Below are 115343 nucleotides of genomic sequence, written 5' to 3' on the forward strand. Positions count from 1 at the left end.
CCAAGATCCATCTGCATTTGCATACAGAGAACCCACTTTATCACCTACTGTAATTTCAAGCTTATATTGTGAAGCTGTATTTTTGTAAGCTTTATTAAGTACTGCAGTTGGATATGCTTTTTTAAGAGCATCTGTAACTGCAGAAGGAACTTCTTCTAATTTAATTTCAGTGTACTCGTCTTGAACAGAAATTGATTTTACGATTGAATTTGTAATTGGAGAAGTTGAAGCAAATGAGGTAAAACTTCCCAAAACGATAGCGGCTGATATAAATAATTTTTTCATGATAGTAATTTTAAATAGTATTAATAATTTGATTGGAACAAAAAGGGTTTATTTTTTAACCCAAGTTCCATCTGCATTTGCATAAACAGAACCTACTTTATCTCCAACTGTAACATCTAATTTGTATTGAGAAGCTGCATTTTTATATGCTTTAGTAAGCACTGCATCTGGATAAGCTTTTTTAAGTGCGTCTGTAACTGCAGAAGGAACTTCTTCTAATTTAATTTCAGTGTACTCGTCTTGAATTGAAATTGTTTTTACGATTGAATTTAATATTGGAGAAGTCGAAGTCGAAGCAAATGATGTTAAACCTCCCAAAACGATTGCGGCTGATAGAAATAATTTTTTCATGATAATAGTATTTTAAGATAGTTAATTTAATTTTAGTATTTTTTATTTGAAAATACATGAGACGTGTTTTAGATTATTTTTGAATCCAAGTTCCGTCGGCATTCGCAAAAAGATTTCCTGTTTTTTCGCCAACAGTAACATCTAATTTATATTGCGCTTTTTCATTTTTGTATGCTTTTGTAAGGATTGCATTTGGAAATGATTTTTTTAAAGCATCAGTAATTGCAGCTGGCAACTCTTCTAATTTGATTTCAGTATATTCATCCTGAATTGAAACTGTTTTTATAGTAGAATCTTCGATTGAAGAGTTTGCGGCAAATGAAGTTAAACTTCCCAAAACAATAGCGGCTGATAATAATATCTTTTTCATAATGTAAATTTTAGTTTTGTTTATAGTTGTTTACGCTTTAGGTAATGAAATTATTATGCCGTAAACCAAAAATATACTACCATTACACCTAACCCGTTGTTTTCAAAGGGTTTTTCATTACCATGCCAAAATTTTTAAATTGTAAAAAGTGTGTAATTCTCTAAATGAGTGTGTAAAAATTATACACTTTTAGTGTTTCCTAACGTATAAAACAGTAAAACCCGATAAGTTAAAAACTCATCGGGTTTGTACTAAAAATAAAAAAAGGCTGCCGAAATCGACAGCCTTTTAAAATTATTCTGGACTATTCATTTTGAAAGTATCCATAAACGCAGTTGTATAATCACCTGCAATATATTTTGGATCATCCATTAATTGTCTGTGGAAAGGTATTGTAGTTTTCACACCTTCGATTACGAATTCATCCAAAGCTCTTCTCATTTTACTGATAGCTTCTTCACGAGATTGTGCAGTTGTAATCAACTTAGCAATCATAGAATCGTAATTTGGTGGAATGCTGTAACCAGAATAAACGTGAGTATCTAAACGTACTCCGTGTCCTCCTGGCATATGAAGCGTAGTAATTTTCCCTGGTGAAGGACGAAAATCGTTATAAGGATCTTCAGCATTAATACGACACTCAATAGCGTGTAATTGTGGCAAATAGTTTTTTCCTGAAATTGGAATTCCAGCTGCAACCATAATTTGCTCGCGAATCAAATCGTAATCAATTACTTGTTCAGTAATTGGGTGTTCAACCTGAATACGAGTATTCATTTCCATGAAGTAGAAGTTTCTGTGTTTGTCTACTAAGAATTCTACAGTTCCAGCTCCTTCATATTTAATAAACTCAGCAGCTTTTACAGCAGCTTCTCCCATTTTAGTACGTAATTCGTCTGTCATGAAAGGTGAAGGTGTTTCTTCAGTAAGTTTTTGGTGACGACGTTGTACTGAACAGTCTCTTTCTGAAAGGTGGCAAGCTTTTCCATAAGAATCTCCCACTACTTGAATTTCGATATGACGTGGTTCTTCAATAAGTTTCTCCATGTACATTCCGTCATTTCCAAAAGCAGCAGCTGCTTCCTGACGTGCACTTTCCCAAGCTTTCAAAAGTTCTTCTTCTTTCCAGATTGCACGCATTCCTTTTCCACCACCACCAGCGGTAGCTTTCATCATCACTGGGTAGCCAATTTCTTTAGCTACTTTTTGTGCATGCTCATAAGATTCTAATAATCCGTCTGAACCTGGTACACAAGGAACTCCTGCCGCTTTCATTGTAGCTTTTGCAGAAGCTTTATCTCCCATTCTATCGATCATTTCAGGAGCCGCACCAATAAATTTGATTCCGTGCTCTTGACAAATTTTTGAGAATTTAGCATTCTCAGAAAGGAAACCGTATCCTGGGTGAATTGCATCTGCATTTGTAATTTCTGCAGCTGCAATAATATTTGACATTTTTAAGTACGATAAGTTACTTGGTGGGGGACCAATACAAACCGCTTCATCAGCAAACTTCACATGTAAGCTTTCTGCATCGGCTGTAGAGTAAACGGCAACTGTTTTAATTCCCATTTCCTTACATGTACGAATTACACGAAGTGCAATTTCTCCTCTATTCGCAATTAATATTTTTTTAAACATCTTATTTTAATTAGATAATTAGACAATTTGATAATTAGATAATTTTAGATGTCTGATATTAATTCCGCAGATCATCTAAAACCTAAAATCTAAAATCTAAATTTATTTATGATGGATCTACTAAGAATAAAGGTTGATCAAATTCAACTGGAGACATATCGTCAACAAGAATTTTAACAATTTTTCCTGAAACTTCAGATTCGATTTCGTTGAATAATTTCATTGCTTCAATTACGCAAAGAACATCTCCTTTTGCGATAGTGTTTCCTACTTCAGTGAAAACTGGTTTGTCTGGAGATGGTTTTCTATAAAATGTTCCAATGATTGGAGATTTTATAGTAACATATTTAGAATCGTTAGCAGCTGGAGCTTCTGGCGTAACATTAACAACAACTGGCGCAGCAACCTGTGGAACAGCAGCTTGTGGCAATGCCGCCTGAGCTGGTAATTGCTGTACATAAGTAGCTTCAGTTACATTTGTTTCTAAAGTTGTTCTGATAGTGATTTTTACATCATCCATTTCTAACTTTACCTCAGCAACTCCCGAATTTGCTACAAATTTGATTAGGTTTTGAATTTCTTTTAAATCCATAATGATTCGTTTTTAGTTTTGATTTATTTTGTATCGTAAGCCCATTTTAAATATATAGATCCCCAAGTGAATCCACCACCGAAAGCGGCTAAAATAATATTATCTCCTTTTTTGAATTTGTGTTCAAAATCACTTAATACTAATGGCAAAGTTGCTGAAGTTGTATTTCCATATTTTTCAATATTCATCAATACTTTTGAATCTTCAAGGTTCATTCTGCTTGCGGTAGCATCAATAATACGTTTGTTTGCCTGATGTGGCACTAACCAATCCACCTCTTCGTTAGTCAAATTGTTTCTTTTAACAATCAATTCGCTAGCGTCTGCCATGTTAGTAACTGCATATTTAAAAACAGTTTTTCCGTCTTGAATAATGTTGTGTTGTTTGTTTTTAACGGTCTCTTCTGTAGTTGGTATTAGAGAACCTCCAGCAGAAATTTTAAGAAAATCTCTACCTACACCATCACTTCTTAAATATTCATCTTGCAAGCCTAAGCCTTCATAATTTGGTTCAAATAAAACAGCACCTGCTCCATCTCCAAAAATAATACAAGTAGATCTATCTGTGTAATCTACAATTGATGACATTTTATCGGCACCAATTAATAAAACTTTTTTGTAACGTCCTGACTGTACATAAGCCGCAGCCGTTGACATTCCGTATAAGAAACTTGAACATGCAGCCTGCAAATCATATGCAAAAGCATTTGTAGCTCCAATTTCTGTTGCAACATAAACTCCTGTAGAGGCCACCGGCATATCTGCAGTAGCTGTTGCCATTATAACCATATCAATCTCTAAAGGATCGATATTTGCTTTCGCTATTAAATCCTGTGCTGCCTTTATAGCAAGAAACGAGGTTCCTTTGTCAGCATCTTTCAGAATTCTTCTTTCTTTAATTCCGGTACGAGTGGTAATCCATTCGTCATTGGTATCAACCATTGTTTCTAAAACTTTGTTTGAAAGTACAAAGTCAGGAACATAAGCTCCAACAGCGGTAATTGCGGCTGTGATTGTATTCATTATATTCTATTATTTCCTTTCAAATACAGTGTATTTGAAAAATTTTTAAAAGACTTGAAAATTACAAAAAAAATCGTAACGAATTTGTCTATATTTTCCTAAAAAACGAAAATTATAACCAACAAAAAAAACTCTCACTATGTGAGAGTTCTAGTATAATTTACAAAAACGTATTAAGCAACCGCTTCAGATTTATCGATAACAACTTGCCCTCTGTAATACATTTTACCTTCATGCCAGTAAGCTCTGTGGTATAAATGTGCTTCTCCAGTAATTGGACATGTAGCGATTTGAGCTACAGTAGCTTTATAATGTGTTCTTCTCTTATCTCTTCTTGTTTTCGAGGTTTTTCTCTTAGGATGTGCCATTTTACTATATTATTTATCCGTTAATAGTTTCTTTAATTTTTCCCAACGCGGGTCAATATCTTCTTCTTGTTTACTCTCTTCCTTTTGTTCTTTTACACTTAATTCATTCAGTTTTGTCAAAGCTTCTGTCTGCAGACTTCCGTCTTTAACGCCAGGATGAATTCTTTTTTGAGGTACTGAAAGCGCGATCATTTCATAAATATATTGCGCAACATCTATCTCGTGTTCACCATGTGGCAAAATCAACAACTCTTCATTGTCATCATTGAATTCTTCTCCAAAGCGAACAATCAACTTCATTTTTCCTTTTATAGGTAAATCAAAATCTTCGCCTGTTAAATCACAAGGCACATTAACTGTCCCTTTATGTTTGAATTCTAATTCTAACATATTGCTCTTTTTATCAAAAAGCAAATTGACTTTAATGTCTGAACTTTGAAACTCATCGTACTCAAAGTTCTTAAAGAACGTGTTATTTATTTGATACTCAAAATGGTGTTTTCCTAGTTTTAACCCTACGAAAGGAATTAAAAATTCTTTTGTTTTGCTCATTTCAACATCAATTTGAACAATCCTCATCTGTAAACAGATATCTGAATTGGGGTGCAAAGATATAAAATTATTATAAATCTAATAATCTTATTGACCTTTTTTTGTTTATAACTGTTTTTCTTTTATTTTTAGAGGTTTTTGGCTAATCTCCTCATACTGATTACGCGAGCGAAAAATATCGATCGCAAGATAAACTGCCTCTTTAAACGAATTAAAATCTGCCATATCTTTTCCTGCAATATCATATGCTGTACCATGATCTGGCGAAGTTCTTACTTTGTTCAAACCTGCAGTATAATTCACTCCTTTCCCGAAAGATAGTGTTTTAAAAGGAATTAATCCCTGATCATGATAAGTAGCAACAATTGCATCATATTTCTCATATTGACCACTTCCAAAAAAGCCATCTGCAGAGAAAGGCCCAAAAACCATTGTTCCCGACTCAAATATTTTTTTCAAAGTTGGTTTCAAAATCAAATCTTCTTCTTTTCCAATAACTCCGCCATCTCCACTATGAGGATTTAATCCCAAAACAGCAATTTTAGGCCTCACTATGCTAAAATCCTGAATCAATGACTTTCTGATAGTTTCGATTTTTCTTGTAATTAATTCTTCCGTCAAATGTGATGAAACCTCATTTAAAGGAACATGATCCGTTAACAATCCCACTCTTAAATTATCCTGAACCATCATCATTAATGCATCACCTTCAAGTTCTTTATCCAAGTAATCTGTATGACCCGGAAATTTAAAATCCTCTGACTGAATATTATATTTATTAATTGGAGCTGTAACTAAAACATCAATTAAGCCCTCTTTCAAGGCTTTGGTAGCTGCCACAAAAGATTTAATGGCATATTCGCCAATTTTTTCATCATTTTTTCCAAGAGTAACATCAACACCTTCTTTCCAAAGATTAAGAACATTAACTTTTCCTGGTAAAACCTGCTCTAATTTATCTACTCCATGAAATTGAACAGAAGATGTAAAACTTTTTTTAATGAAAGAAAGTATTTTAGCATTTGCAAAAATAACTGGCGTACACAATTCCAGCATACGAGAATCCTCGAATGTTTTCAATATAACTTCGCTTCCAATACCGTTTAAATCTCCAACTGAAATTCCAACAATTATATTTTCTGCTTTTTTATTCATGAGCTCAGCTTATTTATTACTAATTTTGAAGTGCAAATTTAGTAAAATAAAACAACAATGTTTACAGGAATTATAGAAACCCTAGGAAGGGTTCACGAAATACAAAAAGACCAAGGCAATCTTCACATTACAGTTGACTCCTCTATTACTAATGAATTAAAAATCGATCAGAGTGTTTCTCATAACGGAATTTGCCTTACGGTTGTAGCAATTAAAGATTCTTTTTATACAGTAACAGCAATTGGCGAGACCATTTTAAAAACTAATATTGGCGACTGGAAAACCGGCGATATTGTTAATTTAGAGCGCGGTATGAAACTTGACGATCGTCTTGACGGACATATTGTTCAGGGACACGTAGACCAAACCGGAACCTGTATTAAAATCGAGGAAGCAAACGGAAGCTGGAATTATACTTTTGAATATGACAAAAACCTAAGCAACATTACAATTGAAAAAGGATCAATTACTGTAAACGGAGTAAGTCTTACTGTAGTCAATTCAAAAACAAATGAATTTAGCGTTTCAATAATACCTTATACTTTTGAAAACACCAATTTCAAAAATTTTGTAGTTGGAACAAAAATAAACTTAGAATTTGATGTTATTGGGAAATATATTTCACGATTATATTCGATAAACAAATAACAACAACTTATTTTCATAAAAAAAGCTTCAAATTAAATTGAAGCTTTTTTTATGAAATTATATCTGCGAATTGCATATACACCAAATATTAATGCACATACGGCCAAAACAGTTAAATTTTGATCGATAGGAGCCCCAGGAGGCGGTGGTGGACCAGAAGCCGCTTGCTGTGGTTGTGGAGGTGCCGGAGCAGCCACAACACTCGTAGCTGTCATTAAAACAAAACAACATGTAAAAAAAATAGTTTTCGTTATCTTCATAAGTTTAAACCTGTCAGAGACAAGCGATATTAAATTAGACTTGGGGTCTTTTATGAAATTTCGTACAAGCCTTATTCTCAAAGAGCTTTACCCGACAAATGTAGAAGATTTTTACAAAAATACAACCCTAAAAACAAAAAAAGCTTCATAAAAATTTATGAAGCTTTTCTATTTTGTGGTCCCACCTGCACCACCGATAACTTTATCAATTTTTATCGTATTTTACTGTATTTACTTGCTTTAAAGCTTATAAACAGAGGTTTTTCAGTAAAATAAAATTAGAGCAAAAAAGACTAAAATAAAAAAATTCGTCCCCTCATTCGTCCCCTATCAATTTTTGCATATATTTGTTTATATGGCAAAAGCAAAATTTATACTCAAAGAACCTAGCTCCAAAAATAACACTTTGGTCTATTTAATTTATAACTACCAGTACTCAAGATTTAAATATTCGACTGGCGAAAGCATAAATCCTAAATTTTGGAATCCAACAAGCCAGCGAGCTAAGGAAACAAAGCAGTTTAAAGAATATCCTGAATTCAATACTAGACTGGATAAAATTGAAAGCGCAATTAAAAACGTTTTCCGCAGATTATTGAATGATGGAATTCAGCCAACAAATATTTTACTGAAAAAGGAAATTGAAAACGAATTAAGTGACCATCGTTTAAAACCTAAAAAGAAAAGCTTTTTGAATTTTGTCGAAAATTACATTGAGGAAAGCAAGCTAAATAAAAGAGAGGGAACAATAAAAGTTTACAATACCACTTTCAAATATCTAAAAGAATATTCCTCTAAATACAAAAACATTGACTTCGAAAATGTTACTTTAGAATTTTACAATCACTATACAGCATTTCTTGCGCAAGAACACAAATTATCTGCAAATACTGTTGGCAAACATATCAAGACTATCAAGTCTTTTATGAATGAAGCCACTGAAAGAGGCATAAATGAAAATCTAGAATTTAGAAAAAAGAAGTTCAAAACAATTCGTGAAGAAGCTGATACAGTATATTTAAGTATCAAGGAACTTCAACAATTTGAAAAACTAAATTTATCAGCAACGCCCAAACTAGATAAAGTAAGAGATTTGTTTTTGATTGGCTGTTATACTGGATTAAGGTTTTCAGACTTTACGCAGATACAACCCGAAAACATAAATAGTGAAAACACAATGCTTTTTATCAGGACACTAAAAACTAGTGAGCGTGTTGCAATTCCACTGCACAAAACAGTTAGAAAGATTTTAAAGAAATACAAAAACAAACTTCCAGTAGCATATACTAATCAAGTAATGAATAGTTATTTAAAAGATGTTGCGTGTTTAGCAAAAATAAAAGAGCTAGTAGAAACCACTATAACTCGTGGCGGAAAAGTAGAAAAATCTGTTCTACCAAAATTCAAGCTTATCTCAACACATACAGCAAGAAGAAGTTTTGCAACTAATTTATATATTGCAGATATTCCTGCAATATCAATAATGAAAATTACAGGACATAAAACAGAGCGTTCTTTTATGCAATATATTAGAATTACTCAGGAACAAAATGCAGATAAACTATTAACTCATGCTTTCTTTCAATAATGGAAATAATTAGACTTCAACAGTTTCAAAATGATTTTAATTCAGTTGCTGAAAAATCACCTAATAAACCACTAGTTATTGAAAAAGAACTAGAAGAAATAAATAAATATCTAAACTTTGATTTAGCTGAAACTTATAAAAAACCTAAAATCCTTAGATTTTACTCGCACCCTAAACCTCAAAGAATATTTAATATAAATATCCCTAATTACTTAAGAGATATTTTTTCCGAGGCTTTTAATAGCTATCTTACATACGGAACTTATAATCAGGAAAAACATCCAAACGAAGAAATTGAAAGTTTTCAAAAGAAATTGAATACGGCTGAACAAGCTTTTGAACTATTTGAATATTACAAATGGCTTAAAAAACAACTTACTACGAAAACCAAAACAAAGCCAAGCATTACTTTAAATCATCAAGAAAAAATCCTTGCACTTCATTTTTTAGGAATGGACACAATAAATCTTAATGCTACTAAAACAGCAAAAATGCTTAGTGCAATTTTAGGACTTGATGAACAGAACACTAGAGAAATTCTAGGGGCATTATATATAAATGCAGTTAACAATCCAGTACGAACAAAAAAACATTTTGAAAACCTACAACATCATTTTGAAAATATTGGATTAAGTGAAATTTCAAAAAAAATAAAAGATGAAATCTCAGAATTAAAATAAATATGTAGTACTACACATAATTACTACTCGCTATACTTCATAACATCTTTGCGTCATTAAAAACTTAAATACAGTAAAATAATGACAAAAATGATGTTTACCACAATCGAGCTTCCTGAGCTTAAAAAAATTGTAGAAGAAGCAATTTTAAATCAGTTAAAACATTTTGTTCCTGTTGTTGAACAAAAGAATCCGCAATTACTTACAAGAAAACAAACTGCTGATTTTCTTTGTATCTCATTACCCACACTTCACGACTGGACTAAAACAGGAATTATTCAAGCACATCGAATAGGAAATCGAGTGCTTTATAAATTTGAAGAAATCAATAATTCTTTAAGTCAAATCAACACTTCAACAATGAAAGGAGGTCGTTATGGAAACTAAGAAAAACGACTACTCCGTTATTGTCTTTTTTGAAAACGAACCAAAGCCTAAAAAGTGGAATTACGTTCATAAGCTAAACGGCTTTTCAATGTTTCTAAATAAAGAGCATTCAAACTGGGCGTATATGAATATTTACGAACGTAGAACTGGCAAATATTTGAAACGTTTTCACAAAGGCAATTTTATACCACCGTTTATCTAACCTCATTTTTTTTTAACCTTTAAAACTAACAACCTTCAATTAATAACTTTTAATAATAAACCTTTTAATGGTTTTAATTAATGTACAACGATTCAGATTATGATAGTTAAAAATACATACGGAACAAGTGTTGCTTTTTCACTTCGGGAATTTGGCGTAATACCAAAAGAAGAGTTTACTGGCTCGGCATTACAACGTAAAAAACAACCGCCAAAAGAAAAAACTGAAAAAGAAGCAACCGCAAACAAACCAAAAGCAATAAAACAAAAAGAAGTTAAACTTCGTTTTTTATCAAAACGCTCAAAGCAAAAAATTAGAAAGAAGCTTATTTGCTTTGCAAGATGCCACAAAAAACTAAGCTTCGTAACACTTACATTTTTAAACAAAGTTACAGATGAACAAGCAGTAAATATTTTGCGAAAGTTCATCGACAATGTAAAAAAGCGAAGCGTAAATCTTCAATATCTGTGGGTAGCAGAACGACAAACAAAAAACGACATGTTCAAAGGGAATATTCACTTTCACATGATTACCAACAAATATTGGAAAATTGAAAAATGGTGGAATTACTGGCTTGATTTGCAAAAGAAAAACGGAGTAATTCCGAGAGATAAAAATTACAAACCGTCTTCCGCTTTTGATGTTAGAGAATTAAATTCAAACAACATCAGGTCAATCGCTTCTTACGTGACAAAATACGTTACAAAGAACAACGATAAATTCAAATGCCAAGTTTGGAATTGCTCAAGACAAGTTTCAGAACTCTATACTGATTTTTATACAGATTCTAGCTATGTAGATGAATTTAAAAAATTAGATGCTATATTAAAAGAATTTGAAGTAAAAGACCATAGCAACCGATTAATTATTAATGTAAAAATGATAAACCTAAACAGGCAAACATTACCACTCTACAAAAGATTGGATGATAAAAACAAAGCAATAACCAACTAAAAACAAAAAATTATGATAACTAAAAATACAATAATAAAAGATTTACCAAAACACATAAAGCTTGCAACGTATGATTCGAATGACGAAGAACTTTTTCTTTGCGAATACACATTAGCAACTTTAATTTACAACGGAGCAACATTTAATCAACTTTTTGAAGTTGCAAATGAAATTGAGGATAAAAAAGAGAGAGAACTTATACGAGAAATTATCATCGATATGGTTTTAGTATTTATAAATCTCAATCCTGAATATGCCTATATAATAAACAACCATAAAAATGTAATTGAATTTTTAAACAATTTAAGTTTAAAATTCAGTTATGAAGACTAGAATTAATCAATTAATTTTAAAGCATACCAAACTAATCAGTATGCTTTAAAATTATTGACGATTAATTAAAAAGATGAACGATTACATCTATTCAAACCTAAAACTACTTGCATTAAATAAAGATTGTAATGAAGCTTGAAATTGTTGTGATTTACTAATTGCTTCACTTGTGTCTACAGGGATGGGAATTAAAAACTGATTAGCCCATACATCTTTTTTAAGTTCAGGCTGACTTGCTGTTTGACTTAAATAATATATCTGTTTACGACAATACTCACTTCTCAATGAGAACCATAATAAATAACCCTCTTCTATTGTCCTTGGTCGAATTACTAAAAAACCACTTGTACAAAGTGCATCATCAAATTCTTCAGGAACTAAAACCACTGTACCTCGAGAACTAATGTTCAATGCAAATAAAATGTCTCCTTTTTTAATTCTGAATTCTGCTCTTGTAGGTAATTGATCAAAAGTTCCTGAAATATGTTTCATAATTAATCCATATTCAGTTACATCTCCAATTTCAATGTACTTAAATACTTCACCACTTTCAGTTAATTTCTTTTTATCTTCTTTTGTAAATTTAGTGGCAAGCTTAAAATCTTTACCAACTTTCAAGTTGATTACCTTCTTTTTATTTAAATCAGATAATTGCTTTCTTAATTTAATCAATTCTGGTGAATAATAATAAGCATCCAAACGTTTAGATTCAATTTCTTCAGGAGCTAATAACCAAACTTGCTCCGGACATTCTAAATTTTCATTTTTATCCTCATTATCCTTAATCAACTGATTAAATTTTCCTGTACGTTGCCATTCCATATAAATATTAAGAATGTCATTAAGATTGTTTTTTTCGGGAGTATCTTTTAATGAATTATCATGACCTATGTTATTACTAATCGACATAAAAACATGTCCTTGGTTATCCGATTTATCCTTTTTCTTCCTAGCATGAAAAATCGATGTCTTAATATTTGCTTTTGCTTTAAAAAACGCATTAAAAGGAAGCGAATGCACGCCTAATATAACAAAATTATCTAAAAGCCATTCCCTTACATCAGCACAAGTTGAGCCATTTAAAATTGTATCGTCAAAGACAATCAACATCTCTCCTCCAGGTTTTAACAATTCCAAATATCTATCTAGAAATAGGATGTTTGATTTTGCAGATTTCATAAATCTCGATAGATCCCTTTGAAGCAGAATTCTCTCTTCAGCTTCATTAGTACTCTTATAAGTCATACTGAAAGGAGGATTACTAAGAACTAAATCAAAAGTATTTGCTTTAACTTTTTCCTTGTGCTCTTTTACTTCTTCTTCTTTTTCATTAGTCATATCCTCTTCAACGTCTGGGCTATTATCTAAACCATCTCCATGAAATATATGACTACCACCATCTCCATGAAGATACATATTTATTCGAGCGATTCGTGCTACTCGCTCATTAGCTTCAACTCCATATAAACATTCGTTACAAATATTATCTTTTAGAGCTTGCTTTTCTTTTTCATTAAAACGAGTATCGTCTCTCAACCCAGATAATAAATAAGCCATTACTTCAATAAGAAAACCAGCGGTACCAGAACAGGCATCAATTGTCTTTGGGGGTGTCACTACATTAAAGTCATTACGCTGTAATGCTATTCTAGTCATAAAATCTACCACTGGTCTTGGGGTAAAATACTGCCCTAAACCTCTTCCTCTAACCGCCGCGTTTAAAAAAACTTCAAACATTCTACCATTTAAATCTTCATCTATTGAACTAAGATTTATAGTTTGGAATTTTTTGATAAGTTCTTTACATGTTGATGCGCTTAATGTCAAAGTTTCACTTTTATCAAAAATACGCTTCTTACCTTTTAAAATTGCACTTTCTAAATCTTGATGCAATTGTCTAAATAAAACATCTCGAACAGGATGCTTAGAAGTTCCCTCTTGAGCAGACAACCATTCAATAGTAAGTGGTAATTTGTATCCTTCTATATTACCCGTAATTGCTTCACGTTTTTTATCTTCTCTGATTTTTATAAAAATAAATTTACAAAATTCAAAAAATGCGTCAGTTGGATTGAGTTTTTCCTTTTTCCAAATCATATCGTGACATTCCGAAAACAAAAGATTTAACTTGTCCGGTGCCATAACATCAAATGAAAGCCCGCCAAGGACAAATTCATCAACTGCTTTAAATTTTATGTATGTTCTTAAATTAACATATGGAGGTGAACCACTAGCAAAATCTGACAATTGCAAAGTAACCATTGGAACGACACTATCAATTTTATAAAGTGATGTTATATGGCCATTACTAATCAATAGCCATTGAATTCGTTCATGTTGAGCTTTATCTTTATTGTAACTCAAGGCATAACTTGCAGTTTGTCCCCACGCTTCTTCTAAGTTAATAGATGGGTCTTTCGCTTCAACAACCACCTTATAATGTCCCGTTGAGCTTTTTAATATAAAATCAACCTCTTTTTTAGATTTCTTCGTTCCGTCATTTATAACTAATGAATCTATTCGTTGCTTAGGAATTATAGAAGTATCAGGATACCCTAGATCATTAAAAATTTTAGACAATAAGCGCGTCTCAACTTGTGCCTCTGTCTTTAAATCATTAACACTAAGATTAAAAAGTGTACTAAATTGGTTAATAAGTTTTTTCACGGTAATTCTGTCTTGTTTCTACAAATTAAATCATAAATGTCGCAAAAAATAAAAATATTTTTATTTAATATACAGCATTTGTTAACAGAGGGTGGCAAAGTATCAAAATTTTTCGTCCCCTCATTTGTCCCCTAGAAAAAAGAAAGCCTTACAAACGCAATGTTTATAAGGCTTTCTAGGTTTTGAATGTGGTCCCACCTGGGCTCGAACCAGGGACCACCTGATTATGAGTCAGGTGCTCTAACCAGCTGAGCTATAGGACCGGTTTGAGGATGCAATATTACTACTATTTTTCATTCACTCCAAATATTTTAAGACATCATTTGTATTTAATTCTATTTTGAAGTATCAGTATTAAAAAACGAGATTGATTTTCAATACCTTATTTAAAAACAAAAAAAACTTTTTTTTTATTTAATTTCCTGGCAAAGCTCCACTAAAACGCCATTGGTATTCTTCGGATGTAGAAAAACAACCAATTTATTGTCGGCGCCTTTCTTCGGAACTTCGTTTATCAGAACAAAACCTTCGCTTTTTAAACGAGCAATTTCGGCTTCGATATCATCAACATCAAAAGCAATGTGATGAATTCCTTCTCCTTTTTTCTCTAAAAATTTTGCAATCGGACTTTCGGGATTGGTTGCGACTAAAAGTTCGATTTTATTATTTCCTGTCTGAAAAAAAGAAGTCAAAACGCCTTCGCTTTCTACAGCTTCCATTTTATAGGATGGAACACCCAGCATTTTTTCGAACAATACATTTGCATCGTCCATATTTTTTACTGCAATCCCAATATGTTCTATCTTATTTACCATTATATCAAATTTATTGGTTAACGTACGTATTAAAGTAACCACATTCTGCAATCACATCCTGATAATATTTCGTATCCGAATAATCCTTTCTTAATGCTTTGAATGAATTCCAGGCAATAAAATTAATTTTATCATCTTGAATTTCCCAGTAATTATTAACGTCATTGTATTTTTTATTGTAATAGTCATTTCGTTCGCATTTCGAAATCAGGTACAAACATTTTGCTTTTTGCTCTTTATTTGAAGCCGCTTCAAAAGCCTTTTGATAATACATTTTCGAAACTGAATTATTCGTAATCATTTCTTTCATTGTATTTCTGAACGAATACGGACTTGAGCCATAACCTACAATGCTAATTTCATAGAAAGTTCTTCCGTTTCCAAAATGCGAAATATTATAAAATGCATTTCCTAATAAAAGACTATTCGTGTAAACATCTTCTTTCTGCGCTAGTTTATCCTGCATATCTTTGATTGTAGTCAGAAAATCCATTTGAGAATATTTCTTTTTCTGATACGCTGCATGCTCACAATCATGACAATCTTTAATATTTCCGTTAAACGGATTTCCTAAAAACTTATAATACTGAACAGAATCTGCTTGTTTCATAAATTCAATTGCTTCCGGAATCTTATTCTTGAAAGTCGCCTGAACTGCCTGAAAATTATTAATATCTTTCAGTTTCAAACTATAAATTCCTGCGCCAATTTTTTCAATTTCGGTTTTATTCTGTTTGGATAAAAATGATTTTATATCTAACAAATTCTTCTCATTATCATAAAAAGCATTTCCGTCGTTCCAATAACTATAACGGGATTCACCAAAAATCTCAGCCATTACAAAATCTCCTTTTTCCCTGTAAAGCGTTGACAAATAACTTCTGCTCCAGGATGAAGCGTTTTGATAGCGAAATTCCTGCCCTTTATATGTTTTTGGAAGTTCATAATACAGCCAATTCAAGTCGGCAATAATTGTTTTTTCATTTTTATCGGTCAGCTTGTCGATTTTGCTTAGATTATTCACAAAACGAAGTAATCTGAGCTGAAATCCTGCCAATTCTGTTTTAGGAAGCGTTTTTGTCGCTTTGTCAAAACTTTTATCTGCATTTGCATATTCTCCTTTTAAAGCTTGAAGATATCCCAAAGACAAATCCCATAAATACGGTTTTTGAGTATTTCCTGCATTTGAAATTTTTGCAATTAACGCAAATGCTTCATTATTAAGTTTAGCAAGATTTTCTGTTTTATTTTCAGCAACTGTTTGTATTTTCTCCTTCGTATTTTCTCCAGCTTCTTGTTTAAACGAATTATTTATTGCCTGTTCCTGTTTATTTACCAATCGGGTTGCGAGATAATTCAAATGTTCGCTTTTCGGATCTAATTCGTAAATTTTTTCAATTGCCTGTTTTTCATCTTTATAAAAACCGTGAATGGCCCAGAGCGCCGCTTTTTCATCGTTGCTTTTTGCCATTGCAAGCGCTTTATTCCAGTCGGCATTGTTTTTCGGACTAAAACTGTAGGCCGTTACAACTCGCAATTCAGGACATTTATCAAAAACTTTAGCATATAAATAATTCGAAACTGCGTATTTCTTTTGCTTATAATTAATTCCTGCAACATAAGAAAGCGCTCTATAATACAAGGTGTTTTTTGGAACTGAGCTTTCTGTTTTATTAAAAAAATCAATTGCTTTTTGCTTGTCATTACTGTAAAAACGAGCTTTCATAGTAAGAAACCAATAACGATTTTTCAAAAACGGATCTGAAGTAGTGTTATATACATTTTCAATTGACTGAATCATTTTTGCATCCTTAAAAGTTTTTGCCACTACAGGATCATAACTCCAATAATCTTCGCCAATCGATACGGTCTCAATTTTTTGAGCCAAATACAAAAACTCAACAAAACTCTTTACTTTTTCATCTTTCAAATTGAGCTTTTTATTCCATTTCTGAACTGTTTTATTCTCTTTTTTAGTTTTGTAATAAACATGAAGATCTGCAATTTCTTCTTTGTTTTTAATTACATTTTTATCGTCAGAATAATAACGCGGCTTTTCATCTCCAATTAAAAAATAATTAACTGTAGTGGTATCTGCTTTTCCTTTTAAGTACGAAGCCCAATCTGATTTTATGTTTTTATTGAATCGGGAATTATGCTCTGTATCAAATTCGATTCCATAAAAAATGGAGCCAGATAAAAACAGTGGCGAATAAGATTTATCTGCAAAAGTTTCTGGCGTAAAATTCGAATTATATCCAAAAAAATCCCAGTCGTCTCCGCCGGCACATGCATAAATCACTCCGTAAACCGAAAGCAGACCAACACTAAAAACAAGAAACAGTTTGTTCGAAAATATTCTTTTCATAATTTTTTAAATTGAATTCATCTAAATCGTAAAATATAATTTCTCTAGGAGCCTGAGCTGAATTTTCACTCAAATCTTCGGCCATGTTTTTTAAATCTTCGGAAGAAATTGCTTCCATTTTAAGTATATCATTTTCTTCATAATAAACCCCTTTTTTATAATTAGATTGTTTGACTTTAAAAAAAATCGGACTGATTTGTTCAAAGTTTTTATCTTTTTTAAGTTCGGCAAAATTTAGTTTTGACCGAAGTCCCAAAACCTTTTGATTCCTAATATGAATTGCCCAAGAATATATGGGCAATGCAAAATCTAAATGAAGTGGATAATGTTTTAAACTTTGAAGATATTTTTCTGAAATTTCCCGATTATAAATCGAATTTAGAGAATCTGGCGCAATACTTCCCATATTGTAAAACATCAAAACACCTGAATCGACATTTGGAATTTTAGTTTTCTTAAAATATTTAACCTGATGAAGTCGTATTGTAGCAGAGAGTTTTTTATTCGAAAGCTTTTTAATCTGTTCAATAAATTTAAGATAGTTGTCTTTACTATTTAAAGACCAATCGCAATCAATTTGGATTTCGGTACAATTAATTTTATTCTTTTTATTGATTTCGGAAATCAAATGAATCGTTTTTTCAGCCAAATCTTTAACATCAAGTTTCGCTTCAAGCATTACTTTATTCTGAATAAAAACGACTGGAACAATTTCAAAATTCTGAATATTTTCTTTAAAATGAATCGGGCTTATCGGAAATGGGTTTTGCGTTTGTGGATGAAGTCCGATATCAAAATACCGAATATATAGTTTACGGACATTATTGTCTTTCAATACTTTTCTCTCGGTTTCAGAAAATTTCAAATTGGTTTTCCAATAATAAAAAGCGATTGTAGGTTTGTCACTTTTGCTGCAGGCTGCCGACAAAAGAAAGAATAAAATCCAAAAAAATCTTTTAAACAAAACTAAGTGATATTACATTTGAGTTCAAAAGTAAGAAAATATTACTACAAAAAAGAGCGAAATCCGAAATTTGCAAATCCTAATAAATAGATAAAAAATTTCGATTAAAGCAAATATAATCGTTATTTTGTGCAATCAAATTCAAAAACGATTATGTTGAAAAACACTCTGAAATACATTTCACTTTTACTGGTATTTTTAATGATGAGCTGTGCCAAAAGAGGCAGTATTACAGGCGGATTAAAAGACACCCTTGCTCCTGTTATAAGATCAAGTTCACCTGAAAATTTCAGCACCAATTTTAAGGCCGATGAAATCATTTTGACATTTGATGAATATGTAAAATTGAAAAACTTAAACAAGCAGCTGATTATCTCGCCGCCAATGAAGCATCAGCCGCTTATATTGCCAACTAATGCAAGTAAATTCATCAGTATAAAAATCAAAGACACTTTACAGCCAAATACTACTTATAGTTTGAATTTTGGAGAAAGTATTGCAGATAATAATGAAGGAAACTCAATGCATCAGTTCAAATATGTTTTTTCGACTGGACCTTATATTGATTCACTTTCTATCAAAGGTATTATCAAAGACTCTTATGAAAAGTATGTCGATAATTTCGTTTCTGTTATGCTTTATGAGATAAATGACCAATATAAAGATTCTGTAGTTTACAAGGAATTTCCAAGATATATCACAAACACACTTGATAGTTTGCGTACTTTCAAATTAGAAAATTTAAAGGCCGGAAAATATCTTTTAGTTGCCATGAAAGACAAATCAAGCAACAACAAATTCAATCCGAAAGACGATAAAATTGGTTTTATAAAACATCCAATTACTGTTCCCAATGATACTATTTTTGAATTGGAATTATTCAAAGAAAAGTTGCCCTTAAAAACTTTAAAACCTATTCAGGCATCCGGAAACAGATTATTGCTTCCTTATGAAGGAAATCTGAATTTCAAAGTTACTAAGCCTAAAATTACGCTTAAAAACCACAATGATGTTCTGCAGACAATTGTCACTCAATTTCCTAAAAAAGATTCGCTACAAATTTGGTACAAACCATTAAAAACTGATTCGCTTTCTCTGGAAATTAATTCCGACAAGTACAACAAGAAATTCGGTTTTAAAATTAAAGATCTGAAAAAAGATACGCTGAATATCACAGCAGTTCAAAACGGAGTAATTAATTTTAGGGAGCGATTTACGCTAGAAACGGAAACTCCGCTTGTTAAAATTGACAGTTCTAAAATTTCATTAGTCAACAAAGATTCTGTTGCGGTGAAATACACTACTGAATATGATGAATTTGAGCAAAAATTATATTTGGATTTCAAAAAAGAGCCTCTGGAAAAATACCGTATTACTTTATTGCCAGGCGCTTTGACTGATTTTTATGATAAGTCGAATGATACTTTGTCTTATAAACTAACTACCAAGGAATTGGAAGATTACGGAAACTTAGTCGTGAATCTTCAAAATGTAAAACGTTTCCCAATTATTGTTGAAATTACCAGCAAAAAAGGAGATAAAGTACTTGCCAGCGCTTATTCTGAAGGTCAAACTAAAATTGAATTCAATTTAGTTGAGCCCGAAGCTTTTGCGATCCGCGTAATTTATGATGACAATAAAAATAAAGTTTATGACACTGGAAATTTCCTAACTAAAACATACGCAGAAGAAGTGTTTTATTTTCAAAAAGAAGTCGATGTCCGGTCGAATTGGGATGTTGATCAACCTATTGACTTAAGTATTCCTTTTAGTCCTGAAGTTGAGAGAAAAACAGATGAAAAGAAAAAGAAAGAAGCCGAAAAGAAACGAAAAGCCTTTTAGATCTTAATTTCGAATTCATCCTGATCACTTAAAAAATCAAGTTTTTTACGAGTTTCATACATGGTGTTTTTATCTAATTCTACGATAAAAACACCATTTTTTTCTTGTGGCTCTAAAATATAATTCCCTAAAAAATCAATCGCCTGCGAATGGCCGATGTGTTCGTAATTGTTGGCATCAAAACCAAGTCGGTTCACGCCAATTGTGTAACTCAAATTTTCAATGGCGCGCGCTTTCAGCAAAGCGTCCCATGCGTTGGTGCGTATTTTTGGCCAGTTGGCAACATATAAAAGCAAGTCGTAATTCTCTATATTTCGGGCAAAAACCGGAAATCTTAAATCGTAACAAACCTGCAGGCAAATTTTCCAATCTAAATATTCTACGATAACTTTTTCTGTTCCGGCAGTATAAAATCGGTCTTCTCCTGCCAGCGTGAACAAATGACGTTTATTATAATATTTAATTTCTCCCGAAGGAAAAACAAAAAACATTCGGTTGTAAAATTTTCCGTTTTCAGTAATTACTAAACTTCCAGTAACGGCAGCATTTTTTTGCTTCGCAACTTCTTTCATCCAAAGAACAGTTTCTCCTTGCATTGTTTCGGCAACAGCGGAAGCATTCATTGTAAATCCGGTCGAAAACATTTCGGGCAAAACAATCAAATTCACCTCAGAATCAATTGAATTTATTTCCGATTCGAAGTTTTTTCTGTTTTCCAAAGCATTTTCCCAATGCAGATCTGATTGTATAAGTGCGATTTTCATAATTCAAAAATACGAATTTTCAGCCAAATTATAATTTTTGCAAAAAAAGTGTTTTCTGCAAAATTTTCTCAAAAAGCGTCTAAAATCAATATTTCATGAGGAAATTAAAAACATATCAAACTTTTATTTTGCAAAAAAAATGCATTTTATGCAAAAAAAATGCAAAAGTGAAAAATTAATATATATATTTGACTTGCCAATAAAAACCAAAAAAAACATGAAAACCAAAGAATTATGAAAACAAGGCTAATTTCATTAGTATTTGCCGGAGGTATGATTTTCTCGGCAAATGCAAAAGAGACTGCAATAAAAACGCATCTTTTTGAACAGAAAAGCAATCAAACTGAAATTTCAGGTCAAGTTAAAGGCCAAGATGACGGAATGCCAATTGCCGGAGCTACAATTATTGCAAAAAGCAATAATAAAATTGCCACCGTAACAGATGAAAATGGAAGATTTAAACTGAATGTTCCTGAAAACGAAAGTCATATCATCATTTCGTACATGGGTTATGGAACATTAGAATTCAAATTAGACAATACAAAAGACGTAACGATAAGTTTAAAACCAGCCGAAAATGTTTTGGATCAGGTTTTGGTAACTGCATTAGGAGTTAAAAAAAGCGGGAAAGCAGTTTCTTATGCCGTAACCGAACTTAAAGGAACTGAATTTACTAAAGCAAAAGAAACCAATATTACAAATGCTTTAGTTGGAAAAATTGCCGGAGTAAACGTCAGCAGCACAGCAACAGGACCAAATGGTTCAAGCCGAGTTGTAATTCGTGGAAACGGTTCGTTAAACGGAAATAACCAGCCAATGTATGTAGTTAACGATTTACCGATTGACAATACACAGTTGAATCTGCCAGGTATTGGAAATGGTCCGGGATCGACCAGAATCAATGTCGATCGCGGTGACGGAACTTCAGTAATCAATCCAGACGATATCAAATCAATTACCGTTTTAAAAGGAGGAACAGCTGCGGCATTGTATGGCGCCAACGCTGCAAATGGAGTTATTTTAATTCAAACCAAACGAGGAACTGCCCAAAAAGGCATTGGAATTGAATACAATAGCTCTTTTACTTTTGAAACTCCATCCATTATACCAGATTGGCAGTATGAATACGGTTCTGGTCATAACGGGCAAAAACCAGCTAATCAAGCTGAAGCCATTGCTGACGGGCGCTGGTCGTGGGGAGCAAAAATGGACGGAACAAATGTTGTTCAGTTCGACGGCGTTGCCCGACCTTATGTAGCACAAAAAAACAACATCAAAAACTTCTACCAAACCGGAACTACTTTTATTAATTCAGTCGCTTTATCTGGAGGATCTGAAAAAGCAACTGGACGTTTGTCGTTTTCGAATTTAGAAAACGAAAGTATTTTGCCAAATTCTGGTTTCAACCGCAAAACATTCAACTTGGCTAGTAATGTAAATTTGACAGACTGGTTGAAATTTGATGTTGTAACGCAATATAATTTAGAAAAATCGGCTAACAGACCAACCGTTTCTGATGCTGAAGCAAATGCAAACTGGGGAACTTATATGATTGCTAATACTGTTGACATCAGAAATCTTGCCCCAGGTTATGACGAAAACGGCATTGAAGAAGCATGGAATCCTGTAGCTGTAGCGACAAATCCTTATTTCGTAGTCAATAAAATTAAAAATAACGATACCAAAAATCGTTTTATCGGGATGTTAAATGTAAAATTGAATTTTACACCTGAACTTTTTCTGCAAGGCCGAATTGGACAAGATTATACCGATTATGAGTTCTTTGGATACATTCCAAAAACAACATTAAATAATCCTGTTGGTTATGCGCAAGGTTCCAGAATGAAACTTTCAAATTTAAATACCGAAGCAATTTTAAATTATACTAAAAAGAATTTCTACAAAGATTTCTCTTTAAATGCCTTAGTTGGGGTAAACTCCCGAACTACTTTGAGAGATGAAACTAAAGTGGAAGGATCTGGTTATGTATTAGATGATTTTTATGCTTTAAGTAACTTACAGACCCTTACCTATTCTTATCCTTACGGAAAAACAAAAACAAATTCGGTTTACGGCTCTGCCGATTTCGATTATAAAAATGTCATTTTCTTAAATTTCACTGGACGTCAGGATTGGTTCTCTACACTTTCTGCAGAAAATAATACGGTATTTTATCCTTCAGTTGGAACGAGTATCATTGTTTCCGATTTATTAAAAATGCCAGAATGGGTTTCATTTGCAAAATTAAGAAGTTCTTGGGCTCAGGTTGGAGGTGCAACTCCAGATCCTTATGCTTTGAATCAATCTTATTCGATGGTTCAAGGCGGACATAACGGACAACAATTACAAGGACCGACAAGCAGCAGAGTTCCAAATTCAACTTTAAGTCCGCTGACTTCAACAACATTTGAAATTGGTACTGATTTAGGTTTTTTCAACAACAGATTAAATCTTGATTTTGCCTGGTACAATCGTGCAACAACAAATGATATTGTTGAAACTACAGTCTCAACAAGTTCTGGAGCAAATACTGCGTTGCTAAATCTTGGAAAAATGAAAAATACTGGTGTTGAATTTTTACTTAGCGGAAAAATCATCAACAATCAGGATTTTTCATGGGATGCTACCTTCAACGGATCTTATAATAAAAATACAGTTCAGGCACTTACAGATGATTTGAATTCTATTACAATGGCAACTTCCGTTAACGGATACGTTACCATTACAAGTGATGTTGGTCGTCCATATAGTATTATAAAAGGTTACAAACCATTAAAAGATGCTAACGGAAATACAGTTTATAATGTGAGCGGAGGATCTGCTAGTATTGCCAGAGGACCACTTGAAGAATTAGGACAAGGTGTTCATCCTTGGGGTGCGGGAATCAACAATGAATTCAAATACAAAGCAGTATCCTTCAGCTTTTTAATTGATGGAAAATTTGGCGGAAGCTTATATTCTGGAACCGATTTATACGGAACGCGTATGGGATTAACTAAATTGACATTAGAAGGCCGTGAAACTGGATTACCCATTTCAGGAGTTGATACAAACGGAAACCCTGTAAACATGGTAATAGCACCCGAAAATCTAAGAACTTATTATGACGGTTTAAGAAACATTTCATCAACTTTTATTTATGACGCAAGCTTTATCAAATTAAGACAAGTAATTGTTGGTTATGACTTACCGCTTGAAAGAATAAAAGCATTGGCTAAACTTCAGAGTCTTTCTGTTTCTTTTGTGGCCAGAAATTTATTCATCCTTTACAAGAAAACGCCAAACGTTGATCCGGAATCTGTATTTAGTGCAGGGAATGCTCAAGGTGTAGAGCAATTTGGATTGCCTAAAACAAGAAGCTTTGGTTTAAGCTTAAACGTTAAATTTTAAATTAAAGAGAAATGAAAAAATTAACTCTATTATATCTAACAGGAATACTTTTAGGAGGTATGACTTCTTGTTCCAAAGATTTTGAAGAAATCAATACGAATCCGAATGTTGTTGAAAAACCAAATCCGAATTATATTTTCAGCAAAGCGCAATTGGATGGCTTAAACAACAATTATTTTGCAACCAATATTTTGGAATGTGGCGGTATGTTGCAGCATTATGCAACTTACAAAGAAGCTTCAGGAGCTGGAGACAAATACCTTAGCAATGAGGTTTATTACTCTGCTTATTTCAATCAGGCATATCCAACCGGAATAAATGAAACTGAAATTGTTATTGAGACTGTAAAAGGCAATCCAACTGACAGCAACAAACTTAATATTGCCAGAATCTGGAGAGCTTATTTGTATCACAGAATTACAGATTTGTATGGAGATATTCCTTATTCTCAAGCTGCAAAAGCAAACAGTTCATCTGTTTTTCTTCCAAAATATGACACTCAGGAATCAATTTATAAAGATTTACTAAAAGAACTAGATGAAGCTGCAACGGCTTTGGATGCATCAAAAGCAAGTTTTGGAAAAGCAGACTTTTTATATGACGGCGATGTAGCAAAATGGAAAAAATTCTCTTATTCGTTAATGCTTCGTTTAGGAATGAGATTAACTAAAGTTGACCCTGCATTGGCAAAAACTTGGGTTACAAAAGCAATTGCAGGAGGCGTAATCATAAACGGAACGGATAACGCTGTTATGCGCTATACTGACGGACCAAATGATATTAACAGAAACCCTGTTGGATTTGATTCAAGAAGACAAGATTTTACAGCAGGATCATATGGACAGAAAAATGTTGAAGGCGGAAAATTAGGCAAAACATTTATCGATTTATTAAAATCAATGGCTGATCCTAGAATTAGTGTTTATTCAGGTGTTTGGCAAGGAACAACTCAAAATACATCACTTGCAGTTCAAAAAGGTTTTCCTAACGGAACTAAAACGGCTCCAACACCAGCCGAACAAGGTACTTATTCGGAACCAAATCAAAGTACGGTTTTCAAATATGATGCACCTCTTATGGTAATCAGTAATGCTGAAACTAATTTATTATTGGCCGAAGCTGCTGCAAGAGGCTGGTACACTAATGAAACAGATAAAGATTTATATGAAAAAGGTGTAAAAGCTTCGTTCCTAAACATGGCAATTTATGGACCGAGTTATGCAATAACTGATGCAACACCTTATTTAACGCTAAATCCATTCAATACAGCAGGTTCTTTTGAGGCAAAAATGAATCAAATTCATACTCAAATTTACATAGCACTTTTTGTAGATGAGCAAGAGGTCTATTCTAACTGGAGACGAACTGGCTATCCAGTTTTAGTTCCGGTAAATTTTCCAGGAAATGTCACAAATGGCACAATTCCAAGACGATTCAAATATCCAACAAGTGAATATTCTGTGAATTCAACTAACTTAGCAGAAGCAGTTAAGCGTCAGGGTGAAGACAATTTCACAACAAAAATCTGGTGGGATAAATAATAAAATTTCAGATAATGAGCATTATAATTCTTACGGCATGTATTGCATTTTTAATCCTTCAAATCGCTTGGTTTAAAATCAATCCGTTTATTGCCTTTATCATTACAGCTTTGCTGGCAGGCCTATTTTTAGGTCTGCCAATAAACACTTTGTCGCAAACAGTTCAAAAAGGTTTGGGCGAAATGTTAGGTTCGATCACCTTAATTATCGTTTTCGGAACCTGTATTGGCAAACTTGCCGTTTCATCTGGCGCGGCAAATGTCATTGCAAAAACAGTTATGGGATGGACAGGCAAAAAACACGTTCGCCTAGGATTAATGATTACCGGATTTATTGTTGGAATACCTCTATTTTATAGTGTTGGTTTTGTTTTGTTAGTTCCCTTAATCTTTTCAGTAGCCCATCAATTTAAGCTTTCAAAAGTATATCTCGGAATCCCAATGCTGGCGTCGCTTTCAGTAGCACACGGTTTTTTGCCTCCACATCCTTCCCCTATGGCGTTGAGCAGCATTTTAAAAGCTGATATTGGCCTAGTCTTAATTTACGGAATTATCATTGCTGTTCCTACTATTTTTATTGCCGGTTTATTGTTTTCTAATTTGCTGAAAAACATTAAAACCGAATCAGATCATGAAATAATAAATGTAGAAGAAGTTGTTAACGAAGGTAAATTGCCAAGTTTTTCCATTAGTTTATTCTCCGCTTTATTTCCAGTTTTTGGTTTGACAATTACTTCTTTATTGCCATTAATTACAAGAAATGAATCTGTAAATAATATCTGCAAAACAATAGGAGACCCCAGTATAATTATGCTGATTTCCCTTCTTCTTTGCACCTGTACATTAGGTATAAGAATGAATCGAAGTCTGGCTTCTGTAATGGACGATTATGCAATCGCAATAAAAGACGTTGCTTTAATTGTTTTAATCGTAGGCGGAGCAGGAAGCTTAAAAGAAGTTATGATTGTAAGCGGTGTAAACGAAACCATCGTTACCGCTTTAACTCAAACCAATATTCATCCTTATTTACTCGCTTGGTTAATAGCGGCAATTATTCGCGTTTGCGTTGGTTCGGCCACCGCAGCCGGTTTAATGACTGCCAGCGTTTTATTACCTTTGTTACAAGTGAACGATCTGGATTCCAACTTATTAGTATTGGCAGTTGGAGCCGGAAGCCTAATGTGTTCACATGTAAACGATCCAGGTTTTTGGATGTTCAAAGAATATTTTAATACCAGTCTGAAAGATACTTTTAAATCCTGGACCGTAATGGAATCCTTGGTATCTGTTTTAGGAATCATTTTCGTTTTTATTTTAAACTCTATAATACATTAATATCATGAATTTATTACCTCAAGAAAAATTTGAAACACTTGGTTTGTCATTACCACCAGCGCCTCAGCCGCTTGGCATTTACAAACCTTATTTAGTTGATGGTAAATATTTATACCTGTCTGGTCACGGTCCGGTTCGGGATGACAAATCCTTAATCATTGGCAGAATTGGCGATGAAATGGATATTGAAGATGGAAAACTAGCAGCAAGACAAGTCGGTTTAACAATGCTTTCTACCATCGTAACTAATTTTGGAAGCTTGAATAAAGTAAAAAGAGTTATTAAAGTGCTTGGAATGGTAAACTGCAATGGTGAATTTTTAAGACACCCATATGTGATAAACGGCTGCAGCGAATTATTTGCTGAAGTTTGGGGTCAAGAAAACGGAATTGGAGTACGAAGCGCCGTTGGAATGGGCTCTTTACCAGATAATATTCCTGTAGAAGTTGAAGCCGTTTTCGAATTATTTTAGATTAAAGAATTTAGCATACAGATTTTTTTAACACATAGCAACATAGTTTTTTAACTTATAAATAAGGATATCAAAAAAGCTAGCTTTTAACACATAGTGACTATGTGCATTTATGCAAGTGAAACGCCTTTTTTCAACACTTTCAAAAACTATGTTTCTATGGGTTAAAAATTAAACGTCATGTGAATAAATCAATAATCAGTGGCAAAAAAAAGACAACAATGAAGACAACAACATCACAAACAAGAATAGCAACTTTTGGAGAATTATTACTCCGAATGAGTGTAACCGATGGAAACCGGTTTACACAGGCCAATGAAATAAAAATACATGTTGGAGGCGCCGAAGCAAATGTTTGTGTTTTACTTTCGCAACTAGGAATCCAAACCGATTATATTACAAGATTACCTCAAAATGATTTGGCTCAATTAGCCATAAACGAACTTCAAAAACATAAAGTCAACACTTCAAAATGTGTTTATGGAGGCGAACGTTTGGGATTATATTTTGTCGAATCCGGAAATCAAATCAGACAATCACAGGTTATTTACGACCGAAGCAATTCATCTTTTGCAACAATTCAACCAGATCAAATTGATTGGGAAACCGCATTAGAAAATGCAACTCATTTTCACTGGTCAGGAATAAGTCCTGGTGTTTCTTACGAAGCTGGACTTGTCTGCAAAGAAGGAATTTTGGCCGCTCATAAAAAAGGATTGCCAATTTCTTCTGATTTTAATTATCGTTCCAAATTATGGCAATACGGAAAAAAACCTTCTGAAATAATGCCCGATTTGCTTCAATACAGCACAATGACTGTAGCCGATTTAGATGCGATTGAAATTTACTTCGGAATAAAAACCGACAAAAATGAATCCGATGAAAATCGTTTTCAAAAAACTTTTGAATTACTAAAAAAAGAGATGCCATTTCTAAAAACACTCGCAATGAGTTTTAGAAAATCAGATGGACCGGCACATTTATACAAAGGCTTACTGATGCATGAGGGCAATTTTTATGAAACCAAAGAACATAAAATACACATTGTAACAGACCAAATTGGTTCTGGCGATGCTTTTAATGCCGGATTACTTTATGGTTTATCCAATAAATTATCGGGTCAGGAATGCATTGAATGGGCAACAGCCTGCGGTGTAATCAAACAAAGCATACATGGCGATTTTGCCATAACCAGTCTTGCCGAAATAAATCATTTTATGGAAAACGGCTCAAGCAACAGAATTAACAGATAATAAATTACCCCAAATATGTACAGCATTTTAAAAGCTCAAGGCGTGCTTCCGCTAGTAACACAAATCAACATTGAAACAGCTAAAATTGTTTTGCAATCGGCTGCTGATTCAGGAATAAAAATAATTGAGTTTGCCGCACGCGCAGATGATGCAAAAGAAGTATTTAGTCAAATGATCGAGTTTAAAAAAGCTAAAAATTTAGATGTTAAACTGGCCGTTGGATCTATTTTAAGCGTTGAAGATGCCGAAACATTCATAAACCTAGGAGCAGATTGTATTGTTTGTCCGCATACCGATTCGGAAATTGGAAATTATTGTTTTAAAAACAATATTTACTGGATTCCCGGCGCTGCTACTTTAAACGAAGTGCTTCATGCCAATAAATTAGGAGCCGAAGTTGTAAAACTTTTTCCTGCTGATAAAATTGGCGGACCTGGATATGTAAAAGCAATCAAAGCTCCATTTCCGAATTTAAAAATAATGCCAACCGGAGGCGTAACTTTAGAAGAAAGCAATTTAAAATCTTGGTTCAAATCTGGAGTTGTGTGTGTGGGAATTGGATCTAATTTGTTTTCGAAAGAAATGCTTTTAAATTTAAATTACGAGCAGTCACTGAAAGCTTTTCGGGATTTAATTGAAGTTGTAGAAAAAACCAGAAACTAAGTTATGCAAGAAAATTGGTGGAAAATAAATTCCGAAATCCGTGTTGACACTCCGTTTATTGCTGTTTATGAAAATCGCATGCAGCACAATATCGAGCGTCTAATTGAAGCTGTAAATGGTGAAGTTCAAAATTTAAGGCCTCATATCAAAACGCATAAAATTGGCGAAATTCTGGAATTGTTCAAAACATACGGAATCAATAAAATAAAATGCGCCACAATTGCTGAAGCAGAATTGGCCGCTATTCATGGAATTTCGGATATTCTTCTCGCCTATCAGCCCGTCGGAAATAAAAAAGAAAGATGGATTTCTCTTATTCAGAAATACCCAAAAAGTACTTTTTCAACTATAACTGATAATTTAGATTCGGCGAAAGCCTTAAATGAAATTGCTCAAAAAAACAATTTATCGCTAACCGTTTATTTGGATTTAAATACCGGAATGAACAGAACCGGAATTGCAATTTCTGAAAATTGGATTGCTTTGACAGACGAAATTCTGAAATTAAAAAACATTCATTTTGCGGGAATTCATATTTATGACGGTCATTTAAAAGGAACTTTAGAAGATCGAATTACTGCAGCTTCAAATTCTTTTTTCAGTATAAATGAAAAACTAAAAACGATTCAGGAAAAACTAGATTATGAATTAAAAATAGTTGCCGGGGGATCGAATACATTCCCATTTTATGCTTCAGAAAAAAATGTAGAATGCAGTCCGGGAACTTTCGTTTTCTGGGATTCAAATTATCAGATTCATCTTTCTGAACAAAAATTTGAACCAGCATTTGTTATTGTTGGAACAATTATTTCAAAACCAACAAATTCTACTTTTTGTATCGATATTGGCTACAAAGCCGTTTCTTCAGAAAATCCAATTGATAAACGTTTGGTCATTTTGAATGATGAAAATCTGATTCCGACTGCTCATTCAGAAGAGCATTTAATTATTGAAAACAAAGGAACAAATCAGTATGCAATCGGAGATATTATTTACGCAATTCCGTATCATGTTTGCCCAACTTGCGCACTTTATGATTCGGTTCAAGTTGTGAATTCGGCACATGAAATTTGTGATGAATGGAAAGTTGCCGCCCGAAGTAGAAAAATTAATATATAAAATTAAGTTCAAACGGATATGTTTATACTAGACGCCCATTTAGACCTGAGCATGAATGCGATGGAATGGAATAGAGATTTACGAAATGATGTTCCCACTTTGCGTCATTTAGAAAAAGGAATGACAGATAAACCAGATCGTGAGCGCGCGACGGTTTCTTTTCCTGATTTGCGACGCGGCAATATCGGGATTGTTGTAGCAACTCAAATTGCACGATTTGTAAAACCAGACAGCATTATTCCGGGCTGGAATTCTCCTGAGCAGGCTTGGGCACAAACTCAAGGGCAAATTGCGTGGTACAAAACCATGGAAGAAGCTGGAGAAATGACGCAGATTACAGATAAAAAATCACTTCAAAAACAAATTGATTTATGGAATGACGGAACGCCAAATGATAAAAAACCAATTGGCTATATCCTGAGTTTAGAAGGCGCCGATTCAATTATCGATATTTCTTATTTAGAGAAAGCCTACAATTACGGATTACGCGCAATTGGTCCTGCACATTACGGCCCTGGACGCTATGCAAACGGAACTGATGCAACAGGAAAAATGAATCAGAATGGTCTCGATTTATTAAAAGAAATGGAGCGTTTGAATATTATTTTGGATGCTACGCATTTATGCGATGATGCTTTTTGGCAGGCATTAGATCATTATCACGGCCCCGTTTGGGCAAGTCATAATAATTGCAGAAGTCTGGTTGACCATAATCGTCAATACAGCGATGAAATGATAAAAGCATTAATTTCAAGAGGAGCCGTTATTGGCGGTGCTTTAGATGCTTGGATGTTAGTTCCGAATTGGGAAAGAGGCGTTTCTACTCCAAAAGGAACAAATTGCAATCTAGAAACCGTTTTTAAACATATGGATCACATTTGCCAATTGGCAGGAAATGCAGATCATATCGGAATTGGTTCTGATCTTGACGGCGCTTTTGGTACAGAACAATCTCCGTATGATTTAAATACCATTGCCGATTTGCAGAAACTAGTTCCGATATTTAAAAACAACGGCTATTCTGATGAAGATTTAGAGAAAATCTTTCACCAAAACTGGATTAATTTTTTAATGAAAAACTGGGATTAAATAAAAACTAAACTTGGAACTGCCTTCTTATACGATTTTAATTTTTCGTCACCCGGATCAACTTCCGTAACTACGTAATCAACTTCAGATAAGTTGGCAATTTTCATTTTTAAAACGGTGTCTAATTTTTCAGAAATAGTCAAAATTGCAGTTTTTTCAGAAGCCTGAATCATTGCTTTTTTAACCTGAACTGTTTCCCAGTCAGAATCTGAGAAACCGCCTTCGATATCCAAGGCATTAGTTCCTAATATTAATAAATCAACTTTAATATTAGCCAATTGATTATAGACATCACCGCTCACACACATTTGGCTGTAAGAGGAGATACTGCCGCCAATCATGATAATTTTGACATTAGGTTTATCTAGAAGTTCAACTGCAGACAAAACAGTAACCGTAAAAATAGTAAGATTTAAATCATTCGGAATTAAACGGATAAACTCTCTAATTGTAGTTCCGCCTCCAATCAAAAGAACCATCCCGTCACGAAGAAGTCCTAATGTTTTTTGCGCAATAATTTGTTTTGATTCGCCGGCATAAGTTTGATTTGATGAAGAGTGATGGTACGCTTTTGTCATTGCACCGCCTTTCACCTTAATCAATAAAGAGTCTGCTTCAAGTTCATTAATATCACGTCTAACAGTATCTTCTGAAACAAATAATTTGGCAGAAAGTGTTTCAAAACTTACACGAGTGTGCAGGTTAATCTCTTTTAAAATAAGATTTTTTCGTTCTTCCTTAGTGTAATTTACCAATTCATTTTCATTATTCATGCCAATATATTTTTTAAACAAATGTAAACAAATAATGCAATATTATTGCGAAACAAATTATAACACAATGTAATAAAAAAGTTAACTGACCAATTTTAAAGACATTTATAGACTGAATTGCTTTGCATATTTTTTGCAAAAAGAAATTTCCAAATATTAAATTTGCCAGTAACCTCAATAACTGAACAGTAACCAGCCATGAAAAAAAACATCTTTCTCTTTTTACTATTTTGCTGTTTTATCGGAAAAGCCCAAAACACTACTCGAAATACATCCATTATTCCTGCACCAAATTCATACCAAGCGACTGGCGACAGTATAATTTTGAGTGGAAAAATAAAAGTTGTTTTTGAAAACAATAAATACAGTGCAAAAGAACTTAAAACAGCACAAATTTTTGAAGCGGTTGTAAACGGAAATTTACCAGCAAAAAAAAGTCCAATTGAAGTTTTGTTTGTTGCCAAAAATCCATCATCGGCAAGTGAAGAATCTTATAAAATTTCTATTTCTTCTAAAAAAATTATAGTCACAGGTTCTGAAGAAGGATTATTTTATGCTGTACAAAGTCTCTTGCAACTTTTACCAAATAAACCATCAGATAAAAAGGAAATAAAACTGCCTTGCATAAGCGTTGAAGACGCGCCACGATACGCATACCGAGGATTACACCTCGATGTTTGCCGTCACTTTTTCTCCGTTGATGCTATAAAAGATTTTATTGCACAAATGTCTAGTTATAAGTTAAACAACTTTCATTGGCACTTAACTGATGATCAGGGCTGGCGAATTGAAATAAAAAAGTATCCGAAACTTACCGAAGTCGGTTCCAAAAGAGCACAGACTTTAGTCGGAAATAAATTTGAAAGATCACCACTTTTTTTTGACGGAAATCCATATGGCGGATTTTACACGCAAGAAGAAATCAAAGACGTTGTAAAATTTGCCGAAGCACATTATGTAAATATTATTCCCGAAATTGAAATGCCTGGTCACGCAACTGCGGCGATAACCGCTTATCCAAATTTATCTTGTTTTCCAGAAAGAACTTATAAAGTTGTCGAAACATGGGGTGTTTTTGAAGATATTTTTTGCGCCGGAAAAGAGGAAACTTTTACTTTTTTAGAAGATGTTTTAACCGAAGTTATAGCTTTATTTCCGAGTAAATATATTCATATTGGGGGAGACGAATGTCCGAAAGCAAGATGGAAAGAATGTCCGAATTGCCAAAAAAGAATTAAGGATCTAGGTTTGAAAAACGAACATGAATTACAAAGTTACTTAACAACAAGAATAGAGAAATTCCTAAACGCAAACGGCAGGCAAATTCTAGGCTGGGATGAAATGCTTGAAGGCGGTTTAGCACCAAATGCAGCCGTAATGTCTTGGCGAGGCGAATCGGGGGGCATCAGCGCGGCGAAACAAAAACATAATGTAATCATGAATCCGGAGCAAGTTCTTTATCTGGATTATAATCAAGGATATTCGCCCCAAGAACCTTTAACAATTGGTCGATTAACGACTGTTGAAAAAATCTATAATTATAATCCAACTCCTGTTGACAGCTTAACTATTGAAGAACAGAAATACATTTGGGGAGTTCAGTCTAATCTTTGGTCAGAATATTTGACAAGTCCGGCCAAATTAAACTATATGCTTTATCCTAGATTATTTGCTTTGGCAGAAATTGCATGGACGCAACCTCAAAATAAAAGTTACAATCATTTTATTTTGAATCAGATGCCGTATCATTTAGAAAAATTAGAGCAGCAAAAAAGGCTTTACAAAGTTCCAACGCCTTTTGGATCTAATGAAACTGCCATAATTGCATCAAAATATATTTTAGATTTAAAACCAACAATTAAAAACACACAGATTTTCTATACGATTGATGGATACAATCCTGATGAAACTGCAGAATTTTATACCAAACCCGTAATTGTAAATATTCCAAAAGGCGAATATCGAATTATAAAAATAGTCCAAATAAGCCCAAGCGGACGAAGAAGTTCTATCAGCAAAATATTGGTTAGAAATCCTGATTTAAAATCGGCTTTGGCCATAAAACCAACTAAAAAAGGGTTGAAATATGATTATTATACCGGAACATTTCAGCAGGTTCAAGATTTAGAACTTATAAAACCTGTCAATTCAGGCATATTTGAAGGAGCAATCAGCAGTGAAAAATGGAAAACAAAAACGGAACGTTATATAGGCTTAAAATTCGACGGATATATCTTTATTCCAGAAACAGCAAATTACACCATTTCAACGCTTTCAGACGACGGATCGAAGCTTTTTATAGATAACGAATTAGTTGTGAATAACGACGGCATTCATTGGCTAAACGAAGCTTATGGAGCTGTTAAACTCGAAAAAGGATTTCACAAACTCAACATCAGTTATTTTGATCAAATTGGCGGAACTACCTTAACCTGTTTTATTCAGCAGGAAGGAAAAGAAAAACAGGAAATTAGCGAATCAAATTTATATTACGAATAAGACATAAAAAAAGCATCCCGTCAGGAGACGGAATGCTTTTTTTTATTTAAAACTAAAAAATGTTTTTTAGATTATCCTTTCAAGCTTGCTGCTAAATATTCACGATTCATACGTGCAATATTTTCAAGAGAAATCCCTTTAGGACATTCAACTTCACAAGCTCCAGTATTTGTACAGTTTCCAAAACCTTCCAAATCCATTTGGTGAACCATGTTTAGTACACGATCCGTTGCTTCAACTTTACCTTGAGGCAATAATGCATATTGAGAAACTTTTGCAGCAACGAATAACATTGCTGAAGAGTTTTTACAAGTTGCAACACAAGCTCCACAACCAATACAAGCAGCGGCATCAAATGATTTATCTGCATCATCTTTTGGAATAGGAATAGTATTAGCATCGATCGTATTTCCCGAAGTATTTACAGAGATAAATCCTCCTGCGTGTTGAATTCTGTCAAAAGAACTTCTGTCAACAACTAAATCTTTAATTACTGGAAAAGCTTTTGCTCTAAATGGCTCAATAAAAATTGTATCGCCATCTTTAAACATACGCATGTGTAACTGACAAGTTGTAACACCTCTATCTGGTCCATGTGCTTCTCCGTTGATGAATAAAGAACACATTCCGCAGATTCCTTCACGACAATCGTGGTCAAATGCTACAGGTTCTTCTCCTTTATTGATTAGACCTTCGTTAAGAACATCTAACATTTCAAGGAAAGACATATCTGGTTCGATTCCATCGATAGGATATTCTACAATCCCTCCTTTATCTTGAGCGTTTTTTTGACGCCATATTTTTAATGTAAGTTTCATACCTTTTTCGTTTGAAAGTCATAAAGTCGAAAGTCGAAAGTCGCTTGGCACATTTTGCCTTTTGACTTTAAGACTTTGGCTTTCGACCAAATTCTTATTTATAACTTCTTTGAACTAATTTAATGTTTTCGTAATTAAGAGGTTCTTTGTGTAGCACGGCATCACTTGGTTTTCCTTTGTATTCCCAAGCTGCAACATATGCAAAGTTTTCGTCGTCACGAAGTGCTTCTCCTTCTTCTGTTTGGTACTCCTCACGGAAATGACCACCACAAGATTCATTACGGTGTAAAGCATCTTTCGCGAACAATTCTCCTAATTCTAAGAAATCGGCAACACGAGTCGCTTTCTCTAATTCCTGATTAAATTCGTTAGCACTTCCAGGAACTTTTACATCTCTATAAAACTCTTCACGTAAAGCAGCGATTTCTTCGATAGCCTCAGTTAAACCTTTAGCATTACGAGCCATACCTACTTTATCCCACATAATTTTTCCCAACTTTTTGTGGAAATAATCTACAGAATGAGTTCCTTTATTATTGATAAATTTCTCAATTTGATCTTTAACTGCTTTTTCAGCCTCAACGAATTCTGGTAAATCTGTAGAAATTGGCCCCATTTTAATATCCGGAGCTAAATAATCCCCAATAGTATATGGTAATACGAAATATCCATCAGCTAAACCTTGCATTAAAGCAGAAGCTCCAAGTCTGTTTGCTCCGTGATCAGAGAAGTTCGATTCTCCAATTGAGAAACATCCAGGAATTGTAGTCATTAAGTTATAATCAACCCAAGTACCACCCATTGTGTAGTGAACCGCTGGGTAAATCATCATTGGCGTTACATATGGATCTTCGTCAACAATTTTCAAGTACATTTGGAATAAGTTTCCGTATTTACTTTTTACGATTGCTGTTCCTAATTTAGTAACTAAAGCAGAATCATTGGCATCTAAACCTTTTACGTAAGCTTCTTCAGTTCCGTAACGTTTGATTGCTGCTGCAAAATCCAGGTAAACTGCTTCTCCAGTTTTGTTAACTCCAAAACCAGCATCGCATCTTTCTTTAGCTGCACGAGATGCAACGTCACGAGGAACTAAGTTACCAAACGCAGGATATCTTCTTTCTAAGAAATAATCTCTTTCTTCTTCAGATAAATCCGTTGCTTTTTTCTTTCCTTCACGGATAGCTTTTGCATCCTCAAGGTTTTTTGGTACCCAAATACGACCATCATTACGTAACGATTCAGACATCAAAGTCAGTTTTGACTGGTGATCTCCTGAAACCGGAATACATGTTGGGTGAATTTGTGTATAACAAGGATTTGCAAAAAAAGCTCCTTTTTTATGAATTTTCCAAGCTGCTGTTGCGTTACTTCCCATAGCATTAGTTGAAAGGAAAAATACGTTTCCGTATCCTCCAGAACCAATTACTACGGCGTGAGCAGAATGTCTTTCTATTTCTCCAGTGATTAAGTTACGAGCAATAATACCTCTCGCTTTTCCGTTCACGATTACAATGTCAAGCATTTCGTGACGGTTGTACATTTTAATTTTTCCACGACCAATCTGACGGTTCATTGCAGAATAAGCTCCTAACAATAATTGCTGTCCAGTTTGTCCTTGTGCGTAGAATGTACGAGAAACCAAAGTTCCTCCAAAAGAACGGTTATCTAAAAGTCCGCCATATTCACGAGCCAATGGCACCCCTTGAGCCACACACTGGTCAATAATATTTGCAGAAACTTCAGCCAAACGATGAACGTTTGCCTCACGTGCACGGTAGTCACCACCTTTTACAGTATCGTAAAACAATCTGTAAACTGAGTCACCGTCACCCTTATAGTTTTTTGCTGCATTGATACCTCCTTGTGCCGCGATTGAGTGCGCACGACGTGGAGAATCTTGGAAGCAAAATGCTTTTACGTTATATCCTAACTCAGCTAAAGTAGCTGCCGCAGAACCTCCAGCTAAACCAGTACCAACAACGATAATATCTAAATTACGTTTGTTAGCAGGGTTTACCAAATTAATATGATCTTTATAATTTGTCCATTTGTCCGCTATAGGACCATTTGGAATTTTTGAATCTAATGCCATTATAATTGATATTAATTATTGAAATGATGAAATAATGCGATAATTACGAAAAGCGCTGGTACAATAACTGCAAACCAGTAACCTACTTTACTTAAGAATCTTGAATATTTGTTGTGCATCCCCATTGATTGAAGAGAAGATGCAAACCCATGCCATAAATGGAATCCTAAAAGCACAAAAGCCACACAATACAATCCTGTACGAATTGGATCATGAAATTTATGAACTAACTCTCCATAATACCTTGTAGCATCTGGCGCTGTACCTGCAATATACTTATAGGAAACTTCAGGAAACCAGAAATCATAAAAGTGCAATCCTAAGAAAGCCAAAATAACCAATCCAGAAATAATCATATTTCTAGAACTCCAAGAAGCGTTTGCCGCTCCATTGTATTTTGCATAAGCAATTGGTCTTGCTGCGCTGTTTTGAGCTGTAAGTACAAATCCCATTACAAAGTGGAAAATTACTCCAAATGCCAAAATTGGCTGCATTACATACTGGATCAGCGGATTGTATCCCATAAAGTGAGAAGCTTCATTGAAAACATCTTCACTAATAATAGAAATGAAATTTAAGGAAACATGCAGCGCTAAAAACGTGATTAAGAATATTCCCGAAAGAGCCATAGCCACTTTCTTTAAGATGGAAGCATTCAACTGTGCAGATTGTGCCATAAGTGTTAAGTAGTTTGTTTTAAAAAATTACACAAAAATAACTCAAATACAAAAGAACTACAACCATTTCGTTGTTATTTATAATCATTTTAAAATAGGTTACGCATAAGTATTTTTACGTATAAATTCAGTATGGCAAATCTAAAAAATTGCTTTACAGTATCTTTCATCTAATTTTAATACGTATTCAGATTACTAAAAATTTATCATATTGTTATTTTATTCAAAGTTTTGATTTGTTTTCTTCAAAAGTGCCGGCCGTGCTTAATTTTATCTAAGCAAAAAATTGTCATTCCATAACATAGTTTTACCTTTAGCGGCTCAAAAAAATAAGAATGAAAACAGGAATTGATGCTATCTCTTTTGATGTAGCAAACATACATTTACCCATAAAAACTTTGGCAGTTGCCAGAAATATTGAACCAGAAAAATTAGAAAAAGGTCTTGGATTACTAAAAATGACTTTTCCAGACGTTCATCAGGATGCGGTTGTTTTTGGTGCAAATGCTTTAACAAAACTAGTCCTTGATAATAAAATTAATCTTAAGGAAATAAGCCGAATCTATGTTGGTACTGAAAGCGGCATCGACAGTTCAAAACCAATTGCTTCATATTTAATTAATTTAATGGAGCAAAAATTTGGAGAAGATTCATTAGCAGAGTGCGATGTTGTCGATTTTACTTTTGCTTGTATTGGCGGAGTTGACGCTTTACAAAACTGTCTTGATTTTGTAAAATTAAACCCAGCTAAAAAAGCAATTGTTGTTGCAACTGATTTTGCAAAATATGATTTGAATTCAGGTGGAGAATATACGCAAGGTGCCGGCGCCGTTGCTATGTTAGTAACTGCAAACCCAAAAATTATTGCTTTTGATGATAATTGGGCAACAAGCACAAAAGGTGTTTTTGATTTCTTCAAACCATATAGAACTATTTCTAAAGAAGAAATTACTCAAAACACAAACAACGAGTCTTGGTTCGACAATTTAGAAGCTGAAATCGAAATTCACAAAGATCAACCGGTTTTTGACGGACAATATTCGAATCAATGTTATATGGATCGTACGCGTAATGCTTACTTTTCATTCAAAAAATTAAAAAGTACTACTGAAACTTTATACAACACTTGGCATAGTATTATAATGCACTTGCCATATTCTTTCCAAGGAAGAAGAATGCTATCTGAAATTTACGCTTTAGATAGCGCCGAGAAAATTATTGCTGATGAAATTGCGCCAGCCGATTATCAGACAAAAATTAAAGAGGTGGCAAAATCGGAAGATTACAGAAGTTTTGTAACCGAGAAATTACAACCTGCAGAATTGGCTTCATCATTAATTGGAAATCTTTACACAGGTTCTATTTTTATGGGATTGTTATCGACTTTGGCTCATTTTTATGATACAAACAAAGAAGTTGCCGGAAGTAAATTTGGTTTCTTGGCCTACGGAAGCGGATCGAAATCAAAAGTTTTTGAAGGAACAATTCAACCAGAATGGAAATCTGCTTTAGAAAATGTGAAACTTTTTGAAAATTTAGCTGAAAGTGTAGAAATTGATTTCAGTACTTACGAAAGTCTTCATAAAAAAGAGCAAAAACAAAGCGTAAGAACTCCAAAAAACGAATGGGTTTTAGATAGAATTGAAAAAGAAATTCCTAATTTGATTGGAGCGAGATATTATAAATGGGTTGACTAGGTTAAATTCCAATAAAAAAATCCAAATTCTAACAAAAAACCGAAGCAAAATGCTTCGGTTTTTTGTTTTTATATCCACACCGTTTGTCATCCTGAATCGAAGGACAAACTAAGTAACTCCGCAACAATAATCCAATCTTTATCAAGCAACTAACGCGTCCTTCGACTTCGCTCAGGATGACAAGATCGTGCTAAAAACCTTTGTCAAAGTTTAAAACTTTGACAAAGATCGTGACACATAAAGCAACAACCCCAATCCTAAAACAAAAATTGCACAACTCAAAAACATCAAAATTCCATTTTTCAAAACAAAAAAAGAAAATCCAACAGCAACCGAGCCAACAATTACCATTAAAGATTTCAAAGTTTCTGTTTTTATAAAAGTAAAGGCGTGCAAAGCCAAACCAAGAAAAAGCAAAGATGGACCAACAATAACGAAAGGATACAAAATACTTGGCGAATTACTAATTTGGTGACTTAATGCTTCTTTTGCAATTTCGCTATTTCCGTAACTTGACATTATAAAATCTATTGTGCAAAGACCAATATGGGCAATAACTCCCAAAGTTGTCAAAACAGAAGCTGCTTTATTGGTTTTTGTTTTAGAAAATGCATCATTAAACGACAACAAAAAACAAGCTCCTATCAAATTAAGCCAATGCGCAAAATCTATCGACGCATTGAAACTTGGAAAAATGTTAGAAAAGAATAAATAACTGGCTAAGAAAAATAGCAATCCGATCGTGCAAAAATGTTTTGTTTTCATAATTTGTTTTAAAAATTGATGAAGCAAAACTAAAATGAAAATTTATCCGAAAGCCTTATTTTATTGACTTAGGTACGAAATACATTGTTTTAGGTACAAAATTACAATGCCAACAAAACATCTTTATAATTTCTCGAAACTGGAAGTTCAATTTGAGTCAATATAATCGTATTTGCATTTTTCCAAGATTTAAAATGCGATGGATTTATTATATGGGAACGATGAATTTGCACTAAAAAACCAAAATCGTCCTGAATTTTTTTTAGTGAGGAACGAATTAGTTTAGAATGGAGTTTTCCGTTTTCAATATAAAAAATCTCCACATAATTTTGTGCATTCGAAATACATACCAAATCTGTTTTTTTGATTTTCAGAATATCTAATCTGTTCTCTCCTTTAAATAGCAAAACATCGTCCGTTATCGGAATTAGTTTGATTAAATATCTTCTAGCCAGAATAATTACGGGAGTCAAAATCAAAGCGACTTTTATAAATATTACCGAACAGAATTCTAAAAAATCATATCCGCCATTTAAAATTGGACTTTTATAAAAAGTAAAAACTCCAATTAAATACAGTACATGAAACAGAAAAATGGCTGTTATTTCTAAACCGATATTCCATTTTCCAATTCTTTCATAAAAGCTATTCTGAACAACAGCTAAAAGACCATAACATAAAAACGCCATTATACTAAATCCAAAACTAATAAAAAACCAAGCTCTGAAATTTACTGTTCCGTCGTCAAACGGCTTTATTATGAAAGCAAAAATGAAAAGCCATAAAGCAATCAGTAAACTGATTACAAGATTATGTTTTATGGAAATATTTAGCTGTTTCATTTATTTATAAATCGTAAACTTATTATGACTCAAAGTAAAACCAAGATTCTCATAAATCGCGACATTCTCTATTCGTTTTTTATTTGTCGTCACCTCGATGCTTTTTAAATTATTCTCATCTGCAAAATTGAAAATTTCATTCATCAATAACCGTCCAACGCCGTGACCACGATATTTTTGATGAATAAAAAATTCCTGAATTTCACCAACCAATCCGCAATGATGGAGAAGATTTTGTGTATGAAAACTAATAAAGCCTAATTCTTCAATTTCGTTTTCGGCAGTTAGATAAAGATTTTTGGGGTTTGAAATGTTTTCATTAAAGATTGTTTCGAAAACTTCAAAATCTAAAATTTCGTTTTCGAGTTCGCAGATTGATTTGTAGACGAAGTCTAGATCCTTTTTTTCTACTTTTCTGATTTGAATCTTCAACATCTCTTAGTTATAAATTTCCATAAACCACAATATAATCAGCATAAGATAATTTATCTTTTAACCAGCTTTCCACTTCTTGTAAAAAGGTTTTTACATTTTCATTATCACTTTCAATTCCATTTATTTTTTCTAAAATTAGCTTGCAGGCCTTATTATCAAAAAAATTATGACCTGTAACATCAAATGTTTCCTGTTCAACATTATTAGAAGCGTCGAGCATAGGAAAAACAGATTCAAAATCTTTTAAAACAATATTAAAATCTTCTGTCGAAATAAAAACATCATTTCTTTTTTCTGTCTTATAAAATTCTCCCTTCAAATTTTCTGGCCATAAAATAAAACCGATTTTTGAAACGGGATTATTTCCTGTGGCTATAACAATTAGCTTTTGATTAATTCTTTCAATTGCTTTTGTCACATCCCGATTACAAATTTGATATTCCTTTTTTGCAATTTCTTCTTTACATTCAGTTTTCTCACAAATCTCTCTAATGTTTTCATTATGAAAATCTTGTTCGGAGAGCACAACATCATTATTGTTCTTTTTAAGAAGCTGAATTGCTTTGGCTAAAGGAATTGAGATTTTACTTCTTAATATTTTTACACTTTCGTCCATTCTTCATTACAAATATTCATTCAACCCAAGTCGTTCAAATTTCTGTTTATATTTTTGAAAATATTTATTCCAATCCTCTTGATTTTTATAAACAGAAAAAGCATAATCAACGGTTTCTTTACTGAAATGATTTCCAAAAATATTATCTAAATATTCTATTCCAGAATCGATCACTTGTTTTAAAACCTGTAGTTTATCAATTCCAGTTGCTTTACAGGCTTTATCCAGCCACAATCCTTTTCCAATTTTCACATATTCTACAAGAAGATTTTCTGTTATAAATTGAGAAGGAACATCGTTGATATCTGGCTCATATCTTCCGTTTTTAAAAACTAACAGAATTAGTTCTTCAGAATAATATTCCTCTGGAATTAATCTCAGCATTGTGCCGTTTTCTGCGGCTTTAAAAGAAAGTTCTTTAGTGATAAATTCATCAGGAATTACCTGAATCGCAAAACCATCTTTATTGACTAATTTTTCACAAAGTTCAGAAGTTATGAAATCCTGATCAATAAAAGACAAAGCATAAAAAGTGATATTTAATGCCAGATTGCAAAGTTCTTCGGTTTTAAACTGCTTCGGAACCAGTTTAAGATCCCTATAATTTGCCAAAACACGCTCACGCCAATATTTATAAGTTTTAGCGGGCGGATTATTTTGTTTTAAAACCAATTCGCCTCTTGCTAAATCTCGTTCTAATTCTTCAAATGTTTCAATTAATAGATTATCTAATAATTTCCTGAGTTCGTTTGAGATAATTTCGTCGCCCGTTTCATCATCATATTCGCATTCGTTTTTCGGATCAATTTCATCTCTGTCATTATAATAAAACAAGTCATTTTTTCTTTCTGTAAATGTTGTATTGTGATCAGTAACAATAAAAACAGGAGAATCTATCAAACCAATACAATTAAAATTACCATGATTGTAATATGTCATCACAACTTCTTTTGCTTGAATATTACCTTTAACTTCTACATTGGCGCCACCTAGTAATAAACTTTGGCATTTTACATTTCCGTTAATAAAAGTATACGGTCCATAATCACCCTCAGCATTGATAATTGAACCTCCGACAGAAAAATTTCCATTTATAAAAATCCCGTCAATTCTTATTTCATCAATTTTTTTAACTGGAAGATTTAGCAATTTGGCAAGCCATTTTTTATCTTTTTCTTCATAAAGGTCTAAATAAAAATTTCCCTCAAGTGATACATCTCCTTCAGATGTAAGAAAATGATCTTCATCTTCCCAATCCCCAAATAAATCAAAACTTTCATTGTCAATTAAGAAAGGATATTTGATTTTGATTTCAGCTATTGTAATTAATTTAAAATCTCCCTTGCTCATTTGTATTATAAATTTTTAATATTATAAAAATGTAAATTTAGCCCATATAATTAAAATCTTACAATTTATTTGAAATATTCAATTACAAATGACTTCTTCTCTATAATTCGCGGTTAAGCAAACGAGAAAAAAATTAGAACCAAAACAAATAATAAAACTTTAAGAAATCAATTTCGTGCTGTTTACTGAAAAAACGTAATTTTGAAATTCGAAGTTCAAAAACTAAGTTATTATGAAATATCATCAAATAAACAGCGCTCTTTTTGTAAAAAACCGCAGAAAGTTCATGGCTGAAATGAAACCTAATTCGGTTGCAGTATTCAACTCAAATGACATTTACCCAATTAGTGCCGACAGTACTTTGCCGTTTGCACAACACAGAGACATTTTTTATCTGAGCGGTGTAGATCAGGAAGAAAGTGTTTTGCTTTTGTTTCCGGATGCGCCTTATGAAAACCAAAGAGAAATTCTTTTTTTAAGAGAAACCAATGACCATATTGCAGTTTGGGAAGGTGAAAAACTGACTAAAGAACGTGCTTTTCAGGTTTCGGGAATTAGAACGGTTTATTGGTTGCAAGATTTTCATAAAGTTTTGAACGAAATGATGACGTATGCTGATACAATGTACATCAATACTAACGAACATTATCGTGCGACTGTAGAAACAGAAACTCGTGAGGCTCGTTTTGTAAAATGGTGGAAAGAACGTTATCCAGCACACAACGTGGCAAAAAGTAATCCGATTTTACAAAGACTTCGTTCTGTAAAAGAAAGCGAAGAAATCGATTTGATTCAGCACGCTTGTGATATTACAGAAAAAGGTTTCCGTAGATTATTAGGATTCGTAAAACCAAATGTTACCGAATATGAAATCGAAGCGGAACTGGCTCATGAATTCATCCGTAACCGTTCTAAAGGTTTTGCTTACACGCCAATTATTGCTTCTGGAAACAATGCGAATGTTTTACATTATATCGAAAACAATCAGCAATGTAAAGACGGAGATTTGATTTTGTTGGACGTTGCTGCTGAATATGCAAATTATTCAAGCGATATGACGAGAACAATTCCAGTTTCTGGACGTTTTTCTGAGCGTCAAAAAGCGGTTTATAATGCTGTTTTAAGAGTTAAAAACGAAGCTACAAAAATGCTTACGCCAGGAACACTTTGGAAACAATATCATTTTGAAGTGGGTAAAATCATGACTTCTGAATTATTAGGTTTAGGTTTATTAGACAAAGCTGATGTTCAGAACGAAAATCCAGAATGGCCAGCGTATAAAAAATACTTCATGCACGGAACTTCTCACCACATGGGATTGGACACGCACGATTACGGACTGTTGCACGAGCCAATGAAACCAAATATGGTTTTTACAGTTGAGCCGGGAATTTATATTCCAGCAGAAAAATTCGGAATTCGTTTGGAAGACAATGTTGTCGTTCAGGAAAAAGGCGAACCTTTTAACTTAATGAGAAATATTCCAGTTGAAGTTGAAGAAATCGAAACGTTGATGAATTCATAAATAAAAAAAAGAGGCTGTCCGAAAAATATTGGACAGCCTCTTTGGCTTTTATACCTCACTTTATTATGCCTCAGCGGGGCATAATATTTATAGAAATTTAATTCCGTAAACAAGAAAAGCTCCATAGGAGCGAAATATATAGCGGCTATTGAAAAACATGTCGCTCCCATGGAGCTTATGATCTAAACATTTATCCTTTGCTATAAATATTTCGCTTCTCTGAAGCTTACAAATAAAAAGAGCTGTCCATTTAAGACAGCTCTTTTAAATTTTATAATCGTTTATTATCCGATTTTCGAAATCTGTAAATCCAATTGAAATTTGCCGTCAGCTTCGTTTCCGTTAATTAGTTCAAAAAGCTCTAAAGCTCTTCTTGCGTTTTTCTCTTCTTCTCTTTGCTCAGCCACATACCACATCATAAAATCTTCTGTAGCATAATCATTCTCAGCTCTACATTTTGCGATTACTTTATTGATTGCCTGAGTAACTGCAATTTCGTTTTGCAAAGCAATTTCAAATACTTCTCTAAAAGAAGCAAATTCTTGCTGCACTTCTGGAACAGATGGCGTAATTGCAATCCCTCCCATATCTGTAATATATTTGAAAACTTTTAGGAAATGTTCTCTTTCTTCTTCGGCTTGCTTGTAGAAGTAAGATGCTGTATTGGCATAACCGTTTCTATCCAACCATGCAGCCATAGCTAAATATTTGTTAGAAGCGTCGCTTTCTATTTTTGCCTGTAAGTTCAATATATTTTCGATTCCTTCAACTAATGAAGTACTTGTTCTTAGTAAATCTTTCATAACCTTTAATTTTTATACGTGTAAAATTACAAAAATTAAAGACGGCAACTCTAAGTGCTTGAAAATTTGGATTTAATCTAAGTAAGAATCTAAATAAGCTCTACGTTGACAGTATTGCAAAGCAAAGAGTGTAAAGTAAGGGTGAATTTAGTTCCGTTTAATAAATCTCTCAATTGCACTATTTCGCAGATTGTAAGATTTCGGGAAAAATTTCTTTTAGTAGTTTCAATTAACTGTGCATCTGACTGATCTGACAAGTCATAAAGCATATTCAAAATGTCAACGCTATTAACCTTTCTTTGAAAAATCAAAAAATCATGAATTTTATAACTCGACACTGTATCAACAAAATTGATAATTATACTATTGGTCAAATCACATTGATAACTGTATCCTTTTTCGGTTTCAAATAATACTTTGGTGGTCAAATCACTAACTAATGCCATTCTGATAAAATATAATAACGGTGCAAAAATATAGAATTTAAAGTAATTAAACACGTAATTAAGACTAATTTAAAATAACAAAATCACTTAATGTTCTTAAAAACAGCCGAAGTACATCAAAAACTGTAACATTCTACAGCATTATTAGTCTAATTTGAAAAACAAAAAATTCAGAAATCATGCAAGCACACGAAATAGATTATCAAATTTTTGGAGAAGAAATGCAATATGTCGAAATAGAACTGGATCCACAAGAAATAGTAATCGCAGAAGCAGGTAGTTTTATGATGATGGAAAACAACATTCAGATGGAAACCATTTTTGGCGACGGATCAAACCAACAAGCTGGTTCGGGACTATTTGGTAAACTGTTAAATGCCGGAAAAAGAGTTCTTACGGGTGAAAGCCTATTCATGACAGCATTTTTAAACCAAGGCAACACCAAAAGCAAAGTTTCCTTTGCGTCCCCTTATCCAGGAAAAATTCTTCCAATTGACTTAACCCAATTTCAAGGCAAATTTATTTGTCAAAAAAGTTCGTTCTTATGTGCCGCAAAAGGCGTTTCAGTAGGAATCGAATTTTCTCAAAAATTGGGCCGAGGCCTTTTCGGTGGTGAAGGATTCATCATGCAAAAGATAGAAGGAGACGGAATGGCATTTGTACATTCTGGCGGAACAATGGCTAAAAAAGAACTAGCCTCTGGAGAAGTACTAAAAGTAGATACGGGTTGTATTATAGGTTTTACCAAAGATGTCGATTATGATATTGAATTTATTGGTGGCATCAAAAATTCTATTTTTGGCGGCGAAGGTTTGTTTTATGCTACTCTTCGCGGTCCCGGAACGGTTTATATACAATCTTTACCTTTCTCTAGATTGGCTGACCGTATTATTGCATCGGCACCACGATCCGGAGGAAACAGTCGCGATGAAGGAAGCCTCTTAGGCGGATTAGGAAATCTTTTAGATGGAGACAATCGTTTTTAATTTTTATAAATGTATAATTAACGGCTTTCAGAAATGAAGGCCATTTTTTTTGAACTCAATTACTTATATTTTTTGACTCCAATAAACTTATATTTCCTATATGATTCTTCAATTATTACCTTTGCGTTTTACATTTTAAACTATCATTTTGAAAAACATTCTATATAAAAACACCAAAATATCTTTTACAGATTCAGGAAAAGGAAATGCAATTGTTATGTTACACGGCTTTTTAGAAAATAAAAAAATGTGGAAAGAGTATGTTGAACTTTTCTCAGAAAAAAATCGTGTTATTACCATCGATTTACTAGGTCATGGGGAATCTGATTGTTTGGGATATGTTCATGAAATGGAGGAAAATGCCAATGCTGTAAACGAAGTTTTGAAACATTTAAATATCGAAAAAGCAACAATTCTCGGGCATTCAATGGGTGGATATGTTGGTTTGGCTTTCGCCGAATTATTTCCAGATAGAATCAAAAAATTAATTTTACTGAATTCCACTTCAAAAGAAGACAGCGCCGAAAAAAAGCTAAACAGAACGCGCGCCATAAAAGCTGTTAAACAAAATTATGTGGGTTTTGTGAGTTTAGCGATTGCAAATTTATTTAGCGAAAACAACAGAATTCGTCTGGCAAATGAAATTGAAAAAGTAAAGGAAGAGGCTTTAAAAACACCTTTACAGGGAATTGTAGCGTCACTCGAAGGAATGAAAATCAGAAAAGACAGAGAATGGCTTTTACACGAAAGCCGTTTTCCGGTTTTATTGATTTTGGGCAAAAAAGACCCAGTTCTAAATTACGAAGATAGTTTAGCGCAAATCGAAGATACAACTGCAGAATTAGTTTCATTTGAAGACGGTCACATGAGCCATATTGAAAACAAAGAAGCACTAAAAACAGTTTTAACCGATTTTTTCAGTTAAAAAAATAAAACAAATTAAAATCAGAAAAGGCCGTTTCGAATAAACATCGAAAACAGCCTTTTCTTCCTTTTGTGGGGGCAAAAAATTATAATTTGGCAACTATGTCTTTCTTAAATTTCTACAAAGTCACTCACGTTAATCCAAGATTTACTTTTAATTATTCTTTGTTGAAGATCCCATTATTCACATTCTCAGGCGCATTATAAATTCTGCTCTTATCTTCCCTAAATCGATTTTCCTTTAAGATGCTTCAAAGATATTTTAATTAACATAATTGTACGATAAACACTTGTTAAAAAAAAACTCTGCGCAATCATTTGAATCACTTTTATTTATAGCATAATTATTGGCTTTTTTTTAAAGAAAATGCGTAAAAAAAAACAACAGAAAAAAAAGATTTATTGAAAATAATAACATTTTGTTCCATAAAATTCATTTTTAATAGCCGTATATGTCAGTACAGCTTATCCTAGGAAGTATTTTTATAAAGATGAATAAATAATTGCACTGTTTAATAAATACGATTTAATCTAAATGTCAAAATGATGAAGTTTAGAAAATTTTGTTTTGAAAACAGAAAAATAAACAGCAAAAATACGCTAGCGCTCGAAAAGAAAGGCTTCTTTAAAAAAACATTCAGTTACTATACCCATTAAAAATCCATGTTTGTGAGATAACCTTTTTCGACAAGTTCGATTTTTTCCTTTATCGAATGAGTCTTTCCGTCTTTTATCAAAACCAGCCTATTTGCGATTTTTACTACATTCTGATAGTTGTGGTCCGTAACAATAATCCCTTTTTTGTTTAAGCTGCCTTTCATCATTTCGTTAATCGTTTCAATCATCAGTGGAGAAAGTCCATTATAGGGTTCGTCTAGCAATGCAAACAAGGACGTATTGGAAAGCACAATTTTTATTTCCAGATAGCGTAATTCACCCGTTGACAAATGCCTTATTTTTTTGTTTAGAAGCTTTTTGATAAACTCATCTTCACAAAAATTAATTCTGTTTTCTTTATCAATTGAAAGTGCAATTACTTTTTGAACAGAAAGATGATTCGGAATAAACTGATCCTGATCTAGATAACTGACATTATTCATCAGTACATTTTTAATATTCAAAGAAACCGAATCGATTCGAATACAACGATCCGGAACTGATTCTAAACCGGCTACAATTTTCAACAAAGTAGATTTTCCAGAACCGTTTCGCCCGAGCAATCCAATAATTTCTGAAGTTTCACATTTCAAATAAACATCAGAAAGTATCGTTTTCTCGCCAATTTTTTTCTGAATCCCGCTAATTTCCAAAGTATGTTTTCTCAAACTAATTTATTTTTTAAAAAGACAATTAAACCAAATAAAATTGCGGTGCAAAAAGTCATTAGATAACTAAATAACAACAGTTGCATTTTTGAAACGCCATTATTAAAATAAAACAAATAATCCCTTTTGCGATAAAATTCCATGAAGCCAATGCTTGCCAAAAAACCAAAACTTAAAAACCATATAAAGAAATAATCAAAACCACCGAAAAAAACAGCAATTGCACAAACCATTAAATTAACTGTTAATGTGGTTTTAAAAAATTCGAATATATTTAGAAGCTTTCTAATCAATTAATTTATTTTTTCTTCAAAAGGAATTGTAGTGTCAAAAATTTCATTCAAAAGCAAAACTATTTCTTTCAAGTACAAATCCAGAGTTTGCTCAGACACTGTTGTATCCAAATCTTTTTCTTCTTTGAATGTAAAAGGCAAAAATCCCGATTTTAGATTTTTAAAAGAAATAATTCCAACCTCAATAGGCATATTTCCAGCTTCCTTTTCAAACATGAATGCATAAGCCAAAACCTGAATGATTTTGTCGTTTTTAAGCTCATTGGTCAATCCATTCCATGTTTTCAATACGACATTCGCTTTTTCGACTTTTCCAGTCTTATAATCGATAATTCTTATTTTTCCATTTCGTTGTTCAATCCGGTCAACATTTCCTTTTATAACAACCGGAAATGGCAAACTTGGATGTTTGAGTTCGCGTTGATATGTTTGTTCTAGAGCAATAATTTTAATTTCGTCTCCATTTCGAACTGCTTCTAATTCCACTTTAAGAAAATTAAAAACATTTCGTTTTGCAACTTCGAAAGCCAAAAGGTTTCGGCCTTTTTTAATTTCACCTTCTTTATAAACTACTTTAAATTGTTTTAAAACCTCTTCATCAAGAAGTTTAAAACATTTCGCAATATCTTCTTCAGAAATAAATCGACCAATAAAAGGTTCATAAAGGGCTTTTAAAGTTTCATGTATTATAGTTCCAAGTGTATTCAATGCGATATTTTCTTCTACTTCTTCCACTTCACGTATTCGAAGTATTTTTTGGAAATAAAAATCAATCGGGTTTCGAATATAACTTGTCAGTGCCGAAGGAGAAAATCCTGCTAAAGCAATCTCTTTCAAACGGTCCATAACAGCCTCCGATTTTGGGATTACCATGGGCTGATACGCCGTTGCAGGTAAAACCGGATTATAAATATCAAAAGTCAAGTTATGTTTAGGCTGTTTTTCTACCTCTAACTGTGTGATAAAACGACTTCTTTCACCCGCGTCTAATCCATCATTTTCAGTATTGTAAATAAGATAGATATTTTTGGCACGCTGAAGTAAATGATAAAAATGATAGGTATAAATTGCATCTTTTTCTTTAAAAGTAGGCAAGCCCAACTCTCGTTTTACATCATAAGGAATAAAGGAATTTTGAGATTTTCCAGCCGGAAATTTTCCTTCATTCATTGACGTTATAATAACTGTATCAAAATCAAGAACACGACTCTCAAGAACACCCATTATTTGAAGTCCACGTAAAGGTTCACCTTCAAATGAAACTTCAGCAACATCAATAATTTGTTTATAAATGGCGTGAAGCGTGTCAATGTTATCAATATGATTATGACTAGTGTAATAATTTATAAGTTTATTTATGACTTTAAAAACAGCATAAACAAAAGATTTTGCAATCTTCTCCTCTTCATTATCTTTATCAAAATTTGTTTTGATCAAAAGCAAAAGTGCCGAAATATTTTCAAGTACAGATAACGAACCGTTTTCCCATTTTTTAAATAATAAATCGAACAGATTACATGAATTACTATACAACTCAACTATTCTATTATGAGAAATAAAGGTGTAATTGTTCTCTTTAATAATCTTAACCAAATGATTTGCATTTGCATAAGGAGCCACAAGCGGATGCGTTAAAACATCTAAAACATCTTTGTAATAAAACACGTAACTGTCTCCCTTTCGGGAAAGTGCGTTCGTATGCATTTTAAACAATTTAGCAATTAAAATTTGTGACGGATTGTTTTTACCAGAATATCCCATAGTGATATTCAAAGCGCCAACTGAAGCAGGCAACGAATACAAAACCGGAATCAGCAAGCTTTCCTCACCTAAAACCACAGCAACTCTATCTAAAGATCCAGCAGGATTTTCAGCAATTAAGTTTTCAATTATACTTCCTGTAATTTTTGCCTGGCCAATAGTTTTTGGCGAACCAATTACTTGAATATTTTTGGATTGTGAAAAATCATCTACAATCCATTCAAAAGGATGTGATTTATAATACTTCCAGCTTTCTTTAAAACGTCTCACAAAAAGTCCTGCGTCGTGATAAGGATCATTCAAAAAAGTCTGATCTGTATCCCAGTATATTTTTGCCTGATCTAGAGCCAGTAAATGTTGTACTATTTTCTCTTCAGCAGCATTTAACGCATTAAAGCCTGCAAAAATAAAAGAACGGTTTGAGACCGTATTCGAAAAATGATTAAGATTATTGACAGCTTCTCGATAAATCAATCCTTGATAACCAATTGCTTTGTTTAACAGATGATTATATAATGCGTCATAATACAAAGGAAGAAGCTTCCAAAAATCAATATAATTCTCTAAAAGCTTAGTTTTGTTTTCTACTTCGACTCCCCACTTTTTTATATCCTCTATATCTTTCAAATAAGAAAGTACATGATTTGGATCTAGAAGATATCGATCAATTTCATTAAAATCCTGTAAAAGTGTTTTTGCCCAATTAGCAAATAATTCAAATGATTGTTGATGCTGTTTTTCTGTAACAGATAAATACACTTCATAAAATGCAAACAAAAGCTCAATCGAATCTATTGAACGAATTGAAGCCACATCCTGAACAAAATCCTCTATACTAATAATATCCGGCGAAAGAATAGTTTTGTGGGTTTCTTTTTTTAAAGCTTCGATTAAAAAAACCTTCGCTCTTTTATTAGGCAGAATAATAGTTGTTTCAGCAAGCTTTGTTTCATAATTCTGAATAACTACAGCTGCAATTTTTTCAAGAAAAGAAGTATTTATCATGTTATAAAAATAAAAAAAGCCATTCAATTAAGAATGGCTTTTCAGTATTATTTACAAAGTAAATTATAGTTTACCTTGGTATTTAGAACCAATATGTCTAATTTCAGTTCTTCTGTTTTGTGCTTTACCTGCAGCAGTTTTGTTACTTGCAACTGGTTGAGAAGATCCAAATCCTTTAGACTCTAAGTTTTCTGGATTAACACCTCTTTCGATTAAAGCATCCATAACAGCTTTAGCTCTGTCTTCAGAAAGTTTTTGGTTGATTTTAGCAGAACCTGTACTATCTGTGTGTCCTTCAATAGAGAATTTCGCGTTTGGATAGTTTTTAAGGATTTCTTTAATTGCATCTAATCTAGCTGGAGTTTCTTTATCTCCTGTTTTGAAAGTAGCTTTACCTGAGTTGAAGTAAACTGCTCTTGCTTGAACTTTAAGATCTTCTAAAGCCTCAGAAGTTACTTCTGGACAACCTCTGTTACTAGCAGGACCGTATACTGTAGGACAATCGTCATCTTTATCAGCAACACCATCTTTATCAGCGTCTAAGAAAGGACAACCACCATTTTCTTTTGGACCAGCAACTGTAGGACATTTATCATCTTTATCAGCGATTCCGTCACCGTCAGTATCAGGACAACCTTTTAAAGCAGCTAAACCAGCAACATCTGGACAAGCATCATCTTTATCAGCAATTCCGTCTCCGTCTGTATCAGGACATCCGTTTAATGCAGCTAAACCAAATACATCTGGACAAGCGTCAGAAGCGTCAACGATTCCGTCTCCGTCAGTATCAGGACATCCGTTGAATTGTTTTAAACCAGCAACATCTGGACAAGCGTCATCTTTATCATAGATTCCGTCTCCGTCTGTATCTTTACCTCCGAATTTGAAGATAAGACCAGCTGTGTGTTGGAAGTGAGAAACAGCATCTGGAGTTCCAGAAGCATCAACTCTATCTCCACTAACAGCCCATTTGTATCTTGTAGCTAATTCAAGACCAATAGCATCAGTAAACCAGAAAGTTAAACCAGCACCTGGGTTAACAGTTCCATAGCTGCTATCTCCAAAGAAAGTATAACCACCACCAACAGATAACGAAGGATCAATCACTTTAGATTTGATTAATTCTTGGAAGCTATATTTGATAGTAGCATCAATTCCGTAGTACATTAAATCTCCAGGATTAACCACTACATTTCCTCTTCCATCATGCCCTGGAGCAGTTGGATCGAAAATAACGAATTTATCAATTTTGTTTACAGAACCTTGTAAACCAACAGAGAAACCACTACCTACATATCTAGACACACCAATGTAAGATAAAGAAGGAAGAATATTCCAGTTGTCTTTAACAGCGAATGGCTGAGAAAAATGTTGATCGAACCAACCATGTCCTGCTCCAGAACTTGTTCTGGTATCCACTGCATTAACCCCAAATGAGATCGCCCATGGATTGTTACTGTCTTGTGCGTGAGAACTTAAACCCATCACCATCATCACAGCAACTAAAAGTTTGTTAAGATGTTTCATACTTAATTTTTTTAATTACAATTTAGTTAATTACAAGCAAAAGTAACACCAAATTTTTTAAATACAAAATGAAATGTTAAAAAAAACCTACAAAAATTTACAGAATATGGTAATTATATAACTTTTAACATTTTACCTGTTAATGTAAAAGCTTCTATTGCCTTGTCCAAGTGCTCTTTAGTATGCGCAGCTGAAAGTTGAACGCGTATCCTTGCTTTGTCTTTTGGAACTACTGGAAAAAAGAATCCGATTACATAAATTCCTTCTTTTAATAATTCATTTGCCATAATTTGCGACAATTTTGCATCATATAACATAACTGGCACAATTGCTGAATCTCCATCAATGATATCGAAACCGGCTTTTTTCATGCCTTCTTTGAAATAATTCGTATTCCATTCTAATTTATCTCTCAATGAAGTATCTTTTTCTAATAATTCAAAAACCTTAATAGAAGCACCAACAATAGCGGGCGCCAAAGAATTTGAAAACAAATAAGGACGAGAACGCTGGCGTAATATCTCGATAATTTCTTTTTTCGCTGTTGTATAACCTCCCATCGCGCCTCCTAAAGCCTTGCCTAAAGTACCAGTTATAATATCAACACGTCCCATAACTCCTTTTGCTTCAAGAGTTCCTTTTCCGGTTGGACCGATAAATCCTGCCGCATGACACTCATCAACCATTACCATTGCATCGTATTTATCTGCTAAGTCACAAATTTTATCAAGAGGTGCAACTAAACCGTCCATAGAAAAAACACCATCTGTAACAATTAATTTAAAACGAGTTCCTGCTTCTGTTGCTTTTATCAATTGTTGCTCAAGATCTTCCATGTTGCTATTTTCATAACGATAACGAGCCGCTTTACACAAGCGAACTCCATCTATGATTGAAGCATGATTTAGGCTATCAGAAATAATAGCATCGTTTTCTCCTAATAAAGGTTCAAAAACACCACCGTTTGCATCAAAAGCTGCAGCATATAATATGGTATCTTCTGTACCATAAAAATCTGCAATCTTTTTTTCTAATGTTTTATGAATATCCTGCGTTCCGCAAATAAAACGAACAGATGACATTCCAAATCCATGCGTATCCATTGCATCTTTTGCGGCCTGCACTACTTCTGGATGAGAAGAAAGTCCCAAATAATTGTTTGCACAAAAATTCAATACAGTTTCTCCTGTAGAAATTGTAATTTCAGCACCTTGAGCCGAAGTAATAATACGTTCCTTTTTAAAAATTCCGTTTTCTTCAATGGCCTGCAATTCATTTTGCAGATGTTCTTTAATTTTACCGTACATTTCCTTATATTTAAAACGTTAAAAATTAACAACTTAAACCTAAAATAAGCTTGTTTATCTTTAACATCTGATTAATTTTTTCACAAATTTACTACATCGATTTCGGTTCCTATATACACCAATGCTTTTTTTAACACTTTATATCCCAAATCCTCAATAGCATCCTGGTATTCCTGAATTTGCTGTTTGTATTTAGAATTTATTGCCCCTGTTTTATAATCCAACAAATAAGCATTTTTATCTTCTGTAAGCACAACTCTGTCCGGTTTTAAAATTTTCCCTTCTTTTTGGATGATATTTTGCTCATTTAAAATCTTATTTTTCCCTTCGAAGCATACACTAATTTCAGGATGACTCACAATATCATGAAGCGTTTTCAAAACTTGCTCTACCTGATCAACCTTTATTAAGCCACCTTCAATTGCTTTTGCAACCGCCAAATCAATATCTGATTTATCTTTTACAAAAGCCAGAATTTCATGAATAACATTCCCGTAAGCTATTGCTTCCTGTTGATGTGTTCCCCACATTAAAGCTTCTCGTTGCGCAATTTTTATATTTTTAGGATTCAAAACTTCTTTGACAACCGGAATCTCTTTTATTGAATCAGTGAATTCAACCGAGGAGGATAATTTTACAGGATTCCCAAATTCATATTCTAATTTTTCCGAATCATAAACTCCTTGATTAATCAAAAATTTAATAAAAAAAGATGCCATATTGCTCGGAAATTCTCCATCTTTTCTTTCATTCAAAGATTGTGAGATAACATATAATTGTTCTTCAGCACGTGTTAAAGCAACATACAAAACATTTATATTATCCAATAATTCTTCCTGCTTTTTCACATTAAAAACCGCCGAAGCGCTTTCGCCAAAACCTTCTACCGCAATGCTATTATCAATCAAAGCCTTAGGAACACCTAAATCTTCATTTTCAGCATCGAGCCATAATTTATCTTTTGGCTTTCGATTATAATCTTCTTCAGCAAACGGCATAATGACAACGGGAAATTCCAAACCTTTCGATTTATGAATTGTCATAATCCGAACAGCATTATTTCCTTCCGGAGACGGAATACTGAATTTTTCAGCGTTTTTATCCCAGTAACTTAAAAAGTCGGCTATACCAGCCTGACTCCTCATATCTCTTTCTAAAACAATATCAAGGAAAAACTGCACATAAGCATTCCCTTCTGAAGGAATAAATTTAGAAATGATAATTTCGACAGCTTCGTACAATGATTTTTTTCGAACATCTTCAAAATTCAATGAAACATCAAAAGTCAGAAGCCATTTTTCAAAATCGGCTTCTACTCTATTTGACATTCCTTTTTCAATAAAATCATGGATTGGCATTTCATGATTTATATTAGAGGCTAAAAAATGAAGAAAATTAGCTTTGGATTCTAAATCAGCACTATTATTCAAATATTTCAGAAGATGAATTATCAAACGAACTTCAGTAGCATTCTGAATCATTAAAGTTTCTGAAGACAAAAGCGGGATATTTTGTTCCGTTAAATAATTTGCAATTGCAATTCCCTGACCTCTTTTTCGAGTCAAAATTACGATGTCTCTGTACTGAAAACCCTGCTTAACAACTTTTAGAATTGTATTTAAAGTTGCTAAAACATACAAATCTGATTTTTCAACAACTTCGTCTTCCTCTGCAGCATCAGTTTTTTCAATAATTGGGAGAAATGAAATGTTCACATATCCTCCTTTTTTCGCATTTGAATTCTGAAAACTATGATTTTCGTATAAATCCTTATAATCTTCGTTTGAAAATTCAGAAGAAATTAATTTAAAAAAAGCATTATTAAAATCAATAACCTCACTATAACTCCTATAATTAGTATTTAAATGCTTTATCTCCTTATCTGGATTATTAAAGGGATTTACATCTTTGCTAAGCTCAATAAACTGCTCCGCTTTTCCTCCGCGCCAGCGATAAATCGATTGTTTTGGATCACCAACAATCATTAGCGTTCCTTTATTACCTAACTCATCCTGACCTGAAAGTGAATTATCAATCAGCGGAATCAAATTTTGCCACTGCATTTCAGAAGTATCCTGAAATTCATCTATAAAAAAATGACGATACTTTTCTCCCAAACGCTCATATATAAAAGGCGCGGGCTGATTCTGAATTTCTCGATGAATAATGGCATTAAATTCTGAAATAGAAAGAATATTTTGTTCTGATTGGATTTTTGCCAATTCATTACTTACTGTATTCAAGAGAGAAAGTGGCGTTATATTTTTCAGGAAAGCTTTATAAAAATCTCTTTTTTCGAAATTCTTGTAAATCTTACTCAAAATCTGAAGCAAATCTGGAATGATATTTTCAATCAAAGCCCGGTCTTTAGCCGTTTTATTAATTGCAATATCATCAAACTCATGAAAAGTTTTATTTCTTGGATTGAATTTTCCATCACGAATACTTTCTAAATGATTTGGAAACGTACCGCGTGAAAATGATTTCAAATCGATTCCGTTTTCATCAATTAACGAAAGAGCATCAATTGCCCAACCTTCGTTTTCAGATTCCAAATCTTTGCAAAGCGCAAGCATTTTCTTTTTAATCTCGATAAACTCTTCAATTGATTTGTCATGAAAATGCAAAATTTCATTCCGATTGTTTTCATTGAGCACCAATCTTCCGGTTTCTAAAATTTCGCGAGAAACATCCCAACTTTTATCATCATCGGTTTTCTCCATCGTAAAATCAATCAACAAATTGGTCAAAGTTTCATCCTGACCCGCTTGTGCAATTATCGCATCAACCGCTTCAATCAATAAATTTTCAGTATCCAAAGTGACTTCAAAAGTCATTGGAAGATTTAGATCGTGCGCAAAAGCCCGAATTACTTTGTGGGTGAATTTATCAATTGTCGAAATATCAAAAGCCGCATAATTATGAATTAAGTGCTTAATAATACTTTGCGATTTAATTTTGATTTTAATAACTGAAAGCCCAGTTTCCCGAGCCAAATCTTCCATTAATGCAGTTGCTTTTTCAGAAGGTTCATCTTTAGCAAATTCAGAAAGACTACCAACAATACGGCTTTTCATTTCGTGAACCGCTTTGTTCGTAAAAGTTATCGCTAGTATATTTCGATATGCATCGTGCTTTGGCGAAGAAAGAATAATTTTGAGATATTCTTTAACCAAAGTATAAGTCTTTCCTGAGCCGGCAGAAGCATCATAAATAGAAAAAGACGGGCTTTGCATAATTCGATTTTTTGTATGGTAAAAATAGCATTTATAAAACACTATCCATTGAAAAATCTAAAGAATCTGAGAAATTGGCAGAATTTAATGCTTAGGAAAAGCTCTTTTATTGAAAACCAATAATATTCCAACTCCCGTAGAAATAGCTATATCGGCAACATTAAAAATCGCATTGAAAAAAGCAAAATGTTTTCCTCCAAAAATTGGCAGCCAAGTTGGTAAATTTCCTTCCCAAATAGGAAAATAAAACATATCAACTACTAAACCATGAAACCAAGTTCCGTAAGGATTAGGAGAAAAAAGTGTTGCAATGTTATGCTCGCTGCCATCAAATATAACTCCGTAAAAAACAGAGTCTATGATATTACCAGCTGCTCCAGCAAAAATTAATGCAATCGCCACTACTAAATAAGTAGAGTGACGTTTTTTAATCACATCTGAAAGCCACCAACCGATACCGAAAACAGCAAAAATTCTAAAAACAGTCAAAATCAATTTTCCGTATTCACCTGGGATTTTAGTTCCCCAAGCCATTCCTTCGTTTTCAATAAAATGAATTTTGAACCACTCAGCTCCCATTACTTTTATTTCTTCACCAAGAATAAAGTTTGTTTTTACATAAATTTTTGACAGTTGATCTATTATTAAAACTAAAAATATAAGGAAATACGCTTTTCGTAATGACATTTTATAAAATTTTGATGCGCAAAAATAACTAATTAAATCAAAAAAGCACTTTTTAAGTAACGTTAATTGTTTCGTAATAAATCGAAATCAAACGGATTCGCTTTTTGTATGTGTCAGAAATGCTTTTTCACATTATAATTTACAGAAATTAAACCTTGGGAAGTCGTATTAAAGAAAAAAGCGCCCCTAAATGGGGCGCTTTTTTTAAGAATGATAATATTATTATCTCTGCAAGTTTTTAGCTTCGATACTCATTGTAGCATGAGGAACAATTTTAAGTCTTTCTTTGCTTATTAATTTACCTGTTACTTTGCAAATACCATATGTTTTGTTTTCAACACGGAATAAAGCGTTTTTCAAGTCGCGGATAAACTTCTCCTGACGAATTGCCAATTGAGAGTTTGCTTCTTTAGACATTGTTTCACTTCCTTCTTCAAAAGCTTTGAAAGTTGGAGAAGTATCGTCTGTTCCGTTATTCAAATCATTCATATAGGCACTTTTGATCAAATCAAGATCTTCTTGTGCTTTTTTAATTTTTGCTTGGATTATTTCTTTGAACTCCGCCAAATCAGCGTCAGAGTATCTTGTAATTTCATCTATCATGTTATTATACTTTTATTTTGAAATTAATATCATTGTTTTAATATCATCAAACTCAATTTCTGTGCCGTTTTCTAATACGTCAACAAAAACCAAATCATCCGTAAGTGTCTCAGACTTAATATAGTCTTCATTTTCCAAAACTGCATCTTCTAAAATGCTGTCTCTCTTTATCTGTACCTTAATCTTATCAGTAACTTCAAATCCTGAATCTTTACGGATATTCTGAATTCTGTTTACTAATTCTCTCGCGATACCTTCATTTTTCAACTCTTCAGAAATTGTAATGTCAAGCGCAACTGTAATTCCATTTGAATTTGCAACCAGCCATCCTTCAATATCCTGAGATGTTATTTCGACGTCTTCTAGTGATAAAGTTACATTATTTCCAGAAATAACAATATCCAACGTTCCTTGCTTGTCTAACTCGTTAATTTGTTCAGCCGAAAAACCTTGTATCTCCTTAGAAATCAACCCCATATCCTTTCCGAAACGTGGCCCAAGAGCTTTAAAATTAGGCTTAATTTGTTTTACCAAAATACCTGAAGCATCGTCTAAAAGTTCGATTTCTTTCACGTTTACTTCCGCTTTTACAAGGTCAGAAATAGCTTCGATTTCAGCACGCTGGTTCTCGTCAAGTACTGGAATCATTACCTTTTGCAGAGGTTGACGTACTTTGATCATTTCCTTTTTTCTAAGTGATAGAACCAAAGAAGAGATTGTCTGCGCCTTCTGCATTTTGCTTTCCAACGTTTTATTAACAAAGTTTTCGACAAATTTTGGGAATTCAGCCAAGTGAACACTAGCAAAATCCTCTGTTTCCGTCGAAGCTGTTAAATCGCGATACAATTTATCCATAAAAAATGGAGCAACCGGAGCGCTCAATTTGCTGATTGTTAACAAGCAAGTATAAAGCGTTTGGTAAGCTGCAATTTTATCTTTAGCATATTCCCCTTTCCAGAAACGACGACGGCATAAACGAACGTACCAGTTACTTAAGTTTTCCTGAACGAATTCAGAAATGGCTCTTGTCGCTTTTGTTGGCTCATAATCTTCGTAACATTCGTCAACAAATTTCACTAAAGTGTTCAACTCAGAAATAATCCACTGGTCGATTTCTGGCCTTTCGTTTAACGGAATTTCGGCTTCAGCATATTTAAATCCGTCGATGTTAGCATATAACGAAAAGAAAGAATAAGTGTTGTATAAAGTTCCAAAGAATTTACGGCGAACCTCAGCAATTCCTTCAAGGTCAAACTTCAAGTTATCCCACGGATTTGCATTCATAATCATGTACCAACGTGTGGCATCAGGACCGTATTCTTCAATGGTTTTAAACGGGTCTATCGTATTTCCTTTACTCTTAGACATTTTAATTCCATTTTTATCTAAAACCAAACCGTTTGAAACTACGTTTTTATACGCTACTTTATCAAAAACCAAAGTTCCGATTGCGTGTAATGTATAAAACCATCCACGTGTTTGATCTACTCCTTCTGCAATGAAATTCGCAGGAAAATCTTTGTTTGCATCAATTTTATCTTGATTTTCAAAAGGATAATGCCATTGTGCATAAGGCATTGCCCCAGAATCAAACCAAACGTCGATCAAATCGCTTTCGCGTTTCATTGGCTGGCCAGAAGCCGAAACCAACGTAATTTGATCCACAACATTTTTGTGCAAATCGATTAAATCATAATTTGATTCCGACATATTTCCGATTTCGAAACCTTTAAACGGATTTTCTTTTTGAAAACCTGCTTCGATAGATTTTTCAATCGCATTGTATAATTCTTCAACAGAACCAATAAGAACTTCTTCTTTTTTGTCTTCAGTTCTCCAAATTGGCAACGGAATTCCCCAATATCTAGAACGAGATAAGTTCCAGTCGTTGGCATTTTTAAGCCAGTTTCCAAAACGTCCTTCACCAGTAGATTTAGGTTTCCAATTGATAGTTTCGTTCAGGTCGAACATTCTATCTTTTACATCGGTTACTTTGATGAACCATGAATCTAGGGGATAATATAATAACGGCTCGTCAGTTCTCCAGCTGTGTGGATAACTGTGCACGTATTTTTCAACTTTAAAAGCTTTGTTTTCTTCTTTTAAACGAATTGCGATTTCAACATCTACAGATTTCTCTGGTGCTTGTCCTGCATCGTAATATTCGTTTTTAACGTATTTACCAGCAAGTTCCCCAACATGTGAGGTGAATTTTCCTTGCAAATCTACCAACGGTACTGCATTTCCTTCTTGATCCAAAACTAACATTGGTGGCACTTCCGGTTTTGCTTCTTTAGCAACTTTAGCATCATCTGCACCAAAAGTCGGCGCTGTATGCACAACTCCTGTTCCGTCTTCAGTTGTAACGAAATCTCCGGCAATTACTCTAAATGCATTTTCAGCATTTTGATACGGCAATACGTAAGGCAATAATTGCTCATAACGAATTTCTACTAAATCTGCTCCTTTTGCTTCCGTTAAGATTTTGTATGGAAGTTTTTTATCGCCATTTTTAACGTTATCAAAATCAGCGTCGTCTTCACTTAAGAAAAACCCTTTTCCAAATTGTTTTCCAACTAAATTTTTAGCCAAAACAACATTGATTGGTTCAAAAGTATATTGATTGAAAGTTTTCACTAAAACATAATCGATTTTTGGCCCCACTGTTAGAGCTGTATTCGATGGCAATGTCCAAGGAGTTGTCGTCCAGGCTAAGATGTGAATATCTCCAAAACCTTGCAAAAAGCTTGGAAGCGTTTCCGGCAAAGTTTTGAATTGCGCTACAATCGTAGTATCTGTAACATCTCTGTAAGCTCCAGGCTGATTTACTTCGTGAGAAGATAATCCTGTTCCCGCTTTTGGAGAATATGGCTGAATCGTGTAACCTTTGTATAACAAACCTTTATCGTAGATTTGTTTCAAAAGCCACCAAACCGACTCCATGTATTTTGGTTTATAAGTCACATATGGATCTTCCATATCAACCCAATATCCCATTTTTTCGGTCAAGTCATTCCATACGTCCGTATAACGCATAACGGTTTTTTTACACGCTTCGTTATATTCTTCGATCGAAATCGTTTTGCCAATATCTTCTTTTGTAATTCCTAATTCTTTTTCAGTACCCAATTCTACAGGCAAACCGTGCGTATCCCAGCCGGCTTTTCTTTTTACCTGAAAACCTTTTTGAGTTTTATATCTGCAAAAAATATCTTTAATCGCACGCGCCATCACGTGGTGAATTCCTGGTAATCCGTTTGCTGAAGGCGGACCTTCAAAAAATACGAAAGGCTCAGCACCTTCGCGAGTTGTAACACTCTTTTCAAATATATTTTCTTTCTTCCAAAAATCAAGAACTTCAGACGCTACCGTTGGCAAGTCAAGTCCTTTGTATTCAGTAAATTTTGTACTCATTTTATCCTTTTCTTAAACGAGGTGCGAAAGTAAGGAATTTTGAGGAAAATAGATAAAAGTTAAGAGAAAAAAGACCGATTTCAGGAAATTTCAGGTAGATTCCGCAACAAAAAATATGCTTTTGGTCGATTTAAGAGAAAACTTCTTTTAAAATCTCTAAAGATTTTGGTTTTTTGAATCCTTCCAAATGAAAACTATAATAATCAATTAAGATTTTTAGCAGAATTTGTCTTTCTAAAACATGAAAGATTTTTTGATCATTATCAAATTTCAAATCGAGTAGTTTTCTAAGCAAACTGGTTTCGTGCTCTGAAAGCGTATTCACACCAGAAAAATGCGTAAAAACGCCATCAATCATTTCAAAATGAGGCAAATCTATTTCAGAAACATCAGGATAAAAACCCAAATATTTTGTGATTTCTAAAAGTAGAATCAAATGAAAATTGGAAATTTCTTCATGATGATCCAGCCAGGTAAGAGCGGTTTCTAAAAAAAGGAAAAGCTGTTCGTTTTTTTCTTCTTCCTGAATAGAATGATGAAGCATTTCAGACAAAAACATCACCATTGTACTTTTTACAATATCAGTATGGATGCTTTGAAACGGAACAGCGCTTTTTATCTCTTTGAAATTCTCTAACGTTCCTTTGTTTTTATGAACGGCTTCGATTTCTAAAATTGAAAATGGCTGAAAATAAGCAATCTTTTGACTTGCTTTTCGGCTCGAAAAAGCATCGCGCACAAAATAAGACTTCAGTCCGCTTGAAAGTGTAAAACATTTTACGATCAAGCTTTTTTCCTGAAATTTTAAGGATGAGATTACTATGGCTTTGGTTTTGACTAACAAAATTTTTGTTTTTTTTTTAAAGTTTCAAGTTCAATCTTTTGACTTTCAAACTTTCGACTTTAAGACTAACGAATAATCATTACTTTTTTGACTTTTGTTTCTACACCATCTTGCGCAGAAATAAAAATCATATAAACACCTGAAGAAACTTTGTATTTTCCAAAAGCGGTTGTATCCCATTCAATTGTTCCACCTTCTGAAGTTGTTTCGTAAACCAAATTTCCTTCGATGTCTGTGATTTTAATATTTGCTTTATCCAATAATCCTGCAACTTTTACGGTTCCTGAATAGGTTGGCCGAACTGGATTTGGATACACATAAACATTACTCAAATCTTCGTTGGCTTCAGTGGCAATTCCACCAAAAGAAATCAAACCTTTATTGGTCGCAATAAAAACTTCGCCCGTTGTACTATTTATTTTAATTTCATTGATGGTGTTGCTTGGCAAAGGCGAATTACTGATTGTAAAATGATATTTGGTTTCCTGACCATTTGGCGAAACCATAAAAACTCCAGAATCACTTGTACCAATCCATTTATTATTTGCACCATCAACCGCAATTGCAGTTATAAATTGCTCATAAAGAAGTTCCTGAGCCAAATTATCTTCCATAATAATTATTGGATTCGCTTTTAGCTGGCTGTCATTCTGAAAACTTCCCACATTTGACAAAACACGCAATCCTTTTGTCGTTCCTATCCAAAGCTGATTTTTAGTATCAATTGCAAGCGCTCTGACATCGGCAACTGGAAGATTTCCGGCATCGGCACCAAAAGTCATTTTTTTGAAAGTATTGTTCGTTTCATTAAAACCAACAACACCATCTCGATTTGTTGCAATCCATTTTACGCTGTTTTTATCCACTAAAATACTGGCATAACTACTGGCTTGCGCGTCGTCTAAAATTGAAGTCATAGCATAACTTCCCCATTGAACATTCGTTTTTAAAACTTTTAAGCCATTTTTTATACGACTGTTTGTAACCCACAAATTCCCTGTTTTATCGAAAGCTGTCGCATTGACACGAACATCAATATAATTTGGACCTTCGGTCGTAATCGATTCTAAACCGCTGTTTTTTTCATTATACAAAAGATTCGGAACATCATTTTCTATTCGCAATAAACCTGAAAAAAATGAACTTGCATAAACCTGTTTTTCATTCTTTGGATTAACAATAACTCTTGTCATCGACTTTGCATTGTAAACGTTAGAATAAGGAATATTCAGCCATCCAGAAGTATTGTATTTACTAACCCCATAACTATCTAAATCATACGGATTATAGAACGTGTCATAATCTCCGTAAACGGCCCAAAGAACACTTGGCGTTACATCCATTGAAAAAATATTATTTCTGGCTGGCCCTGAGGGAGTATTATTTACAAATGCGGAAGTACTTGAAAGTGATGATGAAAACAAACCTTTTTCTTTTGTTCCAATAAAAATCACATTCCCTACTGAAGTTGCACAAGTAAAATTTATAGTATTATCCAATACCTGAGCATTAGAGATTTGGCGAATTAGTACCATTTGATTGCTATAAACATAAACAGCATTTTTTATGGTAATAAACAAATTATGGTTTTTTGCACGCATATCAACCGAAGCTTGTGGAAGTTGCGAAAATCCTATAAAATTATTAGCATTAAATCGATGAATATACCCAGAAGAATTAATAGCAATCAGTTCAGAATCGACATTCTCAACACTTGACCAATCACCACTATTTACAACAGACCATTGTTTAAAATCATTTAAATTTGGATTTGCAATATCGGCGCGTCTTATTCCATTTGAAGTTGCGGCATAAATAAATCCGTTAAAAAATGTAGTTTGCTTAACACTGATTTCGGCGCCATTATCTCCTATAAAATACGTATCACCAAATTTCAGAGTTGTCAAATTAAACTGTACAATTCCAAAATCGCAGGAAACATAAACCAAACCATTATGCTCCATAAAATGATTGATTTTTTTTAGATTAGGAGCCAATTGTTTATTGATGATATCCACAATTTTAAGCATGCTTCCGTCTGATTCATTAATTACAGTCATCAAACCATTTTCATAACCTACAATTGTTTTTTTAAAGATTTCACTATAATACATAGCCGAAATAGTCTGGCCCGAAAGTCCGTCAACAGTAGTAATGGTTTTAGTTGTATTTGTTGCTACATCTTTTGTAAATAATGCATTTTCTGAGGCTGCGAAAACCGCAGTTGGAGATTCTGAAATATCTTTTATTTCGTTGAACGAAAAATAACCCTGCCATGACAATTTGTTCTGTGAAAAACTAAATTGGAACAAGAGCAAAAACAAAATATACAGAAACTTTCTTTTCATTATTTTACGTATTCGAATAAACAAATATACTACAAACGGAATTATTTGTTTTTTGTTCTTTTTACAAATAAAAAAAACCTTCAAATGTCCAGAGACAAATGAAGGCATTTCAAAAAACTATACTAAAAATTACACTACACCTTGAGCGAGCATAGCATCGGCAACTTTAACAAATCCTGCGATGTTTGCTCCTTTTACGTAGTTCACATAGCCATCTTCTTCAGCACCATATTTTTTACATTGGTTGTGAATTCCAACCATAATGTCTTTTAATCTTAAATCCACTTCTTCACTCGTCCAGTTTAGACGAATAGAGTTTTGTGTCATTTCTAATCCAGATGCAGCAACACCACCGGCATTAGCTGCTTTTCCTGGAGCAAAAAGTACTTTATTATCTAAGAAAAGTTTAATTGCATCTAATGTCGAAGGCATATTAGCAGCTTCTGTTACACATAAAACGCCATTATCAATCAATTTCTTAGCATCGTCTCCATTCAATTCATTTTGAGTTGCACATGGAATTGCGATATCTACTTTTACTTCCCAAGGACTTTTTCCTTTATGGAAAATCGCATTTGGATATTTCTCTAAATATCTTTCTGCTCTGTTGTCTCCGGTAGCTCTCATTTCAACCATATGGTCGATTTTTTCTCCAGAAATTCCTTCTTCATCATAAATATAACCATCAGGTCCAGAAATTGTAACTACTTTTCCTCCTAGTTCATTTATTTTTAAAGCTACTCCCCAAGCTACGTTTCCAAATCCTGAAATCGCAACTCTTTTACCTTTAATATCGTGACCAATAGTACGAAGCATTTGATCTGTAAAATATACAACTCCATAACCTGTAGCTTCAGGACGTATTAATGAACCACCATAAGCCAAACCTTTTCCAGTTAAAACTCCTGTAAATTCATTTCTGATTCTTTTATATTGACCAAACAAATAACCAATTTCTCTTGCGCCAACACCAATATCTCCCGCCGGCACGTCAAGGTCTGGACCGATATGACGACACAATTCTGTCATAAATGATTGGCAGAAACGCATAATTTCTCCATCCGATTTTCCTTCTGGATCAAAATCAGAACCACCTTTTCCTCCACCCATTGGAAGTGTTGTCAAACTATTTTTAAAAACTTGTTCGAAAGCAAGAAATTTTAAAACTGATAGGTTTACAGTGTGATGAAATCTAATACCTCCTTTATAAGGCCCAATTGCAGAATTCATCTGAATTCTAAATCCGCGGTTTACAATAATTTCACCTTTATCATCTACCCATGGAACTCTGAAAATTATAGATCTTTCGGGTTCAGCTATTCTAAGAAGTAAATTTTTTCCATCATATTTTTTTCTTTCAGCAATAAACGGAATAACTGTTTCTGCAAATTCTCTGACAGCCTGAAGAAATTCTGGTTCGTTTGGATTTTTTGACTCAACCAGAGCCATAAATTCATTTATTTTTTGTTCCATTTTTAAATAAATTATTCAAATAATAGTTTTTAGCTTAAAATCAATTATAATAAAAAAACGTCTTAAAGAAAACGTTTTCGTAACAACATGCAAAGATAAGTCAAAACAATCATGAATTGTTATTTTTTTTCGTTTTTGCAGAAGAATTGTGTAATTTTTAAACAAAAATTAAAATACAATTTTTCACCCCCGATTTTACATCAAATCATTATGTTTAAAGTCAGAAAATTAAGTGTTTTGTTACTAATTTTTTAATAGAGGAATTTTTATTTTGTTTCGACAACCTTTTTTATATATTTGCCAAGATTTGAAAGCCCAAATACTATGCTCAAACCCGTAATTATCACGCTATTTACCATTCTTGGTATCAGTACTGCAGTAAACGCCCAATCTGATCTCGCTCAAGAAATAGGAATATTCGCAGGACCTGTAACACTGCAGTCTGATTTTGGTCAGAGAAACAACTTTGACACTAACGTCGGGAACACCGGATTTGGGATTGGAGTTATGCATTTCATCAACTTTTCAGCTGCCAATAATCATGAAAGTTTTTTCACTGAACACTTTAAAGTAAGATCTGAACTTTCGTTTAGCCATACTGAACTTAAACATTTTGGAAGATGGGTTGACAAAAAGCCAGAAACGGTATTTGTTAATATGCTTAAAAACATGAAGGCAAGTTCAACTACAATAGGAATAGGATCTCAGTTAGAGTTTTCTTTCATCAAAATACATGACTTCGAAAACACAGTTGGTAGTTTCAGTCCGTATCTGAGCCTTGGATTCCAGGTAGATTATTATTCTGCAAAAGTAGGTTCTAATCTAGGAGATTTGACACTTCCAAATGTAACAATAGGAAAATATTTAACACCATCAGACGGAAGAGCACACGGTTTTTCTACAGAAACAGGAGTTGTTGTAGCGGCAACCGGAGGAGTTGGTGTTCATTATAAACTGACAACAATGAGCGATTTAATGTTTGAAACTCGTTTTAAGATGTTCAGCAATGACTGGGTTGATGGTCTAAATCCTAATAAAGACATTTACAAAGAAAATAAGTCAAACGACTGGCAAGTATGGTTTAACTTTGGTTATATCTACTACTTAGAATTCTAAAAATATTTTAAATTCCAAAATATAAAAATCCCAAATTCCAAAATAATCAAAATTGGAATTTGGGATTTTTTATTGCTGTTTTTTTAAGATAAAGCCTGCTCTAAATCGGCGATTAAATCTTCAGCATCTTCGATACCAACGCTTAATCTCACTAAATCATCAGTTATACCAACCTCGGCTCTTTTATCTGCAGGAATCGATGCATGCGTCATTAAAGCTGGATGATTTGCCAAAGATTCTACTCCGCCTAAAGATTCTGCTAAAGTAAATACCTTTAGTTTCTCTAAAAACGCAATAGAATCTTCTTTTTTGCCTGAAACAAAAGTAAACGAAACCATTCCGCCAAACGCTTTCATTTGCTTTTTAGCAATTTCGTGAAAAGGATGATTTTTTAATCCCGGATAATAAACCGTTTTAATTTTAGGATGATTACTCAAAAATTCCACTACTTTTTCTCCATTTTCACAATGTCTTTGAACTCTCAAAGAAAGTGTTTTAATTCCTCTTAAAACTAAAAAACTATCCATTGGCCCTAACGTTGCACCAGTTGCAAATTGTTGAAAATGCAATTGATCTCCTAAAGCTTCATCTTTTACAATTAAAGCTCCGGCAATAACATCAGAATGTCCTCCCAAATATTTTGTCGCTGAGTGCATCACAATATCAGCTCCTAAATCTAATGGTTTTTGTAAATAAGGTGTTGCAAAAGTATTATCTACTGCAAATAAAATTTTATGCGTTTTTGTAATTTTAGCAACCTCTTCGATATCAGCCAATTTCATTAATGGATTTGTTGGCGTTTCAACCCAAATCAATTTTGTATTTTCATTAATCAGCGATTTCAATTTCTCCAAATCGGTCATGTCAACAAAGTGAAATTTAATTCCAGAATCTTTATAAATTCTAGAAAACATTCGGTATGTTCCACCATATAAATCATCCATTGCAATGATTTCATCACCAGCTTTAAATGATCTCAAAATACAGTCTGTTGCTGCTAAACCAGACGAAAAAGCAAGTCCGCGAGTTCCGTTCTCAATACTTGCCAAAGCGTTTTCTAAAGCTGTACGAGTTGGATTTGAAGCTCGGCTATATTCATAATCTGCCAAAGGTTTTCCTGGGCTTGTCTGAATAAAAGTTGAAGTTTGATATACCGGAGGCATTACTGCACCTGTACTTGGATCATGATGCTGGCCACCATGTATTACTTTAGTATTGAATTTCATATAGTTACAAATTTTAATTCTATAAATGCTGTACAAATTTACCGTTTAATTTATTCTAATCCTGAAACAAGTTCTTACCTTTGTATATAATTAACACTTTTCGATATAAAACCACTGACATTCAGACTATTGCCAAAATAAAATTCATTTCAAAAAAAGTGTTACCTTTTATGTCTGCTAACAAATAACTTCCACATATATGAAACATTATACTTTTTTAGTCTTTTTGTTTTTGATATTCACAAGTTGTAACAAAGAGCTTTCATTTGAAAATGAAACGTTTGAAAAAAAATCTGCCATTCCCTGCAAAAGCGATTGTCCTATAATCACTATTGAAGTTCCAATTGCAAAAAATGTAAAAATTACCGCAGATAGTATCAATAAAAAAGTTTTCAAAGTCGTAAAAGAGATTGTTTATTTTGACGAAAATCCTGCAAAAGCAACCAATTACAATATTCTCACAGAATCATTTATTTCATCTTATGAAGAAATGCATAAAAAATTTCCAACTGAGACTTTTGGTTGGGAAGGAAAAATCATCGGAAATGTCGAATTCCATTCTGAAGAAATTTTAAACATCAAAATTGATCACTATACTTTTACCGGCGGCGCCCATGGCTATCAAGGTTTTAAATCCTTATTATTTGACCCTAAGACCGGAAAAACAATTTTTAATGATCAATTATTCAAAAATGAAAAAGCGTTTCAGGCTTTTGCCGAGAAAAAATTCCGGGAAAAATATAAAATCCCCACAAAAGCAAATATCAATGCAACCGGTTTAATGTTTGAAAACGACAAATTTCAATTGCCAAAAAATATTTTTTATACTGAGGAAGGTCTTCTGTTATACTACAACTCTTATGAAGCAGCTTCTTATGCTGATGGTCCAAAAGAAATCTTATTTCCGTATGATGAAGTAAACCAATATTTGAAATATCATTAAAAAGATTCTAAGGTTCTAAGTTGCTAAGATTCTAAGTTTTTTTACTCAAATTTAAAAGTTTATTGCACTGCAGTGCGTCTCTATAGAAAACCTTTGCACCTCTGTTACTTTGTACCTTTGTGCCTTTTTTTTTACTGAACATCATATTTCATTTTACGAAGAATTCTTAAAGCTTCTTTAAAAGACAAATAGACTTGTGGAAAAGGTTTTAAAAGTAATTTTGAATCGATCAGTTTTTGTTTGGCTTCATCAAAACCATTCAGATAACAAATCATAAAAGTAGAAGGAAGATTTTCCAGATCAATCAATTCTCGTTCAGACAAAACGATTCCTTTTTGTAATTTTTGAAGCAACGCCATATTAGAATTGTAAATATGATACAGCATTTTACGATTGAATTCGGGAGGCTGAAAAAGTATTTTTCGATCGATTTTATAATACCCATTATCAAAAAAATGAATCGTTTGCTCTTCGAGCGGATAATAACTTGTTTTGTCATTTAATCCCAAGGGAACATATTCGGTAATTGTAAAGCTGTCGTCATTATAAACAATCGTCACAACATCCTGAGCCGAATAAAAAAGCTTAATTTGTTCATTGATCAACTCAATATCAACTCTGGAAAGAAAGGTCTTGTCTCGGGATTTTTTAGGAACTCCCGCCCAACAAATCACAAATAACTCTTTGAAAACATGATATTTCGGCGACATATCTTTATGTCTGAAATTCATAAAATCAAAAACACCATCCAGAGTATATTGTATGCTATTTCGGGAACTGTTTTCGATTCCAATTACAGTTTCGGTATTTTGATAGTTTTTCTCGACTTCTTCATGATTTTCTAAAGGAATCGAATTGCTTCCCCGCCTCACAAAAACACTATTTGCAACAATCGTGTGAATACCTTTTTTAAAATAGGAAATTTTACTTTTCGGCTTAATTGTAACCAAACCAATTACTTTGTCTTTAGGCAGATTTGGAAATGGTACGTTTTCATATTGAATCTTTGGCGGATTTTCCAAAAAAGCATTTACCAGATTTTGAATTCGGCTGTCATCGAAAAAATCGTCGCCAACAATTTCATTATCCTGATCTTCAACACCAACAACAATATAAGAGTTGTTTGTTGGATTTGAATTTGACAATGCGCAAATGTGCTTCAGGAACTTTCCTTTTCCTTCTCGCGTATGCAAATTCAGCTGCCTTTTTTTGTCATAAAAACTGCTCTCGTCATTGTGAGCAAGTAAATTTTTTATCAAAAGGCGCTTATTAATCATTTACTGTAGATTATGAGACTTCTTAGAAATTTAGACTTCTTGGATTATGATTTTCAGATTCCTAAGATAATCTAAATTTCTAAGAAGTCTAACGATCTAATTTTAAATATTTTTCTTGACAATTGTTGCAGAAGCCTGTGCCGTTGGAAATACAATCAAATCAGCAATATTAACATGATACTTTCTTGAAACTACAAAATGAATAATATCTGCAATATCTTCAGCCTGCAATGCATCTAAACCTTTATACACATTTGAAGCTCTGTCAGCATCTCCTTTAAAACGCACTTCACTAAATTCAGTTTCTACCATTCCCGGATGAATTGCCCCCACTCTAATTCCGTAAGGATTCAAATCCATTCGCATTCCGTTGTTGATTGCATCTACGGCATGTTTTGAAGCACAATAAACGTTTCCATTTGGATAAACTTCTTTCCCTGCAATTGATCCGATATTGATAATATGTCCCGATTTTCTCTCAATCATCTGTGGAATAATTGCTTTAGAAACATACAAAAGTCCTTTTACATTAATATCAATCATAGCATCCCAATCATCAATATCTCCATTTTGAATCGGATCTAAACCATGTGCATTTCCAGCATTATTGATTAAAACATCAATTGTTGAAAAATCTTCTGGCAAAGAATTAATTTCTGAGAAAACGGCATCTTTGTCCCGAACATCAAAAGATAAAGAATGTACTTCTGTAAAAGCAGAAAGTTCTTTTTCCAATTCTTCTAAACGATCCTTACGTCTTCCACAAAGGATAACTTTATAATTGTTTTTTGCCAATATTTGTGCGGTTGCTTTTCCAATTCCGCTTGTTGCACCAGTAATTAGGGCTGTTTTTTTCATTCTTGTTTTTATTTTTTAACCACCTATTTTACAGATTATAATGATTTTATATCTGTGTAAATCGGTTTAATCTGTAAAATCTGTGGCCAATATTTTTTTAATGGCATTTTAAGCTGAATACTAAAAATTAAGGTACATCGTCGCCCATACTTTCTGTCCAGATTGCAAACCAGTCTTCATTGTCCATATCTAATTCAACCGCTTTTAACAAAGATTGAATTCTGGCAACGTTAACAGTTCCTGCAATTGGAATAACTCCTGCCGGATGTTTTAAAATCCAGGCCAACAAAAGTGTATCTGCGCCTAAATGATATTTTTCCAAAAGCACTGAAAACAGTTTTTTCAAGCGGCGTGTTTTTTTGGTATCTTCTCTAAAAACAGTTCCAAGCGGATTCCATGACAGCGGACGTATTCCGTGTGTCTGCATATAATCCAAACTTCCGTCGGTCATTGCTTCAAAATGTGTTGCCGAAAATTGCACCTGATTAAAACTTACTTCTGTTTTCTGACGAATTAATTCGGTTTGAGAACTTGTAAAATTCGAAAGTCCGAAATCAATAATTTTTCCTTCCGATTTTAATTTTTCGACTGCTTCAGCAATCTCATCAGCCTGCATTAGCGGACTTGGTCTGTGCAATAAAAAAACATCGATAAAATCTGTTTTGAGTTTCTTCAGTGATTCTTCTACAGACCAAATTATATAGTCTTTAGAATAGTCATAATGTTTGATTTTTGTATTTCGGTTTTCATTGACCAACTGAATACCGCATTTTGTAATTAACTGTACTTTTTCGCGGGAAATTTTACTTGCTTTAAATGCTTTTCCAAATTCAGCTTCGGTGGTATAATCGCCATAAATATCAGCGTGATCAAAAGTGGTAATTTTGTTTTCGATACTAATTTGTATCAAGTTTTCCATTTCTTTAGCCGAAAGGTTTTTGTCCCAGATTCCCCAATTCATAGTGCCCGAAATAATAGGCGATAATGTTGTTTTGCTCATGGTTATATTGCGTTATTTTTGGTAATAAATATGCTTTTTAAAAACATATCCATCAAAGTTCTTAAAAATATAAAAATAGATTCACAATTCGTCCTTAAAATTAGGTGATTGGTCGAAGTTTTAACCATTCTTTAACATCTTACTTCTCAAAAAATATTCAATTTGCACTCTCAAAAACCGGACGTAAAAATCAAGAGTTTAAAAAAGCTTTTAAAAACATTTATATGGAAGAAAATACAACGACTTTAGACATTAGAGCGATCAATGAAAAAATTGAAAGAGAAAGTGCTTTTATAGACCTTCTTACAATGGAAATGAACAAAGTTATTGTGGGCCAGAAACACATGGTCGAACGTTTATTAATTGGTCTTTTAGGACAGGGACATATTTTACTTGAAGGAGTTCCTGGTTTGGCCAAGACTTTAGCAATCAACACGCTTTCTCAAGCGGTTCAAGGTTCTTTCAGCCGTATCCAGTTTACACCCGATTTATTGCCTGCCGATGTTATCGGAACAATGATTTATAATATTAAAGCAAACGAATTCTCGATAAAAAAAGGACCAATCTTTGCTAATTTCGTACTTGCCGATGAGATCAACCGTGCTCCTGCAAAAGTACAATCTGCACTTCTTGAGGCGATGCAGGAAAAACAAGTAACTATTGGTGACACCACTTTCAAATTGGATCGTCCTTTTTTAGTTCTTGCCACTCAAAACCCGGTTGAACAAGAAGGAACATACCAGCTTCCTGAAGCTCAGGTTGACCGTTTCATGCTAAAAACGGTTATCGATTATCCAAAAATTGACGAAGAACGATTTGTTATTCGCCAAAACTTAAAAGGATCTTACGAAAAAGTAAACCCAGTGGTTTCTGTAGATCAAATTTTACGTGCTCAAGAAGCTGTTCGTGAAGTTTATATGGATGAAAAAATCGAAAAATATATCTTAGATATCATTTTTGCTACACGTTACCCAGAAAAATACAAATTAGCCGATTTAAAACCACTTATCAGTTTTGGAGCTTCTCCTCGTGGAAGTATCAACTTGGCTAATGCTGCTAAATGCTATGCTTTCATCAAACGACGTGGTTACGTAATTCCAGAAGACGTTCGTGCCGTTGTTCACGATGTTTTACGTCACAGAGTTGGAATCACTTACGAAGCAGAAGCAGAAAACATTACTTCTGTAGACATTATCAACAAAATCGTAAACGAGATTGAGGTACCTTAAAAATAGTTTTCAGTTTTCAGTCACAGTAAACACATTACAATTAACTGCGACTGAAAACTGCGACTGAAAACTAAAGAAATGGATACAAAAGAGCTTTTAAAAAAAGTACGGAAAATAGAAATCAAGACCAAAAGACTGAGTAATCATATCTTTTCGGGAGAATACCACTCTTCATTTAAAGGACGAGGAATGACGTTTAGCGAGGTGCGTCAATACCAATACGGAGATGATATTCGTAACATCGATTGGAACGTAACCGCACGCTACAACGAAGCTCACGTTAAAGTATTTGAAGAAGAACGCGAATTAACCATGGTTTTAATGGTTGACATTTCGGGTTCTGAAGGTTTTGGTTCAAAAAGTCAGTTTAAAAAAGACATCGTAACCGAAATTGCGGCAACGATGGCTTTTTCGGCTACACAAAACAATGATAAAATTGGATTGATTTTATTTTCTGATAATGTTGAATTGTATATTCCACCAAAAAAAGGCCGTTCGCACGTTTTAAGAATCATTCGTGAATTAATCGAATTTGAACCAAAGAGCCACAAAACCGATATTTCTGAAGCTTTAAAATTTTTATCAGGAACTCAGAAAAAGAAAGCCATTGTTTTTATGATTTCAGATTTCATGTCTGAAAACTATGAGCAAACATTAAAAATTGCTTCAAAAAAACATGACCTTACCGGAGTTCGTGTGTATGATATTCGTGAGGAAAAAATTCCAAATTTAGGAATGGTGAACATGTTGGATGCAGAGACCGGAAAAACAATTTTGGTTGATACTGGTTCAAAAACAGTTCGAATGAACTATGAAAAACATTATCACGAAAGAGTAAATTATTTCAAGGAAACTTTCAGCAAATCTGGCGCTGGCGTGGTAAATACCAGAGTCGATGAAAATTATGTAACTAAATTATTAGGCTATTTCAAGTCTAGATAATTATCCCGAAACTTCGGGATTAGAGGGTTAGAATATTAGATTTTAAATATATCGTTTTTCAATTATAAAAAATATAATCTGCTTAAATCTGTGTAATTAATGTTCCATTTTTAAGCTTTCGTTTTAGACTAAAATCTGAAATCAAAAATCAAATGAAATTAAAATTTTACATATTCCTATTTTTACTTACATCGGCGGTTTTTGCACAGCAAAAGCAAGTCGAAACTAGTATTGATACCACAAAAAACAAAATTGGCACTGAGTTCAAGCTTACGCTGAAAACAGTTGTAAGTTCAAAATCGAAAGTTGTTTTTCCTAAACAAAAAACCTTTGGACCTTTAGAAGTTATTCAGTCGTACCCAGTTGATACCGTAAAGAAAGACGGCAATTATGAGCTGATCAAAAAATATGGACTAACACAATTTGATTCTGGAAAATATGTAATTCCGAGTGTTACGATTTTAATCGACAAAAAGCCTTTTTTCTCTGACTCTATCAAAGTTGAAGTTGCCAATGTAAAAGTCGATACTTTACAACAAAAAATGTACGATATCAAAGACATCAGCACTGCTGACGAAGGTTTAGGAAGCTGGTGGAAATATGTTTTAGCATTAGTAATTATTCTTGGTATTGGAGCATTTGTATATTGGTACGTAAAGAAACGTCAGCAAAAGAAAATTGAAGAAGAAGTTTATAAAACACCAATTGAAAAAGCGACGAGCTTATTAAACAATTTGGAACAAAAAGAACTTGTTCAAAAAGGTGAAATCAAAGAATATTATAGCGAACTTACTGATATTGCCAGAAATTATATTGAAGAAGCCATTCACATTCCAGCAATGGAAAGCACAACTTCTGAATTAATTCAAGCAATCAGAACCGCTTCGACTAAAAAGAAAATGACTTTAACACCTGAAACCGTTGAAAATTTAGAACGCGTTTTACGTCAGGCGGATTTGGTAAAGTTTGCAAAATCAAAACCATTGGATTTTGAAATTACTGAAGACCGAAACAAAATCCAAAAAGTGATTTTAACACTTGATAATGCAATTCCGACGGAAATTCCATCAGAAGAAGATGAATTATTGAATGAAGCTCAAAGACAAAAGCAGATTAAACTTCAATTAAAGAAACAAAGAAATAAACGAATTACGATTGCTGTCGCATCTGTTTTTGGTTTATTGATTGTAACGACAGCTGTTTTAATTGCTGTAAAAGGTTTCACTAATGTAAAAGATACCGTCTTAATGAACCCTACAAAACGCCTTTTGGAAAGCGAATGGATAAAAAGTGAATACGGAAATCCAGGAGTTTTACTTGAAACGCCACAAGTTTTAAAACGAGTGGATCCGCTAAAAGTTCTTCCGAAAGATGCAATGGCTTTGATTAAGGAAATGCAACTTTTTGTTTACGGAGGCATGACGGACAATTTTTACATTGCAGTTTCAACAAGTAAATTTAAAACGCCGACTGAAATCGATTTGGCCAAAACATTAGAAGGTTCATTAAAAGTTATTGAATCCCAAGGCGGACAAAATATAATTGTAAAACAAGAAGATTACCAAACAAACGAAGGTGTTCAGGGTTTAAAAGGATATGGAACAATGACAGTTATAAATCCTCTTACCAAAAGCAGTACAAAAGTATATTATGAAATTCTTTTGTTTAAACAAGAACAAGGATTGCAGCAAATTATTATTTCGCACGAAGAAGGCGACAGCTACGGAAATACGATTACTGACCGAATTTTAAATTCTGTTGAACTTAGAAAAGCTAGTAACTAATGGGAAAGATCACTTTTTTAAATCCAGAATTCTTTTGGCTGTTTCTTTTGATTCCGGTTGTGATTACTTGGTACTTCTGGAAACGAAACCAACAATCTGCAACTTTAAAAATGAGTTCAACTGTAGGTTTTAAAAACAGCGAATCACTGTTGACAAAACTAAAACCGTGTTTATATGTTTTCAGGATTATTGCTTTATGTTCATTAATTATTGCCTTAGCAAGACCAAGAACAGTTGACATCAGCAATCAGACCAAAACAACAAAAGGAATTGATATTGTAATGGCAATTGACGTTTCTGGAAGTATGCTGGCAAAAGATTTGAAGCCAAACCGTATGGAAGCCTTAAAAAGAGTAGCTGCAGATTTTGTTGGCGAAAGACCAAATGACCGAATCGGATTGGTTTTATACGCATCAGAAGCTTATACTAAAACTCCAGTTACAAGTGATAAAGCGATTATTCTTGAAGCAATAAAAGGCATTAAGTACGATACAGCATTACAAGACGGAACCGGAATTGGAATGGGACTGGCAACAGCAGTTAACCGATTAAAAGACAGTAAAGCAAAAAGCCGCGTTATTATTTTATTGACAGATGGTGTAAACAATGCCGGATTTATTGAGCCAGAAACTGCTGCAGATATTGCAAAACAATACGGAATCAAAGTTTACACAATTGGATTAGGAACAAATGGAATGGCTGAATCTCCATATGCATATGGACCAAATGGTGGTTTCTTGTTCAAAATGCAAAAGGTAGAAATTGATGAGCAGTTAATGAAAAGCATTGCGCGCAAAACGGACGGAACGTATTTTAGAGCAACCAGCAATGACAGACTAGCTCAAATTTATAATGCAATCAATAAATTAGAAACAACAGAAATACAGGAATTGAAGTTCTACGATTATGACGAGAAATACCGATTTTTTGTTTCATTGGCAGTCTTTTTATTACTGCTGGAAGTTGGTTTAAGAAATACGGTTTACAGAAGCTTCATTTAATTTTGGATTAAAAAAAATCTAAAATCTAAATTCAGAAATCTAAAATGTAAAATGGAATTAGACGAAAAAAAATATTTATACCTTTTATTTTTACTACCGATTTTGGTGTGTATTTTTCTTTTCAATGTATATTGGAAAAGAAAAAAACAGCGCGAATTTGGTGATATAGAAATGGTCAAAAAACTGAGCCCTGAAAGTTCTGTTTTTAAACCAGTATTAAAATTATCGATTATCCTTTTGGCTCTTGCTTGTTTGATTATTGGACTTGTAAATCCAAAAATTGGGACAAAAATGGAAACCGTTAAACGCGAAGGAATCGATATTGTTTTTGCTGTCGACGTTTCTAAAAGTATGCTAGCCGAAGATGTGGCGCCAAATCGTCTTGAAAAAAGTAAACAAATTGTTTCGCAAATCATTAATCAATTAGGAAGTGACCGAATTGGAATTGTAGCTTACGCCGGAAGTGCTTTTCCTGTTTTACCAATTACTACTGATTATAGTGTTGCTAAAATGTTCCTGCAAAGTATGACTCCGGATATGGTTTCATCTCAGGGAACTTCGCTTGATGAAGCAATTCGTTTATCATCAACTTATTTTGATGAAAAAAGCAAAACAAGCAAATTACTGATTTTGATCTCTGATGGAGAAGATCATTCCGAAGGCGCTTCTGCAGCTGCGGAAGAAGCCAATAAATTGGGAATGAAAATCATTACAATTGGAGTTGGAACTGAAAAAGGAGGAACAATTCCGCTAAAAGAAAATGGCATTGTTAGAAATCATCAGAAAGATCAAAACGGAGAAATTGTTATAACTAAATTAAATCAGGAAGGTTTAAAAACTATTGCAAAAGCAACAAAAGGCGGTTATGTTTACGGTGGCAATACCAAAGAAGTTTTGGATTATGTAAAAAATGCTTTAAACAACATTCAGAAAACAGAGTTTGAAGCAACGCAAATGGCCGAATTCCAATCGCAGTTTCAATGGTTTCTTGGTTTCGCTTTTCTATTATTATTCTTAGATATTTTCCTTTTGGAAAGAAAAACAAACTGGATAAAAGAGTTGAATTTATTTAATGAAAAGAAATAATTGTTCCGCAAAATTCCCGGAACAAAAAAATAAAAAATTTAGAATGAAAAATTTACTTCTTTATATTTTACTAACGTTTTCCTTAGCAGTTTCTGCTCAGGAAAAAGACAAAACATTGCCAAACGGGAACGAAGAATATAAACAGAATAAATTTGTTGATGCCGAAGCGAATTACAGAATTTCACAATCAAAATTTCCAAAAAAAGCAGCTGCTTCGTACAACTTAGGAAACACCATTTATAAGCAAAATCAAATTTCGGAAGCCAAATATGCTTACGCGAAAGCGATAAAAAATGCTAAAACAAGACCTGAAAAACATACTGCTTATCACAATTTAGGAAATGTTTTCATGAAAGAGAAAGATTATACGCAGGCAGTTGAAGCATACAAACAAGCATTACGAAATGATCCAACTGATGATGAAACGCGTTACAATTATGCCTTGGCGAAACAAAAGTTAAAAGAAAATCCTCCTAAAAACGACAATAAAGACAAGAATAAAGACAAAGACAAAGACAAGGATAAGAATAAAGACAAAGACAAGGACAAAGATAAAAACAAGGACAAGGATAAAGATAAAAAAGACGATAAAGGCGATAAAGACAAGGACAAAAAAGATGGCAAAAATGACCCGAAGAAAGATGACAAATCTGACAATAACGGACAGCCAAAACCACAACCTGGAGGAATATCAAAAGATCGTGTTCAAAATTTATTAGATGCGGTAAACAATGAAGAGAAAAAAGTTCAGGATAAAGTAAACGCTCAAAAAGTAAAAGGAAGTCCTAAAAAAACAGAAAAAGACTGGTAGGCTTTCTGGGTTTAATCGTTTAACTGTTTATTCGATTAAACAAATAAACAGTTAAACGATTAAGCAATATATAAACGATTAAACGGTTAAAACAAATAAACGATTAAACAACTTAATGAAAAGATTTTTAATTTTATTTCTATTCACTTTTCAAGGACTTTTGGCACAAGTTCAGTTTGAAGCCAGAGTCAGCAAAAACACGCTTGGCCTCAACGAAAGACTTCGAATTGACTTCATCATGAATGTTGATGGGGACAACTTTGAACAGCCAAATTTTGACGGATTTAAAGTTGTAGCCGGACCAAGTCAACAAATAAGCCAGTCATGGATTAACGGTAGAAGTTCTTTTCAAAAAATTTACTCTTATATTTTACAACCAGAGAAAAAAGGAAATGTAACGATTCGTCAGGCCGCAATTGAATTTAATGGACAGATTTACAAAACTTCGCCTATAAAAATTGTTGTTACAAATGCCGTTGCTCAAGAAAGAGATCCAAATGAAAGACCACAAGGACAAGGAAGTGAAACGCTTAATTTGGTTGCTGAAATTTCAAAAACAAATCCGTATCTGAACGAACCAATCACGGTTGTTTACAAATTGTATTTCAATAATATTGGGGTTACTGGTTTTAAAGAATTGGCAAAACCAAAATACAATGATTTTTGGAATCAGAACATCGACATTAAGCAATTATCAATTGAAGAAGGAAGTTTTCAGGGTCAAAGATGCTATTTTGTGATTTTGAAAAAAACAATCCTGTATCCTCAAAAATCAGGCAAATTAACAATCGAACCGCTTTCATTGGATATTGGTGTACAATTGCCAACAAATCGTCGTGATATGTTTGGTCAAATGATTATTACCGATGACAATAAAGTAGTTTCGGCCGGAGCCAAAACAATAAACGTTAAACCGCTTCCTGAAACTGGAAAACCAGAAGGTTTCAGTGGCGCTGTTGGAAAATTCAACTTTATTGTTACACCATCTAAAACAAGTGTAAAAAGCGGCGAAGGTTTGGATTTAGTTGTAAGTGCTTCCGGAAGCGGAAACATGAAACTGTTTACTTTGCCAAAACCAGTTGTTCCAAATGCGCTGGAAATGTACGATCCGGTTCATGATGAAAAAGTGACTACTTCTTTAACTGGTATGTCGGGAAGAATTTCAGATAAATATACTATTGTACCGCAATACAAAGGAAAATACATTATTAAACCAATGCAGTTTTCGTATTTTGATTTGAGTACAAGTTCATACAAAACGATCACTTCGCAGGAAATTGCAATTGATGTCTTAGACGGTCCAATGCAGGCTGAAGCAAATAACACAGCAAATGCGGCTAAAAATGTTATTTCGAAAACAGATCAGTTTAAATATATCAAATCAAGAACTACATTAGTTTCTGTCGAAAAAGATGATTTTTATGGTTCTGATTTGTATTATGCCTTATTGTTTGCACCTTTCATTATTTTGCCAATTATCATCATTGCCAAAAAGAAAAAAGAAGCAATTGATGGCGATGTGACTGGAAACCGAATCAAAATGAACAATAAGCTGGCTAAGAAATATTTGTCTGAAGCTAAAAAACAGCTTAACAATAAAGAACCTTTTTATATTGCGCTGGAAAAAGCAATGCATAATTTCCTAAAAGCGAAACTGCATATTGAAACTTCAGAGATGAGTAAAGACAATATTCGTGAATTGCTGTTGTCAAGAAATGCAAACCCAGAATCAGTTCAAAGTTTTATTAATTTGACTGAAAACTGCGAATTTGCACGATATGCTCCGGCATCTAGCGCTTCGATTCAGCAAGATTTTGACAAAGCCGTTTTGATTATTTCAGAATTAGAAAAACAGATCGTTTAGTTTAAAGAAAATAAAATGAAAAATATAGTCTATCTCTTTTTATTCATCACACAGGTTTTCTTTGCTCAAAGCTTTGAAAAAGGAAATGCCATGTATCAAAGAGGCAATTATCAGGAAGCTATTCAGGCTTATGAAGGGGTTATAAAAGAAAACAAGCAAGAATCGGCTGAATTGTATTTCAATTTAGCTAACAGTTATTATAAGCTTAACAAAGTCGCACCCGCAATTTACAATTATGAAAAAGCTTTAGTTTTAAAACCTCATGATCCGGAAACACTGAACAATTTAAAATTTGCCAAAAAACTAACAATTGACGAAATTAAAGAAGTTCCGAAAGTAGGTTTTGCAAAACTGATACAGAATTTTACTGGTATTTTCAATTATAATACCTGGGCAAAAATTTCGGTTGGAATCGCATTTCTTTTCTTGTTGAGTTTTATAGGTTATTACTTTTCACAACTGACGCTTACAAAAAGAATTTATTTCATTGGAATGTTTGCTCTTTTGGTTGCTTTAGGATTGAGTGTTTCGGCCGGAATGTCTGAAAAAAATCATTTCGATAATGATCGCCCTGCAATTGTTTTTGCTGAATTAAGCGAAGTAAGAAGCGAGCCTCAAAAAGGTGGCGCAGCAATTTTCCTATTACACGAAGGTGCAAAAGTTTATGTAACCGAAGTTTTAGGCCAATGGAAAAAAATCGAATTAACTGATGGAACCGAAGGCTGGATTGATGGTTCGACTATTAAAGAAGTGAAATAAATTTGTAAAAATAATACACTAAAAAAATCCCAAATTCCAATTCTTGATCTGGAGTTTGGGATTTTTCATTTTATTCTTTAATATTCAGCAAATACAAATATGATATAAGATTTTTTTATAGCGAAATAAGTTTTAGTATCAAAAATATTATATCTGTTCAAGTGTCAAAATTTAAAAAGTGTAGATTTTTAAAGGCGTAACGCAATAATCCAACTTCACATCTGATTCAAAGACATCATCAATCTGATTTACGGCTTCAAAAAAAGAAAGTCCAATTTTTATCGTTTCTGGACGACATTCTGATAAAAATTTATCATAAAAACCTTTTCCATAGCCAATTCGGTTTCCATGAATATCAAATGCTAAAAGCGGCACAAAAACAACATCAATATTTGAGCTCTGGACCTGAAGGCCATTTACCGGTTCCGGAATATTGTATTCGTTTTTTTTAATTTTCGTATTATCGGTCAATAAAAAATGTGTCATCGTACGCGTTTCAAAATCACTTTTTGAAATCACAATTTCTTTATCTTTTCCTGAAAGCAAATGCAAAACAAACTCTGTATCGACTTCTTTATGTTCAACAATTGGAAGAAAAACATGGAAATAGGTTTTATCCCAAATCGGCAACGGAATTAAATTATTAGCAACAGCCAAACTTTTTTCTTCGATTTCCTCTTCAGAAAGTACTGTGCGCAGATTTTTGTAATATAATCGAAGTTCTTTTTTATTCGTCGGCATTTTCAGGGTTTTTAGAAATATGGTAAATAGCATCACCTTCGTAAACAATTGGCGAATGATTGGCATTAATTATAAATCCGTCATGAGGTGCTTTTACCTTTTGTTCAAATTTCCCAAAAGGATCTGTAATAATCGCCAGAATAGTTCCTTTTGTCACAAATCTCCCAATTAAATTAAAATCATGGAGCAAACCAGAACATTTTGCTCGAAGCCAAACGGAATTTTTAATATAAATTGAAGGCATCGGAGCCGCTTCGACAAGTTGTTTTGGATCAAGCATTCCAAGATAATTCAACAATCGTTTTGTTCCCATAACGCCTTCATTGGCAATATCGTTATTGATGTCCAACGATTTTCCACCTTCAAAAAGAAGCATTTTCACATTTGCTTTTTCAGAAGTATTTCTAAAAGAACCTCCAATATTTTTAGAGTACAAAGTAAATGGCGCATTAAAAACATCGGCCAACACTTTCAATTCGGGATTATTCTCCGTAATTCTGATTTGTGGAGCATTAAATCGGCTTGCGCCTCCAGCATGAAAATCTACTGCATAATCCAAAATCGGTAAAATTTCTTCAACGATGTGAAATGCAAATCGGCTGGCAAGAGAACCTTTTTTGCTTCCTGGAAAAACCCGGTTTAAATCTCGTCCGTCAGGAAACTCACGCGACTTGTTTACAAAACCATACATATTGATAATTGGAATACAAATTATGGTTCCGCGAGCAGGTTTATTGATTTTTTTGCTAATAATTTGCCGAACAATCTCAACGCCGTTTATTTCATCGCCATGAATTCCTGCCGAAAACAAAACAACAGGACCTTCAATTTTTGAACGGCGAACAATTACCGGAATATTAAGTTTTGTAGTAGTATGCAATCTTGCAATTTCAACATTGATCGTTCTGCTTTCTCCAGGCAAAATTGCTTCATCGAAGATAACTAAGGGCTTGCTATTTTTCATGTAGAATTATAAAAGCTAAATATAGAAATTATTCTTTTGATTTTGTAAATTTGAAACTAAATCGATAGTAAGCTTTTTTTGATAAATCGGAATGATTTTTGAAACTGCTTGTCATCTCTCTTCAGAAACAAAAAAGAATGCAAAAACCGTCCTTAGATCTTCAAATTCTAACCTTGCCAGACAATCCTGGCGTATATCAATATTACGATAAAGACGGAAAGATATTATATGTTGGAAAAGCCAAAAATTTAAAAAAAAGGGTTTCCTCCTATTTCAATAAAATTCATGATACGGCTAAAACGAATGTTTTGGTCAAAAAAATTGTGACCATAAAACACATTGTCGTTCCAACAGAAACCGACGCGCTTTTACTGGAAAACAATTTAATAAAAACACTTCAGCCTCGTTATAATGTATTACTTCGTGATGACAAAAGTTATCCTTGGATTTGCATTAAAAAAGAACCTTTTTCGAGAATATTTTCTACCCGAAGAATGGTTAAAGACGGTTCTGAATATTTTGGACCGTACACTAATTTCAAGACAGTTCATACGATTTTGGAATTGATAAAAGAATTATATCCGCTGCGAACCTGCAATTATGATTTAAGCAAATCCAATATTGATTCCGGAAAATTCAAAGTTTGTCTGGAATATCATATTGGCAATTGCAAAGGTCCGTGCGAAGGTTTAGAACCTTTAGAAGAATACCAAAGACAAGTCGATGCAATTCGTGAAATTTTGAAAGGAAACTTCAAAGAAAGTTTAAAGGATTTTAAGAAATTGATGAACAATTATGCGCAAAACCTCCAATTTGAAGAAGCACAAAAAATCAAAGAAAAAATCGAAGTTTTGGAAAACTATCAATCCAAATCTACGATCATAAATCCGAAGATTACAAATATTGACGTTTTCTCCATTGTTTCAGACGAAAGTGCTGCTTATGTAAACTTTCTGCAGATTTCGCATGGTTCTATTATTCGTTCGCATACTTTGGAAATGAAGAAAAAACTGGACGAAACTGACGAAGAATTACTAGAATTAGCAATCGTCGAACTTCGTGAACGCTTTCAATTATTATCAAAAGAAATTATTGTTCCGTTTGAGATTGATTTGGGTGAAAATATTAAAACAACTGTTCCACAGCTTGGTGATAAAAAACAGATCCTGGATTTGTCGATTAGAAATGCCAAATTTTACCGAATCGAACAATTAAAACAATTGCAAATTGTAGATCCTGACCGACATACCAACCGAATTATGGCACAAATGCAAAAAGATTTGCGTCTTCCGGTTGAACCACGTCATATTGAATGTTTTGATAACTCGAACATTCAGGGAACAAATCCGGTTGCGGCATGCGTTGTTTTTAAAGATGGAAAACCAAGTAAAAAAGATTACCGTCATTTTAATGTGAAAACGGTTGAAGGCCCTGACGATTTTGCTTCGATGACTGAAATTGTGGGCAGACGTTATAAAAGATTGTTGGAAGAAAATGAACCTTTGCCGCAATTAATTATTATTGATGGTGGAAAAGGACAATTATCGGCCGCGTTAAAAAGTATTGATGAGCTGGGCTTGCGAGGAAAAATTGCTATTATTGGAATTGCAAAACGTCTTGAAGAACTTTTTTATCCAGGTGATTCGATTCCTTTATATCTGGACAAAAAGTCGGAAACGCTAAAAGTAATTCAACAATTGCGTAACGAGGCGCATCGATTCGGAATTACGTTTCATCGTGACAAACGAAGCAAAGCAGCCTTGAATTCTTCGGTAGAAAGTATTCCTGGAATTGGCGAAAAAACAATGCTGACTTTGATTCAGCATTTTAAAAGTGTTAAAAGATTAAAATTAGCATCCGAAAAAGAAATTTCAGATGTAATTGGAGTTTCAAAAGCCAAAAAAATTGTCGACTTTTACAAAACCAACTAGCTGCTTTTTATGTACTTAAAAAAAGTGTTCATTTCACATACTCTGTCTAAAGTTTTTTTTTCCAATTCAATCTGGAACGTTGCAGTCGTACTTTTTATATTTTTAATTCTTCCGGAGAAATCATTTTCGCAGGAGACAAAACAAGACAGCGTTAAGAGACCAAAAATTGGTTTGGTTTTAAGCGGCGGGGGCGCAAAGGGATTTGCACATATTGGGGTTTTAAAGGTTTTGGAAGAAGCCGGCATCAAAATAGATTATATTGGAGGAACCAGCATGGGATCTGTAATTGGCGGACTTTATGCCACTGGTTATAATGCATCACAAATTGATTCTATTTTCAAGAAAACGAATTTTGACGAATTGATCAACGATTATATTCCACGTTCTTCTAAAAATTTTTACGGCAAAAAAAATGACGAATTATATGCCATTACTTTGCCTTTCAGTAATTTCAAAATTGGAATTCCGGAAGCACTTTCAAAAGGAATGTACAATTACAATCTATTAAGCAGCTTGACCAGAAATGTACGCCATGTTCGCGATTTCAATAAATTGCCAACTCCATTTTTGTGTATTGGAACAAATATTGAAACTGGTGAAGAAGTGTTACTTAACAAAGGTAATCTGGTGCAGGCTATGATGGCGAGTGCCGCCTTTCCTTCTTTATTTACACCGGTCGAAATTGACGGAAAACTTTTGGTCGATGGTGGTGTAGCAAACAATTATCCGATTCAGGAAGTACGTAATCTAGGTGCCGACATCATTATTGGCGTTGATGTACAAGATGATTTACAGACAAGAAAAGGACTGAAAAATGCAACCCGAATTTTAGTTCAGATAACCAATCTGCAGTCGATTGAGAAAATGAAAACCAAAAGAAAAGAAACCGATATTTACATAAAACCGGATATTCGTGATTTTGGCGTAATTTCATTTGATCGTGGCGAAGAAATCATCAGAAAAGGAGAAGAAGCAACTTTTGCTGTTTACGAAAAAATCAAAACATTAGTAACGGAAGAAACTTTTTATAAAAAACCAAAACTTAAAGTCAGCAGTGATACTTTAGAAATAGAAAAAATTAATGTCGACAAACTAGATAATTATACCAAAGAATATATTAACGGGAAACTACGTTTCAAACCCGGAAGCACCATCACATACGATGATTTAAAAACCGGAATGAACAATTTGGACGCCACTCAAAACTTTAGCACAATTTCATATTGCCTACAACCGGGAGATAAAAACGGTGACAATTTGGATCTCGTTTTGAAAGAAAACCCAACCCAAACGTATCTAAAGCTTGGCTTACATTACGATGGGCTTTACAAAAGTGCCATCTTATTAAATCTAACGCACAAAAAAACATTCCTAAAAAATGACGTTACTTCCTTAGATATTATTTTAGGGGATAATTTCAGATATGATTTTAATTATTATATCGAAAACGGATTTAATATCAGTTTTGGATTTCGTTCAAGATTAAATCAATTTAATCGAAATGTCACAACAAGCATAAGCCGACTCGAAGCTCCAAATCCAGATGTTAACCTTATTAATGTTGACTTTTTAGATCTCACCAATCAGGCTTATTTTCAAACTATTTTTGTTCAGAAATTTTTGATGGGCGGTGGTTTAGAATATAAATATTTAAAAATCAATTCACCAACATTGGCAAATGAAGGAAACATTATTGACAAAAGTAATTACATGAGTGTTTTTGGATACTTAAAATACGACTCTTTTGACAAAAAAACTTTTCCACGTTCTGGTTTATATTTCTCCAGCGACATACAAACTTATTTGGCTTCTTCAGATTACACCAATACTTTTAAACCATTTTCTATGGCAAAAGCCGAAATTGCATTTGCTAAAACATTATTTAGAAGAGCAACTGTAAAAATTGGTACCGATGCCGGATTTAATATAGGAAGCGATAGTGTTCCTTACTTCGATTATATTTTAGGAGGATATGGTTATAGCAAAATCAATAATTTCAACTATTTCTATGGTTATGATTTTCTGAGCATTGCTGGTAACAGCTATATAAAAACAGATATTACACTGGATTACGAACTTTTCAAGAAAAACCACGTCAACTTTTCTGCCAATTTTGCCAATCTGGGTGACGATATTTTCACAACAGTTGACTGGATCTCTATGCCGAAATATTCTGGTTACGCTTTTGGTTATGGTTTAGAAACTATTATTGGCCCAATTGAAATCAAACAATCGTGGTCGCCAGAAATGTCCAAAAGCTATACATGGTTTAGCATCGGCTTCTTATTTTAAGAATTGAATCAGGAATTGTTCAATAAATTTGAGGTATTTTTTTGTTATCAAAAAATTATACCAAAAAAATCAAAATAATTAGTGTTATAAATAATATAATTTATAATTTTACTCAGCAAAAATTACGACATTTGTTATAATGAAAACAAAATGGACAGGTTTATTAGAGTATCTTCAATTCCTCATCAAGAGAAATCCTGAATGAAGTTATCGAATTGAGATAATTAGTCAATACTAAAATTGAGCTGATTGTCTGTTCACACAATTCAAAATTTTCGAATTATCTAATTAATTTAAAAATTATCTAATTGAAAAGCCATGCCATTATATCATAAACTTGGAGATTTTCCTCAAAAAAGACACACCCAATTCGAAAAACCAAACGGAGGTTTTTATTACGAACAATTGTTTGGAACCGAGGGTTTTCATGGACATTCGTCATTGTCTTACCATGTACACCGACCAACGCAGGTTAAAGAAATTTTAAATTCTTATTCGGTTGAGCCAAAAATTGCAATCGGAAAAAACATAAAATCATTACTTTTTAAAGGTTTTGAATTAAAACCAGAAAACGACTTTTTGGACAGCCGAAAAGCCATGTTAGTCAACAAAGACTGTATCATTGGTTTGGCAGCTCCAAAAAAATCGCTTCGAAATTATTTCTACAAAAATGCCGATGCCGATGAAATGCTTTTCATCCACAAAGGAAAAGGAAAATTAAGAACCATGTTGGGAAATATTCCGTTTGAATATGGTGATTATTTAATCATTCCGCGTGGCATTATTTATCAAATTGATTTTGAAACAGAAGACAATAGATTATTTTATGTAGAATCGTATTCTCCATTTTATACTCCAAAACGATATAAAAACCAATCAGGTCAGCATTTAGAACATTCACCATTTTGCGAGCGTGATTTTATTTTGCCAAATGAATTGGAAACACATGACGAAAAAGGTGATTTTTTAATTAAAATCAAAAAAGAAGGCATGCTTCACGAAGTGGTTTATGCTACGCATCCTTTTGACGTTGTTGGTTGGGACGGATATAATTTCCCATACGGATTTTCAATTCACAATTTCGAACCTATAACGGGACGTGTTCACCAACCGCCTCCGGTACATCAAACTTTTGAAACGGCAACTTTTGTCGTTTGTTCCTTCTGCCCAAGACTTTACGATTATCATCCAAAAGCCATTCCGGCGCCCTACAACCACAGCAATATAGATTCTGATGAAGTTCTATATTATGTTGATGGTGATTTTATGAGCCGTAATAATATTGAGCAAGGTCATATCACTTTACATCCAAAAGGAATTCCGCACGGTCCGGCGCCAGGCGCAATGGAACGTAGTATTGGTCACAAAGAAACTCAGGAATTAGCCGTTATGGTTGATACTTTCAGACCATTAATGGTAACGGAAGAAGCTATGGGATTGGATGACGGTCAATACTATAAATCCTGGACGGAATAATTAGTCAATGTGCCAATTTGATAATTAGTCAATTAGAGAATGTGGCAATTAGAAATGAGAAAATTAAATAATTTATTTGTAATTTTAAACCTACAAAAAAATTATCTCATTATCAAATTTCCTAATTATCTAATTAAAAAATTACTTTTAACGAGAAATATAAAGACAACGCTCTTTTAATTAAAACATTCAATTTTGCCCTAAATATAATTGATTATACAACCGAACTTCAAGATCAAAAGAAATTCGTAATTGCAAATCAGTTATTAAAAAGCGGAACATCAATTGGAGCAAATTCAAAAGAATCGCAAAACGCAGAAAGTAAAGCCGATTTTATTCATAAATTAAAAATTGCAATTAAAGAAGCAGACGAATCAGAATATTGGTTGTTTTTATGTGATGCACACAAAGAATATCCACATTGCAAATATTTATTAAATGAATTATCAGAAATTTTAAAAATTTTAAATAAAATAATATCAACATCTAAGAGGAATTAGAAAATTAGAAAATGTGTCAATTAGAAAATTAATGCATTTCAAGAATTATCTCATTTTCTCATTATCAAATTATCTAATTATGAAACAAGTAAAATCAGTAGAATACGGATTAGAAAAAATATTTGAAGGAGCACAAGATTTCCTTCCATTATTGGGAACAGATTATGTAGAATTCTATGTTGGAAATGCAAAACAATCTGCACATTATTATAAAACCGCTTTTGGTTATCAGTCATTAGCTTATGCCGGATTAGAAACTGGAGTAAAAGATAGAGCATCGTATGTTTTGAAACAAGACAAAATCAGAATTGTTTTGACTACGCCTTTAACAGCTGATTCTCCAATCAACGAACATTTGAAAAAACATGGCGATGGAGTAAAAGTTGCGGCACTTTGGGTTGAAGATGCTACAAAATCTTACGAAGAAACAATGAAACGTGGCGCGCGTTCTTTTATGGAGCCAACTGTTGAAGAAGATGAGTTTGGTCAAGTTATCCGTTCTGGAATTTACACTTACGGAGAAACTGTTCACATTTTTGTAGAAAGAAAAAACTATAACGGGGTTTTCTTGCCAGGTTATAAAGAATGGAAATCAGACTATAATCCAGAACCAACCGGATTAAAATATATTGATCACATGGTTGGAAATGTGGGTTGGAATGAAATGAATACTTGGGTGAAATTTTACGAAGACGTAATGGGATTTGTAAATTTCCTTTCTTTTGATGACAAACAAATTACTACAGAATATTCTGCATTGATGAGTAAAGTAATGTCAAACGGAAACGGAAGAATAAAATTCCCAATCAACGAACCAGCCGAAGGAAAGAAAAAATCGCAGATTGAAGAATATTTAGATTTTTATGGCGGCCCTGGAATTCAGCACATTGCAATCGCAACAGATGATATTATTAAAACTGTATCACAATTGAGAGCGCGTGGTGTTGAATTTTTATCAGCTCCCCCACATACATATTACCAAGCAATTCCTGAAAGATTGGGCGTTCATATGGATATGATGAAAGAAGATATTAATGAAATAGAAAAATTAGCAATCATGGTCGATGCCGATGAAGATGGCTATTTATTACAAATATTCACAAAACCAGTTCAGGACCGTCCGACGCTTTTCTTTGAAATTATCCAAAGAATGGGAGCAAAAGGGTTCGGTGCAGGTAACTTTAAAGCCCTTTTTGAGTCGATTGAAAGAGAACAAGAATTGAGAGGAACATTATAAAAACGCTGATTTTTTACATTATGCAGAAAAATTCTCTGTAAAACGTTGATTTTTATGCAAATGTTATGTTAAACTTGCCTTTTGCTATTTCTTTTTTGAACTTTCTATCTATCTTTGCACTCGCAAAACAAAAGGGGTGGTTTCCTTTTGGATTGATATAAATTTCATAATTTATAGTTTTTTGGTTAGTTAATAGCATAAAAACTCAGTCATTACTTGACTGAGTTTTTTTGTTTTGGTACATTTGGAATAGAATTTGCAATTATCCTCATAAATATTTGTAAAACAGTACTATGAAAAAATTAATCCTCACTATATTCATCCTCACAGCCTTTAGTTTTGATTCACAAAAAGAAGACGCTTTCGATACAGGAGAGTTTTTTAAATTCAGAATTCACTACGGAATTATAAACGCAGGATATGCTACACTCGAAATCAAAGATGCAACAATAAATAACAAAAAAGTTTTCCATGCGGTGGGTAAAGGTTACACAACTGGTATGTCTAAATTTTTCTTTAAAGTCGAAGATTTATACGAAAGCTATTTTGACAGAGAAACCGGAAGTCCCTATCGTTATGTGAGAAAAATTGATGAAGGCGGTTATACCAAAAATCAGGAAGGCTTTTTTAATCAGGCAGAAAACAGAGTTTTGGTTAAAGATTACAAACGAAAATCTGAAAAGACCATTGTAACTACTGATAATGTACAAGATATTGTTTCTTCATTTTACTACTTAAGAAATCATCCAAATATTGATAAATTAAAATCAGGAGAAGCCATTACAATTGACATGTTTTTTGATGATGAAATCACAAAATTTAAGTTAAAATATATAGGCCGTCAAGATATTACAACTAAATTTGGCACCGTTTCTACGATGGTTTTTAGGCCATCAGTACAGAAAGGAAGAGTTTTTAAAGAAGAAGAAAGCTTAACACTCTGGATTACAGACGACAACAATAAAGTTCCTATCAGAATTAAAGCGGATCTTGCCGTGGGATCACTCAAAGCAGATCTTGATGAATATAAAGGATTAAAAAATCCATTTAAAGCAAAAAAATAATGAACCTTACTGATCATTCAGAATCAATTTTAAAAGAAATTGATCAAAAATTCCAAGCTATAAATCAAAAAACTGATGTTCAGTTAGAAGGATTGCTTTGGTCCAAACCTATTACATATTGGGATTATATTCAAACAGACGCCCTTTTAAATTTACAAATACAACGCACCACACTTCCTGACGAAATGGTTTTCATTATGTACCATCAAGTCAACGAATTAATCTTTAAAATGATTTTGTGGGAAATTGATCAAATTGCTGAAACAGAAAATATTCAGGTTGATTTTTTCAGCGAAAGACTTTCAAGAATCACACGTTATTTTGACATGCTTACCAATTCGTTCAGTATTATGGAAAACGGGATGGATGTCGATCAATACATGAAATTCAGAAATACACTTACTCCAGCAAGTGGTTTCCAAAGTGCACAATATAGAATGATCGAATTTGCATCGACTGATGTTATCAATTTAACAGACAGAAGATACAAAGCAAATTTTGATGAAAATACAGATTTAGAAACCAGTTTCGAACACTTGTATTGGCAAGCAGCTGGAAAAGATTATCAAACAGGAGAAAAATCATACTTGCTTAACGAGTTTGAGAAAAAATACAAAGAACAGTTTTTAAGGCAAATGTCATCGTTCAAAACGAAAAATATTTGGCAAAAATTCACACAACTTCCTATTGAAGATCAACAAAATACAGAACTAATTGCCGCAATGCGCCATTATGACAAAACGGTAAATATTACCTGGGTAATGCAGCATCTTAATACTGCCAGAAAATATATTTTAGAAAGCGGAAAAGGCAACGGAGAAGCGACCGGGGGGAGTGACTGGCAAAAATATATGCATCCAAAATACCAAAGACGCATCTTTTTTCCTAAATTGTGGACCGAAGAAGAATTGTCCAATTGGGGAAATGAATAAACTACTTTAGTTTCCCAAAAAAAAATTAAAAAGTTTGAAAAAAGCAGTCGTAATTTTAATAGTCTTGTTTTCTGTTTTCTCCTGTAATAAAAAAGAGGAAATAGTTGAAAACAAAATTACCAAACCAAAAACCAAGAAAATAGAATTCGGGTTTAATTACGCAGACTATAATGTTGTTAATGATACCATTTCAAAAGGAGATTCTTTTGGATCAATACTTCAGAGTCAAAATATTGGCGATATCAAAGTTCATGATATTGTCGAGCAGGTTAAAGATTCTTTCAACGTAAGAAGCATTCGTTACGGCAAACCCTTTACATTGCTTCGTTCAAAAAACAAAACCAACAATCTTCAGGTTTTTATTTATCAGCCAGATGCACTAACGTATTATGTTATTGATGTAAGAGACAGTATTGCAAAAGCTTATAAAAAAATAAAACCAGTAACCTTAAAAAGAAAAATTATTGGCGGCGTTTTAAAAAGTTCTCTTTCAGAAACTTTAGGAAATGAAAGTGTCGAAACAGCACTTGCAAGCAGAATTACAAAAGTATTTTCATGGTCAATTGACTTCTTCAAACTTAAAAAAGGTGATCGTTACGGATTAATTTTCACTGAAAGATTTATCAACGGAAAAACCTATGACGGCGTTGAAGAACTTGAAGCAGCATTTTTTGAATATAAAGGAAAAATCGTTTATGCTTTTCCTTTTGAAAAAGATACGCTTTCAGGAAAAGTGGAATATTACGACGACCAAGGAAGAACACTTAAAAATTTCTTCCTAAAAACTCCAATCAAGTTCAGCCGAATTACTTCGAGATTTACAATGAATAGATTTCATCCTGTGCAACATACCTGGAAAGCGCACAAAGGAACAGACTATGCAGCTCCAACAGGAACACCAATTTCTACGACTGCATCTGGAGTTGTTGAAGCAACTGGCTATACCGCAGGAAACGGGAACTTTGTAAAAGTAAAACACAACGGAACCTACTCTACTCAATATTTGCATATGTCCAAAATTTTGGTTCGCCGCGGACAGCGCGTTACACAAGGACAAACTATTGGATTAGTAGGAAGTACTGGTTTAGCCTCAGGACCACACGTTTGTTATCGTTTCTGGAAAAACGGCGTTCAGGTTGATGCGCTTCGTTTGAATTTACCAACCGGAGAATCCCTGACAGGAAATGACAAAACCCGTTTTGCAAAACAAATCGAACCTTTGAAAAGAGAATTGGATAGTATTGGAAATTTATAAAATTCAAAATTGACTCTTAAAATAGAAAAACATGAAAAACGCTCGGCTTAAGGCGATTTACAAGGAAACTTTTTCAGGTTTAAAATTATTTTACAGAGACACCAATCTCTCTGAAAACTTAATTTCAAATTATAAAGTCGGACAGATAATTCAGGAAAGAGGATTTACCGATATGACTTGTCTTGGCGGTGGTCTTTCTGGAAATTTCAGGTATTTGATTGCTAGTGCACATCCGAAAGATTTATCAAAATTTAATCCTGATTCGGCAAAAATTGGTCACTTTCTTTTGGACACAATTGCTTATTTTAAAATTTTGGATATTTATAAAATTGGAGATAAAACTCAAGTTTTCTTATTAAACATTCCCGACAATTCTTTGACACTTTTCAAAAATTCATCTTCAAATCTGGAAGAAGAAATTATAGAAAAAGCGAGAAAAAAATTCACTTCTAAAATTGATTCCGAATTGATTCCAGAATTACAAACAGAAGATTGGAAAGAAAGAACCAAATCCCCAATTGGAATGAGTGATAATGGTGAATTCTTTTTTGATGATTCTAAAATTAAAATGGAATCGCCAAAAAGAATTGAAATTGACATAGAAAAGAAAACCATCGAAGTAAACAAAAAGCCTTGGTGGAAAGTTTGGTAACAGATTAAACTTTTAAGAATAAAATAAAAAACATTAAAAACCCTCCCCAAATAATGACAGAAAATTTTATCGCTTTTAAGAGTTTCCCAACACGCATCCAAGCCAAAGAACTTGAAATATTATTAAACAGAAATAATATTAAATCTGTTTTAGCAGATAATATTGCTCCAGTTGATATTACTTTTTCAGGAAGTACTTTACAAAATCAATACGAAATAAAAATTGACCCAGCTGATTTTGCAAAAGCCGAAGCTATTTTGGAAAAAGACACTGAAAGCATTCTAAATGAAGTTGACAAAGATCATTACCTTTTAAGTTTTTCAGATGAAGAATTATATGATGTTCTTTTAAAATCGGACGAATGGAATGTTTTTGATTACAAATTGGCTCAAAAACTCTTAATCGAGCGAGGCAAAAATATCGATTCAGAAGTGCTTGCTTCCTTAAAAAAAGAACGTTTACAAATTTTAGCAAAACCAGAAGAGCCTCAAAAGTCATGGATTATCATTGGTTATATATTTTCTGTTTTAGGCGGTTTCCTTGGAATTATTATTGGATACCTTCTTTGGACTTCTAAAAAAACATTATCGAACGGCGAACGTATTTATTCTTATAATGAGAACGATCGAAAGCACGGAAAAACTATTTTTATTATTGGAACGATAATTTTTCCTTTAGCACTTTTAGTCAAAATTATCATGGCAGCTAAATCTTAAAAACTGATTATTTTCAAACCGCATTCATAAAACGTTTTCGTAACTAATTGTTATATAATCGTGAACCGTTAAGCTTTTAAAAGTTATTTCAGTATTTTTGTGTTTCTAAAAAAACAAACCACATAATAAAATACAAATGGCTTTAAACACAACAAACCCAACTGGGACTGAGGCGTGGAAAAATCTGCAAAACCACTATAACGCAATTCACGAAACTACGATACAAGAATTATTTCAGCAGGATAATGCGCGTGCTGAAAAATTCAACTTACAATGGAATGACTTTTTAGTAGATTATTCTAAAAACAATATCAGTCAGGAAACTATTACTCTTTTATTAGAATTGGCAAATTCTATTGGATTAAAAAATGCAATTGCTGATTATTTTGAAGGAGAATTAATCAACAAAACTGAAAATCGCGCTGTTTTACACACAGCTTTGCGCGCTCCGGAATCGGCAGTAATTAATGTTGACGGAGAAAATGTAATTCCGGAAGTTTATGAAGTAAAAAATAAAATCAAAAATTTCACAAACGAAGTAATTTCGGGAGAAAGAAAAGGTTTTACAGGGAAAGCTTTTACTGATATCGTGAATATCGGAATTGGAGGTTCAGATCTTGGACCAGTTATGGCGGTTGAAGCTTTACAATTCTACAAAAATCATTTGAATTTACATTTCGTTTCTAATGTTGACGGTGACCACGTAAATGAAATAATAAAAAAGTTAAATCCGGAAACTACATTATTTTTAATTGTTTCAAAAACTTTTACCACTCAGGAAACACTTTCAAATTCGGAAACTATTAAAGAATGGTTTTTGAAATCGGCTTCACAAGAAGATATTGCAAAACATTTCGTCGCAGTTTCTACAAATATTCAAAAAGTAACAGAATTCGGAATTAATCCAGACAACGTTTTCCCAATGTGGGACTGGGTTGGAGGAAGATTTTCTCTTTGGAGTGCAGTTGGTTTAAGTATTGCTTTGGCAATTGGTTTTGATAATTACAACCAATTATTAGTTGGAGCTCATGATATGGATAACCATTTCAAATCGGCAGAATTTGACGAAAACATTCCAGTAATTTTAGCTTTATTAAGTATTTGGTACAATAATTTTTATGGCGCCGAAAGTGAAGCTTTGATTCCGTACACACAATATTTATCAAAATTGGCTCCATATTTACAACAAGCAACAATGGAAAGCAACGGAAAAAGTGTTGGTCGTGATGGAAAACCTGTAAATTATCAAACTGGAACCATTATCTGGGGAGAACCGGGAACAAACTCACAACATGCATTTTTCCAATTAATTCACCAAGGAACAAAGAGAATCCCAACTGATTTTATTGGATTTGTAAAACCACTTTACGGAAATGAAGACCATCATGACAAATTAATGTCAAACTTTTTTGCTCAGACAGAAGCTTTAATGAATGGAAAAACTCCTGCACAAGTTCAAACCGAATTTGACAAACAAGGACTTTCTGCAGAAAAAGCTTCTTACTTATTGCCTTTCAAAGTATTTACGGGAAACAAACCAACGAACACAATTTTGATTGAAAAGTTAACACCAAAAAGTTTAGGTTCGTTAATTGCATTATATGAACACAAAATTTTCGTTCAGGGAATTATCTGGAACATTTTCAGTTTTGATCAATGGGGAGTTGAATTAGGAAAACAATTGGCAAATTCAATTCTGGATGAAATAAATTCTAAAACTGTTAAGAGTCACGACAGCTCGACAACATTTTTACTAAATCACTTTTTGAAGAATAAGTAAATCAAAAAAATTACAACCAACTGAAACGCCTTAATTTACTTAAAATTAAGGCGTTTTTTCATACAAAACACAGTGCTACAACCTCTAAAAGAGGGTTATTTGAAAGTTTACAGCTACAGTGCTGTTGAAATTATTATCATTTTAACAAAATACGGTAGATAAAATTTACAAAAACATTATTTAATTTAATGATAAAAGAAAAAATCATTTTAATGCGCAACAGAAAACGCAAAACTAACTTTTCTTAACATTTTGATAACATTATCTGATTTTAATGTTATAATTTTGCCAAAAACAATAAACTAAATAACAAATGAAGAAAATGAAAAATTGGTTACTTACTGGACTATTTTTTATGATAGTTTCAACCGTATTTTCTCAAGGAAAAGTTACTGGTACAATTACCGACGCAACGGGCGGTTCACTACCAGGAGCAAACGTAGCGATCAAAGGATCATCTACAGCTACTTCAACAGATTTTGATGGTAAATTTACCATTACTTCAACAACGGGTTCAGGAGAGATTGTTGTCTCTTTCATCGGTTATGACAACAAAACTGTAAAATTTACAGTATCAAATGGCTCAACTACAAACTTAGGCGAGATTGTTTTAGCATCTAATTCAAACGAATTAAGCGAAATTGTAGTAAAAAGTACAGTAATTGACGTTGCTAAAGACAGAAAAACTCCGGTTGCTGTATCTACAATTAAAGCAGCTGAAATTCAGCAAAAACTTGGAACTCAAGAGTTTCCTGAAATCTTAAAAAACACTCCTTCAGTTTATGCTACTAAAGCAGGTGGTGGTTTTGGAGATTCTAGAATCAACATTCGTGGTTTCAACCAAAACAACATTGCGGTTATGATCAACGGTATGCCAGTTAACGACATGGAAAATGGTTCTGTTTACTGGAGTAACTGGGCTGGTTTATCAGATGTTGCATCTGTAATCCAAGTTCAAAGAGGTTTAGGAGCTTCTAAACTTGCTACACCTTCTGTAGGTGGTACAATCAACGTGATCACAAGAACTTCTGACAGAAAAGAAGGTGGATCTTTCTCTTCTGGATTTGGAAACGCTAGAAACTTCAAAATTCAGGGTTCATACAGTACAGGAAAATTAAGCAACGGACTTTCAGCTTCTGTATTGTTATCTCAAACAATGGGAGATGGATATGTTCAAGGAACTCAATTTGAAGGATCAAACTATTTTGTTGCTTTAGGATATACAACTAAAAACGACAAACACGATATTCAGTTAACAGTAACTGGTGCTCCACAATGGCACAATCAAAGATCTACTGCATCTACTATTGCAACTTACCAACAATATGGAACTAAAGAAGATCCAAACACAAGATACAATGCGGATACAGGATATTTAAATGGTGAAGAATACAACATCAGAAAAAATTACTACCACAAGCCAATTGCATCTCTTAACTGGGATTTCAACATTAACGAAACTACAAAACTTTCAACTGTATTGTACGCTTCTTGGGGACGTGGTGCTGGAGCTAGTGCAACTGGAGGTATCAAAGGAAAAGCATACAATGACGTATTGGCTTTCAGAAGACCTGACGGTTTAATCGATTACGATAAAATTTACGCTTATAACTCAGGAAAAACTGTTACAATTGGAGGTCTTACTGGTCCTCAGACAAGAACACAAATTGGTGGAGTTTACCAAAATAGTGCTTATTTCAGTGGATCTAATGCTGATTACAACGCAGCTACATCTACAAATACATCAGGTATTACTCAAACTTCATCTATCAACTCTCATGACTGGTATGGTGCTGTAATCAACTTAAACAAAAAACTATCTAATACTTTAACTTTAGATTTCGGTTTTGACGGAAGAACTTATAAAGGATACCACTATACAGTTGTAAATGATCTATTAGGTGGTGGAGAATATTTTGATAACACTATCGCAGATTTAAAACCAAACGGAAGACACCTTACAACTACTTACCCAACAAGTGTTCAATGGAATCCTTTCCAAGACAAAAACTATGAAAAAATTGCTTTCAATAGTACAGGTAACGTAAAATGGTACGGTTTGTTTACTCAATTAGAGTACTCTAAAGATAACTTAAGTGCCTTTATTCAAGGAGCTGTTTCTCAACAAGGATACAAAAGAGAAGATGATTTCGTATATAAATCTGGAGATCCATTAAGATCTACTCCATACGAAAATGTATTAGGTGGAAACGTAAAAGGAGGAGCTAACTACAACATTAACGAAAAACATAATGTATTCGCTAATGCAGGTTATTACTCAAAGCAACCTTTCTTTAACTCAGTTTACCCTAACAACAGATCTACAGTTAACCCTAACTTAACTAACGAGAAAATCTTAGGATTTGAGGCAGGTTACGGATTCCGTTCTAAATATTTTACTGCAAACGTTAACCTTTACAACACAAACTGGGATGACAGATACTTAAGAGGTAACGCTCTTCCAGCTAATGCTGTTCCTGGTCTTCCTGCAAACACAACTTATACTGAGTATGTAGGTCTTAACGAGGTTCACTCAGGAGTTGAATTCGAAGGTAGTTCAAACATTACTGATAAATTAAGAATTACAGGTATGTTCTCTTACGGAATCTGGGAGTACAAAGGAAATGCTACTGTAAACGCTTACTATACAGCTGACAACACTCCAGTTGCTGGATATACTGCAACTCAAATCTACATGGATGGAGTAAAAGTTGGTGATGCAGCTCAAATGACAGCATCTTTAGGAGCTTCATACGAAGTTTTAACAAGATTCTTTTTAGATGCTAACTTCAACTACAATGACAATTTATATGCTGGAATCAACCCAATTAACTTTACTTCTCCAACAAACAAAGGCTCTTTACAATTACCTGCTTACGGTTTAGTTGATGCTGGTTGGTCATACAAAATGTTAGTTGGTCAAAACAAAGATAAATCTGTAAACTTCAGATTAAACATCAACAACGTATTTGACAGAACGTATATTGCTGAGTCAAGAACAAACATTTTCGCTGATGACAATGTAAGCTCAACAAATCCAGCTTTAGGAACTTACGCTTCAAACAACAGATTGTACAAAGGAGTAGCTGATGCTAACCAAGTATTCTTCGGATTCGGAAGAACTTGGAACTTCTCACTACGTTACGATTTCTAAAATTTAGAATCTTAATAAATAATAAAACGGCATTGACTTTTAGTTTAATGCCGTTTTTTTTATGGCCTTTTTTTCTATATTTGTTTAAAACAAAAAATATAATTTATGGATCATTTTTTAAAAGAACTTCACTCGGGCTGGGCTTACTTAGCATTATTGCTTCTTTTAGTTGCTGTCGTGAATGCGCTAATTGGCCTCAATTCTAAAAAAGAATTTACTGCCAAAGACCGCAAAATTTCGTTATTTGCCTTAATTGGAACTCACACACAATTATTGATTGGTCTTATTCTTTACTTTGTATCTCCTTTAGGGAAAGCAGCTTTCGGGCAAATGTCGAATGCTGAACTTAGACTTACATCACTTGAACATCCTCTTATCAATATTATAGCGATCATCCTGATTACTATCGGATGGTCTAAACATAAAAAACTTATCAATAGCGAAGCAAAGTTTAAGACGTTTGCTATTTTTTATGGTTTAGGTTTATTGCTTATTTTAAGCAGAATTCCATGGAACCTTTGGTTCTAATAAAAAAGTCCTAAATTTGTAGGACTTTTTTTATAATGGCATATTATTTGTACAAACTCCCCAAGTCTGAAAAAAATAACCCATGAGAAATAAGAAAAAGTATATACTCACAATGCTTACGGCAGCTTTTATAAGTTGTTTTACCTACGTTATAAGCCAAACCAAGCCAGTAATTGAGCCAAAGGCTCAAGACACCCTGACAAAACCAAATTTAATTCCACTGCCAACAGATTCCGTTTTTACGGACAAAGGATTAAAATTGAAAACCTACAAAAAAAACGCTCATGCCTCCTACTATGCAGATCGTTTTAATGGCAAAAAAACTGCTGATGGAAGTCGCTTCAGCAATAGTAAATACACCGCTGCACACAAAAAACTTCCTTTTGGAACCCGCGTTAAAGTGACCAATGAAGCAAATGGAAAGTTTGTAATTGTAAAAATAACCGATCGTGGTCCTTTTGTAAAAACCCGTGAAATAGATCTTTCAAAAAGAGCATTTATGGAGATTACAAAAAGTAAAGGTGCCGGCGCTATGAAAGTAACAATTGAAACTATTATAGAATAAATAAAAAATCCTGCTTAATGCAGGATTTTTTCGTTTAAACAAATTTTCTAATACTCCACACAATTCCGGTGTGAATGCCTTCGTGATAATTATTAAAATTCAAAGCATCTTCAACATTGCGTAATGTAAATCCCATGCTTGTTAAATATTCATTGTAACTAACAAAAACATTTTCTTCAAAATCTTTTTCCGTTTGTGTTAAAGTAGCTGAAAGCAAATTCCTGATTTCATCAACTTCGGCTTGCGAAACATCACCTTCAGGTTTTGTGCCTTTTTTATATTTAGCAATAAATTCTTCCGAAACCAATGTTGGCAAACCGGATAATTTATAAACCAAAACTTGCTGTGATGACACACAATGTGCAATGTTCCAAATCAAATTGTTACTAAATCCTTCCGGAATTTTATTCAATTGCTCTAATGAATGATTGTCTAAAACCTTCAAAAGATTTTCTCTAATGGTTTTGTGTACTTCAAAAACTGAGTCCATAATTATATTTTTTTCTAAAAATAATCAATTTTAAGTTTCAAATGGATTTTCTTTGCATTCTAACAAAATTCACAAAAAATGAACAAAATATATTACCTCGCCTCTTGCGATACTTGCCGCAAAATCATCAAAAGTTTGCCTGAAAATAATCTGGTTTTTCAAGACATCAGACAAAATCCGATTACGGAAACGGAACTTGAAGAAATGTACAAACTTTCGGGAAGCTATGAAGCTTTATTTAGCAAGAAAGCACAATTATATAAATCAATGGATTTAAAAAACAAAAATCTGACAGAAGCTGATTTTAAAAAATACATTCTAGAACATTACACTTTTTTAAGTCGTCCGGTTTTTATAATTGATGGCAAAATTTACATTGGCAACAGCCAAAAAAATGTTGCTGAAGTTATCAAAGCATTATCGTAAGAAAAATAAAAACCTTCCTGTACGAAACTGATTAACAATTTAGAACACAAAGCAGCAAACTTTTATTTATCTTTGCGCCTTTATACTCAATTATATGATACATTCTATGACAGGGTTTGGCAAAGCTTCTTTGCAATTGCCTACAAAAAAAATTACGGTTGAAGTAAAATCTCTAAACAGCAAAGGTTTAGATTTAAATGTGCGAATGCCATCGGTTTACCGCGAAATGGAATTAGGTTTAAGAACTTTGATTTCGACGAAACTTGAAAGAGGTAAAATAGATTTCGGTATTTATATTGAAAGCACAGCTGAACAGACTTCAACTAAAGTAAATGTTCCTGTTGTAAAAAATTATATTGCGCAATTGCAAGAAGTTTATCCTGATGCCGACGTTACTGAATTAATGAAAATGGCTGTTCGTATGCCGGATACATTAAAAACAGAACGTGAAGAAATTGATGAAAATGACTGGGATCAAATTCAGGTTACAATTGACGAAGCAATCCAGAACATTTTAAGTTTTAGAAAAGACGAAGGAGCATCTCTTGAAAAAGAATTTAACTTACGAATTGGAAATATTCGTCAATATATGGATGACGCTTTAGCACTTGATCCGGAACGTGTACAAGCTATCAAAGACCGTCTACAAACTGCGATTTCAGAATTACAAGTAAATGTCGATGAAAATCGTTTTGAGCAGGAATTAATCTATTATCTAGAGAAACTAGATATTACTGAAGAAAAAGTGCGTTTAACGAATCATTTGGACTATTTCCTGGAAACTTTAAACGGAACTGAAGCAAACGGCCGTAAACTTGGTTTCATTACTCAGGAAATGGGACGTGAAATCAATACGATGGGTTCAAAATCAAATCATGCACAAATGCAAAAATTGGTTGTAATGATGAAAGATGAACTGGAGAAGATTAAGGAGCAGGTATTGAACGTCTTGTAAATACTACAGAATATTAAAGCTTAAAGCATATGCTTAAAGCCTAAAGCATACACAATGAACAAAGGAAAATTAATTGTTTTTTCAGCGCCATCAGGATCAGGAAAAACAACTATAGTAAAACATTTACTAGGGAAAGAAGATTTAAACTTAGAATTTTCAATCTCAGCGGCTTCACGCGACCCACGCGGAGAAGAAGAACACGGAAAAGATTATTATTTTATTTCGCTGGAACAATTCAAAAAACACATTAAAGCGGAAGAATTCCTAGAATGGGAAGAAGTTTACCGAGATAATTTTTACGGGACTTTGAAAGCCGAAATTGAAAGAATCTGGGCTTTAGGAAAAAATGTAATTTTTGATATTGATGTTGCCGGCGGTCTTCGAATCAAACATAAATTTCCGGAACAAACTTTAGCTGTTTTTGTAAAACCTCCAAGTGTAGACGAACTTAAACGCCGCTTAAAACAAAGATCAACAGAAAGTGATGACAAAATCAATATGCGAATTGCTAAAGCTTCTGTTGAATTAGCAACAGCGCCTCAATTTGATACTATCATCAAAAACTACGATTTAGATACTGCAAAAGAAGAAGCTTATCAATTAGTGAAGGCTTTCGTAAATAAATAATTTTATTCCGCAGAAATACACAAAGAAAAAACACAGAGATTCGCAAAAGTATTATTTTAAACTTTGCGAATCTTTGTGCTATCTTAGCGAATCTCTGTGAAACTATAAAAAATGAAAATAGGTCTATATTTCGGAACTTATAATCCTATACACGTTGGTCATTTGATTATTGCCAATCATATGGCAGAATATGCAGATTTAGATCAAATTTGGATGGTCGTTACACCGCATAATCCACTAAAGAAGAAAGCAACTTTATTAGACGACCAACAACGCTTGCAAATGGTTTTTCTGGCAACGGAAGATTACCCGAAGATAAAACCATCGGATATTGAGTTTAAATTACCTCAGCCGAGTTATACCGTAATCACGCTCGCTCATTTACAGGAAAAATATCCAAATCATGAGTTTTCATTAATTATGGGTGAAGACAATCTGAAAACGTTTCATAAATGGAGAAATTATGAAGTGATTCTTGAAAATCATGATATTTATGTGTATCCAAGAATTTCAGATGAACCTGAAAATACGGAATTAAAATCACATCCCAAAATTCATGTAATTGACGCACCTATCGTAGAAATTTCTTCGACTTTTATTAGAAATAATATTAAAGAAGGGAAAAATATTCAGCCTCTACTTCCTCCGAAGGTTTGGGAGTATATTGACCATAATAATTTTTATAAGAAGTAGACGAATAGATTATACCCAATATTGTCATTTCGACGAAGGAGAAATCTTCGTTAGAAACTCTACAAAGATTGGCGATTTACAGGTTGGAGTTATTTGCGAAGATTTCTCCTTCGTCGAAATGACAAATAAAACGTAAAACGTATTACAAAAAAAAAGCCTGAATTTAAAATTCAGGCTTGTTGCTATAATTAAGCTTCGATACTTACTTCGTTTTTCACTCTCGTTCTAATCTCACTCAGTGATTGATCAATCAAAAGTTTCCCATCTCTGAAAACCTCTTTCAAATCGCCTTGTTTTTCTTCTTCCCAGGAAACATTATCAGTTAGATAATATTTCCCGTCAATTAAATCAATTTTCATTAATCCTTTAGCCGATTTTTTCGTTCCGTCATCTGTAATTGGATCTTTGAAAATGGCTCTTCCCTCACCGTTTACTTCTCCATAAGTTGCTTTCATTGCAAAACCAAAAGTATCTCTCGTGTTATATTGATAGGTGAAAGATCCAATTCCTAAAACAACATTTGTAGAAGCAAATCCTTTGGCTTTTAATCTTTCGCAGATTTGTGTTGCTCTAGCTAGTGTAATACTATCTCCATAAATAGCTCCGATTTGTGGAACCAATTCTTTAAAACCTTTAGCATTTGTTGTACCTCCAAAAACATCCCAAAGTAATTCAATAACTCCTTTTTTCTCTTGTTCTGTTTTTCCATTTGGATTTCCGCAGATAATATCTACTGGATCGCCGCTATCAGGACGAATCACAACTTTACCTTCTCTTGAGACGATTTCCTCTTTTAATCTCGGAAGATAATCCGTCAAAACTTTCCATAAATCCCAAGTATCAGAAACGATAGAAACAATTCCTTTTGGATATACTTCTGTAATTAACCTTTTGAAAGTTTCATATTCTCCTTCAGTTGTTCCCATACACATTACAGAATGTTCTGTTGCCGCTACTGAACCTGCGACAAGCTCTAAATCTGAATTGGCATTGTAATATTCTTCTAAGAAATCAATTGCCGGAATTGTATCAGATCCTGTAAAGCTTAATAAATGTCCCGCAGCTGAAGTTACTGAAGCTTCAATTCCACCCATTCCTCGCATTGAGAAATCGTGTGCCTGCCAATCTACAAATTCTGGTGCAGATGAAGTTTCTGCTGCGTATCTATCCAAAACTTTTCTGTATTCTTTTGCTAATGTTGCTGAATTACAAGGCAACCAAACCACCGCAGAAAGTAATGTTTCAAAATAATTGGTCAACCAAAAAAATTCCGGAATTGTATTATACATCGTAAACATTGGTACTCTCAACGGAACGCTTGCCCCTTCTGGCAAAGCTTTAAAGACCATTGGAATATATCCTAAATCGTGTAAATCCTCGATATGTTTTGTACCAACTTGGTTTTCTCCCAAATAGTTATTGATTCTTTTCGCATATTTTTTAACGACTTCCTCTTTTGGTTTTTTAAAAAAATATTCTTCAAAATCGTGAATAATATATTTTTTGATGAAATACTGAAGTCCGAAAAACACAACCTCGTCAAGTCCTTCAATTCTAGATTTTCTAGGTGTCCAGTTAGAGTATACAATTGTTGTTCCGTCTGGATATTGTCTTCTGTGGTCAACTTTGTAACCGTCAGTTAGTAATAATGGGTTCATATATTTTTATTTTAATTTTTCTGTTAATCGTTCTGCTAAATCTTTTATATCATTAGATCTTACTAATTTTTCAATCCATTTATTTGGAATATTTTCAATTCCATAATAAATACCGGCCAAACCTCCTGCAATTGCACCTGTAGTATCGGTATCTTCTCCTAAATTAACGGCTTTTAAAACAGTACCTTCGTAGGTGTTCAAATTTAAAAAACACCATAAACTGGCTTCTAAACTATGAAGCACATATCCTGATGAATAAATATGTTCTTCAAGATATTGTGAAATATCATTCTTTAAAATTCTATCGAATAACTGAATTTCCAAAGGATTAAATTTCTTATCCTTTAAAAATTCAGATATAATATCTTGCATCCTCGTGTAAGCTTCTATTTTATCATTCCCTTTTAAAATTTCTAAGCAATACACTACATATATGAAACATGAAAATACAGAACGAAAATGAGCATGGGTTATAGACGAAACTTGCTTAACCGTTTTATAAATTACTTCGATATCTTTTTCTTTTTGAAGATAAAAGGTCAAAGCCAAAATACGCATTAATGAACCATTCCCATTGTCTCCTTCAGAAAAACCGCCACATAAATCAGGCTCATGTCCTTTTGCTATATTAAGAATTGCATGTCTAGTAGCTATTCCAATATCAAAAACTTTCCCATGCGGAGTCCATAATTCTTCGCTATACCATCTGACAAAATTTTTGGCTATATCATTTAAGTCAAAACCTTTGCATAAGCTTTCGGCCAAACAAAAAGCAAGAGAACTATCGTCACTCCATGTCCCTTCTGGTTGACGGTGTGTACCAAAACCAAACATATCAGCAACAGGATTTCCTTTTAAATAAGTTCTTGATTTAAATTCAACAGGAACTCCCAAAGCGTCACCGATAGCTAACCCAAATAAACCTGATTCTATTTTATTTTTGATCATTCCTTCGCTTTCTTTCAGTCAAGTAAATTTTGTATTAACTCGTCCAATGTTTTAAACTGTTCTACTGAATATCTATTACATACAATATCAATGTTTCCTTTTCTCCAAAAATTTTCCTCTACCACAACTTTCATTTTATTGGTTTGAGCATAAAGTCCAAATTCAAGTAACGATATGGGTGACATAGTATTTTCTGCAAAAAACATAATAATTATATCTGCTCTTTCTAATGCATTAAGTTCCCAATTGACTTGCTCTTTAAAATTAGGATTTTCTATGGTTTGCGACCAGCTGCTGTCCCACTCGCTTCTTCTTGGATTAAAAATTACAAATTGATCTTGCAACAATTCTTCGCAGTGTTTTTGCCAGTTTATTGCTTTATCCATTTCTATTGAACCAGCCAGAAAAATGGTTTTTGCATCGATGTGTAAAGGAATGTCTTCCGGTGCTTTGTAAATTCTTTTCATTACTCTATTTATTTCTTCCTTTTTCATTTGGATAAAATGTCTGCACAACATCACTCTGCCAAAATTTCTTTTTTTCTACATCAATACAAGTTAATTTTCCATAAAAACCAGCTCCAGTATCAATATTCCACACATTACAACCTTGCATTGGCACTTCAACATTATAATGAAGTGTTGGTGTATGCCCAATATAAATTTCATTATAAAGTAATAATCTTTTTGGGTACGAAAGTGAATCTTTTTTGATTCTCTTATCCATTGTCAAAGCCATTTCCCAAAGTGTTCTGTCCCAAGAATAGTTTGTTTTGTAATGTTCTTTTTCTGGTCCATGCATGGATGAAAAACCTGCGTGAATAAACAAATTATTATTTTCATCTACAAAGTAATCTTTCATAGCGTTGAAAAAATGAAGATGTTTTTCTTTTTCCGAAGACTCAATATCGGTATAACTTTCTATAGTCGATTTTCCTCCATCTAAAAACCAAATATCATTTACGATATCTTTTTCTAACCATTCCTGACACCAGGCATCATGATTCCCTTTTATAAAAATGCATTCTTGTTTTTGGGATAAATCAATAAGAAAATCAATTAATTGTTTTGATTCGCTCCAACCATCGACATAATCTCCCAGAAAAATAAATCTGTCATTTTGAGAATAATCAATACTTTCTAATAACTGAATTAATGCTTTTAATCCGCCGTGAATATCTCCAAAAACTAAAGTTCTTTTCATGATTTAAATTCGATATACTTTGCCGGAACTTCATCCGTAAGCCAAACGTTATTTTCAGACAAATAAAATTTGAATCCGTCTCTGTGCATTGCTCCGCTTCTAACGGTTAAAATTTGAGGAACTCCACGTCTGCTTCCTACTTTTATTGCCGTTTCTTTGTCTTTGGAAAGATGTACGTGCTGACGGCTCATTTTTTTCAAACCTTCTTTCTGGATGTTTTCCATAAACTTTCCAACGGTTCCATGGTATAAATATTCTGAAGGTTCTGTTTCCGATAAATTCAGTTCAACCGAAATAGAATGTCCCTGACTTGCACGGATTTTGGTTTTATCTTCGTTATAAGCGAAACGTTTTTTATCATTGTTTTCTACAACGTAATCTAAAAGTTCGGCAGTCATCTGATTTTGACTTCCTTTTTTATTACATTTTATAATTAATTCTTCAACATCTGCCCAGCCGTTTTCGTCTAGTTTTAATCCGATTTTTTCTGGTGAATGTCTAAGTACTAAACTTAGAAATTTACTTACTGTTTTTGCTGTATTTTCATTCATGATTTCCAGAAATTTTTAGTTTTTTATTCAATTCTTCATCTTGAAAGACCAAAGGCTTCTCGGCAGGAATCAACAGATTTTCCAATTGTTTTTTCTGAACAAACTCATATTGTTCTTGTACAAAACCTGAAATATCTTCAATTAGCAGAATATCTTCTTTGGCAAAAGATTTAATAAAATCATCTCTTAAACCAATTTGTATTGCTCTTCTTTCTAATTTTCCTCCGTAAGGATCATGATCTGGATCCCACTGCAATCTTACCGAAGATGTTTTTACTTCTGTCTGCCATTCTTCATAACTTTTCCCAAGTGATGAATCGTGAGTAGAATAAACTGCATTTTGCAAGTACTTTTGAAATGCATCTATTTTAAGATGAATTGCTAAAACTACTTCTTGTCTTTCTTTAGTTCCCCAGCCGTTTCGATACATCATCCAAAGGAAATTTGGTTTAATCCATGTCATTCTTTCCAAACTGAATGCTCCTCCAAAAAACTGATTCTTTGCGGCAAATTCGCCTATTTCTTTTCTGTACGACTGATAAACAATTATTTCTTTATCATCGTATTGAGCCATTATATGATAACCTGATTTTGGCCATTCTTCTATTTGCTCGTTATATTTTTTTAATTCTATTTTCATTTTGTAAATACACAATAACGTGATTGTGTTTATTTTTTAATCATTATTTTGTTGATCAAACGTTCCTATGGAACGTAAATACAACCTGATAACATTTTATTCTACCGATGAAATGTTCCTATGGAACATCTATAAAATGTTTTTGTAAATCTGATAATTTTCATCATCGAAGCAGACAAAAATTACCTTTTCTATTTCTGAAATTCTTTCAAAATCTTTTACCGTTCTTACTGCTATTTCTGCTGCTTTATCTTTCGGAAAATGATAAATACCAGTACTAATATTCGGGAAAGCAATAGTTTTTATTCCGTTTTGAATAGCAAGGTTTAAACTATTTTTATAACAATCAGCTAACAATTTTGATTTCTCTTCTTTATCGCCATTCCAAACCGGGCCAACAGTATGAATAACATATTTAGAAGGTAGGTTTCCTGCGGTTGTTATAACCGCTTCACCCGTTTTACAGCCGCCTTGTTTATTTCGAATCTGAATACATTCATCTAAAATTGCTTTTCCTCCTTTTCTGTGAATCGCGCCGTCAACTCCGCCTCCACCCAACAAAGAAGTATTTGCAGCATTTACAATCGCATCAACCTGAATCTCTGTTATATCTGCTTTTAGAAGTTCTAAAATCATTTTTTAAATTCATTTAATTTGTTCCTTAGTCCGACATTTGAACTTATTACTGAACGATCTGTGAAATCCACTTTTACTATTTCAATTTCTCCAATAATATTAGAATTGAAATCGTTTAAATCTTCTGACGGAATCCAAAGTTCGTTATGATTTTTATCGCCTACATTTTGAACTTCATATTTCTCCAAAAAAGAGGTTTTGACTTCAAAAGCGGTGACTATTGCAATAAAACCTGAAAATTCATCAACGGTATTCCATTCTAAAGCAATTTGTTCTGCATATTGTTGATTCATTACAGGATAAAAAATGGGCTGCCAATCTAATCTTGGTGGAAAGGCTTTGTAATCCAAATCTGCAATAAGCTCCATTTCTTTCAATCCAACCGGACGATATAATCTTGTTGTTTCCATAATTTATTTCAATTCATTCCTAACTTCCATCAAAGCAAAACCTAAAAGATTCAACCCCTTCCATTTTTCAGGATTTGAAGCATCTGTATGATCGCTCGCCATTCCAATTCCCCAAATTGGATCAACCGGACTTGCTTCAACTAAAACCCGATCTTTTGTATTTAGTAAAAATGTTTTTAAATCCCGATTCTGACTGAACTTATGATAATTCCCTTGTTTTACAATCTCGTATCGGTTTTCTAACCAAAGTTTTTCGTCATAATTTCTAACTTCTCTTCCTAACTTTTTGGCTTCGGCCGGAGAATCTGCTTCTAGAATTTTTTCTAAGATTTCTTCATCCTGAAACAATTCTGCTTTTTTTGCCATCATCCAGTGTTCAGCCGTTTTATAGGTTACTTTTTCAACTTTAAAAGAACTTAACCACCATTGACTGAAACAGGTTTTGGTAATTTTTCCGTCTTTATTAGCCTGATGTCCCCAGAAAAATAAAAACTTACTTTCTGGAGCTATATCTTGAATATTGTATTTCATATTAATTGATCTAATTTGATTTGGAAAACTCTTTCATCATCAAAATCTTTGAAAGAATTTGTGGTAAAGATTTTGTCAAAGCAATCCAGAACTTCAAAACCTTTATTGAAAATTCCGTGGCTTACCGCTAAGTATAATTTTCCGACATTTTTCTTTTTTAATTCTTCGGCAAGTCCAACAAAAGTTCCGCCGCCGTCGCAAATGTCATCTACAATTAAGCAGTCAATTCCGTTTAAATCGTCTTCATAAACTTTAAAACCAGATAATTTACCTGTTTTTACGTCTCGGCTTTTACTGCATTCTACCACATCAATTCCGCCTAAAAATTCAGAAACTTTGTAGATTTTCTTTAAAGCTCCTCCATCTGGAGAAATTAATTTTACGTTTTCACCAATGATTTTTAAAATCTGCTGAATAAAGGTATGGTTCGGAATTACAGTACAATTGTTTACCAAAGCCGGAGTAACTTCAGAATGTGCATCAAAAACAAAAACTTTGTTCAACTGAAGTCCGTTTATAATATCAGCATACACTTTTACAGATAAAGGTTCGCCGGGAATCATAACACGATCTTGTCTTGCAGCAGGGAAATACGGAATAAACAAATCGATGATTTTAACGTCCATTCTGCGTAAAGCATCAACTGTAATACACAACAAACCTAAATTGTTGAAAGAATTTAATCTGTGTGTAATTGTTATTTTTTGATTGCTATCAAAATTGGGATTAATTTTTATGTGTGGTTCTCCTCCAGAAAATGTAAAACTTTGAAATTTGATTTCTTTCTGATTTTGGAAAGGAGCGAATTTTGGGTCGAGATTTAGTATCATGGTTTTTTAGTTTGCGTTAATTATACGCAAATGTAGAATTAAATTTTAAATAAACAATTTATTTTGTGTAAAAATTACGCAAACTTTATTTCGAAGTGAAAGCCATTATCAATTAACTCGTTATATTTCAACTTATTGAATCTAAAAAGTTTTGCTGGTCTTCCGTTTTTTATAGGAGAAAAATTATCCGTTTGCTCTAAAATTCCGTAGCTGAGAATTTTTTTTCTGAAGTTTCGTCGGTCAATTTCTTTTTCTAAAATGGTACAATATAGGTTTTCAAGATCCGAAAACAAGAATTCTTCCGGCAGCAAATCGAATC

104 protein-coding genes and 1 tRNA gene (2 of these 105 running past the window's edge) are annotated in these 115343 nt (G+C 33.4%); 49 read left to right on the forward strand and 56 right to left on the reverse strand.

Going from position 1 to position 115343, the window contains the following annotated elements:
• The 9 genes from ACWA1B_RS00795 to pdxA form a co-directional block, all read right to left on the reverse strand.
• On the reverse strand, positions 1-285 hold the 5' portion of the coding sequence (locus tag ACWA1B_RS00795) for a hypothetical protein (RefSeq protein ID WP_456903897.1). It extends 12 nt beyond the left edge of the window; 285 of the gene's 297 nt are visible here — the first part of the coding sequence; the start codon lies at positions 283-285; its stop codon lies beyond the left edge, outside the window.
• A 48-nt stretch (positions 286-333) separates the two neighbouring features.
• Entirely contained in the window at positions 334-636 is a 303-nt protein-coding gene (locus ACWA1B_RS00800; protein ID WP_456903899.1) for a hypothetical protein, read from the reverse strand.
• Between the two features lie 73 nt (positions 637-709).
• Positions 710-1006 (reverse strand): hypothetical protein, encoded by a 297-nt coding sequence (locus ACWA1B_RS00805; RefSeq protein ID WP_456903901.1) that lies wholly within the window; start codon positions 1004-1006, stop codon positions 710-712.
• Between the two features lie 294 nt (positions 1007-1300).
• Positions 1301-2647 carry an acetyl-CoA carboxylase biotin carboxylase subunit gene (gene accC, locus ACWA1B_RS00810; protein WP_456903902.1) on the reverse strand — a complete coding sequence of 449 codons (1347 nt, stop codon included), beginning with the start codon at positions 2645-2647 and terminating at the stop codon, positions 1301-1303.
• A 106-nt stretch (positions 2648-2753) separates the two neighbouring features.
• Positions 2754-3239, reverse strand: coding sequence for an acetyl-CoA carboxylase biotin carboxyl carrier protein (gene accB / locus ACWA1B_RS00815; protein WP_456903904.1), 486 nt, complete (start codon positions 3237-3239; stop codon positions 2754-2756).
• 23 nt (positions 3240-3262) lie between these two features.
• Entirely contained in the window at positions 3263-4261 is a 999-nt protein-coding gene (locus ACWA1B_RS00820; RefSeq protein WP_456903905.1) for a beta-ketoacyl-ACP synthase III, read from the reverse strand.
• Between the two features lie 173 nt (positions 4262-4434).
• Positions 4435-4629 (reverse strand): 50S ribosomal protein L32, encoded by a 195-nt coding sequence (gene rpmF / locus ACWA1B_RS00825; RefSeq protein WP_008465217.1) that lies wholly within the window; start codon positions 4627-4629, stop codon positions 4435-4437.
• A 9-nt stretch (positions 4630-4638) separates the two neighbouring features.
• Positions 4639-5181, reverse strand: a complete 543-nt coding sequence (locus tag ACWA1B_RS00830; protein ID WP_456903906.1) for a YceD family protein — start codon at positions 5179-5181, stop codon at positions 4639-4641.
• Between the two features lie 105 nt (positions 5182-5286).
• Complete coding sequence (gene pdxA, locus ACWA1B_RS00835; protein ID WP_456903907.1) at positions 5287-6336, reverse strand: 4-hydroxythreonine-4-phosphate dehydrogenase PdxA; 1050 nt, start codon at positions 6334-6336, stop codon at positions 5287-5289.
• 57 nt (positions 6337-6393) lie between these two features.
• Here pdxA and ACWA1B_RS00840 point away from each other — a divergent pair, with 57 nt between their 5' ends.
• A complete protein-coding gene (locus ACWA1B_RS00840; RefSeq protein ID WP_456903909.1) occupies positions 6394-6984 on the forward strand; it encodes a riboflavin synthase in 591 nt (196 codons plus the stop codon).
• Positions 6985-7016: 32 nt separating this feature from the next.
• On the opposite strand, the gene ACWA1B_RS00845 is transcribed toward ACWA1B_RS00840, so the two are convergent.
• Positions 7017-7244, reverse strand: a complete 228-nt coding sequence (locus ACWA1B_RS00845; RefSeq protein ID WP_456903911.1) for a hypothetical protein — start codon at positions 7242-7244, stop codon at positions 7017-7019.
• 355 nt (positions 7245-7599) lie between these two features.
• Between ACWA1B_RS00845 and ACWA1B_RS00850 the strand changes: the two genes are divergently transcribed.
• The 6 genes from ACWA1B_RS00850 to ACWA1B_RS00875 all read left to right on the forward strand — a co-directional run bounded on the left by ACWA1B_RS00850 (position 7600) and on the right by ACWA1B_RS00875 (position 11388).
• A complete protein-coding gene (locus ACWA1B_RS00850) occupies positions 7600-8832 on the forward strand; it encodes a tyrosine-type recombinase/integrase (RefSeq protein ID WP_456903913.1) in 1233 nt (410 codons plus the stop codon).
• The gene (locus ACWA1B_RS00855; protein ID WP_456903915.1) at positions 8832-9512 is read left to right on the forward strand and encodes a hypothetical protein; all 681 of its coding nucleotides are present in this window, start codon (positions 8832-8834) and stop codon (positions 9510-9512) included. The genes ACWA1B_RS00850 and ACWA1B_RS00855 overlap by 1 nt, the downstream gene beginning before the upstream one ends.
• Before the next feature lie 90 nt (positions 9513-9602).
• Positions 9603-9899 carry a helix-turn-helix domain-containing protein gene (locus tag ACWA1B_RS00860; RefSeq protein WP_162615539.1) on the forward strand — a complete coding sequence of 99 codons (297 nt, stop codon included), beginning with the start codon at positions 9603-9605 and terminating at the stop codon, positions 9897-9899.
• A complete protein-coding gene (locus ACWA1B_RS00865) occupies positions 9889-10101 on the forward strand; it encodes a hypothetical protein (RefSeq protein ID WP_089054700.1) in 213 nt (70 codons plus the stop codon). The genes ACWA1B_RS00860 and ACWA1B_RS00865 overlap by 11 nt, the downstream gene beginning before the upstream one ends.
• Before the next feature lie 99 nt (positions 10102-10200).
• Positions 10201-11055 carry a rolling circle replication-associated protein gene (locus ACWA1B_RS00870; protein ID WP_456903917.1) on the forward strand — a complete coding sequence of 285 codons (855 nt, stop codon included), beginning with the start codon at positions 10201-10203 and terminating at the stop codon, positions 11053-11055.
• A 12-nt stretch (positions 11056-11067) separates the two neighbouring features.
• A complete protein-coding gene (locus ACWA1B_RS00875) occupies positions 11068-11388 on the forward strand; it encodes a hypothetical protein (RefSeq protein WP_456903918.1) in 321 nt (106 codons plus the stop codon).
• Positions 11389-11475: 87 nt separating this feature from the next.
• Here ACWA1B_RS00875 and ACWA1B_RS00880 read toward each other — a convergent pair whose 3' ends face one another.
• The 5 genes from ACWA1B_RS00880 to ACWA1B_RS00900 form a co-directional block, all read right to left on the reverse strand.
• Entirely contained in the window at positions 11476-14055 is a 2580-nt protein-coding gene (locus ACWA1B_RS00880; RefSeq protein WP_456903919.1) for an N-6 DNA methylase, read from the reverse strand.
• A gap of 189 nt (positions 14056-14244) precedes the next feature.
• Positions 14245-14318, reverse strand: a tRNA-Ile gene (locus ACWA1B_RS00885).
• 147 nt (positions 14319-14465) lie between these two features.
• A complete protein-coding gene (mce, locus tag ACWA1B_RS00890) occupies positions 14466-14870 on the reverse strand; it encodes a methylmalonyl-CoA epimerase (RefSeq protein ID WP_456903920.1) in 405 nt (134 codons plus the stop codon).
• A 10-nt stretch (positions 14871-14880) separates the two neighbouring features.
• Positions 14881-17238: a hypothetical protein gene (locus ACWA1B_RS00895; RefSeq protein ID WP_456903922.1), complete on the reverse strand. Its 2358-nt coding sequence runs from the start codon at positions 17236-17238 to the stop codon at positions 14881-14883.
• Positions 17198-18202: a hypothetical protein gene (locus ACWA1B_RS00900; protein WP_456903923.1), complete on the reverse strand. Its 1005-nt coding sequence runs from the start codon at positions 18200-18202 to the stop codon at positions 17198-17200. Before ACWA1B_RS00900 ends, ACWA1B_RS00895 begins: the two co-directional genes overlap by 41 nt.
• A gap of 153 nt (positions 18203-18355) precedes the next feature.
• Here ACWA1B_RS00900 and ACWA1B_RS00905 point away from each other — a divergent pair, with 153 nt between their 5' ends.
• Positions 18356-20044: an Ig-like domain-containing domain gene (locus ACWA1B_RS00905; RefSeq protein WP_456903925.1), complete on the forward strand. Its 1689-nt coding sequence runs from the start codon at positions 18356-18358 to the stop codon at positions 20042-20044.
• Here ACWA1B_RS00905 and ACWA1B_RS00910 read toward each other — a convergent pair.
• Positions 20041-20808 (reverse strand): nitrilase family protein, encoded by a 768-nt coding sequence (locus ACWA1B_RS00910; RefSeq protein WP_456903927.1) that lies wholly within the window; start codon positions 20806-20808, stop codon positions 20041-20043. The genes ACWA1B_RS00905 and ACWA1B_RS00910 overlap by 4 nt on opposite strands.
• A 234-nt stretch (positions 20809-21042) precedes the next feature.
• On the opposite strand from ACWA1B_RS00910, the gene ACWA1B_RS00915 reads away from it, so the two are divergent.
• From ACWA1B_RS00915 to ACWA1B_RS00950, 8 genes are all read left to right on the forward strand, one after another.
• Positions 21043-24198: a SusC/RagA family TonB-linked outer membrane protein gene (locus ACWA1B_RS00915; RefSeq protein WP_456903929.1), complete on the forward strand. Its 3156-nt coding sequence runs from the start codon at positions 21043-21045 to the stop codon at positions 24196-24198.
• A gap of 11 nt (positions 24199-24209) precedes the next feature.
• Positions 24210-25739 (forward strand): SusD/RagB family nutrient-binding outer membrane lipoprotein, encoded by a 1530-nt coding sequence (locus ACWA1B_RS00920; RefSeq protein WP_456903931.1) that lies wholly within the window; start codon positions 24210-24212, stop codon positions 25737-25739.
• A gap of 14 nt (positions 25740-25753) precedes the next feature.
• Positions 25754-27073, forward strand: coding sequence for a GntP family permease (locus ACWA1B_RS00925; RefSeq protein ID WP_456903933.1), 1320 nt, complete (start codon positions 25754-25756; stop codon positions 27071-27073).
• Between the two features lie 4 nt (positions 27074-27077).
• Positions 27078-27545, forward strand: coding sequence for a RidA family protein (locus tag ACWA1B_RS00930; protein ID WP_456903935.1), 468 nt, complete (start codon positions 27078-27080; stop codon positions 27543-27545).
• Positions 27546-27766: 221 nt separating this feature from the next.
• Positions 27767-28798 (forward strand): PfkB family carbohydrate kinase, encoded by a 1032-nt coding sequence (locus tag ACWA1B_RS00935; RefSeq protein ID WP_456903937.1) that lies wholly within the window; start codon positions 27767-27769, stop codon positions 28796-28798.
• A gap of 15 nt (positions 28799-28813) precedes the next feature.
• A complete protein-coding gene (locus ACWA1B_RS00940) occupies positions 28814-29461 on the forward strand; it encodes a beta/alpha barrel domain-containing protein (RefSeq protein ID WP_456903939.1) in 648 nt (215 codons plus the stop codon).
• Positions 29462-29464: 3 nt separating this feature from the next.
• A complete protein-coding gene (locus ACWA1B_RS00945) occupies positions 29465-30580 on the forward strand; it encodes a D-TA family PLP-dependent enzyme (protein WP_456903941.1) in 1116 nt (371 codons plus the stop codon).
• An 18-nt stretch (positions 30581-30598) separates the two neighbouring features.
• Positions 30599-31669 carry a dipeptidase gene (locus ACWA1B_RS00950; protein ID WP_456903942.1) on the forward strand — a complete coding sequence of 357 codons (1071 nt, stop codon included), beginning with the start codon at positions 30599-30601 and terminating at the stop codon, positions 31667-31669.
• On the opposite strand, the gene ACWA1B_RS00955 is transcribed toward ACWA1B_RS00950, so the two are convergent.
• Positions 31666-32442: a DeoR/GlpR family DNA-binding transcription regulator gene (locus tag ACWA1B_RS00955; RefSeq protein WP_456903944.1), complete on the reverse strand. Its 777-nt coding sequence runs from the start codon at positions 32440-32442 to the stop codon at positions 31666-31668. The genes ACWA1B_RS00950 and ACWA1B_RS00955 overlap by 4 nt on opposite strands.
• 198 nt (positions 32443-32640) lie before the next feature.
• Between ACWA1B_RS00955 and ACWA1B_RS00960 the strand changes: the two genes are divergently transcribed.
• The gene (locus ACWA1B_RS00960; protein WP_456903945.1) at positions 32641-34941 is read left to right on the forward strand and encodes a family 20 glycosylhydrolase; all 2301 of its coding nucleotides are present in this window, start codon (positions 32641-32643) and stop codon (positions 34939-34941) included.
• Between the two features lie 71 nt (positions 34942-35012).
• Here the strand turns inward: ACWA1B_RS00960 and ACWA1B_RS00965 are convergent, their stop codons facing one another.
• The 3 genes from ACWA1B_RS00965 to ACWA1B_RS00975 all read right to left on the reverse strand — a co-directional run bounded on the left by ACWA1B_RS00965 (position 35013) and on the right by ACWA1B_RS00975 (position 38531).
• Positions 35013-35759, reverse strand: coding sequence for a succinate dehydrogenase/fumarate reductase iron-sulfur subunit (locus ACWA1B_RS00965; RefSeq protein ID WP_456903946.1), 747 nt, complete (start codon positions 35757-35759; stop codon positions 35013-35015).
• A 94-nt stretch (positions 35760-35853) separates the two neighbouring features.
• The gene (locus ACWA1B_RS00970; protein WP_456903948.1) at positions 35854-37854 is read right to left on the reverse strand and encodes a fumarate reductase/succinate dehydrogenase flavoprotein subunit; all 2001 of its coding nucleotides are present in this window, start codon (positions 37852-37854) and stop codon (positions 35854-35856) included.
• A gap of 11 nt (positions 37855-37865) precedes the next feature.
• Positions 37866-38531, reverse strand: a complete 666-nt coding sequence (locus ACWA1B_RS00975) for a succinate dehydrogenase cytochrome b subunit (protein ID WP_456903949.1) — start codon at positions 38529-38531, stop codon at positions 37866-37868.
• Between the two features lie 335 nt (positions 38532-38866).
• Here ACWA1B_RS00975 and ACWA1B_RS00980 point away from each other — a divergent pair, with 335 nt between their 5' ends.
• A complete protein-coding gene (locus tag ACWA1B_RS00980; RefSeq protein ID WP_456903951.1) occupies positions 38867-40228 on the forward strand; it encodes a hydroxymethylglutaryl-CoA synthase family protein in 1362 nt (453 codons plus the stop codon).
• Positions 40229-40438: 210 nt separating this feature from the next.
• On the opposite strand, the gene ACWA1B_RS00985 is transcribed toward ACWA1B_RS00980, so the two are convergent.
• From ACWA1B_RS00985 to ACWA1B_RS01005, 5 genes are all read right to left on the reverse strand, one after another.
• Positions 40439-40993, reverse strand: a complete 555-nt coding sequence (locus ACWA1B_RS00985; protein WP_456903953.1) for a hypothetical protein — start codon at positions 40991-40993, stop codon at positions 40439-40441.
• Positions 40994-41094: 101 nt separating this feature from the next.
• The gene (locus ACWA1B_RS00990; protein ID WP_456903955.1) at positions 41095-41835 is read right to left on the reverse strand and encodes a LytTR family transcriptional regulator DNA-binding domain-containing protein; all 741 of its coding nucleotides are present in this window, start codon (positions 41833-41835) and stop codon (positions 41095-41097) included.
• Positions 41836-42270, reverse strand: coding sequence for a GNAT family N-acetyltransferase (locus ACWA1B_RS00995; protein WP_456903957.1), 435 nt, complete (start codon positions 42268-42270; stop codon positions 41836-41838).
• A gap of 7 nt (positions 42271-42277) precedes the next feature.
• Entirely contained in the window at positions 42278-42886 is a 609-nt protein-coding gene (locus tag ACWA1B_RS01000; protein WP_456903958.1) for a hypothetical protein, read from the reverse strand.
• Positions 42887-42892: 6 nt separating this feature from the next.
• Positions 42893-44236, reverse strand: coding sequence for a polymer-forming cytoskeletal protein (locus tag ACWA1B_RS01005; protein WP_456903960.1), 1344 nt, complete (start codon positions 44234-44236; stop codon positions 42893-42895).
• 232 nt (positions 44237-44468) lie between these two features.
• Between ACWA1B_RS01005 and ACWA1B_RS01010 the strand changes: the two genes are divergently transcribed.
• Positions 44469-45761: an aminopeptidase P family protein gene (locus ACWA1B_RS01010; protein WP_456903961.1), complete on the forward strand. Its 1293-nt coding sequence runs from the start codon at positions 44469-44471 to the stop codon at positions 45759-45761.
• A gap of 284 nt (positions 45762-46045) precedes the next feature.
• On the opposite strand, the gene ACWA1B_RS01015 is transcribed toward ACWA1B_RS01010, so the two are convergent.
• Both ACWA1B_RS01015 and ACWA1B_RS01020 read right to left on the reverse strand, forming a co-directional pair.
• On the reverse strand, positions 46046-46564 hold the full coding sequence (locus ACWA1B_RS01015; protein ID WP_456903963.1) for a ferritin: 519 nt from the start codon (positions 46562-46564) through the stop codon (positions 46046-46048).
• 89 nt (positions 46565-46653) lie between these two features.
• The gene (locus tag ACWA1B_RS01020; RefSeq protein ID WP_042565526.1) at positions 46654-47010 is read right to left on the reverse strand and encodes a hypothetical protein; all 357 of its coding nucleotides are present in this window, start codon (positions 47008-47010) and stop codon (positions 46654-46656) included.
• A gap of 179 nt (positions 47011-47189) precedes the next feature.
• Between ACWA1B_RS01020 and ACWA1B_RS01025 the strand changes: the two genes are divergently transcribed.
• Both ACWA1B_RS01025 and ACWA1B_RS01030 read left to right on the forward strand, forming a co-directional pair.
• Positions 47190-47996 carry a TIGR00266 family protein gene (locus tag ACWA1B_RS01025; protein WP_456903965.1) on the forward strand — a complete coding sequence of 269 codons (807 nt, stop codon included), beginning with the start codon at positions 47190-47192 and terminating at the stop codon, positions 47994-47996.
• A 148-nt stretch (positions 47997-48144) separates the two neighbouring features.
• On the forward strand, positions 48145-48921 hold the full coding sequence (locus ACWA1B_RS01030; RefSeq protein WP_456903967.1) for an alpha/beta fold hydrolase: 777 nt from the start codon (positions 48145-48147) through the stop codon (positions 48919-48921).
• 652 nt (positions 48922-49573) lie between these two features.
• On the opposite strand, the gene ACWA1B_RS01035 is transcribed toward ACWA1B_RS01030, so the two are convergent.
• From ACWA1B_RS01035 to gdhA, 11 genes are all read right to left on the reverse strand, one after another.
• A complete protein-coding gene (locus ACWA1B_RS01035) occupies positions 49574-50245 on the reverse strand; it encodes an ATP-binding cassette domain-containing protein (protein ID WP_456903968.1) in 672 nt (223 codons plus the stop codon).
• A gap of 293 nt (positions 50246-50538) precedes the next feature.
• Positions 50539-53304, reverse strand: a complete 2766-nt coding sequence (locus ACWA1B_RS01040) for a PD-(D/E)XK nuclease family protein (RefSeq protein ID WP_456903970.1) — start codon at positions 53302-53304, stop codon at positions 50539-50541.
• 63 nt (positions 53305-53367) lie between these two features.
• Positions 53368-54831 carry an OmpA family protein gene (locus tag ACWA1B_RS01045; RefSeq protein WP_456903972.1) on the reverse strand — a complete coding sequence of 488 codons (1464 nt, stop codon included), beginning with the start codon at positions 54829-54831 and terminating at the stop codon, positions 53368-53370.
• A 113-nt stretch (positions 54832-54944) separates the two neighbouring features.
• The gene (kbl, locus tag ACWA1B_RS01050) at positions 54945-56138 is read right to left on the reverse strand and encodes a glycine C-acetyltransferase (RefSeq protein WP_456903973.1); all 1194 of its coding nucleotides are present in this window, start codon (positions 56136-56138) and stop codon (positions 54945-54947) included.
• An 80-nt stretch (positions 56139-56218) separates the two neighbouring features.
• Positions 56219-59374, reverse strand: a complete 3156-nt coding sequence (locus ACWA1B_RS01055) for a UvrD-helicase domain-containing protein (protein ID WP_456903975.1) — start codon at positions 59372-59374, stop codon at positions 56219-56221.
• Positions 59375-59458: 84 nt separating this feature from the next.
• A complete protein-coding gene (locus tag ACWA1B_RS01060; RefSeq protein WP_456903977.1) occupies positions 59459-60061 on the reverse strand; it encodes a lipoprotein signal peptidase in 603 nt (200 codons plus the stop codon).
• A gap of 222 nt (positions 60062-60283) precedes the next feature.
• Entirely contained in the window at positions 60284-60664 is a 381-nt protein-coding gene (locus ACWA1B_RS01065; protein WP_012022792.1) for a TraR/DksA family transcriptional regulator, read from the reverse strand.
• A 12-nt stretch (positions 60665-60676) separates the two neighbouring features.
• Positions 60677-64078: an isoleucine--tRNA ligase gene (gene ileS, locus ACWA1B_RS01070; RefSeq protein ID WP_456903979.1), complete on the reverse strand. Its 3402-nt coding sequence runs from the start codon at positions 64076-64078 to the stop codon at positions 60677-60679.
• Between the two features lie 130 nt (positions 64079-64208).
• The gene (gene recO / locus ACWA1B_RS01075) at positions 64209-64922 is read right to left on the reverse strand and encodes a DNA repair protein RecO (protein ID WP_456903980.1); all 714 of its coding nucleotides are present in this window, start codon (positions 64920-64922) and stop codon (positions 64209-64211) included.
• Positions 64923-64987: 65 nt separating this feature from the next.
• The gene (porZ, locus tag ACWA1B_RS01080; protein WP_456903982.1) at positions 64988-67270 is read right to left on the reverse strand and encodes a type IX secretion system anionic LPS delivery protein PorZ; all 2283 of its coding nucleotides are present in this window, start codon (positions 67268-67270) and stop codon (positions 64988-64990) included.
• Positions 67271-67399: 129 nt separating this feature from the next.
• The gene (gene gdhA, locus ACWA1B_RS01085) at positions 67400-68743 is read right to left on the reverse strand and encodes an NADP-specific glutamate dehydrogenase (protein WP_456903983.1); all 1344 of its coding nucleotides are present in this window, start codon (positions 68741-68743) and stop codon (positions 67400-67402) included.
• A 324-nt stretch (positions 68744-69067) separates the two neighbouring features.
• On the opposite strand from gdhA, the gene ACWA1B_RS01090 reads away from it, so the two are divergent.
• Positions 69068-69859 carry a THC0290_0291 family protein gene (locus ACWA1B_RS01090; RefSeq protein ID WP_456903985.1) on the forward strand — a complete coding sequence of 264 codons (792 nt, stop codon included), beginning with the start codon at positions 69068-69070 and terminating at the stop codon, positions 69857-69859.
• Between the two features lie 83 nt (positions 69860-69942).
• Here ACWA1B_RS01090 and ACWA1B_RS01095 read toward each other — a convergent pair whose 3' ends face one another.
• Entirely contained in the window at positions 69943-71085 is a 1143-nt protein-coding gene (locus ACWA1B_RS01095) for a cystathionine gamma-synthase (RefSeq protein ID WP_456903987.1), read from the reverse strand.
• A 199-nt stretch (positions 71086-71284) separates the two neighbouring features.
• Between ACWA1B_RS01095 and ACWA1B_RS01100 the strand changes: the two genes are divergently transcribed.
• Positions 71285-72028 carry a DUF3298 and DUF4163 domain-containing protein gene (locus tag ACWA1B_RS01100; RefSeq protein ID WP_456903989.1) on the forward strand — a complete coding sequence of 248 codons (744 nt, stop codon included), beginning with the start codon at positions 71285-71287 and terminating at the stop codon, positions 72026-72028.
• 131 nt (positions 72029-72159) lie between these two features.
• On the opposite strand, the gene ACWA1B_RS01105 is transcribed toward ACWA1B_RS01100, so the two are convergent.
• From ACWA1B_RS01105 to ACWA1B_RS01115, 3 genes are all read right to left on the reverse strand, one after another.
• Positions 72160-73305 carry an ATP-binding protein gene (locus ACWA1B_RS01105; protein WP_456903991.1) on the reverse strand — a complete coding sequence of 382 codons (1146 nt, stop codon included), beginning with the start codon at positions 73303-73305 and terminating at the stop codon, positions 72160-72162.
• Between the two features lie 102 nt (positions 73306-73407).
• On the reverse strand, positions 73408-74163 hold the full coding sequence (locus ACWA1B_RS01110; protein WP_456903993.1) for an SDR family NAD(P)-dependent oxidoreductase: 756 nt from the start codon (positions 74161-74163) through the stop codon (positions 73408-73410).
• A gap of 127 nt (positions 74164-74290) precedes the next feature.
• The gene (locus ACWA1B_RS01115) at positions 74291-75163 is read right to left on the reverse strand and encodes an aldo/keto reductase (RefSeq protein ID WP_456903995.1); all 873 of its coding nucleotides are present in this window, start codon (positions 75161-75163) and stop codon (positions 74291-74293) included.
• 224 nt (positions 75164-75387) lie between these two features.
• On the opposite strand from ACWA1B_RS01115, the gene ACWA1B_RS01120 reads away from it, so the two are divergent.
• The 8 genes from ACWA1B_RS01120 to ACWA1B_RS01155 all read left to right on the forward strand — a co-directional run bounded on the left by ACWA1B_RS01120 (position 75388) and on the right by ACWA1B_RS01155 (position 84639).
• The gene (locus tag ACWA1B_RS01120; RefSeq protein WP_142451507.1) at positions 75388-76392 is read left to right on the forward strand and encodes an AAA family ATPase; all 1005 of its coding nucleotides are present in this window, start codon (positions 75388-75390) and stop codon (positions 76390-76392) included.
• Between the two features lie 78 nt (positions 76393-76470).
• A complete protein-coding gene (locus tag ACWA1B_RS01125) occupies positions 76471-77334 on the forward strand; it encodes a DUF58 domain-containing protein (RefSeq protein WP_456903997.1) in 864 nt (287 codons plus the stop codon).
• Between the two features lie 152 nt (positions 77335-77486).
• On the forward strand, positions 77487-79118 hold the full coding sequence (locus tag ACWA1B_RS01130; protein ID WP_456903999.1) for a phenylalanine--tRNA ligase subunit alpha: 1632 nt from the start codon (positions 77487-77489) through the stop codon (positions 79116-79118).
• Positions 79118-80119, forward strand: coding sequence for a vWA domain-containing protein (locus tag ACWA1B_RS01135; protein WP_456904001.1), 1002 nt, complete (start codon positions 79118-79120; stop codon positions 80117-80119). Before ACWA1B_RS01130 ends, ACWA1B_RS01135 begins: the two co-directional genes overlap by 1 nt.
• A gap of 51 nt (positions 80120-80170) precedes the next feature.
• A complete protein-coding gene (locus ACWA1B_RS01140) occupies positions 80171-81205 on the forward strand; it encodes a vWA domain-containing protein (RefSeq protein WP_035653057.1) in 1035 nt (344 codons plus the stop codon).
• A gap of 43 nt (positions 81206-81248) precedes the next feature.
• On the forward strand, positions 81249-82016 hold the full coding sequence (locus ACWA1B_RS01145; RefSeq protein ID WP_035653526.1) for a tetratricopeptide repeat protein: 768 nt from the start codon (positions 81249-81251) through the stop codon (positions 82014-82016).
• A gap of 115 nt (positions 82017-82131) precedes the next feature.
• Complete coding sequence (locus ACWA1B_RS01150) at positions 82132-83880, forward strand: BatD family protein (protein ID WP_456904004.1); 1749 nt, start codon at positions 82132-82134, stop codon at positions 83878-83880.
• Between the two features lie 15 nt (positions 83881-83895).
• Entirely contained in the window at positions 83896-84639 is a 744-nt protein-coding gene (locus ACWA1B_RS01155; RefSeq protein ID WP_456904006.1) for a tetratricopeptide repeat protein, read from the forward strand.
• 171 nt (positions 84640-84810) lie between these two features.
• Here the strand turns inward: ACWA1B_RS01155 and ACWA1B_RS01160 are convergent, their stop codons facing one another.
• Positions 84811-85380, reverse strand: a complete 570-nt coding sequence (locus ACWA1B_RS01160) for a 5-formyltetrahydrofolate cyclo-ligase (RefSeq protein ID WP_456904008.1) — start codon at positions 85378-85380, stop codon at positions 84811-84813.
• Positions 85367-86344 carry a succinylglutamate desuccinylase/aspartoacylase family protein gene (locus tag ACWA1B_RS01165; protein WP_456904010.1) on the reverse strand — a complete coding sequence of 326 codons (978 nt, stop codon included), beginning with the start codon at positions 86342-86344 and terminating at the stop codon, positions 85367-85369. Before ACWA1B_RS01165 ends, ACWA1B_RS01160 begins: the two co-directional genes overlap by 14 nt.
• 137 nt (positions 86345-86481) lie before the next feature.
• On the opposite strand from ACWA1B_RS01165, the gene uvrC reads away from it, so the two are divergent.
• The 14 genes from uvrC (at position 86482) to ACWA1B_RS01235 (ending at position 104426) form a co-directional block, all read left to right on the forward strand.
• A complete protein-coding gene (gene uvrC / locus ACWA1B_RS01170; RefSeq protein WP_456904011.1) occupies positions 86482-88275 on the forward strand; it encodes an excinuclease ABC subunit UvrC in 1794 nt (597 codons plus the stop codon).
• Positions 88276-88284: 9 nt separating this feature from the next.
• Positions 88285-90567, forward strand: a complete 2283-nt coding sequence (locus tag ACWA1B_RS01175) for a patatin-like phospholipase family protein (protein WP_456904012.1) — start codon at positions 88285-88287, stop codon at positions 90565-90567.
• A gap of 318 nt (positions 90568-90885) precedes the next feature.
• Positions 90886-92043 carry a homogentisate 1,2-dioxygenase gene (locus tag ACWA1B_RS01180; protein ID WP_456904013.1) on the forward strand — a complete coding sequence of 386 codons (1158 nt, stop codon included), beginning with the start codon at positions 90886-90888 and terminating at the stop codon, positions 92041-92043.
• A 179-nt stretch (positions 92044-92222) separates the two neighbouring features.
• On the forward strand, positions 92223-92543 hold the full coding sequence (locus ACWA1B_RS01185; RefSeq protein WP_456904846.1) for a four helix bundle protein: 321 nt from the start codon (positions 92223-92225) through the stop codon (positions 92541-92543).
• A 76-nt stretch (positions 92544-92619) separates the two neighbouring features.
• Entirely contained in the window at positions 92620-93780 is a 1161-nt protein-coding gene (gene hppD / locus ACWA1B_RS01190) for a 4-hydroxyphenylpyruvate dioxygenase (protein WP_456904848.1), read from the forward strand.
• A gap of 293 nt (positions 93781-94073) precedes the next feature.
• Positions 94074-94844, forward strand: coding sequence for a DUF3108 domain-containing protein (locus ACWA1B_RS01195; protein WP_456904014.1), 771 nt, complete (start codon positions 94074-94076; stop codon positions 94842-94844).
• Positions 94844-95776, forward strand: a complete 933-nt coding sequence (locus ACWA1B_RS01200; protein ID WP_142451494.1) for a tryptophan 2,3-dioxygenase family protein — start codon at positions 94844-94846, stop codon at positions 95774-95776. Before ACWA1B_RS01195 ends, ACWA1B_RS01200 begins: the two co-directional genes overlap by 1 nt.
• 34 nt (positions 95777-95810) lie before the next feature.
• Positions 95811-97031 (forward strand): peptidoglycan DD-metalloendopeptidase family protein, encoded by a 1221-nt coding sequence (locus ACWA1B_RS01205; protein WP_456904016.1) that lies wholly within the window; start codon positions 95811-95813, stop codon positions 97029-97031.
• Positions 97032-97062: 31 nt separating this feature from the next.
• Positions 97063-97683 carry a hypothetical protein gene (locus ACWA1B_RS01210; protein ID WP_456904018.1) on the forward strand — a complete coding sequence of 207 codons (621 nt, stop codon included), beginning with the start codon at positions 97063-97065 and terminating at the stop codon, positions 97681-97683.
• A 53-nt stretch (positions 97684-97736) separates the two neighbouring features.
• The gene (locus ACWA1B_RS01215) at positions 97737-98399 is read left to right on the forward strand and encodes a hypothetical protein (RefSeq protein WP_456904019.1); all 663 of its coding nucleotides are present in this window, start codon (positions 97737-97739) and stop codon (positions 98397-98399) included.
• A 136-nt stretch (positions 98400-98535) separates the two neighbouring features.
• Positions 98536-100179, forward strand: coding sequence for a glucose-6-phosphate isomerase (gene pgi / locus ACWA1B_RS01220; protein ID WP_456904021.1), 1644 nt, complete (start codon positions 98536-98538; stop codon positions 100177-100179).
• A gap of 313 nt (positions 100180-100492) precedes the next feature.
• Positions 100493-103333, forward strand: coding sequence for a TonB-dependent receptor (locus tag ACWA1B_RS01225; protein ID WP_456904023.1), 2841 nt, complete (start codon positions 100493-100495; stop codon positions 103331-103333).
• 105 nt (positions 103334-103438) lie between these two features.
• Complete coding sequence (locus ACWA1B_RS01230) at positions 103439-103861, forward strand: hypothetical protein (RefSeq protein ID WP_035653017.1); 423 nt, start codon at positions 103439-103441, stop codon at positions 103859-103861.
• A gap of 82 nt (positions 103862-103943) precedes the next feature.
• On the forward strand, positions 103944-104426 hold the full coding sequence (locus tag ACWA1B_RS01235; RefSeq protein ID WP_456904025.1) for a septal ring lytic transglycosylase RlpA family protein: 483 nt from the start codon (positions 103944-103946) through the stop codon (positions 104424-104426).
• 34 nt (positions 104427-104460) lie between these two features.
• On the opposite strand, the gene ACWA1B_RS01240 is transcribed toward ACWA1B_RS01235, so the two are convergent.
• Positions 104461-104916, reverse strand: a complete 456-nt coding sequence (locus tag ACWA1B_RS01240; RefSeq protein ID WP_456904026.1) for a DinB family protein — start codon at positions 104914-104916, stop codon at positions 104461-104463.
• 78 nt (positions 104917-104994) lie between these two features.
• Here ACWA1B_RS01240 and ACWA1B_RS01245 point away from each other — a divergent pair, with 78 nt between their 5' ends.
• The 4 genes from ACWA1B_RS01245 (at position 104995) to nadD (ending at position 107617) form a co-directional block, all read left to right on the forward strand.
• A complete protein-coding gene (locus ACWA1B_RS01245; protein WP_343538169.1) occupies positions 104995-105342 on the forward strand; it encodes an arsenate reductase family protein in 348 nt (115 codons plus the stop codon).
• A gap of 94 nt (positions 105343-105436) precedes the next feature.
• Positions 105437-106297 carry a YicC/YloC family endoribonuclease gene (locus ACWA1B_RS01250; RefSeq protein WP_456904028.1) on the forward strand — a complete coding sequence of 287 codons (861 nt, stop codon included), beginning with the start codon at positions 105437-105439 and terminating at the stop codon, positions 106295-106297.
• A 54-nt stretch (positions 106298-106351) separates the two neighbouring features.
• Positions 106352-106924, forward strand: coding sequence for a guanylate kinase (gene gmk, locus ACWA1B_RS01255; protein ID WP_035652996.1), 573 nt, complete (start codon positions 106352-106354; stop codon positions 106922-106924).
• A gap of 111 nt (positions 106925-107035) precedes the next feature.
• Positions 107036-107617 carry a nicotinate (nicotinamide) nucleotide adenylyltransferase gene (gene nadD / locus ACWA1B_RS01260; RefSeq protein ID WP_456904030.1) on the forward strand — a complete coding sequence of 194 codons (582 nt, stop codon included), beginning with the start codon at positions 107036-107038 and terminating at the stop codon, positions 107615-107617.
• Positions 107618-107805: 188 nt separating this feature from the next.
• Here the strand turns inward: nadD and ACWA1B_RS01265 are convergent, their stop codons facing one another.
• The 11 genes from ACWA1B_RS01265 to ACWA1B_RS01315 all read right to left on the reverse strand — a co-directional run.
• A complete protein-coding gene (locus tag ACWA1B_RS01265) occupies positions 107806-109275 on the reverse strand; it encodes a nicotinate phosphoribosyltransferase (RefSeq protein ID WP_456904031.1) in 1470 nt (489 codons plus the stop codon).
• Between the two features lie 6 nt (positions 109276-109281).
• Positions 109282-110223, reverse strand: a complete 942-nt coding sequence (locus ACWA1B_RS01270; RefSeq protein ID WP_456904032.1) for an ADP-ribosylglycohydrolase family protein — start codon at positions 110221-110223, stop codon at positions 109282-109284.
• Between the two features lie 14 nt (positions 110224-110237).
• Complete coding sequence (locus ACWA1B_RS01275; RefSeq protein ID WP_456904034.1) at positions 110238-110717, reverse strand: nucleoside 2-deoxyribosyltransferase domain-containing protein; 480 nt, start codon at positions 110715-110717, stop codon at positions 110238-110240.
• A complete protein-coding gene (locus tag ACWA1B_RS01280) occupies positions 110695-111426 on the reverse strand; it encodes a metallophosphoesterase family protein (RefSeq protein ID WP_456904036.1) in 732 nt (243 codons plus the stop codon). The genes ACWA1B_RS01275 and ACWA1B_RS01280 overlap by 23 nt, the downstream gene beginning before the upstream one ends.
• Positions 111423-111977 carry an RNA 2'-phosphotransferase gene (locus ACWA1B_RS01285; protein ID WP_456904038.1) on the reverse strand — a complete coding sequence of 185 codons (555 nt, stop codon included), beginning with the start codon at positions 111975-111977 and terminating at the stop codon, positions 111423-111425. The genes ACWA1B_RS01280 and ACWA1B_RS01285 overlap by 4 nt, the downstream gene beginning before the upstream one ends.
• The gene (locus ACWA1B_RS01290) at positions 111970-112617 is read right to left on the reverse strand and encodes a DUF4291 domain-containing protein (RefSeq protein ID WP_456904040.1); all 648 of its coding nucleotides are present in this window, start codon (positions 112615-112617) and stop codon (positions 111970-111972) included. Before ACWA1B_RS01290 ends, ACWA1B_RS01285 begins: the two co-directional genes overlap by 8 nt.
• A 129-nt stretch (positions 112618-112746) precedes the next feature.
• Positions 112747-113253: an O-acetyl-ADP-ribose deacetylase gene (locus tag ACWA1B_RS01295; RefSeq protein WP_456904041.1), complete on the reverse strand. Its 507-nt coding sequence runs from the start codon at positions 113251-113253 to the stop codon at positions 112747-112749.
• The gene (locus tag ACWA1B_RS01300) at positions 113250-113663 is read right to left on the reverse strand and encodes an ADP-ribosylation/crystallin J1 (protein WP_456904043.1); all 414 of its coding nucleotides are present in this window, start codon (positions 113661-113663) and stop codon (positions 113250-113252) included. Before ACWA1B_RS01300 ends, ACWA1B_RS01295 begins: the two co-directional genes overlap by 4 nt.
• A gap of 3 nt (positions 113664-113666) precedes the next feature.
• Positions 113667-114194, reverse strand: coding sequence for an NADAR family protein (locus tag ACWA1B_RS01305; RefSeq protein ID WP_456904044.1), 528 nt, complete (start codon positions 114192-114194; stop codon positions 113667-113669).
• A complete protein-coding gene (gene prs / locus ACWA1B_RS01310) occupies positions 114191-115024 on the reverse strand; it encodes a ribose-phosphate diphosphokinase (protein WP_456904046.1) in 834 nt (277 codons plus the stop codon). Before prs ends, ACWA1B_RS01305 begins: the two co-directional genes overlap by 4 nt.
• 74 nt (positions 115025-115098) lie before the next feature.
• Positions 115099-115343, reverse strand: the 3' portion of a protein-coding gene (locus ACWA1B_RS01315) for an NUDIX hydrolase (protein WP_456904047.1). 448 nt of this gene lie beyond the right edge of the window; 245 of the gene's 693 nt are visible here — the last part of the coding sequence; the start codon falls outside the window, past its right edge; it ends in the stop codon at positions 115099-115101.

This window comes from Flavobacterium xizangense, from assembly GCF_054075145.1.

Excerpts from the sequence above, each read along its gene's own strand:
- ACWA1B_RS00800 (WP_456903899.1), bottom strand. The coding sequence starts at position 636 with ATGAAAAAATTATTTCTATCAGCCGCAATCGTTTTGGGAGGTTTAACA.
- ACWA1B_RS00805 (WP_456903901.1), bottom strand. The coding sequence starts at position 1,006 with ATGAAAAAGATATTATTATCAGCCGCTATTGTTTTGGGAAGTTTAACT.
- accC (WP_456903902.1), bottom strand. The coding sequence starts at position 2,647 with ATGTTTAAAAAAATATTAATTGCGAATAGAGGAGAAATTGCACTTCGT.
- accB (WP_456903904.1), bottom strand. The coding sequence starts at position 3,239 with ATGGATTTAAAAGAAATTCAAAACCTAATCAAATTTGTAGCAAATTCG.
- ACWA1B_RS00820 (WP_456903905.1), bottom strand. The coding sequence starts at position 4,261 with ATGAATACAATCACAGCCGCAATTACCGCTGTTGGAGCTTATGTTCCT.
- rpmF (WP_008465217.1), bottom strand. The coding sequence starts at position 4,629 with ATGGCACATCCTAAGAGAAAAACCTCGAAAACAAGAAGAGATAAGAGA.
- ACWA1B_RS00830 (WP_456903906.1), bottom strand. The coding sequence starts at position 5,181 with ATGAGCAAAACAAAAGAATTTTTAATTCCTTTCGTAGGGTTAAAACTA.
- pdxA (WP_456903907.1), bottom strand. The coding sequence starts at position 6,336 with ATGAATAAAAAAGCAGAAAATATAATTGTTGGAATTTCAGTTGGAGAT.
- ACWA1B_RS00840 (WP_456903909.1), top strand. The coding sequence starts at position 6,394 with ATGTTTACAGGAATTATAGAAACCCTAGGAAGGGTTCACGAAATACAA.
- ACWA1B_RS00845 (WP_456903911.1), bottom strand. The coding sequence starts at position 7,244 with ATGAAGATAACGAAAACTATTTTTTTTACATGTTGTTTTGTTTTAATG.
- ACWA1B_RS00850 (WP_456903913.1), top strand. The coding sequence starts at position 7,600 with ATGGCAAAAGCAAAATTTATACTCAAAGAACCTAGCTCCAAAAATAAC.
- ACWA1B_RS00855 (WP_456903915.1), top strand. The coding sequence starts at position 8,832 with ATGGAAATAATTAGACTTCAACAGTTTCAAAATGATTTTAATTCAGTT.
- ACWA1B_RS00860 (WP_162615539.1), top strand. The coding sequence starts at position 9,603 with ATGATGTTTACCACAATCGAGCTTCCTGAGCTTAAAAAAATTGTAGAA.
- ACWA1B_RS00865 (WP_089054700.1), top strand. The coding sequence starts at position 9,889 with ATGGAAACTAAGAAAAACGACTACTCCGTTATTGTCTTTTTTGAAAAC.
- ACWA1B_RS00870 (WP_456903917.1), top strand. The coding sequence starts at position 10,201 with ATGATAGTTAAAAATACATACGGAACAAGTGTTGCTTTTTCACTTCGG.
- ACWA1B_RS00875 (WP_456903918.1), top strand. The coding sequence starts at position 11,068 with ATGATAACTAAAAATACAATAATAAAAGATTTACCAAAACACATAAAG.
- mce (WP_456903920.1), bottom strand. The coding sequence starts at position 14,870 with ATGGTAAATAAGATAGAACATATTGGGATTGCAGTAAAAAATATGGAC.
- ACWA1B_RS00895 (WP_456903922.1), bottom strand. The coding sequence starts at position 17,238 with ATGAAAAGAATATTTTCGAACAAACTGTTTCTTGTTTTTAGTGTTGGT.
- ACWA1B_RS00905 (WP_456903925.1), top strand. The coding sequence starts at position 18,356 with ATGTTGAAAAACACTCTGAAATACATTTCACTTTTACTGGTATTTTTA.
- ACWA1B_RS00910 (WP_456903927.1), bottom strand. The coding sequence starts at position 20,808 with ATGAAAATCGCACTTATACAATCAGATCTGCATTGGGAAAATGCTTTG.
- ACWA1B_RS00915 (WP_456903929.1), top strand. The coding sequence starts at position 21,043 with ATGAAAACAAGGCTAATTTCATTAGTATTTGCCGGAGGTATGATTTTC.
- ACWA1B_RS00920 (WP_456903931.1), top strand. The coding sequence starts at position 24,210 with ATGAAAAAATTAACTCTATTATATCTAACAGGAATACTTTTAGGAGGT.
- ACWA1B_RS00925 (WP_456903933.1), top strand. The coding sequence starts at position 25,754 with ATGAGCATTATAATTCTTACGGCATGTATTGCATTTTTAATCCTTCAA.
- ACWA1B_RS00930 (WP_456903935.1), top strand. The coding sequence starts at position 27,078 with ATGAATTTATTACCTCAAGAAAAATTTGAAACACTTGGTTTGTCATTA.
- ACWA1B_RS00935 (WP_456903937.1), top strand. The coding sequence starts at position 27,767 with ATGAAGACAACAACATCACAAACAAGAATAGCAACTTTTGGAGAATTA.
- ACWA1B_RS00940 (WP_456903939.1), top strand. The coding sequence starts at position 28,814 with ATGTACAGCATTTTAAAAGCTCAAGGCGTGCTTCCGCTAGTAACACAA.
- ACWA1B_RS00945 (WP_456903941.1), top strand. The coding sequence starts at position 29,465 with ATGCAAGAAAATTGGTGGAAAATAAATTCCGAAATCCGTGTTGACACT.
- ACWA1B_RS00950 (WP_456903942.1), top strand. The coding sequence starts at position 30,599 with ATGTTTATACTAGACGCCCATTTAGACCTGAGCATGAATGCGATGGAA.
- ACWA1B_RS00955 (WP_456903944.1), bottom strand. The coding sequence starts at position 32,442 with ATGAATAATGAAAATGAATTGGTAAATTACACTAAGGAAGAACGAAAA.
- ACWA1B_RS00960 (WP_456903945.1), top strand. The coding sequence starts at position 32,641 with ATGAAAAAAAACATCTTTCTCTTTTTACTATTTTGCTGTTTTATCGGA.
- ACWA1B_RS00965 (WP_456903946.1), bottom strand. The coding sequence starts at position 35,759 with ATGAAACTTACATTAAAAATATGGCGTCAAAAAAACGCTCAAGATAAA.
- ACWA1B_RS00970 (WP_456903948.1), bottom strand. The coding sequence starts at position 37,854 with ATGGCATTAGATTCAAAAATTCCAAATGGTCCTATAGCGGACAAATGG.
- ACWA1B_RS00975 (WP_456903949.1), bottom strand. The coding sequence starts at position 38,531 with ATGGCACAATCTGCACAGTTGAATGCTTCCATCTTAAAGAAAGTGGCT.
- ACWA1B_RS00980 (WP_456903951.1), top strand. The coding sequence starts at position 38,867 with ATGAAAACAGGAATTGATGCTATCTCTTTTGATGTAGCAAACATACAT.
- ACWA1B_RS00985 (WP_456903953.1), bottom strand. The coding sequence starts at position 40,993 with ATGAAAACAAAACATTTTTGCACGATCGGATTGCTATTTTTCTTAGCC.
- ACWA1B_RS00990 (WP_456903955.1), bottom strand. The coding sequence starts at position 41,835 with ATGAAACAGCTAAATATTTCCATAAAACATAATCTTGTAATCAGTTTA.
- ACWA1B_RS00995 (WP_456903957.1), bottom strand. The coding sequence starts at position 42,270 with ATGTTGAAGATTCAAATCAGAAAAGTAGAAAAAAAGGATCTAGACTTC.
- ACWA1B_RS01000 (WP_456903958.1), bottom strand. The coding sequence starts at position 42,886 with ATGGACGAAAGTGTAAAAATATTAAGAAGTAAAATCTCAATTCCTTTA.
- ACWA1B_RS01005 (WP_456903960.1), bottom strand. The coding sequence starts at position 44,236 with ATGAGCAAGGGAGATTTTAAATTAATTACAATAGCTGAAATCAAAATC.
- ACWA1B_RS01010 (WP_456903961.1), top strand. The coding sequence starts at position 44,469 with ATGAAATATCATCAAATAAACAGCGCTCTTTTTGTAAAAAACCGCAGA.
- ACWA1B_RS01015 (WP_456903963.1), bottom strand. The coding sequence starts at position 46,564 with ATGAAAGATTTACTAAGAACAAGTACTTCATTAGTTGAAGGAATCGAA.
- ACWA1B_RS01020 (WP_042565526.1), bottom strand. The coding sequence starts at position 47,010 with ATGGCATTAGTTAGTGATTTGACCACCAAAGTATTATTTGAAACCGAA.
- ACWA1B_RS01025 (WP_456903965.1), top strand. The coding sequence starts at position 47,190 with ATGCAAGCACACGAAATAGATTATCAAATTTTTGGAGAAGAAATGCAA.
- ACWA1B_RS01040 (WP_456903970.1), bottom strand. The coding sequence starts at position 53,304 with ATGATAAATACTTCTTTTCTTGAAAAAATTGCAGCTGTAGTTATTCAG.
- ACWA1B_RS01045 (WP_456903972.1), bottom strand. The coding sequence starts at position 54,831 with ATGAAACATCTTAACAAACTTTTAGTTGCTGTGATGATGGTGATGGGT.
- kbl (WP_456903973.1), bottom strand. The coding sequence starts at position 56,138 with ATGTACGGTAAAATTAAAGAACATCTGCAAAATGAATTGCAGGCCATT.
- ACWA1B_RS01055 (WP_456903975.1), bottom strand. The coding sequence starts at position 59,374 with ATGCAAAGCCCGTCTTTTTCTATTTATGATGCTTCTGCCGGCTCAGGA.
- ACWA1B_RS01060 (WP_456903977.1), bottom strand. The coding sequence starts at position 60,061 with ATGTCATTACGAAAAGCGTATTTCCTTATATTTTTAGTTTTAATAATA.
- ACWA1B_RS01065 (WP_012022792.1), bottom strand. The coding sequence starts at position 60,664 with ATGATAGATGAAATTACAAGATACTCTGACGCTGATTTGGCGGAGTTC.
- ileS (WP_456903979.1), bottom strand. The coding sequence starts at position 64,078 with ATGAGTACAAAATTTACTGAATACAAAGGACTTGACTTGCCAACGGTA.
- porZ (WP_456903982.1), bottom strand. The coding sequence starts at position 67,270 with ATGAAAAGAAAGTTTCTGTATATTTTGTTTTTGCTCTTGTTCCAATTT.
- gdhA (WP_456903983.1), bottom strand. The coding sequence starts at position 68,743 with ATGGAACAAAAAATAAATGAATTTATGGCTCTGGTTGAGTCAAAAAAT.
- ACWA1B_RS01090 (WP_456903985.1), top strand. The coding sequence starts at position 69,068 with ATGCTCAAACCCGTAATTATCACGCTATTTACCATTCTTGGTATCAGT.
- ACWA1B_RS01095 (WP_456903987.1), bottom strand. The coding sequence starts at position 71,085 with ATGAAATTCAATACTAAAGTAATACATGGTGGCCAGCATCATGATCCA.
- ACWA1B_RS01100 (WP_456903989.1), top strand. The coding sequence starts at position 71,285 with ATGAAACATTATACTTTTTTAGTCTTTTTGTTTTTGATATTCACAAGT.
- ACWA1B_RS01105 (WP_456903991.1), bottom strand. The coding sequence starts at position 73,305 with ATGATTAATAAGCGCCTTTTGATAAAAAATTTACTTGCTCACAATGAC.
- ACWA1B_RS01110 (WP_456903993.1), bottom strand. The coding sequence starts at position 74,163 with ATGAAAAAAACAGCCCTAATTACTGGTGCAACAAGCGGAATTGGAAAA.
- ACWA1B_RS01115 (WP_456903995.1), bottom strand. The coding sequence starts at position 75,163 with ATGAGCAAAACAACATTATCGCCTATTATTTCGGGCACTATGAATTGG.
- ACWA1B_RS01120 (WP_142451507.1), top strand. The coding sequence starts at position 75,388 with ATGGAAGAAAATACAACGACTTTAGACATTAGAGCGATCAATGAAAAA.
- ACWA1B_RS01125 (WP_456903997.1), top strand. The coding sequence starts at position 76,471 with ATGGATACAAAAGAGCTTTTAAAAAAAGTACGGAAAATAGAAATCAAG.
- ACWA1B_RS01130 (WP_456903999.1), top strand. The coding sequence starts at position 77,487 with ATGAAATTAAAATTTTACATATTCCTATTTTTACTTACATCGGCGGTT.
- ACWA1B_RS01135 (WP_456904001.1), top strand. The coding sequence starts at position 79,118 with ATGGGAAAGATCACTTTTTTAAATCCAGAATTCTTTTGGCTGTTTCTT.
- ACWA1B_RS01140 (WP_035653057.1), top strand. The coding sequence starts at position 80,171 with ATGGAATTAGACGAAAAAAAATATTTATACCTTTTATTTTTACTACCG.
- ACWA1B_RS01145 (WP_035653526.1), top strand. The coding sequence starts at position 81,249 with ATGAAAAATTTACTTCTTTATATTTTACTAACGTTTTCCTTAGCAGTT.
- ACWA1B_RS01150 (WP_456904004.1), top strand. The coding sequence starts at position 82,132 with ATGAAAAGATTTTTAATTTTATTTCTATTCACTTTTCAAGGACTTTTG.
- ACWA1B_RS01155 (WP_456904006.1), top strand. The coding sequence starts at position 83,896 with ATGAAAAATATAGTCTATCTCTTTTTATTCATCACACAGGTTTTCTTT.
- ACWA1B_RS01160 (WP_456904008.1), bottom strand. The coding sequence starts at position 85,380 with ATGCCGACGAATAAAAAAGAACTTCGATTATATTACAAAAATCTGCGC.
- ACWA1B_RS01165 (WP_456904010.1), bottom strand. The coding sequence starts at position 86,344 with ATGAAAAATAGCAAGCCCTTAGTTATCTTCGATGAAGCAATTTTGCCT.
- uvrC (WP_456904011.1), top strand. The coding sequence starts at position 86,482 with ATGCAAAAACCGTCCTTAGATCTTCAAATTCTAACCTTGCCAGACAAT.
- ACWA1B_RS01175 (WP_456904012.1), top strand. The coding sequence starts at position 88,285 with ATGTACTTAAAAAAAGTGTTCATTTCACATACTCTGTCTAAAGTTTTT.
- ACWA1B_RS01180 (WP_456904013.1), top strand. The coding sequence starts at position 90,886 with ATGCCATTATATCATAAACTTGGAGATTTTCCTCAAAAAAGACACACC.
- ACWA1B_RS01195 (WP_456904014.1), top strand. The coding sequence starts at position 94,074 with ATGAAAAAATTAATCCTCACTATATTCATCCTCACAGCCTTTAGTTTT.
- ACWA1B_RS01200 (WP_142451494.1), top strand. The coding sequence starts at position 94,844 with ATGAACCTTACTGATCATTCAGAATCAATTTTAAAAGAAATTGATCAA.
- ACWA1B_RS01210 (WP_456904018.1), top strand. The coding sequence starts at position 97,063 with ATGAAAAACGCTCGGCTTAAGGCGATTTACAAGGAAACTTTTTCAGGT.
- ACWA1B_RS01215 (WP_456904019.1), top strand. The coding sequence starts at position 97,737 with ATGACAGAAAATTTTATCGCTTTTAAGAGTTTCCCAACACGCATCCAA.
- pgi (WP_456904021.1), top strand. The coding sequence starts at position 98,536 with ATGGCTTTAAACACAACAAACCCAACTGGGACTGAGGCGTGGAAAAAT.
- ACWA1B_RS01225 (WP_456904023.1), top strand. The coding sequence starts at position 100,493 with ATGAAGAAAATGAAAAATTGGTTACTTACTGGACTATTTTTTATGATA.
- ACWA1B_RS01230 (WP_035653017.1), top strand. The coding sequence starts at position 103,439 with ATGGATCATTTTTTAAAAGAACTTCACTCGGGCTGGGCTTACTTAGCA.
- ACWA1B_RS01235 (WP_456904025.1), top strand. The coding sequence starts at position 103,944 with ATGAGAAATAAGAAAAAGTATATACTCACAATGCTTACGGCAGCTTTT.
- ACWA1B_RS01240 (WP_456904026.1), bottom strand. The coding sequence starts at position 104,916 with ATGGACTCAGTTTTTGAAGTACACAAAACCATTAGAGAAAATCTTTTG.
- ACWA1B_RS01245 (WP_343538169.1), top strand. The coding sequence starts at position 104,995 with ATGAACAAAATATATTACCTCGCCTCTTGCGATACTTGCCGCAAAATC.
- ACWA1B_RS01250 (WP_456904028.1), top strand. The coding sequence starts at position 105,437 with ATGATACATTCTATGACAGGGTTTGGCAAAGCTTCTTTGCAATTGCCT.
- gmk (WP_035652996.1), top strand. The coding sequence starts at position 106,352 with ATGAACAAAGGAAAATTAATTGTTTTTTCAGCGCCATCAGGATCAGGA.
- nadD (WP_456904030.1), top strand. The coding sequence starts at position 107,036 with ATGAAAATAGGTCTATATTTCGGAACTTATAATCCTATACACGTTGGT.
- ACWA1B_RS01265 (WP_456904031.1), bottom strand. The coding sequence starts at position 109,275 with ATGAACCCATTATTACTAACTGACGGTTACAAAGTTGACCACAGAAGA.
- ACWA1B_RS01270 (WP_456904032.1), bottom strand. The coding sequence starts at position 110,223 with ATGATCAAAAATAAAATAGAATCAGGTTTATTTGGGTTAGCTATCGGT.
- ACWA1B_RS01275 (WP_456904034.1), bottom strand. The coding sequence starts at position 110,717 with ATGAAAAAGGAAGAAATAAATAGAGTAATGAAAAGAATTTACAAAGCA.
- ACWA1B_RS01280 (WP_456904036.1), bottom strand. The coding sequence starts at position 111,426 with ATGAAAAGAACTTTAGTTTTTGGAGATATTCACGGCGGATTAAAAGCA.
- ACWA1B_RS01285 (WP_456904038.1), bottom strand. The coding sequence starts at position 111,977 with ATGAATGAAAATACAGCAAAAACAGTAAGTAAATTTCTAAGTTTAGTA.
- ACWA1B_RS01290 (WP_456904040.1), bottom strand. The coding sequence starts at position 112,617 with ATGAAAATAGAATTAAAAAAATATAACGAGCAAATAGAAGAATGGCCA.
- ACWA1B_RS01295 (WP_456904041.1), bottom strand. The coding sequence starts at position 113,253 with ATGATTTTAGAACTTCTAAAAGCAGATATAACAGAGATTCAGGTTGAT.
- ACWA1B_RS01300 (WP_456904043.1), bottom strand. The coding sequence starts at position 113,663 with ATGGAAACAACAAGATTATATCGTCCGGTTGGATTGAAAGAAATGGAG.
- ACWA1B_RS01305 (WP_456904044.1), bottom strand. The coding sequence starts at position 114,194 with ATGAAATACAATATTCAAGATATAGCTCCAGAAAGTAAGTTTTTATTT.
- prs (WP_456904046.1), bottom strand. The coding sequence starts at position 115,024 with ATGATACTAAATCTCGACCCAAAATTCGCTCCTTTCCAAAATCAGAAA.